General features: G+C 58.3%; 94 protein-coding genes and 2 pseudogenes. 42 read left to right on the top strand and 54 right to left on the bottom strand.

The window, feature by feature from the left end:
- Positions 1-98: 98 nt before the first annotated feature.
- The 8 genes from ccoP (HU773_RS19775) to ccoN (HU773_RS19740) form a co-directional block, all read right to left on the bottom strand.
- The gene (ccoP, locus tag HU773_RS19775; protein WP_186625609.1) at positions 99-1082 is read right to left on the bottom strand and encodes a cytochrome-c oxidase, cbb3-type subunit III; all 984 of its coding nucleotides are present in this window, start codon (positions 1080-1082) and stop codon (positions 99-101) included.
- Positions 1079-1264, bottom strand: a complete 186-nt coding sequence (locus HU773_RS19770) for a CcoQ/FixQ family Cbb3-type cytochrome c oxidase assembly chaperone (protein ID WP_003175465.1) — start codon at positions 1262-1264, stop codon at positions 1079-1081. Before HU773_RS19770 ends, ccoP (HU773_RS19775) begins: the two co-directional genes overlap by 4 nt.
- Positions 1265-1269: 5 nt before the next feature.
- On the bottom strand, positions 1270-1878 hold the full coding sequence (gene ccoO / locus HU773_RS19765) for a cytochrome-c oxidase, cbb3-type subunit II (RefSeq protein WP_029300047.1): 609 nt from the start codon (positions 1876-1878) through the stop codon (positions 1270-1272).
- Positions 1878-3320 (bottom strand): cytochrome-c oxidase, cbb3-type subunit I, encoded by a 1443-nt coding sequence (gene ccoN, locus HU773_RS19760; protein ID WP_057439486.1) that lies wholly within the window; start codon positions 3318-3320, stop codon positions 1878-1880. Before ccoN (HU773_RS19760) ends, ccoO (HU773_RS19765) begins: the two co-directional genes overlap by 1 nt.
- Before the next feature lie 526 nt (positions 3321-3846).
- Positions 3847-4770 (bottom strand): cytochrome-c oxidase, cbb3-type subunit III, encoded by a 924-nt coding sequence (gene ccoP, locus HU773_RS19755; protein ID WP_128592861.1) that lies wholly within the window; start codon positions 4768-4770, stop codon positions 3847-3849.
- Complete coding sequence (locus HU773_RS19750; RefSeq protein ID WP_057439484.1) at positions 4767-4985, bottom strand: cbb3-type cytochrome oxidase subunit 3; 219 nt, start codon at positions 4983-4985, stop codon at positions 4767-4769. Before HU773_RS19750 ends, ccoP (HU773_RS19755) begins: the two co-directional genes overlap by 4 nt.
- 3 nt (positions 4986-4988) lie before the next feature.
- Positions 4989-5597, bottom strand: coding sequence for a cytochrome-c oxidase, cbb3-type subunit II (gene ccoO, locus HU773_RS19745; protein ID WP_029300055.1), 609 nt, complete (start codon positions 5595-5597; stop codon positions 4989-4991).
- A 10-nt stretch (positions 5598-5607) separates the two neighbouring features.
- Positions 5608-7032, bottom strand: coding sequence for a cytochrome-c oxidase, cbb3-type subunit I (gene ccoN / locus HU773_RS19740; protein WP_029300057.1), 1425 nt, complete (start codon positions 7030-7032; stop codon positions 5608-5610).
- Between the two features lie 79 nt (positions 7033-7111).
- Between ccoN (HU773_RS19740) and HU773_RS19735 the strand changes: the two genes are divergently transcribed.
- Positions 7112-7804, top strand: a complete 693-nt coding sequence (locus HU773_RS19735; protein ID WP_186625607.1) for an alpha/beta family hydrolase — start codon at positions 7112-7114, stop codon at positions 7802-7804.
- 185 nt (positions 7805-7989) lie between these two features.
- On the opposite strand, the gene HU773_RS19730 is transcribed toward HU773_RS19735, so the two are convergent.
- The 13 genes from HU773_RS19730 to acnA all read right to left on the bottom strand — a co-directional run bounded on the left by HU773_RS19730 (position 7990) and on the right by acnA (position 34560).
- On the bottom strand, positions 7990-9945 hold the full coding sequence (locus HU773_RS19730) for an acyltransferase family protein (RefSeq protein ID WP_186625605.1): 1956 nt from the start codon (positions 9943-9945) through the stop codon (positions 7990-7992).
- 547 nt (positions 9946-10492) lie between these two features.
- Positions 10493-12472, bottom strand: a complete 1980-nt coding sequence (locus tag HU773_RS19725) for an acyltransferase family protein (protein ID WP_186625603.1) — start codon at positions 12470-12472, stop codon at positions 10493-10495.
- Between the two features lie 312 nt (positions 12473-12784).
- On the bottom strand, positions 12785-14350 hold the full coding sequence (locus HU773_RS19720; RefSeq protein ID WP_057960312.1) for a methyl-accepting chemotaxis protein: 1566 nt from the start codon (positions 14348-14350) through the stop codon (positions 12785-12787).
- Positions 14351-14463: 113 nt separating this feature from the next.
- Positions 14464-15771: a glycosyltransferase family 4 protein gene (locus HU773_RS19715; protein WP_120733816.1), complete on the bottom strand. Its 1308-nt coding sequence runs from the start codon at positions 15769-15771 to the stop codon at positions 14464-14466.
- Positions 15768-17012: a glycosyltransferase family 4 protein gene (locus HU773_RS19710; protein WP_120733814.1), complete on the bottom strand. Its 1245-nt coding sequence runs from the start codon at positions 17010-17012 to the stop codon at positions 15768-15770. The genes HU773_RS19715 and HU773_RS19710 overlap by 4 nt, the downstream gene beginning before the upstream one ends.
- Complete coding sequence (locus tag HU773_RS19705) at positions 17009-18766, bottom strand: hypothetical protein (RefSeq protein WP_186625601.1); 1758 nt, start codon at positions 18764-18766, stop codon at positions 17009-17011. Before HU773_RS19705 ends, HU773_RS19710 begins: the two co-directional genes overlap by 4 nt.
- Positions 18767-18799: 33 nt before the next feature.
- Entirely contained in the window at positions 18800-19201 is a 402-nt protein-coding gene (locus HU773_RS19700) for a ubiquitin family protein (RefSeq protein ID WP_186625599.1), read from the bottom strand.
- A 41-nt stretch (positions 19202-19242) separates the two neighbouring features.
- The gene (locus tag HU773_RS27495) at positions 19243-22158 is read right to left on the bottom strand and encodes a DUF6270 domain-containing protein (protein WP_225923812.1); all 2916 of its coding nucleotides are present in this window, start codon (positions 22156-22158) and stop codon (positions 19243-19245) included.
- Between the two features lie 40 nt (positions 22159-22198).
- Positions 22199-27685, bottom strand: a complete 5487-nt coding sequence (locus HU773_RS19690) for a methyltransferase domain-containing protein (protein WP_186625598.1) — start codon at positions 27683-27685, stop codon at positions 22199-22201.
- A gap of 14 nt (positions 27686-27699) precedes the next feature.
- Complete coding sequence (gene wecC / locus HU773_RS19685) at positions 27700-28962, bottom strand: UDP-N-acetyl-D-mannosamine dehydrogenase (protein WP_120733808.1); 1263 nt, start codon at positions 28960-28962, stop codon at positions 27700-27702.
- The gene (gene wecB, locus HU773_RS19680; protein WP_120733806.1) at positions 28959-30113 is read right to left on the bottom strand and encodes a non-hydrolyzing UDP-N-acetylglucosamine 2-epimerase; all 1155 of its coding nucleotides are present in this window, start codon (positions 30111-30113) and stop codon (positions 28959-28961) included. The genes wecC and wecB overlap by 4 nt, the downstream gene beginning before the upstream one ends.
- Before the next feature lie 765 nt (positions 30114-30878).
- Complete coding sequence (locus tag HU773_RS19675) at positions 30879-31670, bottom strand: CPBP family intramembrane glutamic endopeptidase (RefSeq protein WP_057960306.1); 792 nt, start codon at positions 31668-31670, stop codon at positions 30879-30881.
- Positions 31671-31818: 148 nt separating this feature from the next.
- Positions 31819-34560, bottom strand: coding sequence for an aconitate hydratase AcnA (gene acnA / locus HU773_RS19670; protein WP_169989648.1), 2742 nt, complete (start codon positions 34558-34560; stop codon positions 31819-31821).
- A 190-nt stretch (positions 34561-34750) separates the two neighbouring features.
- On the opposite strand from acnA, the gene rlmM reads away from it, so the two are divergent.
- Together rlmM and tusA are read left to right on the top strand one after the other, a co-directional pair.
- Complete coding sequence (rlmM, locus tag HU773_RS19665) at positions 34751-35824, top strand: 23S rRNA (cytidine(2498)-2'-O)-methyltransferase RlmM (protein WP_186625596.1); 1074 nt, start codon at positions 34751-34753, stop codon at positions 35822-35824.
- 23 nt (positions 35825-35847) lie between these two features.
- Positions 35848-36099 (top strand): sulfurtransferase TusA, encoded by a 252-nt coding sequence (gene tusA / locus HU773_RS19660; RefSeq protein ID WP_057438513.1) that lies wholly within the window; start codon positions 35848-35850, stop codon positions 36097-36099.
- Here the strand turns inward: tusA and HU773_RS19655 are convergent.
- Entirely contained in the window at positions 36096-37481 is a 1386-nt protein-coding gene (locus tag HU773_RS19655; protein ID WP_057438638.1) for an MATE family efflux transporter, read from the bottom strand. The genes tusA and HU773_RS19655 overlap by 4 nt on opposite strands.
- 142 nt (positions 37482-37623) lie before the next feature.
- On the opposite strand from HU773_RS19655, the gene pdxB reads away from it, so the two are divergent.
- Positions 37624-38766, top strand: a complete 1143-nt coding sequence (pdxB, locus tag HU773_RS19650) for a 4-phosphoerythronate dehydrogenase PdxB (protein WP_057960303.1) — start codon at positions 37624-37626, stop codon at positions 38764-38766.
- Between the two features lie 63 nt (positions 38767-38829).
- Here pdxB and HU773_RS19645 read toward each other — a convergent pair whose 3' ends face one another.
- A complete protein-coding gene (locus HU773_RS19645) occupies positions 38830-39003 on the bottom strand; it encodes a PA1571 family protein (RefSeq protein ID WP_032863322.1) in 174 nt (57 codons plus the stop codon).
- Positions 39004-39248: 245 nt separating this feature from the next.
- Here HU773_RS19645 and HU773_RS19640 point away from each other — a divergent pair, with 245 nt between their 5' ends.
- Positions 39249-41024 (top strand): ABC transporter transmembrane domain-containing protein, encoded by a 1776-nt coding sequence (locus tag HU773_RS19640; RefSeq protein WP_164844806.1) that lies wholly within the window; start codon positions 39249-39251, stop codon positions 41022-41024.
- Positions 41025-41087: 63 nt separating this feature from the next.
- Here HU773_RS19640 and HU773_RS19635 read toward each other — a convergent pair whose 3' ends face one another.
- A complete protein-coding gene (locus HU773_RS19635) occupies positions 41088-43016 on the bottom strand; it encodes a transglycosylase SLT domain-containing protein (protein WP_169989650.1) in 1929 nt (642 codons plus the stop codon).
- Between the two features lie 212 nt (positions 43017-43228).
- On the opposite strand from HU773_RS19635, the gene HU773_RS19630 reads away from it, so the two are divergent.
- Positions 43229-45145 (top strand): ATP-binding cassette domain-containing protein, encoded by a 1917-nt coding sequence (locus HU773_RS19630; RefSeq protein ID WP_057960300.1) that lies wholly within the window; start codon positions 43229-43231, stop codon positions 45143-45145.
- A 178-nt stretch (positions 45146-45323) separates the two neighbouring features.
- Here HU773_RS19630 and HU773_RS19625 read toward each other — a convergent pair whose 3' ends face one another.
- Positions 45324-45761 carry a universal stress protein gene (locus HU773_RS19625; RefSeq protein WP_057438517.1) on the bottom strand — a complete coding sequence of 146 codons (438 nt, stop codon included), beginning with the start codon at positions 45759-45761 and terminating at the stop codon, positions 45324-45326.
- A gap of 95 nt (positions 45762-45856) precedes the next feature.
- On the opposite strand from HU773_RS19625, the gene HU773_RS19620 reads away from it, so the two are divergent.
- On the top strand, positions 45857-46294 hold the full coding sequence (locus tag HU773_RS19620; protein WP_057438518.1) for a hypothetical protein: 438 nt from the start codon (positions 45857-45859) through the stop codon (positions 46292-46294).
- Between the two features lie 105 nt (positions 46295-46399).
- Here HU773_RS19620 and HU773_RS19615 read toward each other — a convergent pair whose 3' ends face one another.
- Positions 46400-46741: a hypothetical protein gene (locus HU773_RS19615; protein ID WP_157717225.1), complete on the bottom strand. Its 342-nt coding sequence runs from the start codon at positions 46739-46741 to the stop codon at positions 46400-46402.
- Positions 46742-46758: 17 nt separating this feature from the next.
- Here HU773_RS19615 and fadB point away from each other — a divergent pair, with 17 nt between their 5' ends.
- The 6 genes from fadB to HU773_RS19585 all read left to right on the top strand — a co-directional run bounded on the left by fadB (position 46759) and on the right by HU773_RS19585 (position 54186).
- Positions 46759-48906 carry a fatty acid oxidation complex subunit alpha FadB gene (fadB, locus tag HU773_RS19610; protein ID WP_057438519.1) on the top strand — a complete coding sequence of 716 codons (2148 nt, stop codon included), beginning with the start codon at positions 46759-46761 and terminating at the stop codon, positions 48904-48906.
- A gap of 29 nt (positions 48907-48935) precedes the next feature.
- Positions 48936-50111, top strand: a complete 1176-nt coding sequence (gene fadA / locus HU773_RS19605; protein ID WP_005786153.1) for an acetyl-CoA C-acyltransferase FadA — start codon at positions 48936-48938, stop codon at positions 50109-50111.
- A 95-nt stretch (positions 50112-50206) separates the two neighbouring features.
- Positions 50207-50443: a DUF1653 domain-containing protein gene (locus tag HU773_RS19600; protein WP_029300088.1), complete on the top strand. Its 237-nt coding sequence runs from the start codon at positions 50207-50209 to the stop codon at positions 50441-50443.
- 114 nt (positions 50444-50557) lie between these two features.
- The gene (gene topA, locus HU773_RS19595) at positions 50558-53179 is read left to right on the top strand and encodes a type I DNA topoisomerase (RefSeq protein WP_057438521.1); all 2622 of its coding nucleotides are present in this window, start codon (positions 50558-50560) and stop codon (positions 53177-53179) included.
- Between the two features lie 129 nt (positions 53180-53308).
- Positions 53309-53830, top strand: coding sequence for a DUF6586 family protein (locus HU773_RS19590; protein ID WP_057438522.1), 522 nt, complete (start codon positions 53309-53311; stop codon positions 53828-53830).
- A gap of 122 nt (positions 53831-53952) precedes the next feature.
- Positions 53953-54186 carry a hypothetical protein gene (locus HU773_RS19585; protein ID WP_026136850.1) on the top strand — a complete coding sequence of 78 codons (234 nt, stop codon included), beginning with the start codon at positions 53953-53955 and terminating at the stop codon, positions 54184-54186.
- A gap of 150 nt (positions 54187-54336) precedes the next feature.
- Here HU773_RS19585 and sulA read toward each other — a convergent pair whose 3' ends face one another.
- The gene (sulA, locus tag HU773_RS19580) at positions 54337-54816 is read right to left on the bottom strand and encodes an SOS-induced cell division inhibitor SulA (RefSeq protein ID WP_057438523.1); all 480 of its coding nucleotides are present in this window, start codon (positions 54814-54816) and stop codon (positions 54337-54339) included.
- 10 nt (positions 54817-54826) lie between these two features.
- Complete coding sequence (lexA, locus tag HU773_RS19575; protein WP_029300096.1) at positions 54827-55435, bottom strand: transcriptional repressor LexA; 609 nt, start codon at positions 55433-55435, stop codon at positions 54827-54829.
- Between the two features lie 263 nt (positions 55436-55698).
- Here lexA and HU773_RS19570 point away from each other — a divergent pair, with 263 nt between their 5' ends.
- Both HU773_RS19570 and nagZ read left to right on the top strand, forming a co-directional pair.
- A complete protein-coding gene (locus HU773_RS19570) occupies positions 55699-56406 on the top strand; it encodes a TetR/AcrR family transcriptional regulator (RefSeq protein ID WP_057438524.1) in 708 nt (235 codons plus the stop codon).
- A 140-nt stretch (positions 56407-56546) separates the two neighbouring features.
- A complete protein-coding gene (gene nagZ / locus HU773_RS19565; RefSeq protein ID WP_057438525.1) occupies positions 56547-57557 on the top strand; it encodes a beta-N-acetylhexosaminidase in 1011 nt (336 codons plus the stop codon).
- 664 nt (positions 57558-58221) lie between these two features.
- Here nagZ and HU773_RS19560 read toward each other — a convergent pair.
- The 3 genes from HU773_RS19560 to mfd are packed head-to-tail and all read right to left on the bottom strand — an operon-like array spanning position 58222 to position 64954.
- Positions 58222-60915, bottom strand: coding sequence for a DEAD/DEAH box helicase (locus HU773_RS19560; protein WP_057960298.1), 2694 nt, complete (start codon positions 60913-60915; stop codon positions 58222-58224).
- Between the two features lie 9 nt (positions 60916-60924).
- Complete coding sequence (locus HU773_RS19555; RefSeq protein WP_057438527.1) at positions 60925-61494, bottom strand: CsiV family protein; 570 nt, start codon at positions 61492-61494, stop codon at positions 60925-60927.
- A 10-nt stretch (positions 61495-61504) separates the two neighbouring features.
- A complete protein-coding gene (mfd, locus tag HU773_RS19550) occupies positions 61505-64954 on the bottom strand; it encodes a transcription-repair coupling factor (protein ID WP_057960297.1) in 3450 nt (1149 codons plus the stop codon).
- Positions 64955-65292: 338 nt separating this feature from the next.
- On the opposite strand from mfd, the gene HU773_RS19545 reads away from it, so the two are divergent.
- Entirely contained in the window at positions 65293-66756 is a 1464-nt protein-coding gene (locus HU773_RS19545; protein WP_057960296.1) for a glyceraldehyde-3-phosphate dehydrogenase, read from the top strand.
- A gap of 116 nt (positions 66757-66872) precedes the next feature.
- Here the strand turns inward: HU773_RS19545 and HU773_RS19540 are convergent, their stop codons facing one another.
- Positions 66873-68171 (bottom strand): MFS transporter, encoded by a 1299-nt coding sequence (locus HU773_RS19540; RefSeq protein ID WP_057960295.1) that lies wholly within the window; start codon positions 68169-68171, stop codon positions 66873-66875.
- Positions 68172-68434: 263 nt separating this feature from the next.
- On the opposite strand from HU773_RS19540, the gene HU773_RS19535 reads away from it, so the two are divergent.
- The gene (locus HU773_RS19535; protein WP_186625594.1) at positions 68435-69448 is read left to right on the top strand and encodes an FAD:protein FMN transferase; all 1014 of its coding nucleotides are present in this window, start codon (positions 68435-68437) and stop codon (positions 69446-69448) included.
- Positions 69449-69638: 190 nt separating this feature from the next.
- Positions 69639-71033: a Si-specific NAD(P)(+) transhydrogenase gene (gene sthA, locus HU773_RS19530; protein ID WP_057438530.1), complete on the top strand. Its 1395-nt coding sequence runs from the start codon at positions 69639-69641 to the stop codon at positions 71031-71033.
- Between the two features lie 42 nt (positions 71034-71075).
- On the opposite strand, the gene HU773_RS19525 is transcribed toward sthA, so the two are convergent.
- A complete protein-coding gene (locus HU773_RS19525; protein ID WP_057438531.1) occupies positions 71076-71798 on the bottom strand; it encodes a glycerophosphodiester phosphodiesterase in 723 nt (240 codons plus the stop codon).
- Between the two features lie 43 nt (positions 71799-71841).
- Complete coding sequence (locus HU773_RS19520) at positions 71842-72426, bottom strand: PilZ domain-containing protein (RefSeq protein WP_120733795.1); 585 nt, start codon at positions 72424-72426, stop codon at positions 71842-71844.
- 94 nt (positions 72427-72520) lie between these two features.
- Here HU773_RS19520 and HU773_RS19515 point away from each other — a divergent pair, with 94 nt between their 5' ends.
- From HU773_RS19515 to HU773_RS19505, 3 genes are read left to right on the top strand one after another with little or no spacing between them, the layout of a single operon-like run.
- Positions 72521-73771 (top strand): lipoprotein-releasing ABC transporter permease subunit, encoded by a 1251-nt coding sequence (locus tag HU773_RS19515; protein WP_057438533.1) that lies wholly within the window; start codon positions 72521-72523, stop codon positions 73769-73771.
- Positions 73772-73778: 7 nt separating this feature from the next.
- Positions 73779-74462, top strand: coding sequence for a lipoprotein-releasing ABC transporter ATP-binding protein LolD (gene lolD / locus HU773_RS19510; protein ID WP_019818240.1), 684 nt, complete (start codon positions 73779-73781; stop codon positions 74460-74462).
- Between the two features lie 58 nt (positions 74463-74520).
- Positions 74521-75765: a lipoprotein-releasing ABC transporter permease subunit gene (locus HU773_RS19505; protein WP_057438534.1), complete on the top strand. Its 1245-nt coding sequence runs from the start codon at positions 74521-74523 to the stop codon at positions 75763-75765.
- Between the two features lie 105 nt (positions 75766-75870).
- Here the strand turns inward: HU773_RS19505 and HU773_RS19500 are convergent, their stop codons facing one another.
- Entirely contained in the window at positions 75871-77235 is a 1365-nt protein-coding gene (locus HU773_RS19500; RefSeq protein ID WP_169989652.1) for a heavy metal sensor histidine kinase, read from the bottom strand.
- Entirely contained in the window at positions 77232-77912 is a 681-nt protein-coding gene (locus tag HU773_RS19495) for a heavy metal response regulator transcription factor (protein ID WP_057438535.1), read from the bottom strand. Before HU773_RS19495 ends, HU773_RS19500 begins: the two co-directional genes overlap by 4 nt.
- Positions 77913-78068: 156 nt before the next feature.
- On the opposite strand from HU773_RS19495, the gene copI reads away from it, so the two are divergent.
- Together copI and queF are read left to right on the top strand one after the other, a co-directional pair.
- Positions 78069-78593: a copper-resistant cuproprotein CopI gene (copI, locus tag HU773_RS19490; RefSeq protein ID WP_057438536.1), complete on the top strand. Its 525-nt coding sequence runs from the start codon at positions 78069-78071 to the stop codon at positions 78591-78593.
- 67 nt (positions 78594-78660) lie between these two features.
- Positions 78661-79491, top strand: coding sequence for an NADPH-dependent 7-cyano-7-deazaguanine reductase QueF (gene queF / locus HU773_RS19485; protein ID WP_057438537.1), 831 nt, complete (start codon positions 78661-78663; stop codon positions 79489-79491).
- Between the two features lie 136 nt (positions 79492-79627).
- Here the strand turns inward: queF and HU773_RS19480 are convergent, their stop codons facing one another.
- Together HU773_RS19480 and pcrP are read right to left on the bottom strand one after the other, a co-directional pair.
- Positions 79628-79894, bottom strand: a complete 267-nt coding sequence (locus HU773_RS19480; protein WP_057438538.1) for a DUF4404 family protein — start codon at positions 79892-79894, stop codon at positions 79628-79630.
- 110 nt (positions 79895-80004) lie between these two features.
- Entirely contained in the window at positions 80005-80616 is a 612-nt protein-coding gene (gene pcrP / locus HU773_RS19475) for an HAD superfamily inactivated hydrolase PcrP (RefSeq protein ID WP_186625592.1), read from the bottom strand.
- Positions 80617-80812: 196 nt separating this feature from the next.
- Here pcrP and HU773_RS19470 point away from each other — a divergent pair, with 196 nt between their 5' ends.
- Positions 80813-81499, top strand: coding sequence for an MlaA family lipoprotein (locus tag HU773_RS19470; protein ID WP_120733785.1), 687 nt, complete (start codon positions 80813-80815; stop codon positions 81497-81499).
- Between the two features lie 59 nt (positions 81500-81558).
- Here HU773_RS19470 and HU773_RS19465 read toward each other — a convergent pair whose 3' ends face one another.
- Complete coding sequence (locus HU773_RS19465) at positions 81559-81855, bottom strand: PilZ domain-containing protein (protein WP_032863288.1); 297 nt, start codon at positions 81853-81855, stop codon at positions 81559-81561.
- A gap of 277 nt (positions 81856-82132) precedes the next feature.
- Between HU773_RS19465 and rssB the strand changes: the two genes are divergently transcribed.
- A complete protein-coding gene (gene rssB / locus HU773_RS19460) occupies positions 82133-83314 on the top strand; it encodes a two-component system response regulator RssB (RefSeq protein WP_120733783.1) in 1182 nt (393 codons plus the stop codon).
- Positions 83314-83796, top strand: coding sequence for an anti-sigma factor antagonist RssC (gene rssC / locus HU773_RS19455; RefSeq protein ID WP_029293846.1), 483 nt, complete (start codon positions 83314-83316; stop codon positions 83794-83796). Before rssB ends, rssC begins: the two co-directional genes overlap by 1 nt.
- Positions 83797-83926: 130 nt before the next feature.
- Here the strand turns inward: rssC and tal are convergent, their stop codons facing one another.
- The 4 genes from tal to HU773_RS19435 form a co-directional block, all read right to left on the bottom strand.
- Positions 83927-84853: a transaldolase gene (tal, locus tag HU773_RS19450; RefSeq protein WP_057438541.1), complete on the bottom strand. Its 927-nt coding sequence runs from the start codon at positions 84851-84853 to the stop codon at positions 83927-83929.
- 229 nt (positions 84854-85082) lie between these two features.
- Entirely contained in the window at positions 85083-86078 is a 996-nt protein-coding gene (dusA, locus tag HU773_RS19445) for a tRNA dihydrouridine(20/20a) synthase DusA (RefSeq protein ID WP_169989654.1), read from the bottom strand.
- A 131-nt stretch (positions 86079-86209) separates the two neighbouring features.
- Positions 86210-86941, bottom strand: coding sequence for a hypothetical protein (locus HU773_RS19440; protein WP_057960287.1), 732 nt, complete (start codon positions 86939-86941; stop codon positions 86210-86212).
- Between the two features lie 230 nt (positions 86942-87171).
- Entirely contained in the window at positions 87172-88545 is a 1374-nt protein-coding gene (locus tag HU773_RS19435) for a transposase (protein WP_169990230.1), read from the bottom strand.
- Positions 88546-88929: 384 nt separating this feature from the next.
- On the opposite strand from HU773_RS19435, the gene HU773_RS19430 reads away from it, so the two are divergent.
- The 7 genes and pseudogenes from HU773_RS19430 to HU773_RS27670 all read left to right on the top strand — a co-directional run.
- Positions 88930-89631: a helix-turn-helix transcriptional regulator gene (locus tag HU773_RS19430; RefSeq protein WP_057960365.1), complete on the top strand. Its 702-nt coding sequence runs from the start codon at positions 88930-88932 to the stop codon at positions 89629-89631.
- Between the two features lie 5 nt (positions 89632-89636).
- A complete protein-coding gene (locus HU773_RS19425) occupies positions 89637-90422 on the top strand; it encodes a PhzF family phenazine biosynthesis protein (protein ID WP_057960286.1) in 786 nt (261 codons plus the stop codon).
- Between the two features lie 533 nt (positions 90423-90955).
- Positions 90956-91153 (top strand): annotated as a pseudogene (locus tag HU773_RS19420) (DsbA family oxidoreductase); the annotation flags it as partial.
- Between the two features lie 93 nt (positions 91154-91246).
- Positions 91247-91972, top strand: coding sequence for an IclR family transcriptional regulator (locus tag HU773_RS19415; RefSeq protein WP_128592901.1), 726 nt, complete (start codon positions 91247-91249; stop codon positions 91970-91972).
- Between the two features lie 20 nt (positions 91973-91992).
- Positions 91993-92931 carry a formimidoylglutamase gene (gene hutG, locus HU773_RS19410; RefSeq protein ID WP_186626197.1) on the top strand — a complete coding sequence of 313 codons (939 nt, stop codon included), beginning with the start codon at positions 91993-91995 and terminating at the stop codon, positions 92929-92931.
- Between the two features lie 58 nt (positions 92932-92989).
- Positions 92990-94198: a sodium/glutamate symporter gene (gene gltS / locus HU773_RS19405; RefSeq protein ID WP_057960284.1), complete on the top strand. Its 1209-nt coding sequence runs from the start codon at positions 92990-92992 to the stop codon at positions 94196-94198.
- A 59-nt stretch (positions 94199-94257) separates the two neighbouring features.
- Positions 94258-94469, top strand: a pseudogene (locus HU773_RS27670) (hypothetical protein); the annotation flags it as partial.
- Between the two features lie 229 nt (positions 94470-94698).
- Here the strand turns inward: HU773_RS27670 and HU773_RS19400 are convergent.
- Positions 94699-95247: a cytochrome b gene (locus tag HU773_RS19400; RefSeq protein ID WP_186626196.1), complete on the bottom strand. Its 549-nt coding sequence runs from the start codon at positions 95245-95247 to the stop codon at positions 94699-94701.
- A gap of 506 nt (positions 95248-95753) precedes the next feature.
- On the opposite strand from HU773_RS19400, the gene mqo reads away from it, so the two are divergent.
- Positions 95754-97400, top strand: coding sequence for a malate dehydrogenase (quinone) (gene mqo / locus HU773_RS19395; RefSeq protein WP_186626195.1), 1647 nt, complete (start codon positions 95754-95756; stop codon positions 97398-97400).
- Positions 97401-97499: 99 nt separating this feature from the next.
- Here mqo and HU773_RS19390 read toward each other — a convergent pair whose 3' ends face one another.
- Entirely contained in the window at positions 97500-98357 is an 858-nt protein-coding gene (locus tag HU773_RS19390) for a LysR family transcriptional regulator (RefSeq protein ID WP_057960281.1), read from the bottom strand.
- A 122-nt stretch (positions 98358-98479) separates the two neighbouring features.
- On the opposite strand from HU773_RS19390, the gene HU773_RS19385 reads away from it, so the two are divergent.
- Genes HU773_RS19385 through HU773_RS19375 form a run of 3 tightly spaced genes read left to right on the top strand, consistent with a single transcriptional unit; the run spans position 98480 to position 101387 of the window.
- Positions 98480-99475 carry a hypothetical protein gene (locus HU773_RS19385; protein ID WP_057960280.1) on the top strand — a complete coding sequence of 332 codons (996 nt, stop codon included), beginning with the start codon at positions 98480-98482 and terminating at the stop codon, positions 99473-99475.
- A gap of 12 nt (positions 99476-99487) precedes the next feature.
- Positions 99488-100477 carry a 2OG-Fe(II) oxygenase family protein gene (locus HU773_RS19380; RefSeq protein WP_186626194.1) on the top strand — a complete coding sequence of 330 codons (990 nt, stop codon included), beginning with the start codon at positions 99488-99490 and terminating at the stop codon, positions 100475-100477.
- Complete coding sequence (locus tag HU773_RS19375; RefSeq protein WP_057960364.1) at positions 100467-101387, top strand: DMT family transporter; 921 nt, start codon at positions 100467-100469, stop codon at positions 101385-101387. The genes HU773_RS19380 and HU773_RS19375 overlap by 11 nt, the downstream gene beginning before the upstream one ends.
- Before the next feature lie 32 nt (positions 101388-101419).
- On the opposite strand, the gene HU773_RS19370 is transcribed toward HU773_RS19375, so the two are convergent.
- The 4 genes from HU773_RS19370 to ppnN all read right to left on the bottom strand — a co-directional run bounded on the left by HU773_RS19370 (position 101420) and on the right by ppnN (position 104065).
- The gene (locus tag HU773_RS19370) at positions 101420-101794 is read right to left on the bottom strand and encodes a hypothetical protein (protein WP_057960278.1); all 375 of its coding nucleotides are present in this window, start codon (positions 101792-101794) and stop codon (positions 101420-101422) included.
- A 71-nt stretch (positions 101795-101865) separates the two neighbouring features.
- Positions 101866-102261, bottom strand: coding sequence for a type II toxin-antitoxin system VapC family toxin (locus HU773_RS19365; protein WP_057960277.1), 396 nt, complete (start codon positions 102259-102261; stop codon positions 101866-101868).
- Positions 102258-102515, bottom strand: coding sequence for an AbrB/MazE/SpoVT family DNA-binding domain-containing protein (locus HU773_RS19360; protein WP_057960276.1), 258 nt, complete (start codon positions 102513-102515; stop codon positions 102258-102260). Before HU773_RS19360 ends, HU773_RS19365 begins: the two co-directional genes overlap by 4 nt.
- Before the next feature lie 176 nt (positions 102516-102691).
- Entirely contained in the window at positions 102692-104065 is a 1374-nt protein-coding gene (gene ppnN / locus HU773_RS19355; RefSeq protein WP_057960275.1) for a nucleotide 5'-monophosphate nucleosidase PpnN, read from the bottom strand.
- Between the two features lie 328 nt (positions 104066-104393).
- Here ppnN and fabV point away from each other — a divergent pair, with 328 nt between their 5' ends.
- Both fabV and HU773_RS19345 read left to right on the top strand, forming a co-directional pair.
- Positions 104394-105587, top strand: a complete 1194-nt coding sequence (gene fabV / locus HU773_RS19350; protein WP_029293964.1) for an enoyl-ACP reductase FabV — start codon at positions 104394-104396, stop codon at positions 105585-105587.
- 186 nt (positions 105588-105773) lie between these two features.
- A complete protein-coding gene (locus HU773_RS19345) occupies positions 105774-106397 on the top strand; it encodes an HAD family hydrolase (RefSeq protein ID WP_186626193.1) in 624 nt (207 codons plus the stop codon).
- Here HU773_RS19345 and HU773_RS19340 read toward each other — a convergent pair.
- Positions 106394-107299 (bottom strand): LysR family transcriptional regulator, encoded by a 906-nt coding sequence (locus tag HU773_RS19340; RefSeq protein ID WP_186626192.1) that lies wholly within the window; start codon positions 107297-107299, stop codon positions 106394-106396. The genes HU773_RS19345 and HU773_RS19340 overlap by 4 nt on opposite strands.
- A gap of 98 nt (positions 107300-107397) precedes the next feature.
- On the opposite strand from HU773_RS19340, the gene HU773_RS19335 reads away from it, so the two are divergent.
- On the top strand, positions 107398-108564 hold the full coding sequence (locus tag HU773_RS19335) for an aspartate aminotransferase family protein (RefSeq protein WP_186626198.1): 1167 nt from the start codon (positions 107398-107400) through the stop codon (positions 108562-108564).
- On the opposite strand, the gene punR is transcribed toward HU773_RS19335, so the two are convergent.
- Positions 108556-109473: a DNA-binding transcriptional activator PunR gene (gene punR / locus HU773_RS19330; RefSeq protein ID WP_057438557.1), complete on the bottom strand. Its 918-nt coding sequence runs from the start codon at positions 109471-109473 to the stop codon at positions 108556-108558. The genes HU773_RS19335 and punR overlap by 9 nt on opposite strands.
- A gap of 122 nt (positions 109474-109595) precedes the next feature.
- Between punR and punC the strand changes: the two genes are divergently transcribed.
- A complete protein-coding gene (gene punC, locus HU773_RS19325) occupies positions 109596-110780 on the top strand; it encodes a purine nucleoside transporter PunC (RefSeq protein WP_115128661.1) in 1185 nt (394 codons plus the stop codon).
- Between the two features lies 1 nt (position 110781).
- On the opposite strand, the gene HU773_RS19320 is transcribed toward punC, so the two are convergent.
- Together HU773_RS19320 and HU773_RS19315 are read right to left on the bottom strand one after the other, a co-directional pair.
- Positions 110782-111615 carry a nucleoside-binding protein gene (locus HU773_RS19320; RefSeq protein ID WP_186626191.1) on the bottom strand — a complete coding sequence of 278 codons (834 nt, stop codon included), beginning with the start codon at positions 111613-111615 and terminating at the stop codon, positions 110782-110784.
- A 143-nt stretch (positions 111616-111758) separates the two neighbouring features.
- Positions 111759-112709, bottom strand: coding sequence for a LysR family transcriptional regulator (locus HU773_RS19315; RefSeq protein ID WP_186626190.1), 951 nt, complete (start codon positions 112707-112709; stop codon positions 111759-111761).
- A 172-nt stretch (positions 112710-112881) separates the two neighbouring features.
- Here HU773_RS19315 and HU773_RS19310 point away from each other — a divergent pair, with 172 nt between their 5' ends.
- The gene (locus HU773_RS19310; RefSeq protein ID WP_186626189.1) at positions 112882-114393 is read left to right on the top strand and encodes a nucleobase:cation symporter-2 family protein; all 1512 of its coding nucleotides are present in this window, start codon (positions 112882-112884) and stop codon (positions 114391-114393) included.
- Between the two features lie 134 nt (positions 114394-114527).
- On the opposite strand, the gene HU773_RS19305 is transcribed toward HU773_RS19310, so the two are convergent.
- Positions 114528-115280 carry an alpha/beta fold hydrolase gene (locus HU773_RS19305; RefSeq protein WP_186626188.1) on the bottom strand — a complete coding sequence of 251 codons (753 nt, stop codon included), beginning with the start codon at positions 115278-115280 and terminating at the stop codon, positions 114528-114530.
- Between the last annotated feature and the right edge of the window lie 63 nt (positions 115281-115343).

The following is a 115343-nucleotide window of genomic DNA, read 5'->3' as shown; positions in this document are numbered from 1 at the left end:
GGCGCAGTTGCAAGCTACAAGCAGTCGATGCGCTTCACTGGAAACAAAAAAGCCCCGTCAGCATGCGCTATACGGGGCTTTCTCTTGCGGCTTGCAGCTTACTTCTGTTCTTGCTGCTCTTGCTGCTCTTTGTGCGACAGGCTGTAAACATACGCCGCCAGCAAGTGCACCTTGTCGTTACCTTGCAGTTGCTCCTGCGCAGGCATCTGGCCCTGGCGGCCGTAACGGATGGTCTGCTGCAGTTGGGCGAAGCTGGAACCGTAGATGAACGCGCCCGGGTGGGTCAGGTCAGGTGCGCCCATCGCTGGCGTACCTTTACCGGCCGGGCCGTGGCAGGCCACGCAGTTGGCGGCGAAGAGTTTCTCGCCGTTGGCCACGTCGGCCTTGGCGCCTTCCGGCAGCTTGCGGCCATCGAGGTTGGTCAGCACAAAGCCGGCCACGTCGGCCACGCCTTGTTCGCCGATGACTTCAGACCAGCCCGGCATCACCGCATGGCGGCCGGCCATGATGCTGGCCTTGATGGTCTCCGGCTCGCCGCCCCAGCGCCAGTCGGCGTCGGTCAGGTTGGGGAAGCCGTAGGCACCCTTGGCGTCGGAGCCGTGGCAGACCGAGCAGTTGGAGGCGAACAGGCGGCCCCCCATCTTCAGGGCTTGCGGGTCCTTGGCTACTTCCTCAATGGGCATGGCCGCAAATTTGGCGAAGATCGGCCCAAACTTGGCGTCCGAGCGTGCCATTTCCTTTTCCCACTCGTGCACGCCGGTCCAGCCGGTCTGGCCGTTGGCGAATGGGGTTTGCTTGTCATTATCGAGGTAGGCATAGCCCGGCAGCAGGCCTTTCCAGTTGCCCAGGCCCGGGTACAGCACCAGGTAACCCAGGGCAAACACGATGGTGCCGACGAACAGCATGAACCACCACTTTGGCAGTGGGTTGTCGTATTCCTCGATGCCATCGAACGAGTGACCAACTGTCTCGTCCGTTTGCTCGGCGCGCTGGCCCTTGCGGGTCGACAGCAGCAGCCAGGTCAGGGCAAAAATGGTACCCAGACTGAGGACTGTGACGTACAGACTCCAGAACGTAGTCATTCTTTGTTACTCCTAGAAGCTTGCTCGACGTGCTTGATGGCTTCGGGATCATCCGCAAAAGGCAGCAAGGTCGCGTCTTCAAACTCTGACTTGCGCTTGGGGCTGAATACCCACAACGCCAGACCGATAAAGGCCACCATCACGACAACGGTGCCCAGGCCTCGAATCATCCCGATATCCATTCAGATCACCGTTTGCTTTTGATGATGGTGCCCAGGCCTTGCAGGTAGGCCACCAGCGCGTCCATTTCGGTCTTGCCCTTGACGGCTGCCTGGGCACCGGCGATGTCTTCGTCGGTGTAGGGCACGCCGAGGGTGCGCAAGACTTCCATTTTCTTGGCGGTGTCTTTGCCGTCGAGCTTGTTTTCCACGAGGAACGGGTACGCCGGCATTTTCGATTCGGGCACTACGTTGCGCGGGTTGTACAAGTGCGCACGCTGCCAGTCATCGGAGTAACGACCGCCAACACGGGCCAGGTCCGGACCAGTACGCTTGGAACCCCACAGGAACGGGTGGTCCCACACGCTTTCACCGGCGACCGAGTAGTGGCCGTAGCGTTCGGTTTCGGCACGGAACGGGCGGATCATCTGCGAGTGGCAGCCGACGCAGCCGTTGGCGATGTAGACATCGCGGCCTTCCAGTTCAAGGGCGGTACGCGGCTTCATGCCTTCGACCGGCTTGTTGGTCACGTCCTGGAAAAACAGCGGAACGATCTGGGTCAGGCCGCCGATACTCACGGCGATGACCATGAAGAAGGCCAGCAGGCCGATATTCTTCTCGACTACTTCGTGCTTCATCAGTGAGCTCCCACGACGGCGATCTTGGTGGCGGCTTCAGCCTCTACAGGGTTGGAAGCACGCACGGTGCGCCATACGTTGTAGGCCATGAACAGCATGCCGCTGGCAAAGAACGCACCACCGAGGGCGCGGACGATGAAACCAGGATGGCTGGCTTGCAGCGCTTCGACGAAGGAATAGGTGAGGGTGCCGTCGTCGTTGATCGCACGCCACATCAGGCCCTGGGTGATGCCGTTGACCCACATCGAGGCGATGTAGAGCACGGTGCCGATAGTGGCCAGCCAGAAGTGGGTGTTGATCAGGCTGGTGCTGTGCATCTGCGCCCGGCCATACAGCTTGGGAATCATGTGGTATAGCGCGCCGATGGAAATCATCGCTACCCAGCCGAGAGCGCCGGCGTGTACGTGGCCGATGGTCCAATCGGTGTAGTGAGACAGCGAGTTGACGGTCTTGATGGCCATCATCGGGCCTTCGAAGGTCGACATGCCGTAGAACGCCAGCGACACCACCAGAAAGCGCAGGATCGGGTCGGTGCGCAGCTTATGCCAGGCGCCCGACAGGGTCATCATGCCGTTGATCATGCCGCCCCAGCTCGGAGCCAGCAGGATGATCGACATGGCCATGCCCAGGGACTGTGCCCAATCCGGCAGTGCGGTGTAGTGCAGGTGGTGCGGGCCGGCCCAGATATACAGGGTGATCAGTGCCCAGAAGTGCACGATGGACAGGCGATAGGAGTAGATCGGACGCTCGGCCTGTTTCGGCACGAAGTAGTACATCATCCCCAGAAAGCCCGTGGTCAGGAAGAACCCTACGGCGTTGTGGCCGTACCACCACTGGATCATCGCATCGGTCGCACCGGCGTAGGCCGAGTAGGACTTGAAGAAACTCACCGGCAACGAGGCGTGGTTGACGATGTGCAGCATCGCCGTCACGACGATGAATGCGCCGTAGAACCAGTTGCCAACGTAGATGTGCTTGGTCTTGCGCTTGACGATGGTGCCAAAGAACACGATGCCGTAGGTCACCCAGACGATCGCCAGAAGGATGGCAAGGGGCCATTCCAATTCCGCGTATTCCTTGGTGGTGGTGAAGCCCATTGGCAGGGTGATGATGGCGCCCACGATAACCGCTTGCCAGCCCCAGAAGGTGAAGGCGGCGAGACCGTCGGAAATCAGTCGCGTCTGGCAGGTTCGCTGCACGACATAGTAGGAAGTGGCAAACAGTGCACATCCGCCGAAGGCGAAGATCACCAGGTTGGTGTGCAGCGGGCGTAGGCGTCCAAACGTCGTCCATGGCAGGTCGAAGTTCAACTCCGGCCAGACCAGTTGCGAGGCGATGAAGACACCGAGCCCCATGCCAAGGATCCCCCAGACCACCGTCATGATGGCGAACTGGCGGACTACCTTATAGTTATAAGCAGTCGGACTGATTGCTGTGCTCATTCTAAGGTTCCACGGTTTAGGTGTTTTATTAGGATAAAAATCGGTCGCAAGTATGGAGAAAGCGGGGTGCCATTGCAACGTAACGCTGACCTGCGTCAATGCTTTACAAACCAGATTCTGCGCCCTTTCCATGTTTGGCGTAAGGACAAAATCAAAAATGAAAAGCTGACGGGTTGGACAGGAATTTTGCAGGGGTGCAGGCACTTGCGCGCAGGTCTGGGCAAACAAGCTGGCGCAGTGACGAATGGTCAATGGCGTGACAGCCGGTAACTGTCAGCCTTTGCGCCTGTCACCTTGCTTGAATGTCAGACTCATCGCGTGCAAGTCGGTCTGCGACCGCTCAACACCGGTCTACTGTCGGAACAAGCGTAGACCCGAATGGCGGGAGGGGAAAGGTGTGCTTTAGAAGGGTGCGACAATGGGGCGCAGGGGAGCAGCGGTGAGTGGCAAGTCTGGAGCGGGAAAGGGGGGGAGGGCTGCAAGAGCCGAGTTGAGAACTCTTCTCTTGCAGCTTGTAGCGTGAAGCTTACTTCTGCTCTTTTTGCGACAGGCTGTAGACGTAGGCCGCCAGCAGGTGGACCTTGTCGTTGCCTTGCAGTGCTTCCTGCGCCGGCATCTGGCCTTGGCGACCGTGACGGATGGTCTGTTGCAACTGCGCCAGGCTGGTGCCGTAGATGAAGCCGGCAGGTTGCGTCAGGTTCGGCGCGCCCATGGCTTCTACACCGTGGCCCTCTGGGCCGTGGCAGGCCACGCAAGTGGTGCTGAACGCTTGCTGGCCGGCGACCAGGTCAACCTTGCTGTCAGCCGGCAGCGGCAACTTGGCCAGGTCGTGGCGTACATAGGCAGCGACGTTTTTCACACCGTCTTCGCCCAGCACTTCACCCCAGGCCGGCATTGCAGCGTGGCGACCGTTCATGATGGTCAGCTTGATTGCGTCCGCCGAACCACCCCAGCGCCAGTTGTCGTCCGCCAGGTTCGGGAAGCCATAGGCGCCCTTGGCATCGGAGCCGTGGCACACCGCGCAGTTGGAGGCAAACAGGCGACCGCCCATTTTCAGCGCTTGTGGGTCTTTGGCGACCTCTTCCACGGGCATGGCTGCGAATTTGGCGAAGATCGGCCCGAACTTGGCGTCGGCCCTGGCCATTTCCTTGTCCCATTCCTTGGTCTGGGTCCAGCCGTCTTCATAGCCCGGCAAGACACCTTTCCAGTTGCCCAGGCCCGGATAGAGGATCAGGTAGCCGACGGCAAATACCAGGGTGCCGGCGAACAACATGAACCACCATTGGGGCAGAGGGTTGTCGTACTCCTCAATCCCGTCGAAGGCGTGGCCCATGGTCTGGTCGACGCTGCCCTTGGTCTCGCCCTTGCGGGTGCCGAACAACAGCCAGGTCAGGCCGATCAGGCTGCCGAGGGTCAGTACACAGATCCATGTACTCCAAAAGGTAGTCATGGCCGAATGCTCCTTGTTACAGGCTCTTCTTGAGCGTCGGATGGGGTGCCGGTGGCGTCAGGCTTAGGCTCATCGGCAAATGGCAGCAGGCAGGCCTCGGCGAACTCCGGGTTGCGCTTGGAGTTGAACACCCACAGCGACAGGCCGATGAAGGCAATTGCCACCACCAGCGTGCCGAGGCCGCGGATCATTCCGGTATCCAGTTCAAAACCCATGGTTCACCTCTTGCTCTTGATTGCAGTGCCGAGCACTTGCAGGTAGGAGACCAGAGCGTCCATTTCGGTCTTGCCCTTGAGGCTGTCCACGGCGGCGGTGATGTCCGCGTCGGTGTACGGCACGCCGAGGGTGCGCATGACCTTGAGCTTGGTTTCGGTGTGGCTGCTGTCGACCTGGGCGGTGACCAGCCATGGATAGGCCGGCATCTTCGACTCAGGCACGACGTTGCGCGGGTTGTACAAGTGCGCGCGGTGCCAGTCGTCGGAGTAGCGTGCACCTACCCGGGCCAGGTCCGGACCGGTACGCTTGGAGCCCCACAGGAACGGGTGGTCCCACACGCTTTCGCCGGCGACCGAGTAGTGGCCGTAGCGTTCGGTTTCGGCGCGGAACGGCCGGATCATTTGCGAGTGGCACTGTACGCAGCCTTCGCGGATGTAGATGTCACGGCCTTCCAGTTGCAGCGCGGTGTAGGGCTTCATGCCTTCGACCGGCTTGTTGGTGACGTCCTGGAAGAACAGCGGGACGATCTGCGTCAGGCCACCGATACTCACGGCAAGCACCATCAGCAGCATCAGCAGGCCGACGTTCTTTTCAATCGTTTCGTGTTTCATCATCGACTCCTCAGGCCATCTGCGCCGCAGCGGCTACTTCGGCAGGTTGTGCCGAACGCACGGTGCGCCAAGTGTTGTAAGCCATCAGGAACATGCCGCTGAGGAAGATTGCACCACCCACCAAACGCACGATGAAGCCTGGGTGGCTGGCCACCAGGGTTTCGACGAAGGAGTAGGTCAAGGTGCCGTCTTCGTTGACTGCACGCCACATCAGGCCCTGGGCAATGCCGTTGACCCACATCGAAGCGATGTAGAGCACGGTGCCGATAGTGGCCAGCCAGAAGTGCGCGTTGATCAGGCCGAGGCTGTACATCTGCTCGCGACCGAAGACTTTCGGGATCATGTGGTACAGCGCGCCGATGGAAATCATCGCCACCCAACCCAGAGCGCCGGCGTGTACGTGGCCGATGGTCCAGTCGGTGTAGTGGGACAGGGCGTTGACCGTCTTGATCGCCATCATCGGACCTTCAAAGGTCGACATGCCGTAGAACGCCAGCGATACAACGAGGAAGCGCAGGATCGGGTCGCTGCGCAGCTTATGCCAGGCGCCCGAGAGGGTCATCATGCCGTTGATCATGCCGCCCCAGCTTGGCGCCAGCAGAACCAGCGACATCACCATGCCCAGGGACTGTGCCCAGTCCGGCAGCGCGGTGTAGTGCAAGTGGTGCGGACCGGCCCAGATGTACAGGGTGATCAGTGCCCAGAAGTGCACGATGGACAAGCGATAGGAGTAAACCGGACGCTCGGCCTGTTTCGGCACGAAGTAGTACATCATCCCCAGGAAGCCTGCAGTGAGGAAGAAACCTACGGCGTTATGGCCGTACCACCACTGCACCATGGCATCCGTCGCACCGCCGTACAGCGAGTAGGACTTGGTCAGGCTGACCGGGATTTCCAGGTTGTTGACGATATGCAGGATCGCTACGGTGATGATGAACGCACCGAAGAACCAGTTACCGACGTAGATATGCTTGGTGTTGCGCTTGGCCACGGTGCCGAAGAACACGATGGCATAGGCGACCCAGACAATGGTGATCAGGATGTCGATCGGCCATTCCAGCTCGGCGTATTCCTTGGAACTGGTATAGCCCAGTGGCAAGCTGATTGCCGCCAGCAGGATCACCAATTGCCAGCCCCAGAAGCAGAACGCGGCGACTTTCGGCGCGAACAGCTGGGTCTGGCAGGTGCGTTGCACCGCGTAGAAGGAGCTGGCAAACAGCGCGCAGCCACCAAACGCGAAAATCACCGCGTTGGTGTGCAGTGGGCGCAATCGACCGAAACTGGTCCAAGGCAGGTTGAAGTTGAGTTCGGGCCATACCAACTGGGCAGCGAGAAAAACCCCGAGCCCCATGCCGACGATGCCCCACACCACCGTCATAATGGCGAATTGGCGGACCACCTTGTAGTTATAGGCGGTACTTAAAGTAGTGTTCATGGTTCCCCATCCACGGTTCAACCCAAGCAGATGCAGCACTTGGGCTGGAGTTATAGGCAGACTAAAAAGCGAGGCAAGCATGGGCAAAGAGCACAAGGCCAGTATTGACGGGGATCAATGGGCGCAGTGTGTGGGTGAATACGGTTGGTTGTGGAATGCAGCCACGCGCGAGGGCGCTGGCCCATCACCCACGCTGATCCTGGCCCACGGTGCTGGCGCGCCGATGGACTCCGGCTTTATGGACGACATGGCTGCACGCCTTGCCGGGCATGGCGTGAACGTATTGCGCTTCGAGTTTCCCTACATGGCCCAGCGCCGTGTGGACGGGGGCAGGCGCCCACCGAATCCGGCTCCAAAGCTGCTGGAATGCTGGCGCGAGGTATATGCCCAGGTGCGACGTCATGTCGCTGGGCCTTTGGCTATTGGCGGCAAGTCCATGGGCGGGCGGATGGCCAGTTTATTGGCCGATGAATTGGCGGCTGATGCACTGGTGTGTCTGGGGTATCCGTTCTACGCGGTGGGCAAGCCAGAGAAGCCACGGGTCGAGCATCTGGCTGGGCTGAAGACCCCGACCTTGATTGTGCAGGGCGAACGCGATGCGCTGGGCAATCGGGCGGCGGTGGAGGGGTATGTGCTGTCGCCGAGCATCGAGGTGATGTGGCTGGTGGCGGGGGATCATGATTTGAAGCCGTTGAAGGCTTCGGGGTTTAGTCATGCGCAGCATTTGGAGGCTGCGGCGGGGAAGGTGGTTGGGTTTTTAGGTGCGTGTTAGTGCTTCATAGCGGTAAGGCAGTTCACTTTGATGGTTCGTAAACGACTGCTGTTCAAAATCACGTGTTTTATCCCCCCCGGTCAACTACTGGGCAAGTAATGTTGTCGCACGATTTTCGGTGCTCCGACTATGGCGCACGGGACGATGGTGTGAAGAGAGAGGCGATCATTGATCGCCTCTGGTCCTTATTTTACTGAGATGAAATCAGGAGTTTTACCTTCTGATAAATAGAGTTTTCCGATTTGCTCTGAGCCGGCCATGCTCAAATGCCCGAAGTCAAAATATATAGGGTTTCCATTGAGATATGCTGAACAGATTCCTTGTTTACAAATATAATCTCTAAGGCTGAATGTAGATACATTGCTGTATTTATTGGCAATGGTTATAATTTCATTATTTAACTCGGTTTCCCCAGTGTCAGCATACCTCCCTCGATCAATACAGTTCATGTAGGGAATTTTGATCGCTTTGGAATCACACGTTCTATCATAGTCCTTAAAAATAGGGACCTTAAGACTTATGACAATGGTTTTACCCGTTGCTGACATCTCTTTTATCAGATTTTCAATGTCGGAAATATAAGTTTTGCTTCGGTATTTATAGCCTTCCCAGTCTGCACCTATAATAATAGTTTCAAATGCTGGCAAGTATTCCCTTATTTGTTTGTTGAATTCTTCGCAAGAGTCGCGAGATCCCTCTGTCACATAGGGTCGACTCTTGTTTCCAGATAAAGGTATGCAAGAATTGTGGGATATGTTGCGCATGGTGATTTTCTTACTTTCGGCAACGGTTTTCCAATATCCAACAAAATGAGCAGCATTTGAATCACCGAAGATCAAAACACTTGGTTTCTGGTCGATTGGACCAATGATGCAATGCTTGGAATCTATCAGGTCTTTGTTGAATTCAGCAAACTGGCAGTTGTAGTTGTAACGATAAGCAGCTTTAGTTTGGTTGAAGTGAGACAAGATTTTGGAGTGGTACCCTGCTGGTGAAAACTCCTTAATAAGCCCCTTGCTACCTATTGCATGGTAGGATATCGCTACGGTTAAAGCCGCAGAAAGCGAAACGGCCATTGATTTAAAGTTTATAATTTTTTTTGCTGGTCGTCTAAAAGGTACTTCAATAAAATAATATGACATCAGTGTTGCCATAATTATTAAAAACCCACAGATCACGTAGCCTGTACCTCCAGGCTGTCCATAGGCATATCGATAAAATGCTAAGATAGGCCAGTGCCAAAGGTAAAGTGAAAATGATAAAAGACCAATAAATGTTAAAGGACGTAGAGAAAGTATGCAGCCAACAACTGTCTTGGTAACAGCGCCGCCAAGAATTATTGCGGCGACGCCTAAAGACGGAATTAGAGAGATAAGTCCTGGAAAGCCATGAGATTCGCTAATGAACACAATTGACCCTGCGACAGCGAGCAATCCTATCATTGCCAAGGCTTGAGCAGCAGTTCGACTTATACGGTGCTTCCAAGATTCGCTCGCGAAAAAAGCAAGAGCTCCAATCAAAAGTTCGCCAGCCCGTGAAGGGAGCATGTAATAAGCAAACGATGCATCAGATTCTAGTTTGCTTTCGCCATATAGAAACGAAACAGTCGCTATTAATAGTGCGGCACTTATTACGCCGTTTCGGCCCCCGATTCTGAAAATAAAGAAAATCAGGGCTGGCCAGACGAGATAAAATTGTTCTTCTACGCCAAGTGACCACATGTGAAGAAGTGGAACCATATCAGCAGATGCCGCGAAGTACCCGGTATCCAAGAATTTCCAGAAGTAAATATTCGCGACTGAAAGTGTGGAGGCTATTGAGGAGTATGCAAGCTCTTCAATATCCATTGGAACCATGAATGCAAGCCCAAAGATAGTCGTTATGAGAATAAGAAATAGTGCGGCTGGAAGAATTCTTCGGGCTCTCCGAATATAAAATTCAGTAAATGTAAACGCTTCTGTGGATATTTGTCTGAATATAATTCCTGTGATCAAATAACCTGAAATCACGAAGAAAATGTCGACGCCGATGAATCCGCCTGGTAACCATTCCTTATTAAAGTGAAAAATCACTACGGCCAGGACAGCCAAGGCCCGGAGCCCGTCGATGTCGGGACGGTAGGCAAGAATTTTATTGCTCATACGTTCTCTTTCTTCCACAGACCGAGGGTAAATTAATTCGTCGTGAATTCTACAAGTGAACCTCATGCCTGTCAGGGTTTGATTGCATTTTTTGAAATAAATTTTAACTGAGGTGCGTTTTGTTAGTGACCTCATTATGGTTTACAGGTGGGAGTGCGAAAGCTTCGGTCACTTTGTTTTTTTATAAAAATTATTATATGCGTAATTTTTCTTCGTTTGTACTTCTGCGTAGGAGGGATCTTCGCCCCCCTGTTCGGCCTAGTAGAGAATTTTTTGTTGAAACCTATTTTTCGTTTAGCTCGGAGCAACACCTACGAAAATACTATTTGCGGCATACAGGCGGTTCTACAACGCGCCTGCAGTTTAGCTGGTTGCTCATCGGTTCGCTAATAGGGAAAAGCCCTGTAGACGTGATGTTTTGACGAGGCCTCATCATGAGCCAGGATCCGAAGAGCACGTCTAGCCGTTAGCAATTATCATATTCGCACCTGACGAGATACCGCCTAGGCGGCATCTGTCTTATAGGTAAAATTTAAAGAGCGAAGTTTTAGTCGATGGTCGCTACGGGGGGACTTGCAATTGCCTCCAGAACTTCTGGTTGGATTTCTCCCTTTTTAATCGCCTCTTGCCCTAATATCTCTGAGCCTGGAATGCTAAGGTGCCCCTCGTCGTAGTAAAGTGGCATGCCATTTTTATAGGCTGAGCATATTCCGTTCGTGCATATTAAATTTCTTAGACTCAATGTAGTGGTGTCTTTGTACTCCGATACTATTTTTCTAATTCGATCGTTGGTTGCGATGTCTCCGCGATCAGAATAATTACTTCTTTTTTCACACGAGAGAAAGGGGATTTTAATTGATTTCTGAACGCATGCCTTATCGTACCCGATAAAACCTGGTGCCCTAAGTGCGATGACAACTTTCTTTTCATCTTTTAAGAAGTCCTCAATTGTCTTTCGTAAGTCCTTTTCGAAATCAGCACTTGTTTTTTCATATTTTGGCCAGGTTCCACCTATTATGACGGTGTCATATTTGTATAGAACTTCTCTGACCATTTTGTTGAATGCTGGGCAGCTCTCTTTATAGCCGCGATCAACATATTTAACGCTGAGGGTTCCTGGGAACGGGGGGCACGAAGCGTGTTCGATGTTTCGAATTGAAAATCCCGTATCCTCTGCAATTACTTTGAAAAAACCCATGTAGTGAGCAGCATTTGAATCACCGAAAAGTAGTGTTTTTGGCGGGTTTTTTTTCGGACCTACAACGCACTTTGGGTTGTCAAGAAATTCTTTCTTTGCACCTACCTGGCATACATATGGATACTCAAATGCGGGGCCGGTCTTGTCCTTAAGTAAAGTAAGTTTTTCTTGATATCCAGCGGGGGAGAGTAGGGGTAATACGCCGCCTAGTAAAATACCGAGCCCAGACGTAGCAACTAGTCCTATCAATGTGCCCGCTGCAATATATAATTTTATATGTTCCGTTTTTTTGCTGTTTCTAAATGTTTTTTCAACAAAAAAGTAGGATATCAAGGTGAGAGAGATCATTGTAAGTAGACAGATTACACCGCCTATTAGATCAAGGTGCCCGTATGCATACCTATAGAATGCGAGCACTGGCCAGTGCCAAAGGTACAAAGAAAACGATACAAGTCCGATGGCAACCAGTGGGCGGATTGACAGCGCACGTGCGACGGCTGTTTGGCCAAAACTGCCTGAAGTAATAATCAGCGCAGCACCGATAGATGGGACGAGTGAAATGAAACCTGGAAACCCCCCTGTTTCACGTATAAAAGCAAGAGACCAGACAACTAGGGCTGCGCCGGTACCACCTATTACTTCTGCTCCAATCCATCCGACTTTTCCTTTGATAGAGTCACAAACGAAAAACGCGATACCACCGAGCAGTAGTTCGCCGCCACGGGATGGGAGCATGTAGTAAGCGAACGTAGGGTCGCTTACCAAGAATTTTTCGCCGTACCAGAACGAAATCGCGGCCAGTAAAAGAGCGGTTGCTACTGTCAACGAGCGCCCACCGATTTTGTAGGTGATCAACAATAGCGCTGGCCAAATAAGGTAGAACTGCTCCTCAACGCCCAGCGACCACATGTGTAGAAGAGGGACCGTATCGGATGATGCAGCGAAATAGCCGGTGTCCAAAAATTTCCAGAAGTATATATTTGCAGCCGATAGCGTCGTAGCGATTGCCGAAATAGACAGAGATTTTGAGTCTTCGGGTAACATGAACGTTAATCCGAATACCAGCGTGCATAGGGTGACGAAAAACGCCGCGGGCAAGATTCTCTTGACTCGGCGCATGTAAAAATTGCTAAACGAGAAGGTGTCTGTAGCAACTTGCTTGGCGACAATCCCTGTGATCAGAAATCCAGAAATAACAAAAAAAATGTCCACGCCGACGAAGCCACCGGGTAACCACTCTTTGTTGAAATGAAAGAAAACGACGGCCAGAACAGCAACGGCTCTCAATCCATCGATATCCGGGCGATAGCTAAGACTCTTGTTGTGCATGAAATCCCTTTCTTCAGAATGAGGGCAAATTGATATCGTTGCGAATTCTACAAGCGAGAGCCTTAGCTGTCAGGAGTTGATTGTGTTGAGTCAGCAGAAAATCGGATATGAGGGGGGGGGCTAGGGCGAATGCCCGTACAAAATATGTCGGGGGCTCGAGGCGCGTCATGCAAAAACCATTAGAAGAGCTTTCACCGGAAAGACGAGCCAGAGGCTGGGGCTTCAAGCATATCTGCCCCTCTGTTCAGTGATTTGTCCCAGCCTGCTGGGTTTGGGACAAATCACCGAACTAGGGGGCTCGATTACCAAACCTTAACGGTTAAACCGCTCCACCAACGAATACTGCGTATTCGCCGTATGCGTCAGCTCTTCACTCAACTGCGCCGAGTTCAACGCCTGCTCCGAAGTCTGGTCCGCCAACAGCGCAATGGTGCTGATATTGCGGCTGATCTCTTCGGCCACCGAGCTTTGCTCCTCGGTCGCGGCGGCGATCTGGGTGGTCATGTCGGTAATATGGGCCACCGCCTCACTGATCCCCACCAGCGCCGCGTCAGCTTCCATCACCCGTGCCACGCCTTCTTCAGCCTGGCGATGCCCGGCATCCATGGTCTGCACGGCGGTGCTGGCGGTCTGTTGCAGCTTGGCGATCAGGGCATGGATCTGCCCGGTGGATTCGCTGGTGCGTTGCGCCAGCTGCCGCACTTCATCGGCCACCACCGCAAACCCACGGCCCATCTCACCGGCACGCGCCGCTTCGATGGCGGCGTTGAGGGCAAGCAGGTTGGTCTGGTCGGCAATGCCTTTGATCACATCTACAACACCGCCAATCTCATCGCTGTCCTTGGCCAGTTGGGTCACGGTTGTCCCGGTCTCTCCAACCACCACCGACAGGCGCTGGATGGCCTCGCGGGTTTCCCCGGCAATGTCCCGGCCGCGGCTGGTCAGGCGATTGGCTTCCTGGGTCGCATCGGCCGTGCGCTGTACATGGCTGGCGACTTCCTGGGTAGTAGCAGCCATCTGATTGACGGCGGTGGCCACCTGCTCGGTCTCGACGCGCTGGCGTTCCAGGCCGGTTGAGCTGTTGTGGGCCAGGGTGTTGGACTGGCGCGCCTGGTCGTTGAGGTGCTCGGCGGTGTCCTGCAAACGGGTCAGGCAGGTCTTCAGGCGGGCTTCCTGGCTGAGGATCGACATCTCCAGTCGCGCCTGCGCGCCACGGCTGTCGGTGTACATCTGCGCAATCAGCGGGTCGGAGGTGGTCTGTTCGGCCAGGCGCAGCAGGCGCTTGAGGCCGCGCTGCTGCCAGCTCAGGCCGAGCAGACCCAGGGGCACCGACAAGGCGGCGGCCAGGGCAAACCCCCAGTGGGAGTCGAACCAGACGCCGATCAGGAAGCTCAATTGGCTGACCAGGATAAACGGCAGCCAGTCCTGCAGTACCGGCAACCATTTATCGCTGCGCGGGATGGCCGACTTGCCCTGGTTGATTCGTTGGTACAGCGCTTCGGCACGGCGGATCTGCTCGGCGGTCGGCTTGACCCGCACCGATTCGTAGCCGATCACCTGTTCGCCGTCGAACACCGGGGTCACGTAGGCGTTGACCCAGTAGTGATCGCCGGTCTTGCAGCGGTTCTTAACGATGCCCATCCATGGCAAGCCTTGTTTGAGCGTCGTCCACATATGCGCGAACACGGCCGCCGGCACATCCGGGTGGCGAACCAGGTTGTGCGGGGCGCGCATCAGTTCATCCCGGGAAAACCCACTGATCTCGACAAACGCATCGTTGCAGTAAGTGATCACGCCTTTGGCATCGGTCGTGGAGATCAACCGTTGTTGAGCGGGGAAGGTACGTTCGCGCTGGGTAACGGGCTGGTTGTTACGCATATTGATTCAATCCGCAAGGCTTTGTCAGGTTGTCGGCAGGCTGAGGCAATGGTTGAAGGGAATCTTTACTGAAATGTAAATAATGGCGGGAACCGCTCTATACCCGGTAGCTCTCAGCCCAGAAAGGACGCTGTCAATACTTCGGCAACAACCGGGTAGCGCGAGCCCGCACCGATCCAGTCGATCTGGATGAAGATCCAGCGTTTGAGGCGCAGATACCTGGTTGAGGGGCCATTGCTCAATTCCGGTGTGCCCAATACGTCCAACGCCATGCGCTGCTGAATAGCGACGCGGGAGTAATCCTCGACAAAAACCGAACGGTTTATTGATGTCAGTTCCAGGCGATTCAGTGCTTCCATCGCACCGTTGAGGTCGCCGGGTTCGAACACCGTGGCATTGGCAATTTTCGACTTGGTGAACTGTCTTGCATACCCCCCCAAACCCGCCAGGATGGGTTTGCCAGTCGCTGCATATTCAAACAGCTTGGAAGGCAAAACCCGTCGAAAGGATTTGAAGGTGTTGAGGTGCAGGAAAAGTATGTCAGCTTCCCGGTAATGATCGATCAGGTTTGAGCGTTTGGTCGGCGCTATCAGTTTCACATTGGAGATGTTTTTACTGGCCAGCGCTTGCCGAAGCTTATCGGCAGCTCCACCGTCACCAATGATGTAGAACTGCGCGAGACCTTCAAGCTGTTCAGCCATCGCCGGAATGATTCTATCCAGCCCCTGGCCAGCGCCGATATTGCCCGCGTACACGATTTTCAGCTCGGTCGAGGGCGCGCGTAGTTTTTCCAGATTGGTCAACGGTTGCAGGAAAAGGTCATCCACACCATTGGTATGGGTGGAAAAACACCTGTGGGGGTAGCGTTCGTTGAAGTACCCCAGAAAACCCGGCGAAATCAGGTTGACCTGAGTTGCCTGGCGAATGGTCAGGCGTTCCACCCACGAAAAGAAATACGTCATGGTCCGGCCGACCATACCGGGATACAGCTCTGGTAGCGTCTCTACGAAGATGTCGCGTATATCGAGGTATAGCGGCGTTTTGCTCTGGAACGAAATCGACGCGCCCAAGGCAGCAGTCATCAATCTTGAAGAGGACGCCACCACCAAATCGTAGTCTTTACCACGAGCGGCTTTACGGGCCCCCAAGGCGTAGGAGAGGAATGCCTTGGCCTGGTCAACGACGCCATTTTTATGGGGCGGCAAGTCAATGCGCGTGATCGACAGTCGCGAGAAGCCTTGAGTGCTTTCAGCCGGCGCTTTGTAGGAGTGATAGCGATTCGGTTGCGTGGTGATCAGGTCAATGTGCAATTTGCAGTTATTTTGCTCAAGCAGCGCCCTTACCAAGGCTTCGACCCTGAACGAACCCGCCGCCAGATCAGGCGGGTAATAGAAGCTCAAGAGAAGAATGCGGACGGTCATTGGCGAGCGTCAGCGCAGTAAGTCTGGCCCTTGAGAACGCGGCCATACAGGTTGACCAACAGTTCTTCCTGTTGCTCCCAGTTCAATTGGGCCGCGGCATTTACGGCATTGGCCGCCAGGGTGCGGCGCAGTTGCGGATCGCTTACCAGGCGATTGAGTGCATCGATCAACTGCTGGTCGTCGCTTTCGCGCACCAGCAAACCGATGTCGAACGCTCTGATGATACGGCGAATCTCCGGCAGGTCAGTCGCGACGACGGGCAGGCCGGCAATCAGGTACTCGAATAATTTGTTGGAGTCGGTGGTGAAGTGGTTCAGGCAGGTGTTTTCAATGGGCTGCACGCCAATGTCTGCAGAGGCGGTGTAGCTGGGCAGATCGGCCAACGAGACGGTTGGAATGAAATGCACACGCTCCGTCAGTCCGAGTTCCTGGCTCAACGCGGTCAATGGCGCCGTCAGCCTGCCGCCACCAATGAACACGAAATAGGCGTCCTTGACTGAGGCCGAGATCCGTACCAAGCGCTCCAGGCCTCGGCCCTGCTGCAACCCACCCTGATAAATGATGATTGGCCATGGCTGCTGCAACTGCAGCTCCTGGCGAATCCGCTGACTGGCGGGGCTGACCGTCAAGCGCGGTCGGTTCTGCAACACCACCGGGCGTGGCACGCCATAGGCCCGAGCAAAAAACTTGGCCCGCGCATCTGTAGTGGTAATGCTGCCCTGCACTCGGGGCATCAACACGCCTTCGACCCGCGCGACCAGGCCGCGAAAGCTGTTATAGCCTTCGCGGCTGGTGCTGATTTCATGGGCGTCATACACCACGCGGGCGCCACTGAGTTTCGCCGCCAACCATGCCGTTGGCAGTGTATTGACGTCATGGGCGTGCACCACTGCGGCGCGATGCCAGGCGATCCGCGCCAGCAACCCTGCATGGGTCCACAACCGCGCGACAATCCGCAGCGCTTGCCTGGTCGGGCTCAAGCGACCGATAGGGCCGCTGGCTGAGGCCGGTGCAGAAGCTGCGCCGCCAGTTTTGGTTTTGCGCAGCTTCCACAATGGACTGCGTGCAACACGCACCACGTTGATACCGCCCGGCAGTGTCTCTTTCTCTTGGGTGACGCCCGGTGTGTGCAGGGCGAACACGGTTACGGCGTAGCCGGCAGCTTGAAGCGTCTGCGCCTCTTTTAATACACGGGCGTCGTTGCGGAATTCATTCCAGACGATCATTGCTATGCGGGTCAATGTGACGTCTCCGGCGTTTTAAGTGTAAGGTGGGTGTAGGCACTCATTATTTCCGGTAACAGCAACGCTGCCGAAATAAATTGTTGTTTGATCAGAAGTTTGTCTAGCGCAAATAGAAGTGCTGATAGTTTCAAGTCGTTAATAGAGAGCTCAGCCATATCTGGCCTGGAGTTCTGCAGGTCGTTAAATAGACCTTCAAGGCGAATCAGTTCCTTGTGTGAAGTGGGCCAGCCGGCCCCGACAGGCTCAAGGCTCCATAGTCCCCAGTGACTAACAAATTTTTGATCTGTGCTATTAAATAGCAAGTGATCCTTGCTTATATCGATATTGGTCACTTGCAAAGGGTAGGACTTTAAGTAGTGGACTATCGACTCACGAGCCTCTAGGAAAGAGCGTAAAATGTGGATGTGTTCCGTCGTGGCGATAGCCAGTTCAAATTTCGAAAGTTCAACAGAGCTCAATCTGTCCCAGATTAACGGGCGAGATCGTGAGAATAGTTTCACCAAGCTTGGTGGTGGTGTGGTGAACATCATTCTCTTTAATATTTCATAAGTAGGCTCTTTAAAATCCAAGGGCTCGAATTTTTCAAGATTGCTCCACTTAAATACATGGCAATGGAAATTAGCTACAGAGGTCGCGCCGATAAAAGGCAGTGTTGGCAGGTTGCAGGGAATAGCCTCTGCTAATAGCGTCGCCTCGTTGATGGCTAGAATACTTCGCTTTAAGTTAAAGATTTTCACAAAAAAGAATTCAGTGTGTTCGCTTTGTGCGTTTTTTGCTGATACTTCAAAGGCGACTACATCATGCACGCCCGTTTGATGCCAGCGAGCTTCAATCACGGCGAGCACGTCACCGGTAATTTCAGATATTACATTTCCAAGCAACTTAGGGCGCGTATCTTCTGCAAGGTGGCCCCAAAAATTTGCATCAGCGCTTGGCTGAGGTTGAGTCAGCTGATGTGTATGAAAAAAAAGGGCAGAAAGCTGAAAGTGCTGGGTAATTAAACTATTTGTATCGTGAGCAAAAATCGCGACACGATGCATGATTTGCCTCGAAAGTAGCACTCCAATAAGAGCTGCAAAAATCTCCGGCGGGCTCTCATCAAGGAGGTCATAAATCATAAACCCGAAAGCGACGAGAAATCCCAGTGAAGCGAGCGTGTTTGGTGCGTCGTTGATGACGGCAAGCAATTTTTCATGCTGAGGCTTGGACGTGGCCCGTATGAGAAAAAACAGTGCGATCAATACCAGCCAGAACGTAAATATTGCTATCATTAAATCGTTATAGAAAGTGCCCAGTAGCAAAATAGTGAGCGCGACGAAGAAAGCACTTGCCAGGCTTCGCGTGAACCTTAGATATGCGCGGTTCGCGATGTTTTCCTGATCTTCGAATAAAATCATTTTGCTACTGTGTGCGAGCAGATTCTTTGAACCTGTCTCGGTTAAATTACGAATTAACTTCTCTGCCAGTAAATGAAAAAAATAAGAAGCTATTGCTGCGATACTAAGTCCGATGAATAGATTTTCTCTGCCTAGTATTTTCCATGAGTTAGGAAAGTACTCTGGAATATTGGGCGAGCCGATCAAGATTATCGCTTTTAATGGTAAAAAAGATGCTGCTAATAGGCTTAGCTGTGATGCAAGAGTGATTATTATTAGTGCAAGGGTGTATCCTGGAACGATGCGAGCGATCTTTGCCGAGACTGAGTAATACCAGCGTATGGATTTTAGGGGGCTGATATGTTGGGTTTGCATTGAAACACTCGCATTGAAAAGAAGATTGTTTATTTAATTGTTAGGGTTTTTTTGTACTTCCCAAGACATTGCTAGTCTAGTTTTTCCCGGCCCAGCAGGCTTAAGAATCGCTACGATGGTTGAAGCGTCATTTTTTTTGAAATAGAGATGCACTACTTCATCTGTTTCGCTTTTGACCTGACGGGAATAACCCTGCTCTGCAAGGGCCCGTGTCAATTCTTCATCGGTGGAGCTCATCGATTTGTCGAAATCAAAAATATAGTGCTGTCGCTTAGAGGCGTTTTTTTCGGCAATGTAGTTTTTTATCTCTGTCGCGCCAGACGGTACCTTTACACCACCTTGTAATTCAACTAGAGGTGCTTTGGTCTCAGTTGAGGTGTTGTCGCAACCTGCCAAAGTCAAGAACAGAAGGGCGCAAAGCCAGATTTTTTTCATGTTGTCGTTTCCTTGAAATATACGATGGTGTCGTTTTAATGTTAAGTGGCTGTGATTATAAATTTTGTTTTGGTGTTTAAGTTAACTTCAAATGAAATGATGGTAGTGTCATTCTTTTCCATGAAGCCTAATCCGGATACTGCATTGTTGATCCTGCCTTCATCCCATCCAGTAATGATGGAGTGTTTTGCATCACTCAAAATGTTAATCATTTTTTTCGAACCAAGATGACTAAGCGTTACACCACTTTCAGTTGATGTTGCAATAACTCCTTCGCCACAGTGGAATAGCGTGTATGCCTCTGCAGAAACATCTCCGCTGAAAAAATCTGTAATGGAGAAATCCAACTTTTCCATGCTTCCGCTAATGTCTCTAGAAACGTGGTAGCCTTCATAGGCTGTGTGGTTCCCTTGAATGCTGAACGACGCATCCACGCACTCACCATAAATTTTTGAATGACCAGGGTCGATCGTATAGTTTGCATCTCTAATGGCAAGATTATTATGGGCCCAAGCACTTCTCAAGTAACTCTCGACGGGTTTTGCATACTCGTGGGAGTAAAAGCTAGGGTCAATGAGCCACTCGATTCCGCCCATGAAAAGAGTGATTGAAAGATTGTCTTCATGCTTATGTGTTTTGCATAACGAGGTTGAGAAGAGAGAGAGCATAAACCCATGTTCTTCATGGTTGCCTTTTATAATGGCATAACCAGCGTTTGGAAGCAGAGTGAACGTGCTGCGTTCATATGGCTTGATATTTGGTATTGATAAAGGATTACACCTGCGAAACGTATCCCCTTGCGCCGGCGCTCTATTGTCAGGATACCGTAGTAAATCGGAAAATTTTATAAGTTCGTCTGCAACTTTGGGGATTGTGCTCTCCTGGCCACTCAATAATACCAGCTCTCCTGCAAACGCGATTAGACGCTGTACACCTTGATGGTAGCCTATAGAGTTTTCAATAAACACAGCATAACCGCCATCACGGATGATCAGTTTTTCTAACTGGTCCTCCAGGCGCGTTAGTGCAATAGAACTCCACTTTTCAGCACACGGCATTTCTGGCATTGCTAATGCAGCAGCTAAAAGTGCCATATCCTGAAACCATGCGTGATTATGGTAGCGTGAGTTCTGATGTGAAGCGTAGAACATCTCAGACGATAAAAGTTGAGAGTGTTTAAAAATTGCCCCACGTAAACGACTCATAAAACGGCTGTCAAAACCGTATTTCAGACCTATATCCCACATTAGTATGAAGGACAAGAGTCTCTCAGCGGTGCCATGGTCGTACCAAGCGAATTTCTTGTCGATATCGTCTGAGAAATAGCTTTGTTCAAGCCAGTTATTAACAAATTCGCGGGCTGAAAATAGTGCTGTAATACTATCGTTATTTCGCGCGTAAATCATCAGCATCGCAGCAGGATGAAGGGCGTGCCAAGAAAACCTATAGGTACCGACATCTTGGAAAGTTTCTGGTAATTTATAGTCTGACTTCCAAGGCAGATTTTTATTCCCATAAAGTGGGCAAGTTCCGTTCTGAAGAAAGGAGTCCACTTGAAGATCAGAATTTCGAAAGCACTTTTCCAAGTAGCCATATATGCTCTCAACAAAAGCTTCAGGTAAGCGTCTAGAGACGTCTTCGGCAGTATTGCGCTTGTTGAGTTGAACAAGCCAAGAAGGAGAGCCTTCCCTTTGCTTCCAGCAAGAAATATATTCAATTTCCAAAGAGGAGCCTTCAGGTAAAGGTCGGCCTTTGAAGTAGAGTTTTACGTCAGAAACAGGTTCTGTCGACGGAACCTGCCAATTATTTTGTATGCCGAATGCTAAATCTGAATAGCCGATTGAAAAATCAATCCAGTTGTTATGTGCCGGATGCACTATCTTGACATGATGATAGTTTTCGCCGGACATGTAACCTATCGCCAAATATCTCAGTGATGCCCAGTCAGAAATCTTGAAACGTATGCTTAATCCGTTTGCGGAGAATTTTTCTGGGATTTCAAATCGTATTTGATGATTGTCACCATCTCCAGAAAACAAGAAACTTAGCCCGTTTTCGGTCACGGTGGATTTAGCGTTACCTTTGAAGAGGGATGCGTCCAGAGATTGATCGCTCTCATGCTTTATAAGCTGAGCGTAATGTAGGCTACTTTCCAGATCTCTATCAGCGTTGTTAGCTCTAACAGTTGGAGAAAGATAAAAGGTTTCAGTTTCAAGTTTTATGAGCTTGGAAGCTATTTTTTTTAGTTTTTCAAGCATGAATTTATAGTAATCATCAATATAATGAAATGGGCTGATTCCCCACTTATGATCATCTGCGCCACATAGAAGTTGAGGTGTAGGCTCAATGAACTGGTGCGCTGGAAGGTCTAAGGCAATACGGCTGTATAGACGCTGCAGAAAGTTATTTGCAGCAACTATTTGCTCTTTGTGGAACATTGAGCTGTAATCATTTCCCTGTAGAGTTTCCGGGCTCCAGAATGTTTTGTGTATAAAAACATCTTCTAGACGATCCATTGACTTTATGTGGTTTATGAATTTTACCCAGCCTTTTTCCCATAACTCATAAAAATCATCTGTTTGTGATTTGATGATTTTTATGTTTTCTGTTATGTCCTTGAAACCTGCGCTTATTAGCTCATTTGATAAGGTAAAAATCCCACCATTGTCTTCTAGGGCGATGCTGAATCTTTCGTCAATAAAATCAATTAAAAGAATGTCAAAGCGTATATCTTTCAATGAAGAGCTAAAGGTGTTTTGCAGATCTGCTTTTACAATGTTAGCTTGAAATTTTGACTGAAGAGTATGGCTGTACTCGTCGGCTGTCGCTACAGGTGCAAACAAGCTTGCAAATGAGCTGCGCGCATAATAGGCAGATATTTCAAAGGTACTATCTGCATCATAGTTAAAAATATCTCGGCTCACACAGCTGCCGACAATCAAAATCTTGGTACTCACGGTTTTTGCCTAGCACTTATAACTAAATAAATTTTGAAAGTCATTGAGCTTTAGCCTTACTCACCAGAGTGAGTTCTTGTTGAATAATCGTGCTCAATGAAGTTTGTTTCTCCACCCGCTCGCGAGCAGCCTTTGATATTTTTGTAAATAACGAAGGGGTTTCGATAATTCGAGCAATACCTTGTGCCATGAGCTCAGCATCGTCAGCCAATGCAAGAACTCCACACGCCTCATCTACAAACTCTGGAATGGCAGTGACCCCGTTAGTTACAGGAATCAACCCCGACGCCATAGCCTCATCCCGCGACACCCCCTGAGCGTCCATTCGGGTAGGGCAGAGGAAGAAGCCATACTCTTTGTGCAAGGCTGCAATCTCTGCGTGCTTCATGAACCGCCTTTCGATTTTCACGTTCGGGAACTTGCGCAGTGGTGCCAGAGTTTCTTCAAACAGGACTCCATCCCCAATCATGTGGAACTCCAGTTCGGAGAAGTAGGGCTTTTCGGAGAGCAACTCGATGGCTGTAACGCTGAGGTCGTTCGCGTATTTTGCTGACGCATACGGCCGAATCGACAAGATCTTCTTACGCTGTTCAACCGGCTTTTCCACATAAGAAAACAGCTCGGTGTTGATCGGGTTATGAATGATCTCGTACTGGTTTTCTGGCAGGCGGAAGCCGAGGTCTTCCATCACTTCTTCGGCGAAGTAGCGGGATACAAACACCAGTTTCAGGTTGGCCGGCATGGGTTGCAGCAGGTTGCGCCAGAAGCTCATGCGCTTGTCGCTGTCGAGTTTGCCCAGGGCCAGTTGTTCATCGGTGGTGAAGTTGTATTCGCGGCGCCACCACGGTTGGATCTCGGCGCCGTGGACCCATACGATGACCTTGGTGGTGTTCAGGTGTCGGCGCAGGACTTCCCACATGTCTGGGTCGAGGAAGTGAACCAGGATGGTCTTGTAGGCACCCGACTCCAGCATCTTCGCCAGGGTGGCCTGGGAGCCGGTCATGACGTCGACGTTTTCAAACTCGTGATAGCTGACCGCTTCGTTCTTGCGCAGGCGGAATACGTCCACGTTGACGCCACGTTCCTGATAGGCGGTGACGCGGGTGTGGACGAAACCGTTGCGGTACAGGTCGTCATAGGCCGGGTAATGGTTGGTCAACAGCAGGTATTCGGATTTGGCGAGCATTTCCGATGGCTGCAGATCGCGGTGCCCCAGGACCAGTGCCTTGATACCGGCGCTGCCATTGGCATAGGCACGGATGCCCAGGCGAATGAAGGCGGCCTCTGGCGGGATATCGCTGGTCTGGTTGCGGTTGGCGTGTTGCATGACATGACTGATGCGTTGTTTCTGGGCATCGAGGAACAGCACGACCAACTGGATGTTCAGGCCAGGGGTGGCGTCAAGGAACAGTTTGAGTTGTTCACCCGACGCCAATTCGGCGACAGGCAAATCCGTCTTGGCGTACTGGTACTCATGCTTGCCATCGGCGAGCGAAGAGCTGATCTGCCAGGTATCTACGTCAATGTGTTCTTCCAGATGCTTGCTACGAATCGGTCCGAACATTGCGGCCAGGTCACGCCCGCAGATCTCTGCGCTGGTGTGGCTGACCTTGAGCGGTTCAATGGCTTCGGCACGGCGTTGCAGCTCGTCAATGCCGATGCCGGTGTACAGATTGAGGTCGTCTACGACCTCCGTCACGTCTTGCCCGCGGGCACCCGCGGCGTTTCGGCAGTAGTTGAACGCATCGATCGCCAGTGATTGCTCGAACTCGTAGTTCAACTTCGGCAGGGTTTTGAGCCACTCGCTGGTTTGTTGCTCGGCAATCAGTGCGGTTTTGATCAGTGCGGCGCGCGCAGCAATGCTGGCCGGGCGACGATAAGCCTGACCTGGGTTCTGCAAATGGATGCCGTCATCCTTGCGCACATAGTGGGCAACTTTACCGATGACTTCAGCCTGGTTGTAGCGCGTCGCCAGGACCATATCGAGCAGGTAGTTCGGGCCGTAGTAGTCCTCGCTGGCCATGGCCGCGAACCACGGCGCATCACCGGCCAGTTCACCAAGGCTGGTTTTTTTCAGCTGTTTGCGCGAGATCAGTTTTATCCGTGGGTCTTTGACTGCAGTTTTGCCGACGGTGTCGTTGACGACGACATGCATGCTCACGTTGGTGTAGCGCTGACGAAGCAGGTGCTGGGTCAGGGCTTCGACTTCGGCGCTGTTGGCGGCATCGGCGATAATGCAAATGCGCGGCTGGCTTTCTTCCTGGGCCTTGCCGGTCACTTTGCTCATCACATAGTTGAGGCGGTGCCCATAGGTGTGTTCTTGCATCACTTTGCGCAGGGCAGCCAGGCGCAGCTTGTCACTGTCGCGTTCGTTACCTGCCAGTGTGTTCAGGCGGCGCAGCATTTCCGGGCCGCTGTCGGTGGTGATCACCAGGTCGCCAAACAACAGGCGCACACCGCGGGAGAAGTTGCTGACTGTCACGGTGTTGGAGCCAAGCAATTCAAACACTCGGCGGGCGAACATTGACTGCGACTGCTTGATCGAGTTGAGGTTGATCGCGTAACGGTAGCCTTTGTAGGCGCGGTCGATCTGCTCGAAGCTCAACGTACCAACGATGTACGGCTGGTATTGCTCGGGGAACTGGTAGTTGGGGTCGTTCTTGCCAAAGTTGCGGTCGAAAATTTCCAGCGGACGGAAGTTCGGCAGTTCGCTGACAAAATTACCCAGGTCGCGGGTACGGTCGGGGTAACGGGTGTAGTAGGCGCCAGCGAAGCAAAACGCATCTTTACGCTCGTACAGTTCAACCGGGTTGTGCACCGCCGGTTGGCAGGCGAACGGCAACAGATACACCCGATCATGTCCGAGCGCACCCTTGTAGCGATGAATGCAGTCGATGTCGGTAGTGAACACGAAGTCGAACTGTTTGGCGGTAGACAAGAAGGTCTCGAAGTGGACCGGATCCTCTTTGTTCCAGAAAACCGAGGGTACCTTGTGGTCTTTGCACCATTTAAGGATGTCTTGCAGTTCGTGGCTGTTATGGCCGACTTTGCTGCCCCACAAGTCATCTTTGCCGCGCCAGGCTGATTCGATAAACACCAGTTCGGGCTGGAATTGCTGCAGTTGCTCCTGCCAATCCGCAGGGGTCAGTTGCAGCAGGTTGCATTCATGGCGGTATGAGCCGTAGGTGAACTCGTCCATCACACAGGCGACTTTCAAGGATGCGGCATTGCCCTGCTCGTGGTTGAGCAAGCAGTTGCGCACATACTCGGTGTCGGCGAGTGCTGCGGGCAAGGCGACGTCTGTTTTGGCGATGTGTTGTGGCGCAGGCAGCAGCGCTGACGGGCCGTCAAAACCAATGGCTTTCTGGGCTGTGTCTTTGCGGGTTTTGCTGGCCTGGCGGTACAGGTTGAACAAGGTGCCTGGCAAGCGAATGATGCCGCCCAGCGAGCTGCCGCTGGCCTTTAGTTGATAACCCAGCTGGTAGGTAAGGCTTGAGCGGGTTTTGATCAGGCGCTGCTCTGCCAGATGGCGTTTGGCATTGGCACGATGCAGGTTGTCGTTGAGCTCTTCGATCTTTTGCTGCTGGGCGGCGGTTTGTCCAAGCAGTTTTTCAAGATTGCTTTTCAGATGAGGGATCTGCGTACCCGTGGCTTCGCGATACTTTTGATTGGCGGCCTCAAGCCAGCCTTTTGAAGACTGCAGCTCGCTTTCCATGCGCAGGCGAGCGTCATCCCATTGCTCCTGCGTGGTGGCAAGCAATTGCTCGGCAGCCTCGCGACTGGACAACTCCAGTTGCACCTGTTCTTGCAGGTCGGCATTTTGCTGGCGAAGCTCTTCCAGGGCGCAGGTCTGTTGCTGCAGGGCCGTCGTGAGCTTGTCTCGTTGCAGCAGAGCCTCCTGGGATTGATGCTCAAGTTGGTTGAGGCTCAACTCCAGGTTTTGTCGGGTTGCGCGTTCGGCTTCAAGCTGGTTGGTGATAGTTAGATGCTGGTCGGTCTTGACCTGCAGCTCTCTGTCCAACTGCGCCACATGGGCTTCGCAGGTGGCCAGTTCGTTCTCCAGCAGTGGGCGGATGGCGCGTTCTTGTTCAAGGTGGCCGGACAGCTCGGTAATGCGCGCGCGGCACTCCTTGAGCTGGCTGTTCAGCTCCTGCATTTCCTGTGCATGGAGATTTGTCAGGTCATCGACTTGCAGTAGCAGCGTGTCGATATCTTCTTCCAGCCGTGCCTGGATGGCTTCGTGGGCGTGCAGCTGTTGTTCGGCATCATGGTTGATGCTGATGAGTGCGGTCTCTGCCTGATGGCGCCCCGATTGTTCTTCGGTCACCAACTCCTGCAGCCGAGCGTTCTGGGAGGCAAGGGTCTGCAATTGCTGGGTGAGCGCATGCAGCTCTATCAGTTGCTGGTCTTGTTGTTCGACCGCTGACTGGTTTTCTGTTTGCAAGGCTGCTACTTGTGCCTTGAGCAACTCGTGCTGGGTTTGGGTGTGCTGCAATTGTTCCTGGGTGTTTTCAAGTCGGGCATGCAGGTCTGTGAGCTCTTTATCATTCTGCTCAAGACGGGCCTTTTTGGTGTTTTCCAGTTCAGTTAATTGTGACTTGAGCTGTTGCACCTGCTCGGTGGCCACGCGGTATTTTTTGTTCGCCTCGTCCAGGCGCAGCTTGATATCAGCCTGCTCGGCAAGCATTGCCTCCTGGGCAAGATTTTTTTTCGTGAGTTCTTCCACCTGTTGTGCCTTGGGCTTGAGCTGGGCAATTTGCTCGGTGGCCGCACGGTATTTCTTGTTGGCTTCGGTCAGGTTCTTGCTGGTGTTGGACAGGCTGTTCTGCAGGTTGCGTTCGATCGCTTCGAAGGCTTTTTCCAGGTTTTGTACCTGGGCCATATCCAACTGCACGGGGGAAGGGGCGGTGGCGTCGGTTTTTTTGACCGCCACCATGCCCAGCCACTTGCCCAGTACTTTGATCTGGGTGATGTGCAGGTATTCGTTCAGCAGGCGGAAGGGCTCAAGCAGGTAGAACGTGTGCTTGTGGTCGATGAAATCATTTACCCCGAATGGCACGGTGATGATCAGTCGCCCGTCGGGCTTGAGTAGCGAGGCAGCTTTCTCGACAAACATTTCCGGACGTACGAGGTGTTCGAGTACTTCGCTGATGACGATGGTGTCGGGTTCAGCATCCTCGACGTTCAGGGACAGGAAATCCGCGTTCACGTAGGAGACTTTGGCCTGTACATGGGACGGCTCGGCCGCCATGTACGATTTGGCTTCTTCAATAGCCTGGGGGCTGGTGTCGACACCGATCACGTCGCAGCCCTCGCGGGCCAGCAATAGCGGCACGATGCCCTGTGAGCAACCTACATCGAGTACCTTCTTGCCCGAAACCTGTGCACAGATCCAATGGATACGTGCCTGGGTTTCGCGCATGAAATGCTCGCCCAACTTCCCGTAGTAGGCCTCCATTACACGGTCGTGAATGTCTGCCAGGGCTGTAGGGGCTTCCGGCGGCGTGGGGAGTTGGACGCTAGTCATCTTTAATTCTCTTCTCAGGCAGCAAACACGCCAGCAGCATCGATTACAACGGCGCCATCTCGCATTTTTGCCATCTCTTTGAATTCACGGTGCTTGACCAGCAATACGTGAATGTGCGCGCTGTCCAGGGCATAGTCAGTGTCTACCAACTGATGCGCGGCCAACTTTTCAGGCAGCTCCTGAATGTTGGGTTCGATGAGCTGTAGCGTCACGCCCAGTTCATCGCTCAACTGTCGGGCGATGTTGAGGGCTGGGCTTTCACGCAAGTCATCGATGTCTGGCTTGAAAGCCAAGCCATAGCACGCGATCTGCACGGTGCTGGCGGACTGTTCCGGATGGCTCAGCAAATAGTCGGCCACGGCCAGTTTCACTTGTTGAACGACCCACTGCGGCTTCTGGTCATTGACTTCGCGGGCACTACGGATCAAGCGGGCCAGCTCTGGGGTTTTGCTGACGATGAACCAGGGGTCGACCGCGATACAGTGACCACCGACGCCGGGGCCGGGCTGCAGGATATTGACCCGAGGGTGGTGGTTGGCCAGGCGGATCAACTCCCACGGGTTGATTTCCAGTTCGGCGCAAATCATTGACAGTTCGTTGGCGAACGCGATGTTGACGTCACGAAAGCTGTTCTCGGTGAGCTTGCACATCTCGGCCGTGCGGGTGTCGGTGATAATGCACTCGCCCTCGACAAACGCGCGGTAAAGACTCACGGCGGCGTTGGAGCACTTGGGGGTCATACCGCCAATGATGCGATCGTTGGCAACCAGTTCCCGCAAGACATGGCCTGGCAACACACGCTCAGGACAGTGCGCGATACGGATGTCGGAATCTTCGCCATGGGTGGCCGGGAAGGTCAGGTCCGGGCGAGCTTGGGCAAGCCACTCGGCCATGCACTCCGTCGCTCCGACAGGGGAGGTTGACTCCAGGATAACCAAGTCATTCTTTTTCAAGACGCTGGCAATCGACTTGCTTGCCGCCTCGATGTAGCCCAGGTCCGGCTCGTGGTTTTCCTTGAAGGGTGTTGGAACCGCAATCAGGAACGCATCGGCCGGTTCAGGTACCGTCGTTGCCCGCAGGTAACCTTCGGTGACGGCGGCATGAACCAACATATCAAGATCGGGCTCGACGATATGAATCTCGCCACGATTGATGATGTCTACAGCGCGCTGATTGACATCAACGCCAATGACTTGCTTCTTGCGTGAGGCGAAAATGGCTGCTGTGGGCAGGCCGATGTAACCAAGTCCAATGACCGAAATGCGGGAGAAACTCATGCTGCTGCCTCGTTTCGTTGAGCGACCAAAACCATCAGCGCCTCACGGATGTGTGCACAAGCCTTACCGTCGCCATAAGGGTTATGGGCAAAACTCATTTTTTGATAAGCCACTTCGTCGCTCAGCAATTCGCTGAGGTGGTGGGTGATGGAGTCCACTTCTGTGCCAACCAGCTTCACTGTGCCGGCTTCGACGGCTTCGGGGCGTTCAGTCGTGTCACGCATCACCAGGACAGGTTTGCCCAAGGCAGGTGCTTCTTCCTGGATACCGCCGGAGTCGGTAAGGATCACGTAAGAGCGCGTCATCAGGTAAACGAACGGCAGATAATCCAGTGGTTCGATCAGATGCACGTTGTTGATACCAGCTAGCAGGCGTTTTACGGGTTCACGAACGTTCGGGTTCAGGTGCACCGGGTATACGAACTCAACATCGGGGAATTGCTGGGCAGTGTTGACCAGCGCTTGGCAAATACGCTCGAAACCGCCACCGAAGTTTTCGCGCCGATGGCCGGTGATCAACACCATGCGCTTGTCACGAGGCAAGAATGCAAACTGCTCCTCGAATTGCGCTTGGAGTGGCGAAGCTGGACTACTTAAACGATCGACCACGCTGAGCAGGGCATCAATCACGGTGTTGCCGGTAACGTGAATGGCCGAGGAGGCGACTCCTTCTTTCAGCAGGTTCTGCCGCGATGTTTCAGTGGGCGCAAAATGGAGGGCAGCAAGAGTACCTGTTAACCGCCGGTTGCCTTCTTCGGGCCATGGCGAATAGAGGTCGTTGGTACGCAGGCCTGCCTCGACATGGGCAATCGGGACTTGTTGGTAATAGGCGGCCAGGCTGGCGGCGAAGGTAGTGGCGGTGTCGCCATGAACAAGGATCACATCGGGCTTGAAGTCTTCAAGGATGGGTTTGAGCCCTTGAATAATCGCCGTCGTCACGTCTGTCAGTGTTTGCCCGGCTTTCATGATGTTCAAGTCGAAGTCGGGCGTCAGCTCGAATAGTTCAAGCACTTGGTCGAGCATCTCACGGTGCTGCGCGGTGACGCACACCCTCGACTCAAAACGAGGGTCGCTTGCCAGTTCCAGAACCAAAGGGGCCATTTTTATGGCTTCGGGCCGGGTCCCGAAAATGGACAGCGTCTTGAGGGGCATATATGAACACTTCTTCACAGATTTAGCGGTGAGCCAATGTCAGGATGCGACGCGCTTGTTGGCACGTCACTAGAATCCATTCCAATGGTAAAAAACGTCTGCAGCAGACCGCAGATGCGGTTCTGCGCAACTGAAAATGCATAGGTGGGAGGGCAAGAGGCGTAGCTTTTGGGCACTCCGTGCTCGTGACAACTCCATAACTGGCGCATGAAGATTTTTTTATATCTTTTCACTGGCAATTTTGCTGGAACCGCCTACGCAGCACGGAAGATATCATTTTGAATTTGTTGTGCCACTAACAAATTCACAAACTTTTCACTTTACAAGCTCTGCGTTGACTGCTAACAAATGTTGTCCTTTTGCTAGTGAAAAACGTGCACATTCGGGCAAAAGTCTCGATAGATGTGCGATTTTTCTGATGTTATTGAAGATTTTACGTAGCTGGCGTTTTCAATTTCTCTTGGTAAAGCTCAGACAAAAAAAATTACAAAAAAATGAATTGTCTGACCAATATCGAGTCTGGGAGTGCGGCAGGCGGGTATGGCTTTTCAATACTGAAAGGCTATGGCTCTGGCAGCGGGCGCTTTCAACCATCCTAGTGGAGGTCCTGCTTTCCTTCTGTATGAGGCGATAGCAGGGTTTTGGCGTGGTATTTCCCTTCACGGGACAACTGCTCATACAGCCACATCCCTTGGGCTGGACAACAGTGGGCGGAGTCTGTTGTCCAGCCCTCAGGTCAGGCGCGATTGTGGTTTTGATCGAAGATCAACCCGCCAGCATCGGGTAGCTAAACAACCCGAAATGCAGCAGATTCAAACCAAAGTGTGTGGCGATCGCCGCGCCCAGGCCGCCGAAGCGGTAGGCCAGGCCATACCCCGCGCCGGCGATACTGGCCAGCAGCACCCATTGCCAACCCGCGCCCACATGCACCAGGCCAAACAGCAGCGAGGCCAGCAGCAAGGCGAGGTTTTCGCCATAAGGCAGTTGCTTGAAGCGCCGGCTCAGGCCGCCCTGGATATAGCCGCGAAACAGTGCCTCCTCAACCAGGGTCACCAGTAACAGGTTGTTCAACACCCAGAGCCAGGCCTGGTCCGGCCATTTGGGCGCCCAACTGATAATGCCCAGAAGCACCGCCCCGCCGAGGGCGGCGATGGTGGTCAGGGTCAAGGCCAGGGCCGTGGCATAGATCGACAGGCGCAACGGGCGGCGAGCGACGATCCACGGGCAGACCAGCAGCAGCCAGAAACCGATCAGCGGTTTGTCCTGGTTCAGGTACATCGAGAAGGGCACGGCATCGGCGCTGAAGCGCTGCGGGTCGATGCCGCGACCGTTGTAGAAACCGGGCAGCCAGTGCATCGCCAGGCCGAGGGCCAATACAATGAACAGGCCATGGCCGAGGTAGCGGGCCCATGGGATGTGTTGTTGGCGCACGGCGTAACCTGCCACCAGCAAGAGGCCGATGGACACCAGGGCCAGTAAACCCAGTTGCCCGTAGGCCAGGGCCAGTGCATAGCCGATGGATAGAAGTGCCAGGTACAGCCAGGGTAAAGCGGGCATTGAAAATCCTTGTGACGTAAAAATGACGCAATTGCTTTTGCAGGAACCGGCAAGCCGGTTCCTGCAACGGGTGCGTATTATAGCGGCGGGACCTGGAGGCAAAAATGAAAACACCGCCCGTAGGCGGTGTTTTGTCTGGCTTTACGCGTTATGAAGCAATCAACTGACGCAGTACATAGTGCAGAATCCCGCCCGCCTTGAAGTACTCAACTTCATTGAGGGTGTCGATCCGGCACAGCACCTCGACTTTCTCGCTGCGGCCATCTTCGCGGGTAATCACCAGCGTCAGGTTCATGCGTGGCTCGATCTCGGCATGGGTCAGGCCGAGGATGTCGATCTTCTCCTTGCCGGTCAGCTGCAGGGCCTTGCGGTTCTGGTCCAGCTTGAACTGCAACGGCAGCACGCCCATGCCCACCAGGTTGGAGCGGTGGATGCGCTCGAAGCTCTCGGCGATCACCGCCTTGACCCCCAGCAAGTTGGTGCCCTTGGCGGCCCAGTCGCGGCTGGAGCCGGTGCCGTATTCCTGGCCGGCGATCACCACCAATGGCGTGCCGGATGCCTGGTATTTCATGGCCGCATCGTAGATCGGCATCTTCTCGCCGGTAGGAATGTAGAGGGTGTTGCCCCCTTCTTCGCCGCCGAGCATTTCGTTGCGGATGCGGATGTTGGCGAAGGTGCCGCGCATCATCACTTCATGGTTGCCGCGGCGCGAGCCGTAGGAGTTGAAGTCCCGCGGTTCCACACCCTGTTCGCGCAGGTAGCGTCCGGCAGGGCTGTCGGCCTTGATATTGCCGGCAGGGGAGATGTGGTCGGTGGTCACCGAGTCGCCAAGCAGCGCCAGGATATTGGCGCCCTGCACATCCTTGATCACCGGCAGCGGCCCGGCGATGTCATCGAAAAACGGCGGGTGCTGGATATAGGTGGAGTCTTCCTGCCACACATAGGTTGCGGCCTGCGGCACTTCAATGGCTTGCCACTGTGCGTCACCGGCAAACACCTCGGCGTATTCCTTGTGGAACATGCCGGTGCTGACCTGGGCCACCGCGTCGGCGATCTCCTGGCTGCTGGGCCAGATATCGCGCAGGTAGACCGGCTGGCCATCCTTGCCGGTACCGAGGGGCTCGCTGCTGATATCAATGCGCACGGTCCCGGCCAGGGCATAGGCCACCACCAGCGGTGGCGAGGCCAGCCAGTTGGTTTTCACCAGCGGGTGCACGCGGCCTTCGAAGTTTCGGTTGCCGGACAGCACCGACGCTACCGTCAGGTCGGCTTGCTGAATGGCTTTCTCGATAGGCTCAGGCAGCGGCCCGGAGTTGCCGATGCAGGTGGTGCAGCCATAGCCCACCAGGTCGAAGCCCAGTTGGTCCAGGTAGGGGGTCAGGCCGGCGGCGTTGTAGTAGTCGGTGACCACCTTGGAGCCTGGCGCCAGCGAGCTCTTTACCCAGGGCTTGCGGCTCAGGCCCTTTTCCACGGCTTTTTTCGCGACCAGGCCGGCGGCCATCATCACGCTCGGGTTGGAGGTGTTGGTGCACGAAGTAATCGCCGCAATCACCACCGCGCCGTTTTTCAGGCGATAGGTCTGGCCTTCGAAGTCGTAGTCGGCTTCACCCACCAGGTCGGCATTGCCCACCGCAACACCGCCACCGCCTTCACTTTCCAGGCGACCTTCTTCCTTGCTGGCAGGCTTGAACTGCAAGTCGAGGAAGTCGCTGAAGGCCTGGCTCACATCCGGCAGCGAGACCCGGTCCTGTGGGCGTTTCGGCCCGGCCAGGCTGGCCTCGACAGTGCCCATGTCGAGGGCCAGGCTGTCGGTGAACACTGGTTCTTCACCGGCGTTGCGCCACAGGCCCTGGGCCTTGGTATAGGCCTCGACCAGCTTGACGGTGGCGGCAGGCCGGCCCGACAGGCGCAGGTAGTCCAGGGTCACGTCATCCACTGGGAAAAAGCCGCAGGTGGCGCCGTATTCCGGGGCCATGTTGGCGATGGTGGCGCGGTCGGCCAGGGGAAGGTCGGCGAGGCCGTCGCCATAGAACTCGACGAACTTGCCCACTACGCCTTTTTTACGCAGCATCTGCGTGACCGTCAGTACCAGGTCGGTGGCGGTGATGCCTTCTTTCAATTTGCCGGTGAGCTTGAAGCCGATCACTTCCGGGATCAGCATCGACACCGGCTGGCCGAGCATCGCTGCTTCTGCCTCGATACCGCCCACGCCCCAGCCCAGCACACCGAGGCCGTTGATCATGGTGGTGTGGGAGTCGGTGCCCACCAGGGTGTCGGGGAAGGCGTAGGTGCGGCCATCTTCGTCCTTGGTCCACACGGTGCGGCCCAGGTACTCCAGGTTGACCTGGTGACAGATGCCGGTACCCGGCGGCACGACGCTGAAATTATCAAAGGCGCTCTGGCCCCAGCGCAGGAACGCATAACGTTCGCCGTTGCGCTGCATTTCGATATCGACGTTTTGCTCGAAGGCGTCGGCATTGCCGAACTTGTCGACCATCACCGAGTGGTCAATCACCAGGTCCACCGGCGACAGCGGGTTGATGCGCTGCGGATCGCCACCGGCCTTGGCCACGGCGGCGCGCATGGCGGCCAGGTCGACCACGGCGGGTACGCCGGTAAAGTCCTGCATCAATACCCGGGCCGGGCGGTACTGTATTTCGCGATCGGAGCGGCGCTCCTTGAGCCAGGCGGCAAGGGCCTTGAGGTCGGCGCCGGTGACGGTTTTGTCGTCCTCCCAGCGCAGCAGGTTTTCCAGCAGCACCTTGAGGGACATCGGCAACTTGTCCAGGTCTCCCAGGCTCTTGGCGGCTTCGGGCAGGCTGAAGTAGTGGTAGGTCTTGCTGTCGATCTGCAGGGTCTTAAGGGTTCTCAGGCTATCAACGGATGACATTACATGACTCCTTATGGTCCGCACGGCTACGGACCTGACGGGACGAACAGAGCTTATAAGCTAGCCCGGTTTTCAGTAGCAGGCTAATTACTGGACTCTATGGGCAAGTCCAAGGTTCCGAACTCAGCTATCATGCGCGCGTTTTCATGACAGGCATTGCGATAGAGCAAGCCAGTTGCCAGGAGATTCAATGAACACCCTTTTTATGCACTGCCGCCCGGGTTTTGAAGGCGAAGTCTGTTCCGAGATCGCGGAACACGCCGCGCGCCTGAACGTTTCCGGCTATGCCAAGGCCAAGACCGGCAGCGCCTGCGCCGAATTTGTCTGCACCGAAGAAGACGGCGCCCAGCGCCTGATGCGCGGCCAACGCTTTGCCGAGCTGATCTTCCCAAGGCAGTGGGCGCGCGGGGTGTTCATCGACTTGCCGGAAACCGACCGCATCAGCGTGATCCTCGCGCACCTGCGGGATTTCCCGGTGTGCGGCAGCCTGTGGCTGGAGATGGTCGATACCAACGACGGCAAGGAACTGTCGAACTTCTGCAAGAAATTCGAAGTGCATCTGCGCAAGGCCCTGCTGGCCGCCGACAAACTGGTCGAAGACCCGAGCAAGCCGCGCCTGCTGCTGACCTTCAAGAGCGGTCGCGAAGTGTTTATGGGCCTGGCCGAGTCAAACAACTCGGCGATGTGGCCGATGGGCATCCCGCGCCTGAAGTTCCCTCGTGACGCGCCCAGCCGCTCGACCTTGAAGCTGGAGGAGGCATGGCACCACTTTATCCCCCGCGACCAGTGGGACGAGCGCCTGCACGGCGACATGACCGGCATAGACCTCGGCGCAGCGCCAGGCGGCTGGACCTGGCAGTTGGTCAATCGCGGCATGCTGGTGACGGCGATTGATAACGGCCCCATGGCCGAAAGCCTGATGGACACCGGCCTGGTGCAACACTTGATGGCGGATGGTTTTACCTTCACCCCCAAGCAGCCGGTGGACTGGATGGTCTGCGATATCGTCGAGAAACCGGCGCGTAACGCGGCCCTGCTGGAAACCTGGATTGGCGAGGGGCATTGCCGCGAAGCGGTGGTCAACCTCAAGTTGCCGATGAAACAGCGCTACGCCGAAGTAAAACGCCTGCTGGAGCGCATCGAAGAAGGCTTCAAGGCGCGGGGCATCCGGGTAGAAATCGGTTGCAAGCAGCTGTACCACGACCGTGAGGAAGTGACCTGCCACCTGCGCCGCCTGGACGTAAAGAAACCCAAGGCCCGCTAAAGACGACCTTGTAGGAGTGAGTGATGAGCGACATTTTTGACCCTGCCGTCGACGGCACCCTCGACGCCACCGGCCTCAACTGCCCGGAGCCGGTAATGATGCTGCACCAGCACATCCGCGACCTGGCGCCCGGCGGCCTGCTCAAGGTGATCGCGACCGATCCCTCGACCCGCCGCGATATCCCCAAGTTCTGTGTGTTCCTGGACCATGAACTGGTGGAACAGCGCGAAGAGGCGGGGACTTACCTGTACTGGATCCGCAAGAAGCTCGCTTAAACCGCCGTGCGGATGCGCTTGCGCGCACTGCGTGCCAGGCGCACCACCAGCATCGCCGCCGCGCAACTGAGGCCGACGATCAGGCCCTGCCACAAGCCGCTCGGGCCGCTGGGCTGGCCCAGCCAGTCGGTCAGCCCCAGCAAGTAACCCACCGGCAGGCCCAAGCCCCAATAGGCGAACAGGGTCAGGACCATGGTCACCCGGGTGTCCTGGTAGCCACGCAACGCGCCGGCGGCCGTCACCTGGATCGCATCCGAGAACTGGAACAGCGCCGCAAACACAATCAGCATCGCCGCCACCTGGACCACCTGCGGGTCGGCGGTGTAGATCGTGGCGATCTGCTCGCGAAACAACAGCATCAGGCTGCACGATAGGCAGGCATAGGCCAGTGCGGTGCCCATCCCCACGCCAGCGGCGAAGCGCGCTTCACGGGGTTCGCCACGGCCCAGGGCCTGGCCGACCCGCACGGTCACGGCCATGCTCAGGGAGTAGGGGATCATGAACACCAGGGAACTGAAGTTCAGGGCGATCTGATGCCCGGCGACCACGGTTGCGCCCAGGCTGCCGATCAGCAGGGCGATCACCGCAAAGATGCTCGACTCGGCAAATACGGCGATGCCAATCGGCAGGCCGATGCTCAGGATACGCTTGATCACCGACCATTTCGGCCAGTCGAAGCGTTTGAACAGCTCGCTGGCGTGATAGGCCGGGGCCCAGCGGGTCCACCCGACGAAGCCCAGCATCATTGCCCACATCACAATCCCGGTGGCCCAGCCGCAGCCCACGCCGCCCATGGCCGGCACACCGAAATGGCCATAGATGAACACGTAGTTCAACGGAATATTCAACGCCAGCCCGCCCAGGCCGAGGAGCATGCTTGGGCGCGTGCGGCCCAGGCCGTCACTGAAGCAGCGCAGCACGTAGTACAGCGCCACCGCCGGCATGCCCGCCGCGATGCCGTGCAGGTAGCCCATGCAGGGGGCGATCAGCTCGGGATCGACGTTCATCGCATGCAGGATCGGTTCGGCACTGATCAGCAGCAATGACGCGGTGCCTCCCACCACCAGCGCCAACCACAACGCCTGGCGCACCAGCGGGCCGATCTCGGCGTGGCTGCCGGCGCCAAAGCGCTGCGCGACTTTGGGGGTGGTGGCCAGCAAGGTGCCGGTCATCAACAGATACACCGGAATCCAGATGGAGTTGCCCAGGGCCACTGCCGCCAGGTCTCGCGCACTGACGCGCCCGGCCATCACCGCATCGACAAAACCCATGGCGGTGGTTGCCAGTTGCCCGATCATGATCGGCAGGGCCAGCGCCAGCAGGCTGTGGACTTCCCGGCGAACGCGGGCAGGGCGGGAGAGGGTTGTGGTGGCAGTGTTCACGTACAGATGTCCGATAAGGGAGAACTCAGGACGGCGCATTCTACGCCTTGACGGATGGGTCAGGAAAATACCTGTGTAGCGGATTTGTAAACGCGCCACAGGCTGGTGCCTGTACACTGCGGGTCCGCCAAAGGAGCCTGCCATGCTGATTGTTGCCGACGAAAATATCCCGCTGCTCGATGCGTTCTTCGAAGGGTTTGGCGAGATCCGCCGCGTGCCCGGTCGGGCCATTGACCGCGCCGCCATTGAACAGGCCGATGTGCTGCTGGTGCGCTCGGTGACCAACGTCAACCGCGCGCTGCTGGAAGGCACGCCGGTACGGTTCGTCGGCACCTGCACCATCGGCACCGATCACCTGGACCTCGATTACTTTCAGCGGGCCGGTATCCAATGGTCCAGCGCGCCGGGTTGCAACGCCCGGGGGGTGGTGGATTATGTGCTGGGGAGCCTGTTGACCCTGGCTGAAATCGAGGGCGCAGACCTGAACCAGCGGACGTATGGCATCGTCGGTGCCGGTGAAGTGGGCGGGCGCCTGGTCAAGGTGCTCAAGGGCCTGGGTTGGAAAGTGCTGGTCTGCGATCCGCCACGCCAGGTCGCCGAAGACGGTGATTACGTCAGCCTGGAACAGATCATCGAGCAATGTGATGTGATCAGCCTGCATACCCCGCTGAAAAAATCCGGCAGTGGCTCGACCTGGCACCTGCTGGATCGCCAGCGCCTGGAGCAGTTGCAGCCGGGTACCTGGCTGATCAACGCCAGCCGCGGCCCGGTGGTGGATAATGCGGCGCTGCGCGAGGTGTTGCTGGACCGCGAAGACCTGCAGGCGGTGCTGGATGTGTGGGAAGGCGAGCCCGAAGTGGATGTCGAGTTGGCCGAGTTGTGCGTGCTGGCGACCCCGCATATCGCCGGCTACAGCCTGGACGGCAAGCAGCGCGGCACGGCGCAGATCTACCAGGCGCTGTGCGCGCACCTTGGGCAGCCGGCGAGCATTCAGTTGAGTGACTTGCTGCCTGAGCCTTGGCTGGCGGAGGTTAACCTCAATGCCAGCACCGACCCGGCCTGGGCCCTGGCGACGCTGTGCCGCAGCGTCTACGACCCGCGGCGCGATGATGCAGATTTCCGCCGCAGCCTCGTGGGCACTGTGGAGGAGCAGCGCAAGGCGTTCGACCTGCTGCGCAAGCACTATCCGGACCGCCGCGAGATTGACGGCTTGAAGGTGCGGATCAGCGGTGAGTCGGCAGCCTTGCAGGCCCTCGTCACCAGCTTGGGCGCAAGCCTTTGCTGATCGACATAGCGCAGGCATAAAAAACCCGGCCACCTGGGCCGGGTCTGAAAGAGCTGGGGCGTATCAGCCTTGCTGGGCAGGCTTGACCAGTTTCTGCTCCAGTTCGGCGCAGGCGCCCTGGATCATCTCTTCGGTAATCTGCACTTCACGGCCCTGTGCATCGATGTACGAGCAAGGCAACTGCTGTGGCTGGCGGATTACTTCAACTTTGTCAGTGCTGCTGGTTTGCAAGGACATGGCCTGTCTCCTCATCAGGTTGTGTACCTACTCTAATTCCCCCGCGTGACCGAGCTGTTACAACTCCATGGCCCGTCGACGGATCGAATGCCCACTCCAGCAGAAATCACGCTGGATTTCCAGCCGGAGTTTAGACCGATAGCCTCTAGGGCTTAGTCTTGCCGGGCATAATTAACCTGACTCATTGTGATTTGCCCAAGTTCAATCCGATTGCAGTGTAGGCTTGGGGGTGTCTTCCTCAGGTGATGCTCTCCATGCTTTCAGCCCGTCAACGCCGCGCCATTCGCCTGGCCACCCGCTTTATTGCCCCCTATCGCTGGCAGGCTGTCGGCGCCTTGCTCGCGCTGATCGTCACCGCAGGCATTACCTTGTCCATGGGCCAGGGTATTCGGCTGTTGGTGGACCAGGGCTTTATGACCCAATCGCCGCACCTGCTTAACCAGTCCATCGGCCTGTTCATGATCCTCGTACTGGGTCTGGCGGTGGGCACGTTTGCGCGCTTTTACCTGGTGTCGTGGATCGGCGAGCGGGTGGTCGCGGACATTCGTCGGCTGGTGTTCAACCACCTGATCTACCTGCATCCGGGGTTCTACGAGCACAACCGCAGCTCGGAAATCCAGTCGCGCTTGACCGCCGACACTACATTGCTGCAATCGGTGATCGGCTCATCCTTGTCGCTGTTCCTGCGCAACGCGTTGATGGTGATCGGCGGGATTGTGTTGCTGTTTATCACCAACCCCAAGCTCACCAGCATTGTGGTGGTGGCGCTGCCGCTGGTGCTGGCGCCGATTCTGATCTTCGGTCGCCGCGTGCGCAGCTTGTCGCGCCAGAGCCAGGACCGGATTGCCGACGTCGGCAGCTACGTGTCCGAGACCCTGGGCCAGATCAAGACCGTGCAGGCCTACAACCATCAGGTGCAGGATGAGCAGCGCTTCGCGCGGACGGTGGAGGAGGCGTTCACCACGGCGCGCAAACGCATCGTCCAGCGTGCCTGGCTGATCACCCTGGTGATTGTGCTGGTGCTGGGTGCCGTCGGCGTGATGCTGTGGGTGGGCGGCATGGATGTGATTGCCGGGCGCATCTCCGGCGGTGAGCTGGCGGCCTTTGTGTTCTACAGCCTGATCGTCGGCAGCGCCTTTGGCACCTTGAGCGAAGTGATCGGCGAGTTGCAACGGGCTGCCGGGGCGGCAGAGCGAATCGCCGAGCTGTTGCAGTCGAGCAATGACATCCAGGCGCCGGCGACTGGTGCGATCAAGTTGCCGCAACGGGTCAGTGGCCGTCTGGAGCTGCAAGACCTGTATTTCTCCTACCCCTCGCGTCCTGACCGCTATGCCATCGAAGGCCTGAACCTGAGCGTCAAGGCTGGCGAAACCCTGGCCCTGGTCGGCCCGTCCGGGGCGGGCAAGTCCACCCTGTTCGACTTGCTGTTGCGTTTCTATGACCCGCAGCAGGGGCAGGTGCTGCTCGAAGGCCAGCCGCTGACCGATCTCGACCCGCTGGACCTGCGCCGCTGCTTTGCCTTGGTGTCCCAGAGCCCGGCGCTGTTTTTTGGCAGCGTCGAAGACAACATCCGCTACGGCAACCCGCAGGCCAGTTTTGCCCAGGTCGAAGAAGCGGCGCGCATTGCCCATGCCCACGATTTCATCCTGCAAATGCCTGACGGTTACCAGACCCATCTGGGGGATGGCGGCCTGGGCCTTTCCGGCGGTCAGCGCCAGCGTCTGGCCATTGCCCGGGCCTTGCTGGTGGATGCGCCCATTCTGTTGCTGGACGAGGCCACCAGTGCCTTGGACGCGCAGAGCGAGCATTTGATCCAGCAGGCGTTGCCGCAACTGATGCAGGGGCGCACCACTCTGGTGATCGCCCACCGCCTGGCCACGGTAAAAAACGCCGACCGGATCGCGGTGATGGATCAAGGGAAATTGGTCGCAGTGGGCACCCATCAGCAGCTGATTGCCAGCAACCCGCTGTATGCGCGGCTGGCGGCCCTGCAATTCAGCGATGGCCACGACGAACCCTAAAAAAATGCCCGCGTCTCACAACGCGGGCACTTGCAGCTTCAAGCGGGCATCATCTACCGGCTGTTACTGGTCATCAAAATAACGTTCGTGCCAGTCCACCAGCGGCTGTGGCGAGTTGAGCTTCTGCCCGTAGATCACCGAATAAGACAGCACGTTCTGCACATACTGGCGGGTTTCGTCGAACGGGATGCTCTCCACCCACACGTCGAAACTCAGGTGGTCGGCGCCGCGCAGCCATTGGCGTACGCGGCCAGGGCCGGCGTTGTAGGCCGCGGAGGCGAGCACGCGGTTGCCGTTGAACTGGCTGTGCACCTGGCTCAGGTAGGCGGCGCCGAGTTGGATATTCTTGTCCGGGTCCAGCACCTGCTGCGGTGACGCCAGCGGGATGCTGAACTTGCGCGCGGTTTCCTTGGCGGTGGCGGGCATCAGTTGCATCAGGCCGCTGGCGCCGACGCCGGAGCGGGCGTCATCCATAAACGCGCTTTCCTGACGGGTGATGGCGAACACCCAGCTCGAATGCAGGCCACGGACCTTGGCTTCACGCACCAGAGTGTCGCGGTGGGCCATGGGGAAGCGGATATCCAGGTCGTCCCAGTACTTGGCCTGGCTGATGGTGCGGATCGCTGGGAAGTACCACTTCATGTCGTAGGCGAGCTTGGCCTGGGCAACCATTTCGTCACGGTTGAAGTGGCGGCTGACGTGATACCACTCGCGGCGGCCGTCGACGATCTGGCCACGGGCATAAAATTCCAGGGCGCGGCGTACACCCGGGGTATTGCGCACCTTGTTGATCAGCGCCTGGCTCATGACCAGCGGCTGATTATTGAGTTGATACGGGGCCTGGGAGCGATCCGCGGCAAGGAAGCCATAAAAATCCCGCTCCTTTGCCAGGCCCTTGTACAGCACCAGTGCATGGGGGTTCTTCGGCTCGGCCAGTTCCAGGGCGCGGGCCTGCCAGTAGCGCCAGCGGTTGGTGGTGGCCAGGTCCTGGGGCAGCTTGCGGGTCAACTGGTAGGCATCTTCCCAGCGGGCCAGGCGCAGCAGCAGGCGCAGGCGCCATTCGGAGACGGTGTTGTCACGCAGTTCCGGGTCGTATTTGGTCATCACATCCAGGGCGCGCGGGTCGTAGCGGCGCGCCAGGGTCAGGCCGATTTCCCGGGCGATGGAGACTTTTTCGTCACGGGAGAAGTGCATGCTGCTGGCATACCCATCCAGCAGGGCCATGGCTTGTTCCGGATTCTGGCGCGCCAGGCGGCGCAAGCCCAGGCCGACGGCGTCGGACATGGCCGCGGTGGCCGGCAGGAAGCGTGATGGGTCGCTGAGCATGGCGGGCTTTTGCGCCACATCCACCATCAAGCGGCCCTGGGCGCCCAGGGTGGGCAAGGTTTTCACCAGGCTGTTGGCCAGCGCATAGTTACGGGCTTCGGCGGCCAGCTTGGTGCGGTCCCAGATTTTCTGTTCGGTCAATTGCCCGGCGGCGGCCCATTGGCCAAAGGTGGCATCGCAGGCGGCGGGTTGGGATTTACCGGTCATCCACAGGGCTTCGGCGGTCTTGTAGCCTTCGGCCTTGAGGTTGTGGCTCAACTGGTATTGGCCGTGGAGGCAGTCCAGTTCGGTGAAATTGAGCTTGGCGTCGTAGTACTTTTCAAAGGTCTGCCAATCGCCACGCTCGGCCAGCCAGCGCAACCAGCGCAGTTTCATCCAGTTGGCCTGGGGCAGGTCGCCATGTTTGGCCAGGAACTGTTCGATTTCCTGGTTGCTCGCGGACTTCAGGCGGGCGGTCAGTTCGTCATAGGCCAGGTAAGGCGTCAGTGGATAGTCGGCCAGGGCCTGGCTGTATTGCATGTACGGCCCGGTGTCACCTTTGGCCAGGGCGCGCTTGGCTTGGTCGTAATATTGGCGTTGGGTGGTCAGGTCCACGGCCTGGGCGGTCTGGACGGCGGTGGAGGAAAGAAGCAGGCAAGATAAAAAGCTGAAAAGGCGACTGCGCATGAGACGTCCGTGCAAAGAAATCAGGACTAGTGCCGGCGCCGCCGACACTGATTACCCCTAGCTTAGCCTTTTGCCTACAGCCGGTGAAAGCTTTGCTGGCTGCTTCGCTGAAGTTCTCAAGAAATGTCCTACAGAACGTGTCGGGCACGAAAATGCCGGCCGCTTCACCCCCCAACTCAGGTAGAATGCGCGCCCAGTTTTTGGAGAAGCGTATGACCCTGCTCAAATTCAGCGATGTGTCCCTTGCTTTCGGCGCTATGCCGTTGTTGGACAAGGTGTCCTGGCAGATCGCCCGTGGTGAGCGGGTGTGCATCATCGGCCGCAACGGCACCGGCAAGTCCAGCATGATGAAGCTGGTAAAAGGCGACCAGAAGCCCGATGACGGCTCCGTGTGGCGCGCCCCGGGCCTGAAGATCGGCGAATTGCCGCAAGAATTGCCGGTGGCCGACGAACGGACCGTGTTCGACGTGGTTGCCGAAGGCCTCGACGGTGTGGGCGCATTGCTTGCCGAATACCATCACCTGGCGCAGAACTGCGTCACCGATGCCGACCTGGACAAACTGATGCACGTCCAGCAAGACCTCGAAGCCCGTGATGGCTGGCGCTTGCAGCAATTGGTCGACAGCACCCTGAGCCGCCTGCAACTGCCGGCCGACAAGACCCTCGCCGAGTTGTCCGGCGGCTGGCGTCGCCGTGTGCTGCTGGCCCAGGCTCTGGTTTCCGAGCCGGATCTGCTGCTGCTCGACGAACCAACCAACCACCTGGATATCGGCGCGATTGCCTGGCTTGAAGAGGCCCTCAAAGACTTCCAGGGCGCCGTGCTGTTCATCACGCACGACCGTTCTTTCCTGCAGAACCTCGCCACGCGCATCCTCGAGCTGGATCGCGGCGGCCTGATCGACTGGAACGGCGACTACGCCAGCTTCCTGGTGCACAAGGAAGCCACCCTGGCCGCTGAAGAAACCGCCAACGCGCTGTTCGACAAGAAACTGGCCCAGGAAGAAGTGTGGATCCGCCAGGGCATCAAGGCCCGCCGCACCCGTAACGAAGGCCGTGTACGGGCCCTGAAAGCCTTGCGTGTGGAGCGCAGCGAACGTCGCGAGCGCACTGGCAAGGCCAATATCCAGCTCGATACCGCCGACAAGTCGGGCAAGCAGGTGATGGTCCTGGAGAACGTCAGCTTCCATCACCCGGATGGCCCGTTCCTGATCAAAGACTTCTCCATGGTCCTGCAGCGCGGCGACCGCATCGGCCTGCTGGGTGCCAACGGTACCGGCAAGACCACCCTGCTCAAGCTGATGCTCAGCGGTCTGCAACCGACCAGCGGCACTGTGGAAGAGGGGACGCGCATCGACGTGGCCTACTTCGACCAGTTGCGCCACCAGTTGGACCTGGAAAAGACCGTGATCGACAACGTCGCCGAAGGCCGCGACTTTATCGACATCGACGGCCAGAGCCGCCACGTGTTGAGCTACCTGGGCGACTTCCTGTTCAGCCCGCAACGTGCGCGCACGCCGGTCAAGGCGTTGTCTGGCGGCGAGCGTGCGCGTCTGCTGCTGGCCAAGTTGTTCAGCAAACCGGCCAACCTGCTGGTGCTCGACGAACCGACCAACGACCTCGACGTGGAAACGCTGGAGTTGCTGGAAGAGGTCCTGCTGACCTTCAACGGCACCGTACTGATGGTCAGCCACGACCGGGCATTCCTCGACAACGTGGTCACCAGCACCCTGGTCTTCGAAGGTGAAGGCAAGGTGCGCGAATACGTCGGTGGTTACCAGGACTGGCTGCGCCAGGGCGGCTCGCCGCGCCTGCTGGGCGTGACCGAGAGCAAGTCTGGCAAGGCCGACTTGAACTCTGCTGTGGTTGCACCGGCTGCTGTTGCGCCGGTTCAGGAAGCCGCGCCGGCTGCCAAGAAGAAGCTCAGCTACAAGCTGCAGCGTGAGCTCGAAGCCCTGCCGGGTGAGATCGAAGCCAAGGAAAAGCAGATTGCTGCAGTGGAGGCCGACATGGCTGACGCGGGCTTCTACCTGCGTCCGGCGGCAGAAACGGCCAAGGTCATCGAGTCCCTGGAGAAGCTGAACCAGGAGCTGGAAGTCTTGGTTGAGCGTTGGGCCGAGCTGGATGCCTGATTGATTCAGCGGCAATAAAAAACCGGTGCTCTTACGAGTACCGGTTTTTTTATATGAAATGCACTTCAACAGGTAGGAGCTGGCTTGCCGGCGATAGCGGTCTGCCAGCCACCCGATGTATCAGCTGACAGGCTGCTATCGCAGGTAAGCCAGCTCCTACATCTGATGTGCAGTGCTCTTACGAGCTTTTTACCAGCTTCACTGCCAGTACGTCGCACGGTGCGCCGTGCAATACGTCGTTGGCGGTCGAGCCCAGCAGCAACGCCAAGCCGTGGCGACCATGGCTGCCGACCACGATCAGGTCGCAGTTCTGTTCCTTGGCCAGATGATGGATTTCCTGGCGTGGCTGGCCGTAAGTCAGGTGGCTTTGGTCTTTTTTCAGTGCGGGATATTTGGCAATCAGTCGGTCCAGGCGCTCCTTGGCCTGGTCGAACTGCTGCTGTTGCAGTTGCGAAAGGTCCATCGGTACGTCGCCGCCAAAGGCCATGGCCATGGGTTCGACGATATGCACCAGCGACAGCTTCACGGTATCGCCGGCAATGGCCACGGCGCGCTTGATCACCGGATCGCACTCTTCGGTCAGATCCACGGCGACCAGAATATGTTGGTAAGTCATGAGGCGTTCCTCCAGGGGACTGCAATAAGTTCAGTATGGCTGCTTTCAAGCGGATGGGGTCAAATCCGCTCATCTAGAAATTCGGGAGTACACATATGACGGTCTGGATAGTGGTGTCAATCCTTCTAGTGGTCTTGAGCCCTCTGGCATGGCTGCGGCCCTCGCGCCACCAGAGCGGGCGCATGGCCCTGCGCATGGAGGCGCGACGCATCGGCCTGGCGATGCAACTGTCGCCCCAGGAATGGCCGCACTGGCTCAAGCAGGAGCCGCCCAGCCCCTGTGCGCAGTACTGTCGGCCACGGCGCGGCAGCAAACCCGCGCTGTGGGTTTACTGGCAGCAGGAGCCAGGTGTGTGGGTCAACCAATGGCAGGAAATCTGCGTGGACGAGAAGTTGTTGCCGCATTTTGCAACGCTGCCGGCCAATGTCTTCAAAGTGGAGGCGGACAAGCAGATGATCGCCCTGTACTGGGGCGAGAAGGGCGAGTCCAGTGACTTGCAGGCCATCAGTGCGTTACTCAAGGCCCTGGCCTGAGGCAATAAAAAGCCCGACATCATCATCGGGCTGGAGTTGGCCAGGCAGGCCGGTCATTCTGCGTTTCATCGCGCCGCGCATTCGCGCCGGCGTTCCCACATGCGGCTAGCCTAGCCGGATATCCGCCGCTGTACAGGCCTTTGCTGGCTCTTTTGGATTATTGATCAGGTGAATACCTGCGCATTGATTCGCCTTGGCGGTTATGAAATGACTGAAAAGTCGCGTTTTTACAGCGCTTTCGGGCGATTGACAATTGTCGGAATTTGGCTGAAGGTGGCGTACCCAAATCAAACGGGCGTATGAATTGAGTGTTTGTCTGTCAGGCATCTCATACATAATCCCGACTATCGCATTGGCGGGTGTGCCTGGCGCGTTGGCGTGAGCATTGACGAAATGATCAATGCCCGACCAGGGGCCAGCGTCCGATGTGTACTGTTCAGCTTCCATATCGTGGAGATCAGTTGATGATTTACGAAGGTAAAGCCATCACGGTTAAGGCTCTTGAAAGTGGCATCGTCGAATTGAAATTCGACCTCAAGGGTGAGTCCGTCAACAAGTTCAACCGTCTAACCCTGAACGAACTGCGTCAGGCCGTAGACACCATCAAGGCTGATGCATCGATCAAAGGTGTGATCGTCTCCAGCGGCAAGGACGTGTTTATCGTCGGCGCTGACATCACCGAATTCGTCGACAACTTCAAGCTGCCCGATGCCGAGCTTGTGGCTGGCAACCTCGAAGCCAACAAGATTTTCAGCGATTTCGAAGACCTCAACGTGCCGACCGTTGCCGCGATCAATGGCATCGCTCTGGGCGGCGGTCTGGAAATGTGCCTGGCTGCGGACTTCCGCGTCATGGCTTCCAGCGCGAAAATCGGCCTGCCGGAAGTCAAGCTGGGTATCTACCCGGGTTTCGGCGGTACCGTGCGCCTGCCGCGTATCATTGGTGCCGACAACGCCATCGAGTGGATCGCCGCCGGCAAGGAAAACCGTGCTGAAGACGCGCTGAAAGTCGGCGCCGTCGATGCTGTGGTTGCTCCGGAAAAACTCGCAGAAGCGGCACTGAACCTGATCAAGGGCGCCATCAGCGGCGAATTTGACTACAAGGCCAAGCGTCAGCCTAAGCTGGAAAAACTCAAGCTCAACGCCATCGAACAAATGATGTCGTTCGAAACCGCCAAGGGTTTCGTGGCCGGTCAAGCGGGCCCTAACTACCCGGCGCCGGTCGAAGCGATCAAGACCATCCAGAAAGCCGCGAACTTCGGTCGCGACAAGGCCCTGGAAATCGAAGCTGCCGGCTTCGTCAAGCTGGCCAAGACTTCTGCTGCGCAGAGCTTGATCGGCCTGTTCCTGAACGATCAGGAACTGAAGAAAAAAGCCAAGGCCTACGACGAAATCGCCAAAGACGTGAAACAGGCTGCCGTACTCGGCGCCGGGATCATGGGCGGTGGTATTGCCTATCAGTCGGCGTCCAAAGGCACGCCGATCCTGATGAAAGACATCAACGAGCACGGTATCGAGCAAGGCCTGGCGGAAGCTGCCAAGCTGCTGGTCGGCCGCGTTGATAAAGGTCGCATGACCGCTGCGAAAATGGCTGAAGTGCTTAACGGCATTCGTCCTACGCTGTCCTACGGTGATTTCGGCCACGTCGACCTGGTGGTCGAAGCGGTTGTCGAGAACCCGAAGGTCAAGCAGGCGGTACTGGCTGAAGTCGAAGCCCAGGTCAAAGAAGACACGATCCTGGCGTCCAACACCTCGACCATTTCCATCACCTTGCTGGCCAAGGCCCTCAAGCGTCCGGAAAACTTCGTCGGCATGCACTTCTTCAACCCGGTGCACATGATGCCGCTGGTAGAAGTGATCCGTGGCGAGAAGTCCAGCGAGCTGGCTGTTGCCACCACCGTTGCCTACGCCAAGAAAATGGGCAAGAACCCGATCGTGGTCAACGACTGCCCGGGCTTCTTGGTCAACCGCGTGCTGTTCCCGTACTTCGGCGGTTTCGCCAAGCTGGTCAGCGCTGGCGTGGACTTTGTGCGTATCGACAAGGTCATGGAAAAATTCGGCTGGCCCATGGGCCCGGCGTACCTGATGGACGTGGTCGGCATCGACACCGGCCACCACGGTCGCGACGTCATGGCTGAAGGCTTCCCGGACCGCATGAAGGACGACCGTCGTTCGGCTGTCGATGCACTCTACGAAGCCAAGCGCCTGGGCCAGAAGAATGGCAAGGGCTTCTACGCCTACGAGACCGACAAGAAGGGCAAGCAGAAGAAAGTTGCCGACCCATCGGTCCACGAAGTGCTGGCACCCATCGTCTACGAGCAGCGTGAGGTGTCTGACGAAGACATCATCAACTGGATGATGATCGCCCTGTGCCTGGAAACCGTACGTTGCCTGGAAGACGGCATCGTCGAAACCGCCGCCGAAGCCGATATGGGCCTGGTGTACGGTATTGGTTTCCCTCCATTCCGTGGCGGTGCGCTGCGTTACATCGACTCGATCGGTGTGGCCGAGTTCGTTGCCCTGGCTGATCAGTACGCTGATCTGGGCCCGCTGTACCACCCGACTGCGAAGCTGCGCGAGATGGCCAAGAATGGCCAGAGCTTCTTCGGTTAAGTGCCCAGACGACTAGAGCGAGAATATTTATGAGCTTGAATCCAAGAGACGTCGTGATTGTCGACTTCGGTCGTACTCCGATGGGCCGCTCCAAGGGCGGCATGCACCGCAACACCCGTGCCGAAGATATGTCGGCGCACCTGATCAGCAAGTTGCTGGAGCGTAACGTCAAGGTCGACCCGAACGAGGTCGAGGACGTGATCTGGGGCTGCGTCAACCAGACCCTGGAGCAGGGCTGGAACATCGCGCGCATGGCCTCCTTGATGACGCAGATCCCGCACACCGCGGCCGGCCAGACCGTCAGCCGCCTGTGTGGCTCGTCGATGAGCGCGCTGCACACGGCTGCCCAGGCGATCATGACCGGCAACGGTGATGTGTTCGTGGTCGGTGGCGTGGAGCACATGGGTCACGTCAGCATGATGCACGGTGTCGATCCTAACCCGCACATGTCGCTGTACGCGGCGAAAGCCTCGGGCATGATGGGCCTGACTGCGGAAATGCTCGGCAAGATGCATGGCATCACCCGTGAAGCCCAGGACGCCTTTGGCTTGCGCTCCCACCAGTTGGCCCACAAGGCGACTGTGGAAGGCAAGTTCAAGGATGAAATCATCCCGATGAACGGCTACGACGAGAACGGTTTCCTGAAACTGTTCGACTACGACGAAACCATTCGTCCGGACACCACCCTGGAAAGCCTGGCGGCCTTGAAGCCGGCGTTCAATCCAAAGGGCGGCACCGTGACAGCCGGTACGTCGTCGCAGATCACTGATGGTGCTTCGTGCATGATCGTGATGTCGGCTCAGCGTGCCCAGGACCTGGGGATCCAGCCTCTGGCGGTGATCCGTTCCATGGCCGTAGCGGGTGTGGACCCGGCGATCATGGGCTATGGTCCAGTACCGGCCACACAAAAAGCCTTGAAGCGCGCAGGTCTGAGCATCTCCGACATCGACTTCTTCGAGCTCAACGAAGCTTTCGCCGCACAGGCCTTGCCAGTGCTGAAAGATTTGAAAGTACTCGACAAGATGAACGAGAAGGTTAACCTGCACGGCGGTGCGATTGCCCTGGGCCACCCATTCGGTTGCTCCGGTGCACGTATCTCCGGCACCTTGCTTAACGTGATGAAGCAAAATGGCGGCAACCTGGGGGTTGCAACCATGTGCATTGGTCTCGGCCAAGGCATTTCCACCGTCTTCGAACGCGTCTAAGCGTTGGGTTGACGGAAGCCGGGGCCCAGTGCCCCGGTTTTTGTTTTTTGGAATTTTTAATTTTTTTTTAATAAATTTTGTAAGAGGGTCAGAGCATGAAAGTCGAACCAGGGCTCTACCAGCATTATAAAGGTCCCAAGTACCGCGTTTTTAATGTGGCACGGCACTCCGAGACCGAGGAAGAAGTGGTGTTCTACCAAGCACTGTATGGCGATTACGGCTTTTGGGTGCGTCCCTTGAGCATGTTCCTGGAGACCGTCGAGGTTGACGGCAAGCAGGTCCCGCGCTTTGCTTTGGTGCAGGTCGAACCCAGTCTTTTTTCAGGGCAATAACGGCGGGTTGCGCGCAATGCTGCGCTTGACCTCACTGTGTTGCCACTATATATAGCGTTGCCGCGTCAGGCGCCAACCGCCTTTCTCTTCTCGAATTCAGGAATTTTCCGATCCATGGGCAAATCGCTGGTCATTGTGGAATCCCCGGCTAAGGCCAAGACCATCAACAAGTACTTGGGTAACGAGTACGTGGTGAAGTCGAGTATCGGCCATATCCGAGACCTGCCCACCAGCGGTTCGGCTAGCGCCAGCAAGGAGCCTGCTGCCAAGCGCGGCAAGGCGGCTGCGGGCGAAGGTCCGGTGCTCTCGCCTAAAGAGAAGGCGCGCAAGCAGCTGGTCTCGCGCATGGGTGTGGACCCGGATCATGGCTGGAAGGCCAAGTACGAAATCCTTCCGGGCAAGGAAAAGGTGATCGAGGAGCTGCGCCGGCTCGCCAAGGATGCTGACACCATCTATCTCGCGACGGACTTGGACCGCGAAGGGGAAGCCATTGCCTGGCACCTGCGCGAAGCCATCGGTGGGGATGACAGCCGCTATAAACGCGTGGTGTTCAACGAAATTACCAAGAAGGCGATCCAGGAAGCCTTCTCCAAGCCGGGCGAGTTGGACATTGACCGCGTCAATGCCCAACAGGCGCGGCGCTTCCTCGACCGCGTCGTCGGCTACATGGTCTCGCCACTGCTGTGGGCGAAGATCGCCCGCGGCCTGTCCGCTGGCCGTGTGCAATCGGTAGCGGTCAAGCTGGTGGTGGAGCGTGAGCGCGAGATTCGTGCGTTCAACCCTGAAGAGTACTGGGAAGTCCACGCGGACCTCGGTACCGCCAAGGGCAATAACGTGCGCTTTGAAGTGGCCCGCGAGAAAGGCGAGGCCTTCAAGCCGCTCAACGAAGCCCAGGCCATGGCCGCGCTGGACAAGCTCAAGGCTTCCAGCTACAGCATCGTCAAGCGTGAAGACAAGCCCACCAGCAGCAAGCCGTCGGCGCCGTTCATCACCTCCACCCTGCAACAGGCCGCGAGCAACCGCCTGGGCTTTGGCGTGAAGAAGACGATGATGATGGCCCAGCGTCTGTACGAAGCGGGCTACATCACTTATATGCGTACTGACTCCACCAACCTGTCGGTGGACGCGGTGGCGATGGCGCGTACTTATATTGAAAGCGAGTTCGGCAAGAAGTACCTGCCGGAGAAGCCAAACGTCTACAGCAGCAAGGAAGGCGCACAAGAGGCTCACGAAGCGATTCGTCCGTCCGACGCCAATACCGAGCCAAGCAAGCTGACCGGCATGGAACGCGACGCTGAGCGCCTCTACGAGCTGATCTGGCGCCAGTTCCTGGCGTGCCAGATGCTGCCGGCGCAATACCTGTCCACCACCGTCACAGTGGGTGCCGGGGACTTCGAGCTGCGTGCCAAGGGCCGGATCCTCAAGTTCGACGGCTATACCCGCGTGATGCCGCAAATCGCCAAGCCGGGTGATGACGATGTGCTGCCAGACATGGCTCAGGGCGATGCGCTGAAGCTGATCAAACTCGATCCGAGCCAGCACTTCACCAAGCCACCACCCCGTTATTCGGAAGCCAGCCTGGTCAAGGAAATGGAAAAACGCGGTATCGGTCGTCCTTCGACCTATGCGGCGATCATTTCCACGATCCAGGACCGTGGCTACGTTGCCTTGCACAACCGCCGTTTCTATTCGGAAAAGATGGGCGATATCGTCACCGAGCGTCTGTCCGAGAGCTTCTCCAACCTGATGGACTACGGCTTTACTGCCGGTATGGAAGAGAATCTCGATGACGTGGCCCAGGGCGAGCGCGACTGGAAAAACGTACTCGACGAGTTCTACGGCGACTTCAAGAAAAAACTCGAAGTAGCCGAGAGCCCGGAAAACGGCATGCGTGCCAATCAGCCGGTGATGACGGATATTCCGTGCACCACTTGCGGTCGTCCAATGCAGATCCGTACCGCGTCGACCGGTGTGTTCCTGGGTTGCTCGGGCTACAGCCTGCCGCCCAAAGAGCGCTGCAAGGCCACCGTCAACCTGGTGCCAGGTGATGAAATCGCTGCCGATGACGAGGGTGAATCCGAGTCGCTGGTGCTGCGTGGCAAGCACCGTTGCCCGATCTGCAGCACGGCCATGGATGCCTACCTGCTGGACGAGAAGCACAAGCTGCACATCTGTGGTAACAACCCCGATTGCAACGGCTACGAGATCGAAGAAGGCACCTATCGCATCAAGGGCTATGAAGGCCCGAGCCTGGAATGCGACAAGTGCGGCAGCGAGATGCAGCTCAAGACCGGTCGTTTCGGCAAGTTCTTCGGTTGCACCAACCCGACCTGCAAGAACACCCGCAAACTGCTGAAAAGCGGTGACGCGGCGCCGCCGAAGATGGACCCGGTGAAGATGCCCGAGCTCAAATGCGAGAAGGTCAACGACACCTATATCCTGCGTGACGGCGCTTCGGGCTTGTTCCTGGCCGCCAGCCAGTTCCCGAAAAACCGCGAGACCCGTGCGCCGCTGGTGCTGGAGATCGTGCCGCACAAGGATGAAATCGATCCGAAGTACCACTTCCTGTGCGAAGCGCCGAAGAAGGATCCCGACGGTCGCCCGGCCGTGATCCGCTACAGCCGCAAGACCAAGGAGCAGTACGTGCAGACCGAAGTGGACGGCAAGCCTACGGGCTGGAAAGCCTTCTACGACGGTGGCAAGTGGAAGGTCGAGGATAAGCGCCAGGGCGCTTGATCCAGCACCTGCGTTGAAGTAAAGGCCGCCTTCACAGGCGGCCTTTTGGTTTGCGCTTGCAGTGGACTTGTCTCATCCTTGACACTGTTCAGCCAGCATCACATCTATGTCGTTGTGGAGACTGCCGTCATGGCCAACGAACTCTATACCCGTACCAACCAGAAAATTTACTTCGCGGGTTTGTCCCTGGAAGCCCTTGGCCGCGCCGAGGAAGGAAAGGAGATGAACGCTATCGCGCTGGTCCAGGCGGGGCGAGAGTCGGCGTTGTTTCACCTGTACGGGGCCTTGCTGGGCCTGTGTCATGAAATTGCCGGCTTCTATCGTTTGCCCCAGGCGAATGCGCCACGGGCCGAGGATATCCTGACCCGTGAGGTGCAGGAGTCGCTGGCTATTCCTGAGTTGGCTGAATTGGTGGAAATGGCCCGCAGCCCCGACAGTTGGCTGGCACGCTTGTTGGCTGCGCATTCGGCGATGTTCCAGCCGCCGCGTGTGCCGCACAAGCCCAAGGGCGATGTGACCCAGCCGCTGATCGTTGCGGTCAGCCTGGAAGAGGAAGGGCCGGAGCCACTGAGCCGGGCCGAACTGGAGAGTTGGCGCCAGGAGCTGAAGAAGCTGGCGATCCGCTTTCGGGATGGATTGAACGAGTGCTGAGTCGGGTGTACTCGGCAGGCCTTTGACCATTCATCAAGCCGCACGGCAAGCTGCCTCAGATACCGAGCGATGCAGCCCTCATGCCTGATATAATGCCGGGCTATCCTGGAGAACAGATTTTTATGCCAACGTCCTTTCTGGAAATTGTTGAATTGCCCGACGGCCGAATTGAGCTGCGCAGGGCTGAGGACGAGGGTTCTCTGGTGACTTTGGATTTTTCCGAGGACGCCAAGGCGTTCCTGCAAGGCCAGCATGTGGAAGTGGCAAAAGCCATGTTGAGCGTGGGTGTGCAGATGGCGGGGCGCCTGGCTGAAGGCGAACCTGAAAAAGACGACGGTCCACGGGTTCTTCACTGAGTCCGTTTGGCGTTTTTTAAGATTCAAATGTTCAATCGGCTTCTCAATTCTGTAGAAGCCTTGCGTCCATCGCAGGCACTGACTTGACGTCAGGCTGCAATCGGACGACCTGTGCCACTCCCGAGAACGCGTTGCGCGCCAGTCTCGGGTTTATCCCAATCGAATATTCAAACTTTGTGCATCGCCTGTGCGCGCTGCGCTGATCAACTGCTGCTTGGCCGAAGCGCCCAGCGGGTTCAGCCAGCTGACGACGGTGTGGCTACGCCCCAGGCGCAATGCCTCGCAGGTCAGTTGCTGGGCGCTCTGGGCGCCGCGTGGTTGCAGCAGCAGGATGCGCTCGCGGTTCAGGCCCGCGTCCCGCAGCCAAGCCTGGGTCAGGCTGGAGGGCGGGGCGATCAGGGTCAGCCAGCGGGCGTCCTGTTCCTCGCTCAGTTCACGCAGGATCGGCGCCAGCAAACTCAGGCAGTTCCCGGCAGCGCCGCGCAACGACAATTCACTGAAGACCTCCGGTTCGGCGGGGGCGGTCCATGGGGACTCCACCGCCTCGCTGAGGATAGGTGCAAGTGGCTGGGCCAGAAAGGCCTCAAACAGCGGCAGTTGTGTATGTTGTTGCGCGTGTGGGAACTGCATGATGCCTCCGTTAGCGGCGAATTACGCCGACACTCAAGCCTTCGATCACCAGGTCCTGATCCTTCAGGTTGACTTCAATCGGCGAAAACTCAGGGTTTTCTGCCAGCAGCCAGACTTTGCTGCCTTCGCGCTTGAAGCGCTTGACCGTTACTTCATCGCCAATGCGGGCCACGACGATCTGGCCGTTACGCGCTTCGCGGGTGGTGTGCACGGCCAGCAGGTCGCCGTCGAAGATGCCCACGTCCTTCATGCTCATGCCATGGACCCGCAACAGATAATCGGCGCGAGGATGGAAGAAGGTCGGGTTGATGTTGCAGGACTCTTCGACGTGCTGTTGTGCCAGAATCGGCGCACCGGCAGCGACCCGGCCGATGATCGGCAGTGTCGATTCGTCAGCCTTGGCTTCGAAGCCAGGGATGCGAATACCGCGGGACGCACCCGGGGTCATTTCGATCGCACCCTTGCGGGCAAGGGCCTTCAGGTGTTCTTCGGCAGCATTGGGGGATTTGAATCCCAGCTCCAGGGCGATTTCTGCCCGGGTCGGCGGATAGCCGTTGTCGTCGAGGCAGCGCTTGATAAAAGCGAGAATCTCAGCTTGGCGTGGCGTCAGTTTTAGCATGTTGATCGCTCTGTCTTTTTATACAGTGACTGGGATTATATACAGTGAACTGCGCTTGGCAATCATCGTTTTTGCCGACTCCGCCGGACGGTCATCCGTCGGGCCCTGCAAAGCCTGGAGACAGCGCTGCCTACAGGCGATGGAAGATGTGATTAAATAGGTGCGAATCGGGTGACTGACCGGCCGGAAAACGGACCTGCAGGCTTGACATTGCACAAGGTGAAACGTATGTTTCAAACAAGTGTTTGTCAGGCGGAGTAGCCATGGCCCAGTCGGAAACCGTTGAACGCATTCTCGATGCTGCCGAGCAGTTGTTCGCGGAAAAAGGATTTGCTGAAACTTCATTGCGGCTTATCACCAGCAAGGCCGGGGTCAACCTGGCAGCAGTGAACTATCATTTCGGCTCGAAAAAAGCCCTGATTCAGGCGGTGTTCTCGCGCTTCCTGGGGCCATTCTGCATCAGCCTCGACCGTGAGTTGGAGCGTCGCCAGGCCAAGCCTGAGAATAAGCCGAGCCTGGAAGACCTGCTGGAAATCCTCGTCGAGCAAGCCTTGGTGGTACAGCCGCGCAGCGGCAACGATCTGTCGATCTTCATGCGCCTGCTGGGCCTGGCGTTCAGTCAGAGCCAGGGCCACTTGCGACGTTACCTCGAAGACATGTACGGCAAAGTATTCCGTCGCTACATGTTGCTGGTGAACGAGGCGGCCCCGCGTATTCCCCCTATCGAATTGTTCTGGCGCGTGCACTTCATGCTCGGTGCTGCTGCGTTCAGCATGTCCGGGATCAAAGCCTTGCGCGCCATCGCCGAGACCGATTTCGGCGTCAACACCTCCATCGAGCAGGTGATGCGCCTGATGGTGCCGTTCCTGGCCGCCGGCATGCGCGCGGAAAGCGGCGTCACCGACCCGGCCATGGCCGCCGCTCAACTGCGCCCGCGCAGCAAGTCTGTCCCGGTGGCGGCCAAGGTTTAGCCACTGGCGTCTGGGCGCAACCGCTTGCATCCGCTAAGCTAGCCGCCCATGCCGATTTCAACTATTTATCCGCACTTCACCGCCTTGCCTGGCTTGACCTGGCGAGGCGGTGAAGTGCGCGCGTCATTCAAGGAAAATTTATGACTGCTGCCCTGCAAGGCTCTTTGATGGTGGACGTCGCCGGCACCTGGCTGACGGCTGAAGATCGCCACTTGTTGCGCCAGCCTGAAGTGGGCGGCCTGATCATTTTTGCGCGCAACATCGAGCATCCGCGCCAGGTGCGGGAATTGAGCGCCGCCATTCGCGCAGTGCGCCCGGACCTGTTGCTGGCTGTGGATCAGGAAGGCGGTCGGGTCCAGCGCCTGCGCCAGGGGTTTGTACGCCTGCCGGCCATGCGGGCGTTGGCGGACAATGCCAATGCCGAATACCTGGCCGAGCAGTGCGGTTGGGTCATGGCCACGGAAGTACTGGCCGTCGGCCTGGACCTGAGCTTCGCCCCCGTGCTGGACCTCGACTACCAGCGCAGCGCCGTCGTAGGCACGCGCTCGTTCGAAGGTGATCCCGAGCGTGCCGCGTTGCTGGCCGGCGCCTTTATCCGGGGCATGAACAGCGCTGGCATGGCCGCCACCGGCAAGCACTTCCCGGGTCATGGCTGGGCCGAGGCAGATTCCCACGTCGCCATTCCTGTTGATGAGCGCAGCCTGGAACAACTGCGCACCCATGACCTGGTGCCGTTCGCGCGCCTGAGCAAGCAATTGGCCGCGGTCATGCCGGCCCACGTTATTTACCCTCAGGTGGATAACCAGCCGGCCGGCTTCTCGCGTCGCTGGTTGCAGGACATCCTGCGCGGCGAATTGCAGTTCGACGGGGTCATTTTCAGTGATGACCTGTCCATGGCCGGTGCCCACGTGGTGGGGGATGCGGCGAGCCGGATCGAGGCTGCTTTAAGTGCTGGCTGCGACATGGGCCTGGTGTGCAATGACCGCGCGGCGGCCGAGCTGGCCCTGAGTGCCGCCCAGCGCATGAAGGTCACGCCATCGGCACGTATTGCCCGTATGCGTGGGCAGGCGATTGCGTCGACTGACTATAAGCAGGATCCGCGTTGGTTGGCGGCACTTGGCGCGCTTCGGGATGCACAGTTGATCGAATGAGATTGAGGTGCGCCCATCGCAGGCAAGCCAGCTCCCACATCTGATTTGTGGCGGTACCAAAAATCTCTGCCCCAGTGGGCCCCCTGTGGGAGCGGGCTTGCCCGCGATCGCGGCAGCCCAGTCACTCTTTCTGGCGGCTGACCCACCGCCATCGCAGGCAAGCCAGCTCCCACATCTGATTTGTGGCGGTACCAAAAATCTTTGCCCCAGTGAGCCCCCCTGTGGGAGCGGGCTTGCCCGCGATGGCGGCAGCCCAGTCACTCTTTCTGGCGGCTGACCCACCGCTATCGCAGGCAAGCCAGCTCCCACATTTGATTTGTGGCGGTACCAAAAATCTCTGCCCCAGTGAGCCCCCCTGTGGGAGCGGGCTTGCCCGCGATGGCGGCAGCCCAGTCACTCTTTCTGGCGGCTGACCCACCGCGATCGCAGGCAAGCCAGCTCCCACATTTGATTTGTGGCGGTACCAAAAATCTCTGCCCCAGTGAGATCCCCTGTGGGAGTGGGCTTGCCCGCGATCGCGGTAACCCAGTCACTCTTTCTGGCGGCTGACCCACCGCTATCGCAGGCAAGCCAGCTCCCACATTTGATTTGTGGTGGTACCAAAAATCTCTGCCCCAGTGAGCCCCCTGTGGGAGCGGGCGTGCCCGCGATAGCTATCTAGCTATCAACGCTTCTCTAGCTTTTGGGGCAACGGCGCAAACAGCGCCTCGATATCCTCGTTGCCCAGCTTCCAGTCGCCCGTGGTGCGGCCATCCAGCACCCCCGCTGCCAGGTCTGACTTTTCTTGCTGCAGCGCCTGGATCTTCTCTTCCACGGTGCCCCGGGCAATCATCTTGTACACAAACACTGGCTTTTCCTGGCCGATGCGATACGCACGGTCAGTCGCCTGGTTTTCCGTGGCCGGGTTCCACCAGGGGTCGTAGTGGATCACGGTATCGGCTTCGGTCAGGTTAAGCCCCACGCCGCCCGCCTTGAGGCTGATCAGGAAGATCTGCAGCTTGCCACTCTGGAAGTCCTTGACCGGCGTGCGTCGGTCGCGGGTCTGGCCGGTCAGCAAGGCGTAGGCGACCCCGCGTTTTTTCAGCTCGAGCTCAATCAGGCTGAGCATCGAGGTGAACTGCGAGAACAGCAGGATCCTGCGCCCTTCGGCAAACAGCTCGTCGAGCATCTCCATCAGGCTGTCGAGCTTGCCGGAACTGCTGCCGCGTGCGGGCAGGGTGGCGTCGTTTACCAGGCGCAGATCGCAACAGACCTGGCGCAGCTTGAGCAGCGCTTCCAGAATGATGATCTGGCTGCGGGCCACGCCCTTGCGGGTGATCTCGTCGCGCACCTTCTTGTCCATGGCCAGGCGCATGGTTTCGTACACATCGCGCTGGGCTTCATTGAGATCGACCCAGTGGATGATCTCGGTCTTGGGCGGCAATTCAGTAGCCACCTGTTCCTTGGTACGGCGCAGCAGGAACGGCTTGATCCGACCGTTGAGGTGTTGCAATCGCACGTCGCTGCCGCGTTTTTCGATGGGCACGCGGTAGTCACGGTTGAAGCTTTTTACATCGCCCAACCAACCCGGCAGCAGGAAGTGGAACAGCGACCACAGCTCGCCCAGGTGGTTTTCCAGGGGCGTGCCGCTCAGGCACAGGCGCTGGCGTGCATTCAGCTCGCGGGCGGCCTGGGCGGCCTTGCTGGTGGGGTTCTTGATGTACTGGGCTTCGTCGAGGATCAGCACATGCAGTGGCTGCACGGCCAGTTGTTCGATGTCTTTGGGCAGCAGGGCGTAGGTGGTCAGCAGCAGGTCGTAATCCTGCAACTGGGCGAAGTGTTTCTTGCGCCCGGCACCGTACAGTGCCAGCACCTTGAGCTGCGGGGTGAAGTGCGCCGCTTCGTCGAGCCAGTTGGGGATCAGGCTGGTAGGCATCACCACCATGCACGGCCGGTCCAGGCGCCCGGCGATTTTTTCGCTGAGAATATGCGCCAGGGTCTGCAGGGTTTTGCCCAGGCCCATGTCATCCGCGAGAATCCCGCCCACTTCCAGTTGGCGCAGGGACTGCATCCAGCTCAGGCCTTCGAGCTGGTAGGGGCGCAACGTGGCGTTGAGGCCCTCGGGGGCGGCGCAGGTGAAGTCCTTGATGTCGCGCAGGCGCTGGGCAAAGTTGCGGATCTGCTCGCCACCTTCCCATTGCAGCGGCAGGTCTTCCAGCGGGTTGAGGCGAATCGCGTCGGCCTTGGCCAGGCGCAAGGCGGTGGTGCCAGGCTCCTGCAGGTAGAACTCACCGAGGGTCGCCAGCACCGGTTTGAGCCGGCCGTAGGGCAGGGCGACTTGCAGCGGGCCGTGGCCACCGTTGGGCAGGCCGGGGATGTTCACCAGGATCAGTTCGTCGTCGCGGCGGCGCGCGAGCTTTTCCGGGTTGAGGATTTCGGTGTGGGAGCGCATCAGGTTCAGCAGGATCGGCAGCAGGCTCAGCCGTTCGCCATTGACGATAATCCCCAACTCCAGGTCGAACCAGTCGCGCTCCGGCACTTCATCGACGCTGGCGTACCAGTCCTCGACCGGGCTCAGGTCGAAGCCGAAATCCTCGTCGATCTGCAGTTCCCAGCCGGCAGCCCGCAGGCTTGGGGAGGCGTTGAGGGTGAAGTTCAGCCAGGCGCTGTCATTGACCATCTCAAACAGCTCGCCGGCGCTTTCCGGCAGGGCCTTGCTCTGGCGGGTGGCGATCTTGAAGCCCAGCAGGCGCAGGTGCTCGCGAAAGCCTTGCTCCACCTCGGGATGGCGCTTGATCCGCAGGCTCTGGGTTTCCTGGCGGACAATGATGTCGGCGTTTTTCTGGCCGCTGACATAGTTGCCCTGGTAATTGAATGACAGCGCCGCCCGGTGCTGGATATAGCGCTGCATCTTGCCGTTGCGTGGCTCAAAGGCGCTGAACTCGATGCTGGCCAGCCACAGCCGGGGAATCGGCTGCACATCCTCGAGCACCACTTGCGGCAGGACCACGCGGTTATCCAGCACGGCCTGCAGTTTCTCCAGCAGCTCGGCATCCTTGGCCGCCGCCGGGTAGGCCAGGGTTTCCTGGACCTGCAGCAGCACGGCCGCGATGTGTTTGCAATTGGTGTGCACGGGGCAGGTGCAACGGCTGTCCACCAGGATCAGGGTGCCTTTGGCCGATTCGCGCAGGGAGATGGTCTGGCGATACACATTGCCGCCCGAGCCTTCGCAACTGGCGATGATGGTGCTGTCGCCGGACTCGACAATCCTTACGCGGTTTTCCAGGGCGTAGCGCCGGCCGCGCTCCAGGCTTTGTTCCTTGAAGCGGTTGGCCCAGGACGGAGCCAGGGGTTTGGTCAGCGACGACGTCAGGGGCATGGCGCTGGATCAGTCCGCCAGGCCGGGCGGCGGCGCGCTCGGTGGCTTGGCGGTAAGGGAGGTGATCTTGATCAGCAGGGCCAGGTGGCCGGCGTCCAGGTAATTGAGCTGGTTGTTCTTGGTGCGCACGTCCGGCTGGCTCAAGTGTTCGCTGGCAATCACGCTGCCGTTGTTGTCGAACTGGTTGAGCCAGAAGCTGGCGTCAATACGGGTAAAACGCCCCAATTGCAGGTCCAGTGTGCCCTGGATGGGGTATTGGCCAAACTGTTCCTGGCCGTCGGTGATTTTCACCTTCACCGGCTGCTCGCCCAGGTTCTGCTCCCAGGCTTTGTGCAGCAGCACGGTGTAGTCGCCATTGGCCTGGAGTTTCTCGACGATATTGTTCAGGCGCGGCGGGCTGATTTTCTCGATCCCTTGGCGTGGCGCCCCGGCGGCCCAGTCTTCCGGGGCTGGCCGACTATTGATCAGCGGCTCTGCATTCTGGCGGATCAGGATCATTTCCACCTGGTAGAGGCTGTCGGCAAACGCCGAAGGTGCGACTACCACCAACAACAGGCTCAGGATACGAAGCAGGCGCATGGGGCGTCCTTCAAGCAGGTTTCGGGATGAGGCGCTCAAACAGCGCCTCCAATGTATTAAAGCGCTCTTCTGCACGTTCCATCGGCACCATGAACTTGAACAGCGTAGCGCCTTCGAATTTGTAGCGGTTGGGCTGGCCCTGGATCAACTTGATCAGTACCAGCGGGTCTACCGGCGTCTGCGCTTCGAACTCGATACGCCCGCCCTGCGGCCCGGCGTCGACCTTCTTGATCCCCAGTTGCTCGGCCTGCAATTTGAGCAGGGTCAGGCGCACCAGGTTCTTGGTCGGCTCCGGCAACAGGCCGAAGCGGTCGATCATCTCCACTTGCAGGTCCTTGAGACCTTCTTCGTCAGTGGCCGAGGCGATGCGCTTGTACAGGATCAGGCGTGCATGCACATCCGGCAGGTAGTCCTCGGGAATCAATGCCGGCAGACGCAGGTTGATTTCCGGCCCGCCGCCCAGGGGCTGGTCGAGGTTCGGTTGTTCGCCCTTGCGGATGGCCTTCACCGCGCGCTCCAGCATTTCCATATAGAGGGTAAAGCCCACGGCCTGGATCTGCCCGCTCTGGCCGTCGCCCAGCAGTTCGCCGGCGCCACGGATTTCCAGGTCGTTGGTGGCCAGCACAAAGCCCGCACCCAGGTCCTGGGTGTTGGCGATGGCTTCCAGGCGCTTTTCCGCATCGCCGGTAATTTGCTGGCGCGGTGGTGTCAGCAGGTAGGCGTAGGCCTGGTGGTGACTGCGGCCGACCCGGCCACGCAACTGATGCAACTGCGCCAGGCCGAACTTGTCGGCGCGCTCGATGATAATGGTGTTGGCGCTCGGCACGTCGATGCCGGTCTCGATAATGGTCGAGGCGATCAGCACGTTGAAGCGCTTGTGGTAGAAGTCGCTCATCACCTGTTCGAGTTCACGTTCGCGCATCTGCCCGTGGCCGATGCCGATCCGCGCTTCCGGCACCAGTTCGGCGAGGTCGGCGGCGCATTTCTCGATGGTTTTCACATCGTTGTGCAGGTAGTAGACCTGGCCGCCGCGCAGCAACTCGCGCAGCAGGGCTTCCTTGATCGTGCTGTTGTTCTGCTCCATGACGAAGGTGCGCACCGACAGGCGTCGTGCCGGCGGCGTGGCGATGATCGACAGGTCGCGCATGCCCGACACCGCCATGTTCAGCGTGCGCGGGATCGGTGTGGCGGTCAGGGTCAGGATATCGACCTCGCTGCGCAGGGCCTTGAGCTGCTCCTTCTGGCGTACGCCAAAGCGGTGCTCTTCGTCGATGATCACCAGGCCCAGGTTCTTGATCTTCACATCGTCCGACAGCAGCTTGTGGGTACCGATCACGATGTCGATCTTGCCTTCGGCCAGGTCGGCCACGGCTGCGTTGACTTCCTTGGCGGACTTGAAGCGGCTCATCACCTCTACGGTCACCGGCCAATCGGCAAAGCGGTCGCGAAAACTGTTGTAGTGCTGCTGGGCGAGCAGGGTGGTCGGCACCAGGATTGCCACCTGGCGGCCGCCATGCACCGCGATAAACGCGGCGCGCATCGCCACTTCGGTCTTGCCAAAGCCCACGTCACCGCAGACCAGGCGGTCCATGGGCTTGGGCGCGAGCATATCGGCGCGCACGGCGTCGATGGTGGTTTGCTGGTCCGGGGTTTCTTCGAAGGCGAAGCCGGCGCTGAACGTGGCGTAGTCGGCCTTCGGGTCGGCGAACGCATAGCCTTCGCGGGCCGCGCGGCGAGCATAGATGTCCAGCAGTTCGGCGGCTACGTCGCGCACCTGCTCGGCGGCCTTGCGCTTGGCCTTCTGCCAGGTCTCGGAACCCAGGCGGTGCAACGGCGCCAGGGCGTCGTCGCTGCCGGTGTAGCGCGCGATCAGGTGCAGGTTGGCCACTGGCACATAGAGCTTGGCGCCCTCGGCGTATTCCATGGTGAGGAATTCGGCTGCCTGGTTGTCGATCTCCAGGGTCTGCAGGCCCAGGTAGCGTCCCACGCCGTGGTCGATATGCACCACCGGCGCGCCTTCGCGCAGTTCGGTGAGGTTCTTGATCACCGCGTCGTTGTTGGCGTCGGCACGTTTTTCCCGGCGCCGGCGCTGCATCACGCGTTGGCCGAACAGCGGGCTCTCGGCAATCAGTGCCAGGGCCGGATCATCCAGTTGCAGGCCTTCGTTCAGCGGCGCAATGGTGATCGCCAGGCGGTCCTTGCCGGCGACAAAGTCCGGCCAGCTGTCGACGGTTTTTGGTCGCAGCTTCAGACGTTCCAGCAACTCCAGTAGCACTTCGCGGCGCCCGGCGGATTCGGCGGTAAACAGCACGCGGCCGGGGAAGTCGCCGAGGAAGTCGGACAACGCTTGCAGCGGCTGGCTGGCCTTGGCCTCGATGGCCAGGTTGGGCAGGGTTTGGGCCGGGAAGCGTTCGCGGCCGACGCCAGCTTCCACATCCTGTTGGCTGGCGACCACCCGTGGCCAGTTCTTCAGGCGGGCGAAGCAGTCCTCTACCGGCAGGAACAGCTCGGCAGGCGGCAATAAAGGCCGGGATGGATCGACGCGGCGTTCTTCATAACGGTTGCGTACGTCGTTCCAGAAGTTTTCCGCCGCCTGTTCGATGCCCGGCAGCGAGAACACCTGAGTGTCCTGGGGCAGGTAATCGAACAGGGTCGAGGTTTCGTCGAAGAACAGCGGCAGGTAGTACTCGATACCGGCGGGGGTAATCCCGCTGCTCAAGTCCTGGAAGATCGGGCAACGACGGAAGTCCACGTCAAAGCGTTCGCGAAAGCGCGCCTTGAAGCGTGTGACGGCGTCTTTTTGCAGGGGGAATTCCCTGGCCGGCAGCAGCTTGATCGACTGTACTTTGTCGATGGAGCGCTGGTTTTCCGGGTCGAAGGTGCGCAGGGTCTCGATTTCGTCGTCGAACAGGTCGATGCGGTAGGGCAGTTTGCTGCCCATCGGGAACAGGTCGATCAACGCGCCACGCACGGCGAACTCGCCATGCTCGTACACCGTATCGACGCAGCGGTAGCCGCTGGCTTCCAGGCGCGTGCGCATCTGCTCCACGTCGAGTTTCTGGCCGATATCCAGCACCAGGCTGCTGCCCAGCAGGAACTTGGTCGGCGCCAGGCGGTGCAGGGCCGTGGTGATCGGCACCACCAGCACACCGTGGGCCAGTTCCGGCAAGCGGTACAGGCTGGCGATGCGCTGGGAGATGATGTCCTGGTGCGGCGAGAACAAGTCGTAGGGCAGGGTTTCCCAGTCCGGGAAATGCAGCACCGGCAAATCGGGGGCAAAGAAACTCAGCTCCTGCTCCAACCGTTCGGCGCTTTGGCTGTCGGCGGTCAATAGCAGGGTAAAGCGCTTGGCTGCACTGGCAGCCTCGGCAATGGCCAGGCTCAGGGCGGCACCGGGCAGATTGCCCCAATGCTGTTTACCTGCCTCGGCAGGGAGTAGCGGTAGACGCAGGACGGGCACGGACGTTTGAGCTCCAGCGTTGCGACAAAGTCGGTAATTGTAACGGCCCGGAGTGCCGCCTGTCAGTTGCTGACTGTGCCTATTACGGTTTGTAGGAAATGTAGTGGCTAAGACAAACAATGCGCGGTTTTGACTCAAAATGTAGTGCCAAAATGTACGTATGTTTCGGAGGGTTACGGACAAGTGGCCCGACGCTTTCACCAGGGGGTGCGCTGGAAGCCGCGTATTTACTGGCCTGTAGCGCGGCGAAAATTATGTGCAAGGGCTTTTGTTGCGTGGCGCGCATTGCTCCGGGGGCGGTCGGGCGGCATAATGTAGCCCCTTTTTTCAGCCCCTACATGTGGAAGGTTCCCGTGACTCAGAAGCCCGACCAGTGTCTTGGTGAATGGATCGACCGTGAAGCACTCGCAGAAGCGATGATCCCGCTTATCGGTCAGCTGTACCGCAATAACAATGTGGTGAGCTCGATCTATGGCCGCAGCCTGATCAACCAATCAGTCATCGCGATTCTCAAGGCTCATCGCTTTGCTCGCCATCGTTCTTCGGACGATAGCGAACTCTCCGTCCACGAAACATTCCCTCTGCTTAAAGCCATGAGCGAGCTCAAGCTCGGCGCGGCTTCGGTGGACCTGGGCAAGTTGGCGTTCAAATTCCGCGCTCAAGGCAATGGCCGCAGCGCCGAGCAGTTCGTGCGTGAAGAACTGGCCGACGTGGTTGGCCAGCAAAACGCCGCATCCCGTAAAGGCACCGACGTGGTGCTGTACGGCTTCGGTCGTATCGGCCGTCTGCTGGCACGCATCCTGATCGAAAAAACCGGCGGTGGCGACGGCCTGCGCCTGCGGGCCATTGTCGTGCGCAAAGGCGCCGAAAATGACCTGACCAAGCGCGCCAGCCTCTTGCGCCGCGACTCGGTACACGGTTCGTTCAATGGCACCATCACCGTTGACGAAGAAAACAACACCATCACCGCCAACGGTAACCTGATCCAGGTGATCTACGCGAAGAACCCGACCGAGGTGGATTACACCCAGTACGGCATCCAGAACGCCTTGCTGGTGGACAACACCGGCGTATGGCGTGATGCCGACGGCCTGGGCCAGCACCTGGCCTGCCCGGGTATCGACCGCGTTGTGCTGACGGCGCCTGGCAAGGGCAAGCTGAAGAACATCGTTCACGGCATCAACCACAACGAAATCACCGCTGACGACAAGATCGTGTCCGCCGCTTCCTGCACCACCAACGCCATCGTGCCGGTGCTCAAGGCTGTGAATGACAAGTTCGGCATCATCAACGGTCACGTCGAAACCGTTCACTCGTACACCAACGACCAGAACCTGATCGACAACTTCCACAAGGGCGATCGCCGTGGCCGTAGTGCCGCGCTGAACATGGTGATCACCGAGACCGGTGCTGCCACCGCTGCTGCCAAGGCCCTGCCTGAGCTGGCCGGCAAGCTGACCGGTAACGCGATCCGTGTACCCACGCCGAACGTGTCGATGGCCATTCTCAACCTCAACCTTGAGAAAGCCGCCACCCGTGAAGAGATGAACGAGTACCTGCGCTACATGGCGCTGCACTCCGATCTGCATAAGCAAATCGACTTCGTCAATTCCCAGGAAGTGGTGTCCACCGACTTCGTTGGCTCGCGCCACGCCGGTGTGGTCGATGCTGAAGCGACCATCACCCAGGATAACCGCGTTGTACTGTACGTCTGGTACGACAACGAGTTCGGTTACAGCTGCCAGGTGGTGCGCGTGATGGAAGACATGGCTGGGGTCAACCCGCCAGCGTTTCCGCGCTAAGCATTAGCGGTAAATGAAAAAGCCCCGACTGGTTCGGGGCTTTTTTGTGGCTGGGGGGGGTGTGGGGTTTGAAGGCCTCATCGCGGGCAAGCCCGCATCGCCGCGATAGCGATCTATCAGGCCCCACCGACTACCGAAGCCTGCGCAGTGCGCAGTTCGTGCCGATTTCCCTTGAACAGCACCAGGGTCGCCACCAGCCCCAGCACCGCCGCGCCACTGAGCCAGATCCCCGGCGCAGCCTTGTTATCCAGCACATGGATCAGGTAGGTACAGGCGGCCGGGGTAAAGCCGCCAAAGGTTGCGGTCGCCAGGCTGTAGGCCAATGAAAAGCCTGTGGTGCGTACTTCCACTGGCATGATTTCGGTCAGCGCAACGACCATGGCGCCGTTGTACGAGCCGTACAGGAATGACAGCCATAACTCGACGAGCAGCAGGTGGCTGAAGCTCGGATTGGCCACCAGCCATGACAGGGCCGGGTACGCCGTGAGGATTGCCAGAATAGTCGCCCCCAGCAGCAAGGGCTTGCGACCCACCTTGTCAGACACCGCGCCCATCACGGGTAGCCAAAAGAAGTTCGACAGACCGATGCACACGGTCACCAGCAACGCATCCAGGTCCGACAGGTGCAGCTCGGCCTTGCCGAAGGTCGGTGTGTAGGCGGTGATCAGGTAGAACGACACGGTCGTCATCACCACCAGCGCCATGCCTGCCAGGACGATGCCGAAATTCTGGCCGATGGAGCGGATGATTTCCTGCAGGGTAGGGCGATGTTTACGTGCCTGGAATTCCGGGGTTTCCTCCAGGGAGCGGCGAATCACGAAGATCACCGGCACGATCAGGCAGCCGATCAGGAACGGCACGCGCCAGCCCCATTCACCCATCTCCTCGGGGCTCAGCCAGTGGTTCAGGCCCACGCCCAGCAGGCCGGCGAAGACCACGGCGGCTTGTTGGCTGGCGGACTGCCAACTGACGAAGAAACCTTTACGCCCCGGCGTGGCGATCTCCGCCAGGTACACCGAGACCCCGCCCAGTTCGACACCTGCGGAGAAGCCTTGCAGCAATCGGCCAAACAGCACGATCAGCGGCGCGGCCACCCCGAGGGTGGCGTAGCCGGGCACGCAGGCGATCAGCACGGTGCCGGCGGCCATCATGGCCAGGGTGATCACCAGGCCTTTTTTACGGCCATGGCGGTCGATGTAGGCACCGAGGAAAATTGCCCCCAACGGACGCATCAGGAACCCGGCACCGAAGGTCGCCAAGGACAACATCAGGGACGCGAAGGCGCTGTCGGCAGGGAAGAAGGTCTTGGCAATGGCCGTGGCGTAGAAGCCGTAGACCATGAAGTCGAACATTTCGAGAAAGTTACCGCTGACAACGCGAAAGATCGCCTTGCCTTTGCCCGTGGTGTTGGACATGTCATTTACTCAACTGGCTATCTTGTTGGAAATCCCTGGTCGTCGTTCTTCCTTGCTGCAAGGTCTGGGCGCTGGCTGGCGCCCAAGAGTTTTGTAACCATATGTGTATCCGTGTGGGCGAGCAACAAAAACCGTTAGCAAGCTGGCTATTTGTCATGAAGCAACCCGCGTCAGGCGACGACATGCCGCATAATGGCCAGCCCCGGAAATGTGCTTGAGTGCGGCTTCATTGGGTTTTCAGCAGCGATAAGGTTGTGTGGCTTATGGGCGGTTTGCGATGCGCGATGGTGGGCGCTGTGTTGGCGATCTTGACGGGCTGCGGCGGCGATGAGCCCCTGGAGGCGTTTGGCGGCCCGACCATGGGCAGCACTTATTCAATCAAATATGTCCGTACCCCCGGGACGCCGGCGGCCAATGATGTGCAGCCGCAGGTCGAGCGCATCCTTGCCGAGGTCGACCGACAGCTGTCGACCTATCGCAGCGATTCCGATATCGAGCGCTTCAATGACTTGCCGGCCAACCGCTGCCAGCCGATGCCCGAGTCGATCCTGCAGTTGGTACGCACGGGCGAGCAGCTGTCCCAGGCCAGTGGCGGCGCTTTTGACCTGACCGTCGAGCCACTGCTCAACCTGTGGGGCTTCGGACCCCAGGCGCGGCAGGTAAAAGTCCCGGATCCCATGACGCTGGCCTTGGCGCGCCAGCGCGTCGGTCATCAGCACTTGCGCATCGACGGTCACCAGCTGTGCAAGGACGCGGCGGTGCAAGTGGACTTCAACAGCATCGCCGCCGGCTACACGGTGGACCGGATCGCCGAGCGGCTAGGGCAGTTGGGCATTCAGCGGTATCTGGTCGAAGTGACTGGCGAGCTCAAGGCTGCCGGGCGCAAACCCGATGGCACGCCCTGGCGTGTGGCCCTGGAGGAGCCCCGCGATGACCAGCAGGTGGCTGAGCGCGTGATCGTGGTGGACGGCTTCGGCGTGTCTACTTCAGGTGACTATCGCAATTATTTCCAGCAGGATGGTCGCCGCTATTCCCACACCCTCGATGCCCGTAGCGGGGCGCCGATCACCCATCACCTGGCGTCGGTCACGGTACTGGAGCCTTCGGCGCTTATGGCGGACGGCTTGTCGACCTTGCTCCTGGTACTGGGGCCCGACGAGGGCTGGGACTATGCAGAAAAACAGCGGATCGCGGCATTTTTTGTGATGCGTGAGGGGGATGCTTTCGTCACACGCAGCAACAAAGCGTTCGAACAACTGACGGCGGTCAAGCCGTAATCAATACTGTGTAGTAAAGGCAAAACTGGCCTACGACGCGACCAAGGGTTAATGTGCGCGGCGTTGAGCCTTATATAGACTGTGCCCCGGCTCACACACCTGAGCCTATTTGATCCTTCATGACCGCTGGCCGCGGCATGATTTAGCCAGGCGCCCAACCGTGCGTCCTGGCCTGTTCTGAGGAGTACGCATGGCTGTCTACAACTACGACGTGGTGGTACTGGGTTCCGGCCCAGCTGGAGAAGGTGCGGCGATGAACGCCGCCAAAGCAGGACGCAAGGTGGCGATGGTCGATAGCCGTCGTCAGGTCGGCGGTAACTGCACCCACCTGGGCACCATCCCGTCCAAGGCCTTGCGTCACTCGGTGCGCCAGATCATGCAGTTCAACACCAACCCGATGTTCCGGGCCATTGGTGAGCCGCGCTGGTTCTCGTTCCCGGATGTACTGAAAAGCGCCGAGAAAGTCATTTCCAAACAAGTCGCCTCGCGTACCGGCTACTACGCCCGTAACCGCGTCGACCTGTTCTTCGGCACCGGCAGCTTCGCCGACGAGCAAACCGTCGAAGTGGTCTGCGCCAATGGCGTGGTCGAGAAGCTGGTGGCCAAGCACATCATCATCGCCACCGGTTCGCGTCCGTATCGCCCGGCCGATATCGACTTCCACCACCCGCGTATCTACGATAGCGACACGATCCTCAGCCTGGGCCACACCCCGCGCAAACTGATCATATACGGCGCCGGCGTGATCGGCTGTGAATACGCCTCGATCTTCAGCGGCCTGGGTGTGCTGGTGGAGCTGGTGGACAACCGTGACCAGTTGCTGAGCTTCCTCGACTCGGAAATTTCCCAGGCGTTGAGCTATCACTTCAGCAACAACAACATCACCGTGCGCCACAACGAGGAATACGACCGCGTTGAAGGCCTGGACAACGGTGTGATCCTGCACCTCAAGTCCGGCAAGAAGATCAAGGCCGATGCCTTGCTCTGGTGCAACGGCCGTACGGGCAACACCGACAAGCTGGGCATGGAAAACATCGGGGTCAAGGTCAACAGCCGTGGCCAGATCGAGGTGGATGAGAACTACCGCACCTGCGTCACCAATATCTATGGTGCCGGCGATGTGATCGGCTGGCCGAGCCTGGCCAGTGCCGCCCACGACCAAGGGCGTTCGGCGGCTGGCAGCATTGTCGACAATGGCAGCTGGCGCTACGTCAACGATGTGCCGACCGGGATCTACACCATTCCCGAGATCAGCTCCATCGGCAAGAACGAGCACGAGCTGACCAAGGCCAAGGTGCCTTACGAAGTGGGCAAGGCGTTCTTCAAGAGCATGGCGCGTGCGCAGATCGCCGGCGAGCCGCAAGGCATGCTGAAGATCCTGTTCCACCGCGAGACCCTGGAAGTGCTCGGCGTGCATTGCTTCGGCTACCAGGCCTCGGAGATCGTGCACATCGGCCAGGCGATCATGAGCCAGCCGGGTGATCTCAATACCCTTAAGTATTTTGTGAACACCACGTTCAACTACCCGACCATGGCTGAAGCCTATCGGGTAGCGGCCTACGACGGCCTCAACCGGCTTTTTTGAGCGGCTCCGGCCGGTGGCCTGAGCCGGCCGGGGAGACCGATTTCAGTAATTCCCGAGAGTGGCAGTGGCCAAACCGGGAAAGTCTGTAATCAGGCTATCTACGCCGAAGTCGGCGAGCCTGCGCATCAGCGCGGGTTCGTTGACTGTCCACACGGACACGTGCAAGCCCTGGCGCTGGGCTTTCTCCAGTCGCTCGGGAGTGCACAACGTCCAGTTCAACGCCAAATACTCACAGCCATAGTTCTGCGCGACCTTCAGCGGGTCGAGCCAGGCGTATTCGGCCACCAGTCCACGGGACAGGTCCGGCGTCAGCTCCAGGGCGGCTTTCAACACTTCCCGCGAGCTTGAAGTCACGGTGACCTTGTCCAGCAGGCCAAAGCGCTGGGCCATTTCCCGGATCGCCAGTACGGTGGTCGCGGCGCGGGTGCGCGAGGCGCTTTTGACTTCCAGTTGCCAGTGGTCGAAGTCGCACTGCTCAAACAGCTCTTCCAGGCGCGGGATCGGGCAAGGGGTGACCCAGCCTGGGCCGCCTTTGCGTGCGTCCATCTTCACCAGGTCGGCGGCGACGTACTCCACCACCTTGCCGCGTCGGTCTGCGGTGCGCTTCAAGGTCGGGTCGTGGATCACCATCAACTCGCCGTCCATGGACAGGTGCAAGTCCAGTTCGCAACGGCGCACGCCGTGCTTGAGGCATTGCTGGAAGCTGGTCAGTGTGTTTTCCGGTGCTTCGCCTTTAGCGCCGCGGTGGCCATAAATCAGGGTCACAGTTGCTCCTTTTCGCCAGGTATATGGCTGGATAAATACGAAATCAGGTGTCTTGGCCGTCGCTTTGTTCCCGGGCCAGGCGCCGTTCCTGGGCCTGTTTTTGCAAAATATAGCGAGCCAGCAACTGGCGCTGGGCGTCAGTCATGGATTCGAATTCGGTACCGATGTCAAAACTGTCGCCCTTGGGATCGCAATGGGTGACCTTGGCCCGCAACAGCAGGCCCAGCGCCTGGGGCATCAGCACCAGCTTGACCGCCAGGTGGCTGCCGGGCGCGAGTGCCGTGGGGTGTTGGAAGTCGATGCCACCTTCGGAAATGATCACCGGCTGCGGCGCGCCGATCTCGCCCAGCAGGCTTTGCGCCATGACCTGGCTGAGCAAATCCATGCGTTTGTTCTGCACTTTGAGGAAGGCGGCGAGGGTGCGGTCGCGCTCGCCGAGCTGGCGCAGCAGGTGTTGGGACTCGAATTCGCTCAGGTGCAGTTCACTGAGCAGGTTGAACAGCGGGGAATCATCCAGCAACACTTCCTTGCTCGCCGCTTGCGGGGCCGACAGGCTTTTGATTTGGAGTGCGATCATGTCGTCGATACGGTAGTATTCGCGGCGATCTTCTTCATCTAATGTCGTCATGGCGAACCCCAGGTAACGGTAATGGTCTGAGTGTAAAGCTGCTTACCAGACCCCGCCACCGGGACGTCTTCTTTTCCTCCGAACAAGCCCCGACATGTTCAGACCTCTCTTCGTATTTATCGGCACGCGTTATACCCGTGCAAAGCGTCGCAATCATTTTGTGTCGTTCATTTCCCTGACCTCCATGATCGGACTCGCCCTGGGCGTCGTCGTAATGATCGTGGTGCTATCGGTGATGAATGGCTTCGATCATGAGATGCGCACCCGCGTGCTGGGCATGGTGCCCCACGCGACCATCGAGTCCGGCGAGCCCCTGGGCGACTGGCAAGGCCTGGCCGACAAGGTCAAGCAGAACCCCAAGGTGCTGGCCGTCGCGCCATTTACCCAGATGCAGGGGCTGTTGACCAACAATGGCAAGGTGCAGAAAGTCCTGCTCAATGCCATCGACCCGGCACAGGAGCGCAAGGTCTCGATCATTGATCAGTTCATGCAGCAGGGCCAGCTCGATGCCCTGTCGCCTGGCAGCTTCGGCATCGTGATCGGCGACCGTGCGGCGGCCAAGCTCGGCGTGGCCATTGGCGACAAGCTGACCTTCGTCGCCCCGGAAGTCACCGTGACCCCGGCGGGCATGTTCCCGCGCATGAAGCGCTTTACCGTAGTCGGCATCTTTCATGTCGGCGCCGGCGAAATCGACGGCTTCCTCGGCCTGACCAACCTTACCGACCTGGCCCGCCTGCATCGCTGGAAGCCGGACCAGGTGCAGGGCCTGCGCCTGAAGTTCAACGACCTGTTCGAGGCGCCACGCGGGGCCTGGGAAATCGCCCAGCATCTGGGTGAAAGCCAGTACTACGCCCGTGACTGGACCCGTACCCACGGCAACCTGTACCAGGCGATCCGCATGGAAAAGGCCATGATTGGCCTGTTGCTGTTGCTGATTGTCGCCGTGGCCGCCTTCAACATCATCTCCACCCTGGTGATGGTGGTGAACGACAAGAAGGGCGACATCGCCATCCTGCGCACCCTGGGCGCCACGCCGGGGCAGATCATGGCGATCTTTATGGTCCAGGGCACGGTGATCGGTGTGGTCGGTACCTTGATCGGTACGGCCGTGGGGATCTTCGCCGCGCTGAACGTCAGTGCTGCCATCGCCGGCGTCGAAACCCTGATCGGCCACAAGTTTCTCAACGCCGACGTCTACTTCATCGACTATTTGCCATCCCAGGTGCAGAGCCAGGATGTGTTGATGGTCGGCGGCGCCGCGTTGGTCCTGAGTTTCCTTGCCACCCTATATCCAGCCTGGCGCGCGGCACGTACCCAGCCGGCGCAGGCTTTACGCTATGAGTGAATCGGGCATGAGTGAAAAAGCAATCCTGAGCTGCCGCAACCTGGGCAAATCCTACGAGGAAGGCCCGGAATCGGTAGTGGTGCTGTCCAACCTGCAACTGGAACTGCATCCGGGCGAGCGCGTGGCGATCGTCGGCAGTTCCGGCTCCGGCAAAAGTACCTTGCTCAACCTGTTGGGCGGCCTTGATACGCCGTCCCAGGGCAGCGTGTGGCTGGCCGGTGAAGAACTCTCGGCGTTGAACGAGAAGGCCCGTGGCCAGTTGCGCAACCGCTCCCTGGGCTTTGTGTACCAGTTCCACCACTTGCTGCCAGAGTTCACGGCCCTGGAAAACGTGTGCATGCCCCTGTTGATCGGCAAGACCGCGATCCCGGAGGCGCGTCAGCGTGCTACGGCGCTGCTGGAGCGCGTCGGCCTGGGGCATCGCCTGGAGCACAAGCCGGCAGAGCTGTCTGGTGGCGAGCGCCAGCGTGTGGCGATTGCCCGTGCCCTGGTCAACAACCCAGGCCTGGTGATGCTCGATGAGCCGACCGGCAACCTCGATTCCCACACTGCCCAGGGCATCAAGGACTTGATGCTGGAGCTGAGCACCCAGATGCGCACCGCGTTCCTGGTGGTGACCCATGACATGAGCATGGCCCGGCAGATGGACCGCGTGTTGCACCTGCAGGAAGGTCATCTGGTCGCCATCTGACCTGTTTCAGCCCGGGCATTCGTGCCTGGGTTTTCTATTTTTTCAACGGTGCCCGCGAATGTTCAGACCGTTATCGATTTTTATCGGCACGCGCTATACCCGCGCCAAGCGCCGCAACCGTTTTGTCTCGTTTATCTCGATGACCTCGATGATCGGCCTCGCCCTGGGCGTGCTGGCGATGATCGTGGTGTTGTCGGTGATGAATGGCTTCCAGCGGGAAATGAGCTCGCGCATTCTGGGCATGGTGCCGCATGCCACCATCGTCGGCGTCAACCCGATCAGCGACTGGCAGCCCGTGGCCGCCGCCGCTCTGAAAAACCCCGAAGTGACCGCCGCTGTGCCGTTTACCGAGATGGAAGGCATGCTGTCCTATAAGGGCTCGATGCAGCCGATCCAGATCAGCGGGATCGACCCGGCCCAGGAAGGCAAGGTGTCGATCGTCACCCAGCATATCGTCCAGGGCAATCTGGAAAACCTGCAGCCGGGTGAGTTCGGCGTGGTGATCGGTGAAATCACCGCGCGCCGTTTCCGCTTGAATGTGGGGGACAAGCTGACCTTGATCGTCCCGGAAATCAGCACTGCGCCCGGCGGCATCACCCCGCGTATGCAGCGTTTGAACGTGGTGGGGGTGTTCAAGGTGGGTGCCGAGCTGGATGGCTCGATGGCGCTGATCCACGTCGCCGATGCCGCGCAAATGCTGCATTGGCAGCCGAACCAGGTGCAAAGCGTGCGCCTGGCGGTCAAGGATCTGTACGCGGCACCGAAAGTGTCGGCGGACATTGCCGGCAGCCTGGGCGCCGCCTACAAGGCCGATGACTGGACCCACACCCAGGGCAGCCTGTTCAGTGCAATGAAGATGGAAAAGACCATGATCGGCCTGCTGTTGCTGATGATCGTCGCCGTCGCCGCGTTCAATATCATTGCCACGCTGATCATGGTGGTGAACGACAAGGGCGCGGACATCGCGATCCTGCGCACCATCGGCGCCACGCCACGGCAGATCATGGCGATCTTCATGGTCCAGGGCACGGTGATCGGTATCGTCGGCACCCTGATTGGCGGCGTGCTGGGAGTGATTGCCGCGCTCAACGTCAGTGAGCTGGTGGGCTGGATGGAGCGCGTGACCGGGCAGCATATCTTCAGTTCGGACGTGTACTTTGTCAGCAACCTGCCTTCGGAGCTGCAAGGTGGCGATGTGTTGCTGATTTGCAGCGCGGGGTTTGTGTTGAGCTTTCTGGCGACGATTTACCCGGCGTATCGGGCGGCGAAGATTGAGCCGGCGCATGCCCTGAGATATTCGTAGGTCTTGAGATCGCTATCGCAGGCAAGCCAGCTCCCACACTTTGATTTGTGAAACCGGTCAAATGTGGGAGCGGGCTTGCCCGCGATGAGGCCCGCCCAACTTGCCTCAAACCCCCTGCGGCAGCTCAATCACAAACCGCGTCCACCCCGGTTGTGACTCACAGAAAATCCTCCCCCCGTGTGCCTGCACAATCGACTGGGTAATCGCCAACCCTAGCCCCGCATGCTCACTGCTGCCTTCATGGCGTGCCGGATCCACGCGGTAGAACCGGTCAAACAGCTTGGGCAGTAACCCCTGGGGAATCCCGGTGCCGGTGTTTTCCACGCTCAGCGTCACGCCCTGGGCGTTTTCGCTGATCCTCACCCGTACTTCGCCGCCCGGCGGGGTAAAGCGCACAGCGTTGTCCAATAGATTGGAACAAGCACGGCGCAGCATGCTGCGGTCACCGACGGTACTGGCGCTGCCGTCGCGCAGCAGGTTGACCTGGGCGTCCTCGGCCAACGGCGCGAAGAACTCCAGCAAGGCATCCACCTCGTCGGCCAGGGCCAGGGGCTCGCGCCTGGGGTTCAGCAAGCCGTGATCGGCCTTGGCCAGGTACAGCATGTCATTGACCAGTTGGGCCATCCATTGCAGCTCTTCCAGATTGCTGTGCAGCGCTTCGCGGTAGTCCTCCAGCGGCCGGGGCTGGGTGAGGATCACCTGGGTCTGGGTCAGCAGGTTGGATAGCGGCGTGCGCAGCTCGTGGGCGATATCGGCAGAGAACGCCGACAGCCGCTGGAACGCGTCGTCGAGGCGGCTGAACATGGCGTTGAAGGCCTGGGCCAGTTCCGCCAGTTCGGCGGGCATCTGTTCTTCGGGCAGGCGCTGGGTCAGGGAGTGGGCGCGTACGCGGCTGGCCACTTCAGTCATTCGCCGCAACGGACGCAACCCGCTGCGTGCGGCCCAGGCGCCGAGAAGCGCGGTGGCCAGGGCGGACAGGCCGACCGTTAGCCAGATCAGGTGCTGCATGCGCTGCAGAAAGTGTTGGTGATGGGTGATGTCCAGCATCAGGACCAACTGCGCGGAGCCGGGCTGCTCGGGATTCAACGGCGCGTTGTACACCCGGTAGCTGGTGCCGGCGCTTTGCAGGCTGTGCAGGCCGGGCGCGGTAGGCAGGTCATTGGGGATGCGCAGCGCGCTGTCAAACCAGCGCTGGCCGTCGGCGGCATTGATGCGCACCGACAGGTCGGGTTGATGGCTCAGCTCGTCTTTCAGTGCGGCGATGCGTGAAGCGAACAGCGCCGGGGTGTCGGCGCCTTGCAGGGCGCTGCGCAGGGTCATCAGCTTGCTGTCGAGCAATTGCTGGTCCAGCTCGATGAAGTGTTTCTCGCTGGCCTGGTTGAACAACACGCCCGCCAGCAGCGAGACCACGGCGGTGCAGCCGGCAAACAACAGGGCCAGGCGGCTGGCCAGGGACAGGCGCTTGATCAACTGAACCGCTCCTCCAGCACATAACCCATGCCACGCACGGTGTGTATCAGCTTGTTGGGAAAGCTGTCATCTATCTTCAGGCGCAGGCGGCGGATAGCCACTTCGATGATATTGGTGTCGCTGTCGAAGTTCATGTCCCAGACCTGGGAGGCAATCAGCGACTTGGGCAGCACTTCGCCCTGGCGACGCAGGAGCAGCTCCAGCAGGGCGAACTCCTTGGCGGTCAGGTCGATGCGCTGGCCGCTGCGATCCACGCGGCGGCGGATCAGGTCCAGGCGCAGGTCGGCCAGGTGCAGGCTGGTTTCCTGGGGGGTGCTGCTGCCTCGGCGCAACAGGCTGCGCACCCGGGCCAACAGCTCGGAGAACGCGAATGGCTTGACCAGATAGTCGTCGGCCCCCAGCTCGAGGCCGTGGACCCGATCTTCGACCGCATCCCGCGCAGTCAGGAATAACACCGGAATCTCCAGGCCGGCGCTGCGCACCGCCTGCAGGATCTGCCAGCCGGTGCGGCCAGGGAGCATCACGTCGAGGATCAGCAAATCGTAGTCGCCCGTCAGCGCCAGGTGCTGGCCGGTGGTGCCGTCGGCCACCAGTTCGGTATTGAACCCGGCTTCGGCCAGGCCCTGGCGCAGGTAGTGGCCGGTTTTGGGTTGGTCTTCGACGATCAGCAGTTTCATAGGCAACTCATGGCAACGGGTAGCAGCAGGCTTTATACCGTGTGCGCCGTGGTGCTGGCGCAACCTGACAAAGTTGTAATCTAACAGTCAGCTGGCTGGCAGCGACGCATTATTAGAGTGTCCCACAAGCGGATCCCGTACCTTTGGAGAATGAACATGTTATCGCGCAAAGCCTGGTGGTTGGTGGGTTGTCTGATGATGCTGAGCGCTGCGGCGCTGGCCGATGGTGCGCACACTTTCGCCTTTGGCGAGGCTGCCCCGGCGACCAAGGCCACGCGGACTGTAGAAGTGCTGCTGCAGGATATTTCCTTTGCTCCTACATCCCTGGATGTAAAAGCCGGCGAGACGGTGCGCTTTGTGCTGGTCAACAAGGGCCAGTTGCTGCATGAGTTCAACCTGGGGGACGCGGCCATGCATGCCGATCACCAGAAGGAAATGCTCAAAATGCAGGCCAGCGGCATGTTGACCACCACCGGCATGGGCCAGATGGATCACGCGGCAATGGGTCATGGTGACATGGGCAGCATGAAGCACGACGATCCCAACAGCGTGCTGGTGGAGCCGGGCAAGACCGCCGAATTGACCTGGACCTTCAGCAAGGCTGGGGCCCTGGAGTTTGCCTGCAACCTCCCCGGGCATTACCAGGCGGGGATGGTCGGCAAGCTGAACGTCAGCCAGTAAACCTCGGGCTCAAAGGCGGGTGCAAAGGCTGGTAGACTGGCGGGGTTTATTTAGCCAGGTTTCCGCCATGCATCCCGCAGCCGAACATTCGCCGCTGGGCAAGTCCAGTGAATACATCTCCACTTACACCCCTTCATTGCTGTTTCCCATTCCTCGCGCCGCCAAATGGGCCGAGCTGGGCCTCACCGCCGAGACGCTGCCCTACAAGGGCGTGGACTTCTGGAACTGCTTTGAATTGTCTTGGCTGCTGCCGTCTGGCAAGCCGGTGGTGGCCATCGGTGAGTTCAGCATCCCGGCCGACTCGCCGAACATCATCGAATCGAAATCCTTCAAGCTCTACCTCAACTCGCTGAACCAGACGCCGTTTGCCGATGGGCCAAGCCTTGAGGCGACCCTGCGTGCCGATCTGAGCGCGGCGGCCGGTAAGCCGGTGGGCGTGCGCATCCGTAGCCTGGCCGAAGTGGAAGATGAAGGCGTGGTGCGCCTGCCGGGCGTGTGCATTGATGACTTGGATATCAGTGTCAGCAACTACGAGCATCCGCGCCCGGAACTGCTGCGCTGTGATGATTCCCGTGTGGTGGAGGAGAGCGTGCACAGCCATCTGCTCAAATCCAACTGCCCGGTGACCAGTCAGCCGGACTGGGGCAGCGTTGCGGTGGAATATCGCGGCGCGGCGCTGGACCATGCGAGCCTGTTGGCCTACCTGGTGAGCTTCCGCCAGCACTCGGACTTTCATGAGCAGTGCGTGGAGCGGATCTTTCTCGACCTGCAACGGTTGCTCAAGCCTGAGAAGTTGACGGTTTATGCGCGGTATGTGCGACGGGGTGGGTTGGATATCAACCCGTATCGCAGCACTGAGGATGTACAGTTCCAGAACCTGCGCCTAGCCCGACAGTAAGCTTCACACCCAGCAAATGTGGGAGCGGGCTTGCTCGCGATCGCGGTGTTTCAGTCAATATCTTCGGTGACTGATACTCCGTTATCGCGAGCAAGCCCGCTCCCACATTGGGTTTTGTACCTGGCTCGGGTTGGGATTAAATCCCCATATTGCCCAAGGCCACCACAATATTGCGCAATGTCCCGGCAATGCCCGGGTGGTCCAATTCGAAACGTTCGACTGCCAGGTTCACATCATCGGAGATGCTCGGCGGCTGGGTCGCAGGTTCCAGTTCCAGTTGCACTTCAAATTTGGCAATCAATGCTTCCAGCGCTTCGCGTTTTTCCAGCGGCAGAGGCGGCTCCTGGTTCAATTGCTCGCGCAGGATGTTGACCTGTTCTTGCAGTTTTTCGCGGGCAGGCATGGCGTTCTTCCTTTTATCAATAGGCACTGGCATAGACCACGGCACGCCGAGAAAGGTCTACGGTATGACCTGTAGATTAATCCACTGGCGGCGACTGTGCATGATCTTGATCAGGGCTTCTCGCCTTTGAGCCGGCGCAGGCTGATGTCCGCCAGGCAGGTGCCCAGCTCACCCAGATGATCAATCACCGAGTGCACGCCGAGGCCGTACAGCGCGACGGTAGCTTTGGCGCGTTTGTGTTCGCGCGCCTGTTCGCTCAGGGCTTGCCATTGGCTGGGGGGCAGCCCGCACAGTGAGCCGCAGGACGCCAGGCCAATGGTCCAGAGCCCGGCGTTGAGCCCTGCTTGCAGCAGCCGGGGCTCGCCGCTGACCAGTACGCAGCCATCCAGGCGCTGGATGTTCAGGTCCATCAAGGCTTGCCAGCAGGCATGGGGCGCCGGCCAGGGTGCGGTCGCAGGGCGGGTGCCTTGGATCCAGTCCGGCAGGACGGCGGCCAACGGCGTGGTGACGGTGGGGGGCAGCTCATCCAGCCAGGCGCAGGGGGTGCCTTGACTGTTGAGCCATTGCAGTATGTTCAGGGCGCCAGGGGTGGCCAGGGCTTCGTCGGTGGGGATGGTGTCGGCGTGGGCCATGGAACCGAAGTCCACCAGGCAACCACTGAGGCCAAAGAGTACGGCGGTCAAGGACGGGGCGTTGTCTGCAGCGATCTGGGGGTGGGGCATTGGGACGTCCCTGAAAATAGCTGTGACGCTATCGGAAGCCCATGACAAGCAGATGACACCTGATCTTGGATGTAGGAGTTTTGTATATTTGCTGAATGACAATTCCGTCAAGCTGCCTAATCTTACACTTCCGTCATATACTGCCGTCTTATTCAGGGCATAGCGCCCATGACAGATCATTCAAGGAGTTCAAGCTATGCGCTGGAGCCAGTGTCTTGCTCAACTATCGGTATGTGCCAGTGTGTTGCTGGTGCCTTTCGCCGCCCAGGCTGCGGAAGACGATCCATGGGAAAGCATCAACCGCCCGATTTTCACCTTCAACGACACCGTTGATACCTACGCACTCAAGCCATTGGCCCAAGGCTATCAGTTCATCACCCCGCAATTTGTCGAAGACGGTATCCACAACTTCTTCCGCAACATTGGTGACGTGGGCAACCTGGCCAACAACGTCCTGCAACTCAAGCCATACCAGGCGGGTGTCGATACTGCACGTTTGCTGGTCAACACCACGTTTGGCGTGCTCGGCGTCATCGACGTAGGCACCAAAATGGGGCTGCAACGCAGCGACGAAGACTTCGGCCAGACCCTCGGCTACTGGGGCGTGGGCAGCGGTCCGTACGTGATGCTGCCGCTGTTGGGCCCAAGCACCTTGCGTGATGCGCCGTCCAAGTACGTCGACAGCTACACCGAACCGTACCGCTACATGAGCGACATTCCTACACGCAACAGCGCCCTGGGCCTGGATATCGTCGATACCCGTGCGAGTCTGCTGTCGGCTGAAAAGCTGATCAATGGCGACAAATACACCTTTATCCGCAATGCCTACCTGCAGAACCGTGAGTTCAAGGTCAAAGATGGCAATGTAGTGGATGACTTTTAAGGTTAACCCTTGAATGAAAAAGGCGGCCTTCGAGGCCGCCTTTTTTGTGTGCATTAATTTCAGTACATCTTGAGGATTTTCAGGCCCAGGTGTTGGTCGTCACCTTCTTTCCTGGCCCAGACCACCTCGGTGTCCGCCTCCAGGCCTTTAAGCGCAGCGTGCTCTGAGTCAATACGCACCTTCAGTTGGTCGCCCACGTTGAACGGGTGCTGGGCCTGGACCTGCATGCCAGAGCTGGAGAGGTCCAGGCAGACGCCGGCAATCTCTTGCCCGGCATGGATCAACGACACGCCGGCATCCACACGCATGCGGATGAAATCGCGCTTTTCTGCATAGTCACGTTCATTTGCGCTCATAGCTTTCATCCTTCCATTGCGTTGTGGTTTTGCCTGTTCTTATAACTCCCGGTGATTTGCGATGTAAAGACGTCCAGCGACCATCGGCATGAGCTTGAAACCCCTGGCGGATGGGAGTACCGTCTGCGCCTTAGAAGGGCACCTCTGCTTTACCTTTGTGCGTGAGCCAAAAGCTCATGTTTTGTAGGACAGAGAGGCTAGAAAGCGAATCCAGTAGTGCGAGCCGGGCCATTGCCTGACTGCCTACGCCAACCTAATTCTGGCGCCGTTTGCCCACATGCAAAAAACCAGTGCCACGCTGCTGATAATCGATGACGACGAAGTAGTGCGCGCGAGCCTCGCGGCCTATTTGGAAGACAGTGGCTTCAGCGTCCTGCAGGCCGGCAATGGTCTTCAGGGTCTCCAGGTGTTCGAGCGCGACCAGCCCGACCTGGTGATCTGCGACCTGCGTATGCCCCAGATGGGCGGCCTTGAGCTGATCCGCCAGGTAACCGAGCTTGCTCCGCAGACGCCGGTGATTGTCGTGTCCGGTGCCGGGGTGATGAACGACGCCGTGGAAGCCTTGCGCCTGGGCGCTGCCGATTACCTGATCAAGCCCCTGGAAGATCTGGCCGTACTGGAGCACTCGGTGCGCCGGGCGCTGGATCGTGCCCGCCTGCTGCTGGAAAACCAGCGCTACCGCGAGAAGCTCGAAACCGCCAACCGTGAACTCGAAGCCAGCCTCAACCTGCTCCAGGAAGACCAGAACGCCGGTCGCCAGGTGCAGATGAACATGCTGCCGGTGAGCCCCTGGAGCATCGACGAGTTCCAGTTCGCCCACCAGATCATCCCGTCGCTGTACCTGTCGGGGGATTTTGTCGACTACTTCCGCGTGGATGAGCGCCGGGTCGCGTTCTACCTGGCCGATGTCTCCGGGCACGGCGCATCCTCTGCATTCGTGACCGTGTTGTTGAAGTTCATGACCACACGGCTGTTGTTCGAATCCAAGCGCAACGGCACTTTGCCGGAGTTCACTCCCTCGCAAGTGCTGGGCCACATCAACCGGGGCCTGATCAGCTGCAAGCTGGGCAAGCACGTGACGATGGTGGGCGGCGTGATTGATGAAGAAACCGGTCTGTTGACCTACAGCATTGGCGGTCACCTGCCATTGCCGGTTTTATACACTCCAGACAGTGTGCGTTATCTGGAAGGGCGCGGTCTGCCGGTTGGCTTGTTCAATGAAGCCACCTATGAAGACCACGTCCTGGAGCTGCCACCGGCCTTCAGCCTGACGCTGATGTCCGATGGCATCCTGGACCTTCTTCCAGAGCCTACACTCAAAGAGAAAGAAGCCGCCTTGCCCCAACGGGTCAGGTCGGCGGGCGGCAGCCTGGATGGCCTGCGGCAGGTTTTTGGATTGGCCACGCTAGGGGAGATGCCGGATGATATCGCCCTATTGGTGTTGAGCAGGAATCTTTGATGAGTACCGGAAGAATCCAATTCGCCGAGCAAGATGGGACCTTCGTCCTGAAGTTTGTCGGTGAAGTGCGCCTGACCCTGTGTTCGGCGCTGGATGCAACGATTGAGCGGATTTTCACAGCCTTGAATTTCTCGGCGATCGTGATCGATCTGACCGAAACCCGCAGCATCGATAGCACCACCCTTGGGCTGTTGGCCAAGTTGTCCATTCTGTCGCGGCAGAAGGTCGGACTGCTGCCGACCGTGGTCACCACCCACGAAGACATCACCCGGCTCTTGCAGTCGATGGGTTTCGACCAGGTGTTCAACATCGTTGACCGCCCGATCCCCTGCCCGGAATGCCTGACCGACTTGCCTTCCCAGGACCAGTCCGAAGAAGTGGTGCGGCTCAAGGTGCTGGAGGCGCACAAGATCCTGATGGGCCTGAACGAGTCCAACCGCGAAGCGTTTCACGACTTGGTCAACGCCCTGGAGCGTCACTGACCTCGCTGTGAGCACGGTCAACATGTGGGAGCTGGCTAGCCTGCGATAGCGCCAGCCCAACCAACACATATTCAGCTACAAAAAAGGGCGGCATCCCAACGGATGCCGCCCTTTTTGCCGCCCTCGCTTTTTACAGCTTGGCGCTCAACAACGCTTCCAGCTTCTCCTGGTCCCGAGCAAACTGACGAATGCCCTCTGCCAGCTTCTCAGTGGCCATCGCGTCCTCGTTGGACTCCCAGCGGAACTGCGCCTCTGTCATATGCACACGGGGTTCACCGGCATGGCCTGGCGCCAATTTGCGCTCCAGCTTGCCATTGTCGGCCGCCAGCTTCTCCAGCAAGTCCGGGCTGATGGTCAGGCGGTCGCAACCGGCCAACTCTTCGATCTGGCTCAGGTTGCGGAAGCTCGCGCCCATCACCACCGTTTTGTAGTCATTGGCCTTGTAGTAGTTGTAGATGCGGGTTACCGACTGCACACCAGGATCATCGGCACCGGTGTAGTCGTTGCCATTGGCCTTTTTGTACCAGTCGTAGATACGACCGACAAACGGCGAAATCAGGAACACCCCGGCTTCAGCGCAGGCTACGGCCTGGGCGAAGGAGAACAACAGGGTCAGGTTGGTCTGGATGCCTTCTTTCTCCAGTTGCTCGGCGGCACGAATACCTTCCCAGGTGGATGCGATCTTGATCAGCACGCGGTCGCGGCCGATACCTGCCTTTTCGTACAGGTCGATCAGGCGATGCGCACGCTTGAGTACCGCGTCCGTGTCGAACGACAGCCGCGCATCCACCTCGGTGGAGATGCGCCCTGGCACCACCTTGAGGATCTCCTGGCCCACAGCCACCGCAAAGCGGTCACTGGCCAGGCCGACATCGCCGTTGCAATCCTGCACGCAGGCGTCCAGCAGCTTGGCGTAAGCCGGAATGGATGCGGCTTTGAGCAAAAGGGAAGGGTTGGTGGTGGCATCCTGCGGCTTGACGCGAGCGATAGCTTCAAAATCGCCAGTGTCGGCAACTACAGTGGTGAATTGCTTGAGTTGTTCCAGTTTGGAAGTCATGGGCGTGCTCTGTCCTATGGGTCTGATGACATTACCCGAGGGCCGATAGCCGCTCAAGGGCGCAAACGCGTTCGATCGTTTGCGAGGGCAATAACCTGAAAACAGTCGTTTGAATGACCGACCGTGCTGCTAGATAGGAGGGCAAAATCGCTATCAGGTTCAACCAGCAACGCGATCAGAATGTGGGAGCGAGCTTGCCCACGATAGCGATGGACCCGTCGCCGCTCCGTCAACGGCCTTCCAGCAACGCTCCGGCCTGATCCAACAACGCCAACGGATCCGCGGCCTTGTGAATATCCACCGACAACAACTGCCGAAACCTGCGCGCCCCCGGAAACCCGGTGCCCAACCCCAACACGTGCCGCGTAATGTGATGCATCGCGCCACCGGTGGCCAGGTGCTCGGCGATATACGGCCGCAACTGCGCCAACGCCTCGGCCCGACTGATCACCGGCGCCGTACTGCCAAACAACTGCTGATCCACCTCTGCCAGCAAATACGGATTGTGATAAGCCTCACGCCCGAGCATCACCCCATCAAACACCTGCAGATGCTCTGCGCATTGCTCCAGCGTCTTGATCCCGCCATTGAGAATAATCTCCAGCTCGGCAAAATCGCGCTTCAATTGCGCCGCCACGTCATAACGCAGCGGCGGAATGTCCCGATTCTCCTTGGGCGACAACCCCTCCAGAATCGCAATCCGCGCATGCACGGTAAAACTGGTGCAACCGGCATCCTTCACCTGCCCGACGAAATCACACAACTGGGCATAACTGTCCCGGCCATTGATCCCGATGCGATGCTTCACCGTCACCGGAATCGACACCGCATCCCGCATCGCCTTGACACAATCCGCCACCAGGGCAGGGTGCCCCATCAGGCACGCGCCGATCATATTATTCTGCACCCGGTCGCTGGGGCAGCCGACGTTCAGGTTCACCTCGTCGTAACCGGCGGCCTCAGCCATGCGTGCGCACGCGGCCAGGTCGGCTGGAACACTGCCGCCCAGTTGGAGGGCGAGAGGATGCTCGGCTTCATTGTGACGCAGGAAGCGTTCATGGTCGCCGTGGAGAATGGCGCCGGTGGTGACCATTTCGGTGTAGAGCAGGGCGTGCTTGGAGAGCAGGCGTAGGAAGTATCTGCAATGACGGTCAGTCCAGTCCATCATCGGGGCGACGGAGAAGCGACGGGAGAAAGCTTGTGGTGGAGCTGTGTGCTGGGGCATGAGGATCTGAGGTGAGCTTTGCGAAGGGGAGGCAGTTTAACAGGAATGGGTTGGTGGGGATGGGGGAGCTTCTTTGGGAGGGATTGTTGTGTTAAATAAATCTGTCCCCTTTCCAGAAGTCGTCGATACAACTACCACCGCCTCCACCACGCCTTCTGAGCAACCACCTCAGGCTCCAGCGAGGCGATCTTAGAGCCTGCAATCTTTATCGGTGCGACGTCCATACCATCGAATCTACCTAGACCCAGAGGGGGGCTTTCTGCTTGTAGAAAACGAGTGGTTTCTGCTGAAGCCACCGCATGCAGTAACGACGAAGGCGATATATTCCGACTCAAGACGTGAATGCCGCTCTCTGGATCATGCAGACTACTTGCGTCGGTGCCTTCTACGCCATCTATCAGAAGCGGCTGGATCATGACCGTCCCAAGCTCATAGGTGATATCCAGATCACCGCAAACGCAACGCAGCCTTTGCAGTTCACCATTCGACGATACGCATACAAAATCCAGCCCGTCGTCATCCGTGCAAAAGCTGCAAACGTGTAATTGAAGGTTTTTGCTTAGCGCTAAATTCACATTCAGGAAAGCTCTCTTGAAGTAGTCGGCTAGCTGAGCATCCTTAAGCACTTTGTATATCCGCGATAGCGCTGCCAATTCTTGAGGGAGCTCAAGCGGTACATCCTTGATGGGTGGCATAGACGTAAAGGGCCATTTCCGTTCTTCGCCAGCCTTGAACGTGTCTAAGTAGAACGACGTGGCGTTTTCATCCTGGTGTAATGACCAACCAATGCTCATCGGCAAAGTAGAAAGTGGTTCTAACTCCGGCTTCACATTCATCGCGTGAGCAACGACAAGGGACCCCATTTTTTAGATCCTTCAGGTACAGGGCTGAATCGCTCCAAGCATAGTCGATACTTGAGAGTGTGCTATCGGCCGATTCTGTTGAAAAAGTCGGATTTTCAGATCGCCTGAACTCAGGCACGACCACCACCGGAGAACCTACTCACCACATTGAGTGGTTTTTCGGCCCTTCGGTGACCTTTGCTGCTCTGTTATTGGGTTAATTTGAGGTTTTTTGCTTGGTGCAGGCGCACCTATCCCGTGACTGGTGGCCCTTGAGATGAAAATTTGGCCAGCCGTCGCAGGTTCTGCACCGCAGCGGCCAGCGTGAATTCATCCGTCGCACCACTCATGCCACGTAGTCTCAGGCGATCCAATTTCAGGATGCGCTTGAGGTGGGCAAACAACATTTCGACTTTTTTACGTTCGTGGCGAGAGCGCTGATATGCCGGCGTTGCTGCAATGCGCCGAGCCACATCGCGAGCGGCTTCATGGACGCTGCGAGCGATCTTGCGGAACGCGGTGTTCGGGCAGCACTTGGCTTTCATCGGACACGTAGCGCAGTCGGTCTGCCGGGATCGGAAGATAATGGTGTTGGCTTTGGTGACGTGTGAACGCTCATTCTTGAAGGCTCGCCATTCGCTGCGCAATGGGTTGCCGGCCGGGCAGCGGTATTCCTCAGCCTCTTCATTCCAGTGGAAATCGTTGCTCGAAAAACTGTCGTTCTTGCGCTCGGTTTTGTCCCACACCGGCACATGCGGCTCGATGTCTTTTTCCTCCACCATCCAGGCCAGCATCGGCGCTGTACCGTAAGCAGTATCGCCAATGAGGCGCTCCGGCTTGATGTCGAACTGCGCTTCGACCCGTTCGATCATCGTCTTGGTGCTCTCGACTTCTGCGGTTCGATGAGCCGGTGTGGGTTCCACATCCATGATCACGCCGTGCTCTGTATCGATCAGATAATTCGTGGAGTAAGCGTAGAAAGCTGGGCCTCCTGGAGCAGCGGTCCAGCGGGCTTGAGGATCCGTCAGCGACAGGCGCTTCGGCAGCGTTTCGGCCAAAGCCTCTTCATCAAGTGCCTCAAGGTACTCACGCACGGCGCGGGTCCTCAGAACCGGATCGCTCCAGTTGACCGGTTCACCACCCGGTGCGCCGCGCTGCCGACTCGCATCCGCTTTGATAATGCTGGCGTCCACGGCAAAACCTTCGCCCTTGACCAGACCAGCGTCCATGCAGCGACGCAGCACTTCATTGAACAACCAGCGAAACAGATCACTGTCCCGAAAACGGCCGTGTCGATTTTTGGAAAAGGTCGAGTGGTTGGGGACTTCATCTTCAAGGCTCAATCGGCAGAACCAGCGATACGCCAGGTTCAAATGGGCCTCTTCGCACAACCGCCGTTCGGAGCGGATGCCATAGCAGTAGCCGACGATCAGCATGCGGATCATCAGTTCAGGATCAATCGACGGACGCCCAATCGGGCTATAGAAATCGGCGAGGTAATGGCGCAGGTCGCTCAGATCAAGACACCGATCAATGTTGCGTAGAAGGTGAGTGGCTGGGATGTGATCTTCAAGGTTGAACGAGTAAAACAGTCGCTCCTGCCCACTCGATAACTGTCCCATCATGTTGCGTGCTTCCCTGCTGGCCAATGCGGAGATTTTGCCGGAGGCCAGCCAGGGGAGCTACTTTTTCAACAGAATCGGCCGATTGCCGCCAGTCATGAGGGGCTGGGCGTCAATGATTGGAAGTAGTGCTGGTACCCAAGTGGTACGCAGCTTTCAGATCGGCACTGTAGGGCAAGGAATACGTAGCCTACAGAATTAGCAGTTCCAATCCATCACCGAAAAGGCTGATGTTTTGCGCTCGTGACCGGCAGCACTCTGGGCCCAAAGCTGCCTATCAGGAAAGCCACTGAACCGATTCCGAAATGCCAATAATTCAACAAAAAGTTGATAGATCAACGAGTGGTTGATATTTTCGTCGCCTTCGATAATCACTTGAAGGCACCCATGAAGGTCTCTGAAGCCTCACCAGCCGAGCGACAGCTGATTCTTGACGTGCTTCATAGCACCCTCAAAATGCTCAGTAATGCGCTAGGACTTCATACGGAAATTGTGTTGCATGACCTGACCAACCCCGAGCGATCCATTCTTGCTATCGCCAATGGTCATGTTACTGGAAGAAGGGAGGGCGGTTCATTGTTGGGAGGCCCGCGCCAGGACGCGGGGTTTATCGCCGTCAGGCGTGCGATGGAGGATCACTCAGGCACCGATCCTGTATTGGTAGAGAATTACCCTACAGTTGCGCCTGACGGTCGCCCGCTGCGCAGTTCCACTGTGGTGTATCGCGACAGCAGCGGGCAACCTTTTGCCAGTCTTTGCATCAATGCCGACTTGAGCGGTATTGCTGCTGCCCACGCCTTGCTCGGAGGGCTTCTGGGCCTGGAAGGCGCTCCAGAGTCACGTGGCGATGAGCCGAGAGATATGGAGCAGATGATGGCGGAAATCATACAGGTTGCTTGTCCCGGCGGTGCCGTACGGATGAAAAAACTTCAAAAACTTGAAGCGGTGCGGCAGATGCAAGATCGCGGGATATTCATTGTCAAAGGCGGGATTGAGAAAGCCGCTGCCGCGCTCGGCGTTACCCGATACACCATCTACAACTACCTGGAGCAGATCCGGGCTACAGAAAATGTTGGCAGGCAGGAATGACCAGAATGCAATTCGATATTTTCCAGGTGGACGCTTTTTCCTCTGAGACTTTCGGCGGCAACCCGGCGGCGGTCTGTCCGCTGGAGGTCTGGCTGCCTGATGCGACGCTGCAACAGATCGCGGCAGAGAACAACTTGTCCGAAACCGCGTATTTGGTGCGCAACGGTGAGGTGTTCGAGCTGCGCTGGTTCACCCCCACGGTGGAAGTCGACCTTTGCGGCCACGCCACCCTGGCGGCGGCCTGGGTACTATTTGAACAGCTTGGGGAAAGCAGGGATATGCTGCGCTTTTCCACCCGCAGCGGTGAATTGCGAGTGCGCCGCGAAGGCGGGCGCCTGGCCATGGACTTCCCGGCCAAACAGCCGGAAGCCGTAGCTGTCCCGCCAGGCCTGCTGCAAGCCTTGGGCCTGAAACAGGTCGATGCGCTTTATCGAACAGACGATTACCTAGTGGTGGTCGAGGATGAAGCCATCGTTGCAGGCCTCAATCCCGATTTCGTAGCTCTGTCTGCGTTCGACGTGCGGGGTGTCGCTGTAACCGCGCCGAGTCGTAACTTCGACTTTGTCTCTCGCTGGTTCGGGCCTCGGGTTGGGGTGAACGAAGACCCGGTCACCGGCTCGGCCCACACCTCACTAGCGCCATACTGGGCCAAGCGCTTAGGTAAGCGCAGTCTGAGAGCCGAGCAAGGTGGGGCACGCAAGGGCCAGTTGCACTGCGAAGTCCTGGACAGCGACCGAGTCATTATCAGCGGCCACGGGGCGCTCTACCTGCGGGGCACGATCTATATTTAACGCCAGCTCATTCGGGCGAACTTGCTCAACAGAGGAGTGAGCGCCCCTGCGGCGCTCATACTTCTGCGACCACACTTCGAAAGTGTCTTCTGTAAATTTAACAGAGCAGCAAAGGTCAACGAACGGCCGAAAAACCACTCGCTGTGGTGAGTAGGTTCTCCGGTGGCGATCGTGCGTGAGTTCAGGCGAAGGGAAACTCCGACTTTTTCAACACAATCGACCCATAACAGCCCTTCGCAAAGCGCAGCTTTCGCCATTACTTTTCGTGCAGAGCCTAGGGCTCTATACGGGCAAGGACCGTGCAGGGCTACTCGCAAAGGCCCGAGAGATTGGTCTGTTGAGGTACGCGCGGCCCTGAAGGAGGGACGGTGCGCCCGAAGCTCAGGCAGGCAGGAGAAATCACTGAGAATCCATATAGCTGCATTGAAAAGCACTATAGGCAGATTAATTTATTAATCGGTAATCGCGACACTAACACAGGATTTTCTCGCCTGATTATCAGATAGAAATGTTTGAAACGCCTATACATCTAGCGCGCCGCCGAGATTCTCGCCTCTGATGAATATGCCGCTGAAGTTCGTGAGCAGGAGCAACTGTGGATATCTCGTGGCGTGAGTTCGGTGCCGACCATCGTGTTCAACGATCAGTATGCAGTCAGTAGTGGGCAGCCGATGGAGGCGCCTGTTCACGCGATTCGGCAGATCATCCGTGAGACTCAGGCTGACCGCTGATCGTTATCTGCGGGTTTTTTCCCACTCAGTGGGAATCTGGTTTCAGTTAATGGAAAACTCGGTGCACCATGCCCGCAAGAGCATGAGGCCGATATGAACTACAACACGCCCACTGATCGCTTGCTGCAAATCCTCGTCACTCTGGGGCAATCCAGCGAGGCGATCTCCGCCAAAGAACTGTCCGAGCAACTGGCACAGCCGCTCAGCAGCACTTATCGCCATCTCAAGACCTTACTGCGCTGGGGGCTTGCCGAAGAGAACGGTCAGGGTCGCTATTTGCCAGGGCCAACCTGTTTGCAACTGGCCAAGAAATTCGACCGCGAAGCCGTGCTGGTGACCCTCGCCAAGCCGGAACTCAAGCGCCTGGCCGAGCAAAGCCAGGAAAGCGTGGCGTTAATGGTGCCCAGCAATGGCCAGGCGATTTGCATCGAGCTGGTCGATAGCCCACAACCGCTGCGTTGCTGCTACCAAAAAGGGCTGGCCCAGCCGCTGTTGGTCGGTGCATCGGCGAGAGTGCTGTTGGCCTATATGGATGAGGCGCAAAGCCTGTCGGCTCTGTTGGCGCAAGGCGTCGAAAGCGAGGAAGTCGCCACGTACCAGCGCAGTTTTGCCGATATCCGCGCTGCCGGTTATGCCGTGAGTGTGAGTGAAATCGACGACGGCATTTGGGGTATCAGCGCGCCGTTGCTTGACAGCCGCAATCGCCTGCAAGGCGCCATCAGCCTCATGGCTCCTGCCTCCCGGGCGCACACCCGCAGTGAACGCCTGATCCGCTGGACCCAGGACGCGGCCCTGCGCCTGAGTGCTCGGCTCGACTGAATTTGACTGGAGTTTCAAGCATGACTGCTGTTTCTGACATACCCCTGTGGACAGGTCGTATCGACGCTGGCGAAGGGCAGGCTGCGCTGCGCTGGCATCAATGGGTCAAGCCCTTCTGCGAGGGTCAGTCTGCGGGTGCCGCACTGATTGGGCTGGCCTGTGATGAAGGAGTCAGACGGAATCAAGGACGCACCGGCGCCCGTCTTGGCCCGTCAGCACTGCGCAAGGCGCTGGCCAACCAGGCGTGGCACGGCCGGGCGCCGCTGTATGACGCGGGCGATGTGAGTTGCACCGACAGCAACCTCGAAGGCGCGCAGCAGATTTACGCTCACCACGTCAGCTATCTGCTCAACCAGGGGCATTTGCCGTTGGGGTTGGGTGGCGGCCATGAAATCGCCTTTGCCAGCTTTAGCGGCCTGGCCGATCACCTGCGCCAGGCCACCCCGCATGCGCGGATCGGCGTTCTCAACTTTGATGCCCACTTCGATCTGCGCCATGGGGAACAAAGCAGTTCGGGTACCCCTTTCCGCCAGATAGCCGAGTACTGCCAGCGTGCACGGATGCCGTTCACCTATTGCTGCCTGGGTGTCAGCCAGTTGAACAACACCCAGGCGCTGTTTGAGCAGGCGCAGCGACTGAATGTGCGTTACCGCCTCGACCGGCAAATGAACAGCTGGGACATACCCGCCTGCGAAGCGATGATCGATGAGTTCTTGCAAGACGTCGATCACCTCTACCTGACCATCTGCCTTGATGTCCTGCCCGCCAGCCAGGCGCCCGGTGTCAGTGCGCCGTCTGCCCATGGCGTGGACATGCAGATCGTCGAGCATCTGATACGCCATGCCAAGGCCAGCGGCAAATTGCGCATGGCCGATATCGCCGAACTCAACCCCGGCCTGGATATCGACAATCGAACCGCCCGCATTGGTGCGCGTCTGCTTGCCAGCCTGATCGATTAAGTTTTTGCGTAAATCCCTGAAACCGCTTGTTGAATCATAAGAAAAAGAGAAATTCGCCATGCTGACATTCGAACTGGATGCGCTGAGCACCCTTGCTCTCGCGCTGCTCCTGCTGGGCCTGGGTGCCCAACTGAAAAAACGTAGCTACTGGCTGCGTCACCTGTGTGTACCTGCACCGGTGATTGGTGGTTTTGGTTTTGCCTTGGTGATCTGGCTGTTACGTGATCAACAACTGCTCAACCTGACCCTCGACACCAGCCTGCAAACCCCGCTGATGGTGGCGTTTTTCACCACTGTCGGTTTGGGGGGTAGCCTGGGTTTGCTGCGCAAGGGGGGCAAATTGCTGTTTATCTACCTGGGTGCGTGCTGGGGCCTGGCGCTGGTGCAAAACGTGGTGGGTGCCAGTGTTGCCAAGCTGCTGGGCATCGATCCGTTGCTGGGCATCATGGCCGGCGCGGTGTCACTGGAAGGCGGTTTTGGTGCGGCGGCAGCTTTCGGGCCGATTGCTGAAAACCTCGGTGCGGTCGGTGCGACCACTGCAGCGCTGGCAGCTGCAACTTTTGGCATGGTGGCAGGCGGCTTGCTGGGTAGCCCGCTGGCGCGCTGGTTGATCGAGCGCAACAAACTCGTGGTCAAGGCCGAAGCCGTTGGTAGCCTCAAGGCGTTCGAAGAAGTGGTCCATACCCCGCCGCCCGCGCTGGATGCTGCCACCTTGTTGCGCTTGTTGACCTGCATTGTGGTGATCATGGTGCTGGGATTCTGGCTGGGCTCCAGCTTGCAACAGCATCTGGGTATCGTGCTGCCGAGCTATGTGGGCGCCATGTTCGTCGCGATCATCCTGCGCAACCTCAATGACCGTGCTCAGGTTATCGAGATGCCCGACCAGGCCGTCAGCACCATCGGCGATGTGTGCCTGGGCATGTTCCTGACCATGGCAATGATGAGTCTGAAGTTTTGGGAGCTGGAGAAGCTCGGCTTGCCGCTGCTGGTGATTCTGGTGGTGCAGGTGGTGATCATGATTTTGCTGTGCGTGTTCGTCCTGTTCCGCCTGTTTGGCCGCAACTACGACGCGGCAGTCTTGTGCGCGGGCTTCATGGGGCATGGGCTGGGCGCGACGCCCAATGCAGTGGCCAACATGGGCGCCATTTGTGACCATTACAAAGTGTTCTCGTACAAAGCCTTCATCATCGTGCCGCTGTGCGGTGCCGTGCTGATCGACATTGTGGCTATCCCGATGATCACCTGGTTTATCAACGCATACAGTTGAGAATCACCTGGTTGCTTCATTGCTAAAGCGCGCCGAAGCCATCGCCGGCAAGGCGGCTTCTGTGTTGTGGGAGCCGACTTGCCGGTCAGGCGCCGATTGCCCGGCGTTTGGCCAGCGGCCGGGCCACGCGCATAGACATGCAGGACCCGAGCCCCGGGCCCCGGGCCCGAAGCTGCGCCGGTGGTCCACCGAAAAAACCTGGAAGCGCTTCACCCAACGCCTGGCGCAACGGCCCCTGCCAACCAATGGGCGCCCGGAAATTTTCCTGCTGACGCCCGTACAAGGCTCTGAATATGGCCAAGCCGACGCGCTGATCGAAGGCTTACAAGGTTATGACTCAGATGCCTTCGTGGAGTTGATACAGCGCAATGGGGCTGAAGCCGTCATCCCCTCAAGAGGGAATCGTCTGACGCCCCGAAAGCTGGATCGACCTACCTACAAGGCACGTAATCTGGTGGAGCTTTTTTCTGAGGAGAGTACGGTTCCGGTGTCTTCCCACATCACTCGACGCGCCCCGGCATCATCCCCGCCAGTACCTTGTCCTTATCAATAAAATGATGCTTCAGCGCCACCATCACATGCCCACCTACCAGAGCGCCGCATAACCACGCGCTGTAGGTGTGAATCGCTTTTGCCAGGTCATAGATGCTTTTATCCGGCTCCACCAGCGGTGGCAGCAGGAATAGGCCCGCAACCAGAATGGGTTTGTCAGCCACCGAGCTCCAGTACCACCCGGATATCGGCAATCCGAGCAGTGCCACGATGTACAGCAACAGGTGGCCAATAAACGCTGCACGCTTGAGCCGTGGTGTCATCGTATCGGGCATCGCCGGTGCTGCATGGGTCAGGCGCCAGGCGATGCGCAGGACGATAAGCAATAGCAGGGTGCTAGCCATCGCCTTGTGTAAAAACGTGAGTTGATGCTGCGGGTTGAATTCATCGCGCCAGTGAACGGCGACAATTCCCACCAGCCAGGCGGCAATCCAGATGAGTGCCATGCCCCAGTGCAGCCATTTTGCCGTGGCCGTATAGCTTTTTGTCTGTGTCATCTGGATGCGCGCCTGTGTTTTGGGTAGGCGCGATTATCGACAATTGGGCAGGGCGGAAAACCGTAAAAACTCGATGATTCCCATCGGCTTTTCTGATTTTCAGCATTTCTCTCCATCCTGCCGGGACTACAAGCGCCGGGTCACAGGATGCCCTATTCCTCAGGTGGCGCTGAACCTGTCGCGAAGACGACCACCAAGTCCAGAACAGACGCCCGATCCCGCCGGAGCATGATATTCTGCGCGCCATCTTGGTCTATCCTTTCTCTGGTACGCACTCCCGAATGCGTACCGGCAGAGAGCTGTCGCCGAGGTAGCTGAAGCCAATAATGATAAAAAGTCAGCGCAGAAGGGACATAAAAGTGAGGTCGATACGTCGGCCTTGTGTGCCCACCCTGCAGTTCTTGCGAGTACGGGACCCGGCCAGACATTGCCTGATGTTTGGCGTACTACGGTTGCCGGAAGGTCAAGGACGGTAGGGCGGAAGGCGTTTTATCATAGGTGCTACGATGTTTAAAAAAGTGAACACTGCCCTGCTGGGGCTGGCTTTGTCGATAGGGATTACTTCCGTCCAGGCGGAAGAGGCAAAGAAAGTTGATGTGCTATTGATCGGCGGCGGCATCATGAGCGCGACCCTGGGTGTGTGGCTCAATGAGCTGCAGCCGGATTGGTCGATGGAGATGGTTGAGCGCCTGGACGGTGTCGCCGAAGAAAGCTCCAACGGTTGGAACAATGCCGGTACCGGTCACTCGGCCCTGGCTGAGCTGAACTACACCCCGGAAAACAAGGACGGCACCGTTGAGATCCCGAAAGCGGTCGAGATCAACGAAGCGTTCCAGATCTCCCGCCAGTTCTGGTCGTGGCAGGTTCAGCAAGGCGTTCTGAAGAACCCGCGCTCGTTCATCAACTCCACTCCGCACATGAGCTTTGTGTGGGGCGATGACAACATCAAGTTCCTGAAAAAGCGTTACGAAGCGCTGCAGGCGAGCCCGCTGTTTGCTGGCATGGAATACTCCGAAGATCCGGTACAGATCAAGAAGTGGGTTCCGCTGATGATGGAAGGGCGTGACCCGAACCAGAAAATCGCTGCGACCTGGTCTCCGATCGGCACTGACGTGAACTTCGGCGAAATTACCCGCCAGTTCGTCGCTCACTTGCAGACCACGCCCAAGTTCGACCTGAAACTGTCGAGCGAAGTGCAGGACATCACCAAGAACGCCGACGGTTCGTGGCGCGTCAGCTACAAAAACCTGAAAGACGGTACCAAGACCGAGACCGACGCCAAGTTCGTGTTTATCGGCGCGGGCGGCGGTGCCCTGCACCTGCTGCAAAAGTCGGGCATTCCTGAAGCCAAGGAATACGCCGGCTTCCCGGTGGGTGGTTCGTTCCTGGTGACCGAGAACCCAACGATTGCCGAGCAGCACCTGGCCAAGGCCTACGGCAAGGCATCGGTCGGCGCGCCACCGATGTCGGTTCCGCACCTGGACACTCGCGTGCTGGATGGCAAGCGCGTGATCCTGTTTGGCCCATTCGCGACCTTCTCCACCAAGTTCCTCAAAGAAGGCTCGTACCTGGACCTGCTGACCAGCACCACCACCCACAACATCTGGCCAATGACCAAAGTCGGTATTCGTGAATACCCACTGGTCGAGTACCTCGCCGGCCAGCTGATGCAGTCGGATGACGACCGCTTCAAGGCGCTGCAAGAGTACTTCCCGAACGCCAAGAAAGAAGACTGGCGCCTGTGGCAAGCCGGTCAGCGTGTGCAGATCATCAAGCGTGATGAAGAGTTGGGCGGCGTCCTGAAACTCGGTACCGAAGTGGTCAGCTCCGCCGACAACACCATCGCCGGCCTGTTGGGTGCGTCGCCAGGTGCGTCCACCGCAGCGCCGATCATGCTGACGGTGCTGGAAAAAGTGTTCAAGGACAAGGTTGCTACCCCGGCCTGGCAGGAGAAGCTGAAGCAGATCGTGCCGAGCTATGGCACCAAGCTGAACGGCAGCCCTGAGCGCGTTGCGCAAGAATGGGCCTACACCGCCAACGTGTTGCAACTGACGCCTCCGCCAGCCATGCCGCAAATGGCTGCTCCACAGGCGACCGAGGCTGCCAAGCCTGCGGCCGAGCCGAGCAAGCCGGCGGCTGACATTGCGCTGTAAGCGGTTGACGCAGTCCTGAGACAGGATTGAATCGACAGTTAAAAACCCGCTGAACCGGTAACGGTCAGCGGGTTTTTTGATTGTGGCTATTCGGTCTGCTCAAAAGGGCCGAATACTGAACCCTTTTTTGATCTGCTCATGTAGGTGCAATGCCAGATGATTAGCGCTATCAGAAAGTAAATAAAGCTGATGCGGCGGCAGCCCAGGTAACTGTATTCCGGGGATGAGTTTGGTCAGCCCGGTGGTCATGCGCTCCTCCTCAATCATCCCGACCGCCAGCCCACACATGATGGCCGCCTCCACAGCCGTCGAGCTGGCACTCTCCAGCAGGACTCGGTAATAAACCCCATGCTCTTTCAGGGCCTGTAAGGCCGATGCCCGGTATGGGCACCCGGTCAGCTGCACTGCAATGGGCAGCGGTGCCTGCTCGGATCTCTGGAAATTCTCGGCAACTACCCAGACGGGTTGGATCGTGCCGAGACGTTCACCCTGTTCCAGCGGTTGTGAGCTGACAATCAGTGCCAAGTCAATTTGTTCGCGACTGAACATTGTGAACAGCTCACCACTGGACCTGGCTTCCACCTCCAGTTCAAGCAGCGGATTGTCTGCAATCAGCAACGGTAGGAAGTCACGCATAAATGCCGGAGCGTATGAGTCAGGCAAGCCCAGGCGGATTTTGCCCTGCATGCGTTGTGGCGTGAGTGATGCGAGCAGGCGGTCATGGCTTTTCAGAAAGTCAGTGGTTTCACTCAGCAACTTCTTGCCATACATCGTGAGTTCGACGCCCTGGTTGTTGCGGCTGAACAACCGTTGACCCACCAGTTGCTCCAGCTTGTGGATTTGAGTGGTGACAGTCGATGCACTGCGATGGACATGGTTGGCTGCTTCATTGAAACGCCGAAAGCGGGCAACCGCATGAAAGGTGCGTAGAAGGTCGATGTTCAGTTGTTTGTTCATGATTCCTCTTTTGAGGATTAGTGGTGCGGATTATTCAAATATACAAAATCATGACCCCACTTTAGTCTTTTGGTCAAACAAGAGCGCACCTGCATACCTAATAAGAAAGAGTTGGAGCGTATATGGATATCAACACGCTGGTTGTAGCGTCCTTGCAGAACAATCATGACCTGGAAGGAAGAATCTGGACTATTGAAAACGCTGAGAAATATTCGACCTTGTCTGAGCATCGGACGGAGCTTTCGCAGCAAGTCAGCGCAGAAATACTAGCGCTGATGACCGCCTTGAATAGCCAGGGGATAAGCGACGAAGGCGTATGCGCCGCGCCTTGCGGAACGGGCTCCCTGGGTGACCTGCTGCAATCAGTCGCTGGAGATCTGGTCGATCTCCTGGGGCAGGGCAGCGTTCATTACGTCGAACTGGGTCCAGAACCAGTGAAAACATCCGCCCTGATGGGGTATTTGCTTGAGTGTGGCATTGAGCTTGAGTATTACACCGCGGTCGATATCAACTGTGCTTCGCAGGGCATCATGCGTCGTGCGATTGAGCCGATGCTGGCCACTCCTCAGGGGTTTTCCTATCTGGCCACTGATTTCCGGGACTTGTCCAGGCACCAGCTTGAACGCGGTCAGGATGTGACGCTAATTACAATGCTGGGCTTTCAAGAGGGCAATGAGTTGCCCGATACCGTAGGCGAGATCATCCGCCGGGTGGGCGGCATGCGAACGTACGTCTTGTCAGAAATGCAGTTGTCCACGGTTGAGGATGACGCTCATATCCATCGTTTTTATAACCACGATTGCATGATTCGGTTTTCTGATCTGATCGGGTTGAAACTGGGTTTGGAGAAAACGGATAGCCATCGGGTCATCATCTCCGAAATCGAGCACCACGATGAGCGCTACCGTGTAGCTGCAACGTTGTTGCCCGTCCATGACGGTCACGATGATGGCTATCTCTTGACGAATGTCTGCCTGAAATACACCCGCGAGCAATTCATCCGTGTGCGCCAGGAGTACGGCAGTTGCCGAGTAATTGGTGAGTATTGCAGCGGAGATGGCAGTGTTATGTATCAACTGTCCGAGTATTGCCTGGACCACGATTGCACTGACAGATAGAGGTGGATAGCCATGAGACGAGACGGTGACCTTCCGGTATTTGTACAGGGAGCAGGACGGCTGAAACTGGCGTTGCAGGCGTCGCTTTCTCCAGCATCGTTACGATGCAAGCATCCAGGGGCATTGCTCGATACCTTTAAGCATTGGAGTGACAGCTACTTACGCAACAGTGTTCCAGCATTCGGGCATCGCCAAAGTCTTGCCGAGCTTGGTTATGTGAACTCGCCGTTGGGCGTCGCTTCGGCTGAGCAACTAACAGCCGTGGCACAGGTTGCGGGACTATTCACCGAAGAGGGCGTCACGCAACTACGTCGAGCTTGTTATCAGTTGGAGGCGGGCTCTACCACCAGCGACTGGATTATTTCCAATCGCACCCGCGCCGCCACTGAGTCCTCGACCCTTATTCGGGAGATGATGGGTAGTCGCGCTTTTTTGTTGGCGGTGTCGCAGATTGCAGGTGTCCCTTTGGTGCCCCACCCATTTTTACGGGCGCGTTCACAGGTCAACTATTTCTACCCGCGCCAGGCCCCTGAGGATAAAGCCCAGATTGGCATGTGGCATACCGACGGCACCAGTTTCGTGTTGAATATCCTGCTATCGGACCCTGGTGAGTATGAAGGTGGAGAGTTCGTTTTTTTTGACCAGCGGAACGAGCTTTTTGATGTGAGTAACCTGGATGGACACGTATGTACCAGCGTAGTCAGGGCCAGTGGCGATGCGGTCTACCTTTACGGTAGCCGTGTGTTTCATGGTGTTCGCCCGGTCACGGCCGGCAGGCGTATGTCGTTGGTCCTTTCATTTCATTGTCCTTACAGCTCAGTCGATGTGAACAAGTTCTGGCACCTGGCATCCGACGACGGTGTACTGAGGACTATCCGGCCATGGTTCCAGCTTAGGCGCGACTTGGCATTGCCCGCTGACGAGCAATACCGTCGACTGGGCATTGAGCCTATTACCTTTACCGAACTGGCGATATCCAGGGGTAATAATGATGTCGCCTAAGAGCACGACTTTGGGAACGCTGAAGTTACTGTTATTGCAGATAGTGTTTGTCTTGTCCTGGAGCTCCGGTTTTATTGGAGCGAAGATGGGGGCCGAGGATGCGGGAGCGTTCAACTTGCTGTTCTGGCGTTTTTTGCTGGTCTCAGTCTGTCTGGCGCTGTTTTTGAATATCGCGCTGCTGAAGGTTTCCTGGGAGCAAATTCGCCACCATGCGGTGATCGGTTTTTTGTCGCAGTTTCTCTATTTGAGTTGTGTCTATGTGGCGATCCAAAATGGTTTGCCGCCAGGTATTGCGGCGATCATCGCTGCGCTTCAGCCGCTGATGACCGCTGCACTTTCATCGGGCAGTACGACAGAGCGCAGCGGAGCGTGGCAATGGCTGGGTTTGCTGGTTGGTTTTTGCGGGGTGTCGATTGTGATCGCGGGGCAGTACCGCAATAGTGCTGCCGAGCTCGGACTGGGTATGTATTTACTGCCGCTTGTCTCTGCACTGGGGCTGACGATGGCGACGTTATATGAACGGCGCTCAACGCTTAGACAAACTCATCGCAGCCCCTTGAGCCTGTCACTGTTTATCCAGTCGCTGATTACCTTGATGGGCTTCACTGCGGCCGTGCTCTACACCGATACGTTCAGCATTCCCCGGGACAGCGCCGTACTGGTCTCGATCGTTTGGCTGACGGTGTTTTCTACGTTTGTCGCGTATCTGAGCCTCTGGATGTTGTTACGGGTCATGACCGCTACCCACGTCGCAGCGCTGGTGTATCTGGAACCCCCCGTGACGTTGGTCTGGGCGGCAGTCATGTTTGGCGATGTGATTTATACGTCGACGTATGTGGGAATTGCGGTGGTGGTGGTTGGGCTGATTCTGGTCCGTTTGAAGAGGCAGGCGATGGTGCGTGCGTCGTAAACATCATGCCCCGGTCGCTTGGATAGGGTTCTTCAGGTCGGCTTTTTGGTTCCCAGTAGCCGCACTTCCTTGAGCAACGCCGCGCCCAATTGCTCCGTTCCCAGTTCCTTGTACCCAACCGCCTTGATCTCACCGTTCTCTTCCGCCTGGATGATGATCACCGGCGTTTCCTTGCCTGTGCCCGCTTCGACGTGCATGGCGTATTGGGGGATTTCCAGCTTGATGGGCGTGCCTGCCGCCTTGCCTTTCACATTGATCAGAAACGCCGCACAGCCATTGTCGACATCGTCGTTGGTGGCAGAACGGCCGCTGACGAAACAGGTCTCTGGAAGGTCCGGCCAGGCGATGGTTTCTGCCAGGGCGAGGGTGGGTGTCAGGAGCAGGGCTGCGAGCAGAAGCGTGCGCACGTTGGGCGGTCTCTCAAGGGCAGTGGAATACAGGTTTTACCAAAGCAGGTCCGTTGCAGCAACGCCAGGATTCAGCCCAGGCGACGCATGCCGACGGCTTTCGCGGCATCGATATCAAAGGTGGCGGTGTATTCGCACCCGGCAGCGTGGGCACAGCGTTCGATCAAACAGTCGGCGAAGTCAGCCTTGGTCGTGGTAAATCGGCGCACGGCCTGCCAGATGAGTTCGGCATCTTCGATGATCAGTTCACGGGTGCGCAGCAGGGTTTCCAGAACCGCCACCAGTTGCGTCTTGGTGCATTGGTAGCAGCTCTGTAATACCCATACCAGCTCCACGACCGAGACCAGGCTGACGAAGCCCGGTGAAACAACGGTCAGGGATTCGATCAGGTTCGAGGCCTTGGCCGATTGAACCGGATCGTCCTGAGTGACATAGCGCACCAGCACATTGGTATCCAGGCCAATCATCCCGCTTTCGCTCCCTGCGCGGCGATGGCCTGGTTCATTTGTTCAATGCTGGCGGCCTTGGCGGGCTTGCGGATCAGGCCCTTGAGGTCCTGGATGCTGTGGTTGGCAGCGATAATGGCAAACTTGCCATCTTCCATTTCGACAAACTCCACCCGGTCTCCGGTGTCCAGGCCCAACGCGCTGCGGACTTGAACGGGGATGGTGATTTGCCCTTTTGAGGTGAGTGTGGCGGTGGCCATAATGAAGATCTCCATCGGGATATTCCTTACCTTAGGGTAAGGAATAATGGAGGACAAGATCCGTTGGTCCATAGGTCGCTCTGCTGGTAGGTGTCGGTGGTCGGAATAGATAAAACCCTAGTCCGCTTTCGCTCCCTCGACACCCCTCAGATGGCTCTAAAGCAATACAACCTATGACCTGGCAATCTGCCTTATTGCACCACGCGATAGCACGGCACATACGCCGCGCCGCCAGGCAGTTTCATCCGGTGTTGCTCCACAAACGCCTTCAACAGCTCATCCAGCGGCTTCATGATGGTCGGGTCGCCGTGGATCTCGTACGGGCCGTTCTGTTCGATCATGCGGATGCCCTTGTCCTTGACGTTACCCGCCACGATCCCCGAGAACGCCCGGCGCAGGTTGGCCGCCAGTTCATGGGGCGGCAGGGCATGGTTCAACTGCAGGCTGGCCATGTTGGCATGGGTCGGGTCGAACGGACGCTGGAAGCCTTCGTCGATCTTCAGCAGCCAGTTGAAGTGGAAGGCGTCGTTGCGCTCGCGGCGGAACTGTTTGACGTCCTTCAGGCCCGCGGTCATCTGCCGGGCGACTTCGGCGGGGTCATCAATAATGATCTGGTAGTGGGCCTGGGCCGCTTCCCCCAGGGTCGCGCCGACAAACGCATGCAGCTGTTGCAGGTACGGCGCTGCCTGTTTGGGCCCGGTGAGGATGACCGGGAAGGGCACGTCCCGGTTGTCCGGGTGCATCAGGATGCCCAGCAGGTACAGGAACTCTTCAGCCGTACCGGCGCCGCCGGGGAAGATGATGATGCCGTGCCCGACACGCACGAAGGCTTCCAGGCGTTTTTCGATATCCGGCAGGATCACCAGTTCGTTGACGATCGGGTTTGGCGCTTCGGCGGCGATGATGCCCGGCTCGGTGAGGCCCAGGTAGCGCCCGCCGGTGATGCGTTGCTTGGCGTGGGAAATGGTCGCGCCCTTCATCGGGCCTTTCATCACGCCCGGGCCGCAACCGGTGCACACGTCGAGGCTGCGCAGGCCCAGTTCGTGCCCGACTTTCTTGGTGTATTTGTATTCTTCGGTATTGATCGAGTGCCCGCCCCAGCACACCACGATCTTCGGCTCGACACCCGGGCGCAAGGTACGCGCGTTGCGCAACAGGTGGAACACGTAGTCGGTGATGCCCTGGGAGGTGCTCAGGTCGATGCGTTGGCTATCGAGTTCGTTTTCGGTGTAGACAATGTCGCGCAGGGCGCTGAACAGCATTTCCCGGGTGCTGGCGATCATTTCGCCATCTACGAACGCGTCGGCTGGCGCGTTCAACAGCTCCAGGCGCACGCCGCGATCCTGTTGATGGATGCGGACTTCGAAGTCCTTGTAGGCGTCGAGGATGGTCTTGGCGTTGTCGATATGGGCGCCGGTATTGAGGATGGCCAGGGCGCACTGGCGGAAAAGCGTATAGATGCTGCCGGAGCCGGCTTCGCTCAGTTGCTGGACTTCACGTTGTGACAGCGTTTCGAGACTGCCCTTGGGGCTGACGGAGGCATTGATGACTTGGCGTTGAGGCATTCTTATTCCCTGAAAGCGCAGCCACCGGGCGATGGACAGCCAGTGGCTTGAGGATGACGAGCGCCGAATACGGTCGCACAGGACGGGCATTTTCCCTGCCCTGAAGGCAGGACGCAAACTCTGTCCTGCCTCATCATGCCGCAGAACTTGCTGAATTCGCGCCCTTGTCGGAAAAATATAGTGCCTTTGGCCGGTGTGGATTGGATTTTGCGAACAGAAGAATTGCGACTATCGTGACGCTTCGGTTTTTCGGACGTCATAGACCAGTACGATTGACGCCGTAATGGTCACCATTGGCCATCGGCACCTTGGAAGAGGCAGAAATTTTATGATCATCAAACCGCGGGTTCGTGGCTTTATCTGTGTGACCGCCCACCCTGTTGGCTGCGAAGCGAACGTCAAAGAGCAGATCGACTATGTGACCGAACACGGTGCCATCGAAGGCGGCCCGAAGAAAGTCCTGGTGCTCGGTGCGTCCACCGGTTACGGCCTGGCTGCGCGTATCAGTGCCGCGTTTGGTTGTGGCGCCGACACCCTTGGGGTGTTTTTTGAAAAAGAAGGCGAAGAAGGCAAGCTCAGCTCTGCCGGCTGGTACAACAGCGCCGCTTTCCACAAGTTTGCCGCCGAAAAAGGCCTGTACGCCAAGAGCATCAATGGCGATGCGTTCTCTGACGAGATCAAGCGCCTGACCATCGAAACCATCAAGAAAGACCTTGGCAAGATCGACCTGGTGGTCTACAGCCTGGCCGCGCCGCGCCGTACTGATCCGCAGGGCGTGGTGCACAACTCCACCCTCAAGCCGATCGGCAAGGCTGTGACCCTGCGCGGGATCAACACCGACAAGGGCGTTGTGGTCGACACCACGCTGGAGCCGGCGACCCAGGAAGAAATCGACGGCACCGTCAAAGTGATGGGCGGCGAAGACTGGCAGCTGTGGATCGACGCCCTGCGTGACGCCGACGTGCTGGCCGAAGGCGCCAAGACCACCGCGTTCACCTACCTGGGCGAAAAACTGACCCAGGATATCTACTGGAACGGCTCCATCGGCGAGGCCAAGAAAGACCTCGACAAGAAAGTCCTGACCCTGCGCGACAACCTCGCCGCACTCAAGGGCGATGCCCGCGTCTCGGTGCTCAAGGCCGTGGTTACCCAGGCCAGCTCGGCGATCCCGATCATGCCGTTGTATCTGTCGCTGCTGTTCAAGGTGATGAAAGAGCAGGGCACCCACGAAGGCTGCATCGAGCAGGTCTATGGTCTGTTCAAGGACAGCCTGTACGGCAGCGAGCCGAAGCTTGACGCCGATGGCCGCCTGCGTGCCGACCTGGCGGAGCTGGAGCCGAAAGTCCAGGACGCCGTGGCGGCGCTGTGGAACCAGGTGACCGATGACAACGTCAACGAAATCAGCGATTTTGCCGGCTACAAGGCAGAGTTCCTGCGCCTGTTCGGTTTCGAGATTGATGGCGTGGATTACGACGCGGACGTCAATCCGACCGTGAAGATTGAAGGTCTGGTTCAGGCTTAAGCTCTAACAAACTAAGCGAAACCCTTGTGGGAGCTGTCGAGCCCCGGCGAGGCTGCGATAGCGGTGGTTCAGGCAACATAATGTTGCAGTGCCGCCGCTATCGCAGCCTCGCCGGGACTCGACAGCTCCCACATTTGCTTCATGCTGGGTGTTCCAGTGACCACACTCGGCTAACGGAGGATCTTCATGACGATTCGTGCAGTAGTTTTTGATTTCGGCGGTGTCCTGTTTGATTGGAGCCCGCAGCATCTGTACCGCAAACTGATTACCGGTGACGAGGAGCGCCAATGGTTCCTCGAGAACATCTGTACCCAGGCCTGGAACACCGAACAGGACGCTGGGCGCACCTTGGCTGAAGCCACCCACAGCCTGATCGCCGAACACCCGCAACATGAGGCCCTGATCCGGGCCTACTACGACCGCTGGCATGAAATGCTGCGCGGCCCGCTCGCCGACGGCGTAGCGATTCTTGAAGACCTGCATGAGGCCAAAGTGCCGCTGTTCGGCTTGACCAACTGGTCCGCTGAAACCTTCCCCTATGCTCGCGCCAACTACCCCTTCCTGAAGTACTTTCGCAATATCGTGGTGTCCGGCGAGGTAAAGCTGATCAAGCCCGACCCTGCGATCTACCGCGCCAGCCTTGAGCAGGTGCGCGCCCATTTGCCGGAAATCCGCCCCGAAGAACTGGTGTTTATCGACGATGTGGCTGAAAACGCCCACGCTGCCAGTGCTGTGGGCTGGCGGGGTATTCATCATGTATCACCCGAGCAGACTCGCGGTGAGCTGAAGGCCCTGGGGGTGAATTTCTAACGCGCCCATTGTTCGATCACGAAGTCGACGAAGGCCCGCAGCTTGGGCAGGCGGTAGCGGTCCTGTGCATAAAGAAGGTGCATGGAGCGCGAAGGTGACTGATAGCTTGGCAGTAGCGCCACCAGTCGGCCCGCCAGCAGGTCGGCGGCCACCAGGGCGTCGGGTAGCATCACGATGCCCATGCCTTCGACGGCCGCGCGCTGCAGGGCCTGGGAGCTGTTGATGGTCATGGGCCCGGACACGGCGACTTCGACTTCACCCTCGGCCCCCCGTAGGCGCCAGAGCTTGTCGGCGTTGCGCCAGTCATCGGTCGATGGGTAGGCGAACGCCAGGCAGTCGTGGTTCTGCAAGTCCATGGGTTGCTGGGGTGTACCCCGGCGCGCCAGATAATCCGGCGATGCGCACAGGGTCATGGTGTAGTCCTGCAAGGGCCGGGCGATCAGGCTTGAAGGTTGCAGCTCACCCAGGCGGATCGCGACGTCGAAGCCACTGTCGATCAGGTCCATCGTTTGATTGCTCAACACCACGTACAGCTGGATCAGCGGGTAGCGGCGGGAAAACTCACTGAGCGCCGGTGCCAGGCGCTCGGCCCCGAACGCGGGCGGTGCGGTGATGCGCAGCAACCCTTGGGGCGCCTCGCGGTGGACCTGTTCCGCCAATTGCTCGGAGTTGGCCACCAGCCCCAGGACTTCCAGGCAGCGCTGGTAATACAGGCCACCGAACTCGGTCAGGCTTTGCTTGCGGGTCGTGCGCTTGAGCAGGCTGACGCCGAGGCGTTGTTCCAGGGCGCGCAAGTGGTTGCCGACCATGGTCGTAGACAGGCCGCAGACCTGGGCCGCTGCGGTCATGCTGCCGGTTTCTACCACTTTGACGTAGACGCTCATTGCCTGGAACAAGTCCATTATCAAGTCCTGATTTAAAGTCATTGCAGGTATGCGCAGTTTATCCAGCTTGAGTGGCTAACGATACTAAGGCCATGACCTTGATGGAGCCCGATGCCATGACCGCCGCTTGCCTGATGACCACCTATCAACCCCTGGCCCTGAGCTTTGCCCGTGGCTTGGGCACCCGCCTGTGGGACCAGCAAGGCCGTGAATACCTTGACGCGGTGGCCGGGGTTGCCGTGACCAATGTCGGTCACTCCCACCCGCGGCTGGTGACGGCAATCAGCGAGCAAGCCGGGTTGCTGTTGCATACCTCCAACTTGTACGGCATCGACTGGCAGCAAAGGCTGGCCCAACGTTTGGCCCGGCTATCCGGCCTGGATCAGGCGTTTTTCAACAATTCTGGCGCCGAGGCCAATGAAACCGCGTTGAAACTGGCGCGCCTGCACGGTTGGAAAAAAGGCATCGAGCAGCCGCTGGTGGTGGTCATGGAGAACGCCTTCCACGGCCGCACCCTGGGCACCATGGCCGCCAGTGACGGGCCATCGGTGCGCCTGGGGTTCCAGCGTTTGCCGGGGGATTTCATCAAGGTCGGCTTTGGCGACCTGACGGCATTGGACACGGTGACCCGTGAGTTTGGCGCCCGGATAGTCGCGGTATTGCTGGAGCCGATCCAGGGTGAAAGTGGCGTGCAACCGGCCCCGCCGGGCTATCTGAAAGCCTTGCGCGCCCACTGCAGCCAGCGCGGTTGGTTATTGATGCTCGATGAGATCCAGACCGGCATTGGCCGTACCGGCACCTGGTTTGCCTTCCAGCAGGAGGGGATTGTCCCGGACGTCATGACCCTCGCCAAAGGCTTGGGCAACGGCATTCCGATTGGCGCCTGCCTGGCCCGAACCTCGGTGGCCAAGCTCTTCACCCCAGGCAGCCATGGCAGCACCTTTGGCGGTAACCCGCTGGCGTGCCGGGTGGGCTGCACGGTGCTGGATATCATCGAGGAACAAGGTTTGCTGGAGAACGCCGCACGCCAGGGCGAGCGGCTGCTGGCGCGGCTGCGAGTGGAATTGAGTGAGCATCCGCAGGTGCTGGCGATCCGTGGTCGTGGCCTGATGATCGGCATTGAACTGGCCACGCCGCAGCGCGACCTGGCCGCACGGGCCGCCCGCGAGCAGGGGGTGTTGCTCAACGTTACGCGGGGCAAGGTCATTCGCCTGCTGCCGCCCCTGACCCTGGACAGCAAGGAAGTGGAGATGATTGTGCGGGCCATCGCTCGGTTACTGTGAAGCGGGTCCGTTCAGCCACTCCTGGTTCAGCGTCTGGCTATCCCCCAGGTAGTCCAGGAGCCAGGCCATGGCGGGTGACAGTTTGTTCTGCGCCCAGGCCACGCAGGATGGGCTGGCCGGGAAGGGCCGGGACAGTTGCAGGGCCGCCAGTTCACCGCTGTCGATCAATGGCTGCACCAGGTGCGCCGGCACCATGCCGACGCACAACCCGTCCTGCAGGCAATCCATGGCCGATGCCCAGTTGGGGACCACCAGGCGCCGCTGGTTATCCAGGGTCCAGGTGTCGCGCTTGGGCAGGTTGCGCGAAGTGTCGGTCATGCACAGCGACGCAAAGGGTCGCAGTTGATCGTCACTGAGCAAACCGTCGAGCTGGGCCAGCGGATGCCGGGCGCTGACCACGCACAGCCAGTTCAATAGCCCCATATCGCGAAACGTGAAGTGGCTGGCCACCGGCACCGCGCTGGTGGCGCCGATCACGATATCGGTGCGCTCGTCCGCCAGGGCGTCCCACACCCCGTTGTACACCTCGTACTCCAGCAGCAGCTCCACTTCCGGGAACTGGCGATAGAAGTCCAGCACCAGTTGCCGGCAACGCTGCTGTTTGACGATGGAGTCCACCGCCACCTTCAGCTGGCCGCTCCAGCCATTGGCCACCTGCTGGCACAGCCGGCGGGTACCGAGCATGGTTTTCATCACGCCACGGGCTTCGTCGATAAACAGGCGACCGGCGGGAGTCAGTTCTACATCGCGGTGGCGGCGGATAAACAGCGGCACTGCCAGCCATTCCTCGATTTGCCGCACGGTGTAGCTGATGGCCGAGGGTACGCGGTGCAGTTCCTGGGCGGCAGCGCTGAAGCTACCGTGACGGGCCACGGCATCCACCACATCCAGGGAGTATTCGGACCACATGGGGGTTGCCTTCAAAAATATTGATAAGAGCGTCCAATTATTATCGCTTCACAGGGCAACTGCCAGCTTCATAATAGGTGCCAGTCAGCAAATTGTTTGATGGCAGTACTTACAAGGCTTCAATGAAAAACTCTTTTGGTTTTACCTGGTACCTGGCGGGGCTGAGCATGCTCGGCTATCTGGCCATGGATATGTACTTGCCCGCGTTCGGCGCCATGGGCGAACACCTGCAAATTTCCCCCGGTGCGGTGGGGGCCAGCTTGAGTATCTTCCTCGCCGGTTTTGCCGTGGGGCAACTGCTCTGGGGGCCGCTGTCGGACCGCCTGGGGCGCAAGCCGATCCTGCTGGCCGGCCTGAGCCTGTTTGTGCTCGGCTGCCTGGGGATGTTTTGGGTCGAGACCGCGCCGCAACTGCTGGCGTTGCGTTTTGTACAGTCGATTGGGGTGTGCAGCGCCGCAGTCAGTTGGCAGGCGCTGGTGATTGACCGGTACCCGGCCGACAAGGCGCACCGAGTGTTTGCCAGTATCATGCCGCTAATGTCCCTGTCACCGGCTCTGGCACCGTTGTTGGGGGCGGTGGTGTTGAATCACTGGGGCTGGCAGGCGATCTTTGCCGTGTTGCTGGTCGTCTCGCTGTTACTGCTGTTGCCGACTCTGTTCCTCAAACCGATGCCCAAGCGCCTGGCCACTGATGGCGAACAGTCGCGGCTGGGTTACGGGCAATTGTTCAAGTCGCGGGTGTTTACCGGCAATGTGATGATCTTCGCCGCGTGCTCCGCCAGCTTCTTCGCCTGGCTCACCGCCTCGCCGTTTATTCTCGGTGGCATGGGCTACAGCCCCAATGACATCGGCCTGAGTTATGTGCTGCCGACCCTGGCGTTTCTGGTCGGCGGCTACAGCTGCCGCAGTGCCCTGCAACGGTTCCAGGGCAAACTCCTGTTGCCGTGGTTGCTGGTGGCCTATTGCGTGAGCATGGTGGCGTTGTATCTGGTCGCGACCTTGACGGTGCCGACGTTGACCACCTTGCTGATTCCGTTCTGCCTGATGGCCCTGGTCAACGGCGCCAGCTATCCGATTGTGGTGGCGAATGCGCTGATGCCGTTTTCGGAAAACTCCGGCAAGGCCGCCGCCCTGCAAAACACCCTGCAACTGGGCTTGTGCTTTGTCGCCAGCCTGCTGGTGTCATCCTTGCTGGAGCAGCCGTTGCTGGTCACGGTGATCGTGATGCTGGCGACCGCGCCGCTGGCGGTGCTGGGTTACTGGCTGGCGCGGACCAAGGCGGATGAGTCGCAGATGGCGCCGGCCTAGCCTAGAAGGTCACTTCCATATTCAATGTCGGTGTCGAGGTGCGGCTGCCACGGCCGCCATCGACCCCGAACTTGTTATGCCAGTATTCGTAGCCTACCCCCAGGTACAGGTTGGGCTTGACGCTTTTGCCCGGCCGTACCGCGACCATCAGCGCGGTGCGCATCAGGGTTTCTGCGGCGGTGTCGCGACTGTTGTAGTCATGGCCTTTGTCACCGACATGGTTGATAAAGCCCTGGAACTTCGCGCCATGGTTGCCGAGTTCGAATGGGCGCATCCAGGTCAGGTTGAGCATGTAGGTGTCGTCGAAGGTGTGGTTCGGATCCTTCGCACCGGGGATGCCGGAATGGTTGTTTTCCTTGTAGTACATCAGGCTCAGGTCCAGCACCCCGACCGTATTGAACTTCACGGTCGGCCCGAGCACCAGGGCGCGTTTTTTCGCGGATGCCAGGTTGTTGTTGCGGTTGGCATCGAACCCCAGGGTCAGCGCGTAATCCTTGATCAGCCCGGTGCCCAGCGGCCTGTCGAAGGCCCGTGACGCATACAGCTGATGGCGGTAGACCGCATACACCTCGCTGCCGCCGTGATCGGTGCCCTTGCGCGGGTCACGGCTGTCGGACAGGAAGACGTCGAGGTTGAGGAAGTTGCTGCCGTACTGGTAACCACTGGCATGGGTGAAGCTGTAGATGCGCTTGCTGAATTCGTCGGGGTTGTTCGGATTGGTGAACTGTTGTCCGTAGCGAAATCCTACGCTGTTGTTCATCCATTCCACCGCGACAGCCTCCCCGCCGCCGAGGAGTGTGAGTAATACGGTTGCGCCGTGCAGTGCCTTTTTCATTGTTTTAGTTCCTTTGGCGTTTGGCTCGTGGCAGCCGTGCAGGGGCCGCCGGGCGCAGTATCGACACAACCGCCGTGATGCTCAAAGAACAGAATATCGACTGGGCTGCTGCCGAATCGGCAGCACTGAAGCTGGCCTGCAGGTCAGGAAATACGCGGTGTACAGGGCAATTCTTCGCGTTCACGCAAAGCAATTTCCTCGCTGATCAGGTGGGCCATCGACTCGACCGCCGTGGGCAAATCCCGACCTTTGCGCGCATACAGCCCCAGGTCGCTGAACATCCCGCCCTGGTCGCTCAAGGGAATGTGCAGCAACTCACCCCTGGCCAAATCGGCCTCGATCCCGATGCGCGTCTGGAACGCCACCCCCAACTGCTGGCGCGCCAACTGCCGCGCCAGTTCCATGGAATTGCTTTGCAGCAAGGGCTTGTGCGCGGCCGACGAGCGCTTGTGCAGCGGGGCGATCAGGTGATGGATCGACAGCTCGCTGTTGGCCTGGATCACCCCGTGCTCGGCGCACAGGCTGTAGCTGACGCTGGCATGGGAAGCCAGTGGATGCCCCGGCGCTACCAATGCCCCGAGGCGGAAATGGCCGACACACAGTTGCGTGGTTTCCGCGCTGCGCGGCAGGGCGAAGGCCAGCCCCAGGTCTGCCTGGCCATTGATCACCGCCGCCGGAATGGATTGTGAGCCCTGCACGGTCACACCGATGGTCACCGCCGGGTAGCGCTGGCGCATGCGTTTGAGCACGGCGGGCAGCAACTCCACTGTCGCGCCTTCCACCGTGGCGATCTCTACATGCCCGGTCTGTACCTGGTTCAGGCCTTCCAGTTCGCCGCGCACCCGTTCCACATCCTGCAACACCAGGGTCACATGGCGGGTCAGGATTTCCCCGGCCGCAGTCAGGCGCAGCCCACCGGGCAGGCGCTCGAACAGGGCCGCGCCGACTTCGTCTTCGAGTTTGAGAATCTGCCGGTTCACTGCCGACGAGGCCACGTTCAGCCGGCGCGCGGCTTCGCGGATCGAATGGCAGCGGCGGACCATATCGAAGTAGCAAATGGCCGCAGAGTGGATACGCAGCGTGCGGTTGAGCATTTTTTTCAGGTCCTTGTGGGCACGGCTTGAGGCCTTTGGGCAGGGCGGCTGAATGGATTTTTGTAACGTCGATAGCAGGTATCTTGTGGAAATGATTGTATACAACTCTATGGACATCCAATCTTTCTATTGCATACAGTGAGCGCACAACAAAAACAGAGATCCCCTCACCATGACTATCCCGAAGGCGTCACCGCAACGGCCAGAAGATGAGAATCTTGGCGTCGCTGCCAACATGGCTTACGGCCTGCAGCATGTACTGACCATGTATGGCGGCATCGTGGCCGTGCCGTTGATCGTCGGCCAGGCAGCCGGGTTATCCCCCGCCGACATTGGCCTGTTGATCGCCGCGTCGCTGTTTGCCGGTGGCCTGGCTACGCTGTTGCAAACCCTGGGCCTGCCGTTTTTTGGCTGTCAGTTGCCCTTGGTGCAAGGGGTGTCGTTTGCCGGTGTGGCGACCATGGTGGCGATTGTCGGCAGCGACGGCGCGGGCGGTGTGCCGGCGATCCTGGGCGCGGTGATGGCCGCGTCGCTGATCGGGTTGCTGATCACCCCGATATTCTCGCGAATTATCAAGTTCTTCCCGCCGTTGGTGACCGGAATCGTGATTACCACCATCGGCCTGACGCTGATGCCGGTCGCCGCCCGTTGGGCCATGGGCGGTAACAGCCGCGCCGCTGACTTTGGCAGCATGCCGAACATCGGGCTGGCGGCCATCACCCTGGTGCTGGTGCTGGTGTTGAGCAAGGTGGGCAGCGCCACCATCTCGCGCCTGTCGATCCTGCTGGCGATGGTGTTTGGCACATTGATCGCGGTATTCCTCGGCATGGCGGACTTCTCCACCGTGACCCAGGGCCCGATGATCGGCTTCCCCACGCCGTTCCACTTCGGCATGCCGACCTTCCATGTAGCCGCGATCCTGTCCATGTGCATCGTGGTCATGGTGACCCTGGTGGAAACCTCGGCGGATATTCTGGCGGTGGGCGAGATCATCGACACCAAGGTTGACTCCAAACGCCTGGGCAACGGCCTGCGTGCCGACATGCTGTCGAGCATGTTTGCGCCGATCTTCGGTTCGTTCACCCAAAGCGCCTTCGCGCAGAACGTCGGCCTGGTGGCGGTGACCGGGGTCAAGAGCCGCTATGTGGTGGCCACGGGTGGTCTGTTCCTGGTGATCCTTGGCCTGCTGCCCTTTATGGGCCGAGTGATTGCGGCAGTGCCCACTTCGGTGCTGGGCGGCGCCGGGATCGTATTGTTCGGCACCGTGGCGGCCAGTGGGATCCGCACGCTGTCCAAGGTCGATTACCGTAACAACATGAACCTGATCATTGTTGCCACCTCCATCGGTTTCGGCATGATCCCCATCGCTGCGCCGAGCTTCTACGATCAGTTCCCCAGCTGGTTTGCGACCATCTTCCACTCGGGGATCAGCTCCTCGGCGATCATGGCGATCCTGTTGAACCTGGCGTTCAACCACTTCACAGCCGGCAACTCGGACCAGCAATCGGTGTTCGTCGCCGGCACCGAGCGCAGCCTGTGCTTCCAGGATGTGGCGGCACTGCGGGACGGGGATTATTTCAGCAAGGGCAAATTATTTGATGCCGAGGGCAAGGAGATCCCGGTGGTGGATGCATCACCGCAGAAAGCGACGGTGGCGGGGCGGGCTGAAACCAGCGAGGTGTAACGCCACAAAAAACTGAATGTGGCGAGCTTGTGTGGGAGCGGGCTTGCCCGCGATAGCGGTGGGTCAGTTGATCACTATTTGACTGACACTCCGCCATCGCGGGCAAGCCCGCTCCCACATTGGATTTGTGGTGTTTAGAAGACCGTTGGCGAGCACACCTCATCCAAAAACTTCACCACTGTGCCCATGCACGGCTGACGCTCCTCCACATGGGGCATATGGCTGGAGTCTTCAAACAGCGCTCCGCGCACATCGCCGATTTCATCGAGGAACGCTTTGAATTCCAGGGAAGCGGCCTGGTCGTGGCGCCCGGAAATCACCAGGGTCGGCACCTTGATCTGCGACAACCGGCCAATGTCGAGGGGGCCATGCAAGGCGTTGTACACCGTAGGGTCGGCCGCCATCTGCGCGAAGGTGCGTGCCACTTCTTCGGGCCACGGGTTGATCCGGCACAGGGGCTGGTCATCGAAGCCGGCCGCCAGGTTGGCAGCGATAAAGGCGCACAGGCCCCGGGGTTGGCGAATCGCGTGTTCACTGCCGAGTCTGCCGCCCCAGGCGTGCCCGAGAATCGCGTAATGGTTGTGGATGTGCAGATGGTCGAGCAGGTTGTCCAGCTCTTCGAGAAACAGCTCAAGCGTCCAGAAATCTGCGGGCTGGTGGGGCAGGTGGGTGGAGTGGCCATTGCCCAGTTGGTCATAGTGAATCACCGCATGCCCACTGGCTGCCACGTCCTTGAAGGCGTCCAGATAGTCATGGGTACCGCCGGGGCCGCCGTGGAGGATGATCAGTGGGGCCTTGCCGCTGTTGAGGTTGCCGGTCACGCGATACCACGTCTGGTAACCGCGAAAGGCTGCATAGCCTTGGCGGGTCTGTTCGATGAATTCCATTTCCGGCCCTGCCATCAAAAATTGGTCGGGTACACGATAGTTTGAACAAAACGTTTAAGTAAC

Origin of the sequence: Pseudomonas shahriarae, from assembly GCF_014268455.2 — a bacterium.
Classification (GTDB): domain Bacteria; phylum Pseudomonadota; class Gammaproteobacteria; order Pseudomonadales; family Pseudomonadaceae; genus Aquipseudomonas; species Aquipseudomonas shahriarae.
Note: the sequence above shows the minus strand (reverse complement) of the source record. Positions and strands in the feature narration are given on the sequence as shown.

Bases quoted from the DNA above. Each gene is read 5' to 3' on its own strand.
- HU773_RS19385 (WP_057960280.1), top strand. From the start codon at position 98,480: ATGGATATCAACACGCTGGTTGTAGCGTCCTTGCAGAACAATCATGAC.
- ccoO (WP_029300047.1), bottom strand. From the start codon at position 1,878: ATGAAGCACGAAGTAGTCGAGAAGAATATCGGCCTGCTGGCCTTCTTC.
- hutG (WP_186626197.1), top strand. From the start codon at position 91,993: ATGACTGCTGTTTCTGACATACCCCTGTGGACAGGTCGTATCGACGCT.
- ccoN (WP_057439486.1), bottom strand. From the start codon at position 3,320: ATGAGCACAGCAATCAGTCCGACTGCTTATAACTATAAGGTAGTCCGC.
- HU773_RS19310 (WP_186626189.1), top strand. From the start codon at position 112,882: ATGACTATCCCGAAGGCGTCACCGCAACGGCCAGAAGATGAGAATCTT.
- HU773_RS19360 (WP_057960276.1), bottom strand. From the start codon at position 102,515: ATGGAGATCTTCATTATGGCCACCGCCACACTCACCTCAAAAGGGCAA.
- HU773_RS19635 (WP_169989650.1), bottom strand. From the start codon at position 43,016: ATGCGCAGTCGCCTTTTCAGCTTTTTATCTTGCCTGCTTCTTTCCTCC.
- HU773_RS19400 (WP_186626196.1), bottom strand. From the start codon at position 95,247: ATGACACAGACAAAAAGCTATACGGCCACGGCAAAATGGCTGCACTGG.
- wecB (WP_120733806.1), bottom strand. From the start codon at position 30,113: ATGCCCCTCAAGACGCTGTCCATTTTCGGGACCCGGCCCGAAGCCATA.
- topA (WP_057438521.1), top strand. From the start codon at position 50,558: ATGGGCAAATCGCTGGTCATTGTGGAATCCCCGGCTAAGGCCAAGACC.
- tal (WP_057438541.1), bottom strand. From the start codon at position 84,853: ATGACTTCCAAACTGGAACAACTCAAGCAATTCACCACTGTAGTTGCC.
- ppnN (WP_057960275.1), bottom strand. From the start codon at position 104,065: ATGCCTCAACGCCAAGTCATCAATGCCTCCGTCAGCCCCAAGGGCAGT.
- sulA (WP_057438523.1), bottom strand. From the start codon at position 54,816: ATGCAGTTCCCACACGCGCAACAACATACACAACTGCCGCTGTTTGAG.
- fadA (WP_005786153.1), top strand. From the start codon at position 48,936: ATGAGCTTGAATCCAAGAGACGTCGTGATTGTCGACTTCGGTCGTACT.
- gltS (WP_057960284.1), top strand. From the start codon at position 92,990: ATGCTGACATTCGAACTGGATGCGCTGAGCACCCTTGCTCTCGCGCTG.
- HU773_RS19555 (WP_057438527.1), bottom strand. From the start codon at position 61,494: ATGCGCCTGCTTCGTATCCTGAGCCTGTTGTTGGTGGTAGTCGCACCT.
- dusA (WP_169989654.1), bottom strand. From the start codon at position 86,078: ATGCCCCAGCACACAGCTCCACCACAAGCTTTCTCCCGTCGCTTCTCC.
- HU773_RS19540 (WP_057960295.1), bottom strand. From the start codon at position 68,171: ATGTCCAACACCACGGGCAAAGGCAAGGCGATCTTTCGCGTTGTCAGC.
- copI (WP_057438536.1), top strand. From the start codon at position 78,069: ATGTTATCGCGCAAAGCCTGGTGGTTGGTGGGTTGTCTGATGATGCTG.
- HU773_RS19570 (WP_057438524.1), top strand. From the start codon at position 55,699: ATGGCCCAGTCGGAAACCGTTGAACGCATTCTCGATGCTGCCGAGCAG.
- HU773_RS19440 (WP_057960287.1), bottom strand. From the start codon at position 86,941: ATGGGGTCCCTTGTCGTTGCTCACGCGATGAATGTGAAGCCGGAGTTA.
- HU773_RS19600 (WP_029300088.1), top strand. From the start codon at position 50,207: ATGAAAGTCGAACCAGGGCTCTACCAGCATTATAAAGGTCCCAAGTAC.
- HU773_RS19645 (WP_032863322.1), bottom strand. From the start codon at position 39,003: ATGTCCTTGCAAACCAGCAGCACTGACAAAGTTGAAGTAATCCGCCAG.
- HU773_RS19375 (WP_057960364.1), top strand. From the start codon at position 100,467: ATGTCGCCTAAGAGCACGACTTTGGGAACGCTGAAGTTACTGTTATTG.
- HU773_RS19705 (WP_186625601.1), bottom strand. From the start codon at position 18,766: ATGCAAACCCAACATATCAGCCCCCTAAAATCCATACGCTGGTATTAC.
- HU773_RS19345 (WP_186626193.1), top strand. From the start codon at position 105,774: ATGACGATTCGTGCAGTAGTTTTTGATTTCGGCGGTGTCCTGTTTGAT.
- HU773_RS19690 (WP_186625598.1), bottom strand. From the start codon at position 27,685: ATGACTAGCGTCCAACTCCCCACGCCGCCGGAAGCCCCTACAGCCCTG.
- HU773_RS19515 (WP_057438533.1), top strand. From the start codon at position 72,521: ATGTTCAGACCTCTCTTCGTATTTATCGGCACGCGTTATACCCGTGCA.
- HU773_RS19315 (WP_186626190.1), bottom strand. From the start codon at position 112,709: ATGCTCAACCGCACGCTGCGTATCCACTCTGCGGCCATTTGCTACTTC.
- HU773_RS19425 (WP_057960286.1), top strand. From the start codon at position 89,637: ATGCAATTCGATATTTTCCAGGTGGACGCTTTTTCCTCTGAGACTTTC.
- HU773_RS19390 (WP_057960281.1), bottom strand. From the start codon at position 98,357: ATGAACAAACAACTGAACATCGACCTTCTACGCACCTTTCATGCGGTT.
- HU773_RS19305 (WP_186626188.1), bottom strand. From the start codon at position 115,280: ATGGAATTCATCGAACAGACCCGCCAAGGCTATGCAGCCTTTCGCGGT.
- HU773_RS19535 (WP_186625594.1), top strand. From the start codon at position 68,435: ATGGGCGGTTTGCGATGCGCGATGGTGGGCGCTGTGTTGGCGATCTTG.
- tusA (WP_057438513.1), top strand. From the start codon at position 35,848: ATGAGCGACATTTTTGACCCTGCCGTCGACGGCACCCTCGACGCCACC.
- HU773_RS19470 (WP_120733785.1), top strand. From the start codon at position 80,813: ATGCGCTGGAGCCAGTGTCTTGCTCAACTATCGGTATGTGCCAGTGTG.
- HU773_RS19435 (WP_169990230.1), bottom strand. From the start codon at position 88,545: ATGATGGGACAGTTATCGAGTGGGCAGGAGCGACTGTTTTACTCGTTC.
- rssB (WP_120733783.1), top strand. From the start codon at position 82,133: ATGCAAAAAACCAGTGCCACGCTGCTGATAATCGATGACGACGAAGTA.
- HU773_RS19495 (WP_057438535.1), bottom strand. From the start codon at position 77,912: ATGAAACTGCTGATCGTCGAAGACCAACCCAAAACCGGCCACTACCTG.
- HU773_RS19725 (WP_186625603.1), bottom strand. From the start codon at position 12,472: ATGCACAACAAGAGTCTTAGCTATCGCCCGGATATCGATGGATTGAGA.
- HU773_RS19730 (WP_186625605.1), bottom strand. From the start codon at position 9,945: ATGAGCAATAAAATTCTTGCCTACCGTCCCGACATCGACGGGCTCCGG.
- rssC (WP_029293846.1), top strand. From the start codon at position 83,314: ATGAGTACCGGAAGAATCCAATTCGCCGAGCAAGATGGGACCTTCGTC.
- HU773_RS19640 (WP_164844806.1), top strand. From the start codon at position 39,249: ATGCTCTCCATGCTTTCAGCCCGTCAACGCCGCGCCATTCGCCTGGCC.
- HU773_RS19625 (WP_057438517.1), bottom strand. From the start codon at position 45,761: ATGACTTACCAACATATTCTGGTCGCCGTGGATCTGACCGAAGAGTGC.
- punR (WP_057438557.1), bottom strand. From the start codon at position 109,473: ATGTGGTCCGAATACTCCCTGGATGTGGTGGATGCCGTGGCCCGTCAC.
- ccoN (WP_029300057.1), bottom strand. From the start codon at position 7,032: ATGAACACTACTTTAAGTACCGCCTATAACTACAAGGTGGTCCGCCAA.
- HU773_RS19545 (WP_057960296.1), top strand. From the start codon at position 65,293: ATGTGGAAGGTTCCCGTGACTCAGAAGCCCGACCAGTGTCTTGGTGAA.
- HU773_RS19675 (WP_057960306.1), bottom strand. From the start codon at position 31,670: ATGCCCGCTTTACCCTGGCTGTACCTGGCACTTCTATCCATCGGCTAT.
- HU773_RS19735 (WP_186625607.1), top strand. From the start codon at position 7,112: ATGGGCAAAGAGCACAAGGCCAGTATTGACGGGGATCAATGGGCGCAG.
- lolD (WP_019818240.1), top strand. From the start codon at position 73,779: ATGAGTGAAAAAGCAATCCTGAGCTGCCGCAACCTGGGCAAATCCTAC.
- ccoO (WP_029300055.1), bottom strand. From the start codon at position 5,597: ATGAAACACGAAACGATTGAAAAGAACGTCGGCCTGCTGATGCTGCTG.
- fabV (WP_029293964.1), top strand. From the start codon at position 104,394: ATGATCATCAAACCGCGGGTTCGTGGCTTTATCTGTGTGACCGCCCAC.
- HU773_RS19320 (WP_186626191.1), bottom strand. From the start codon at position 111,615: ATGAAAAAGGCACTGCACGGCGCAACCGTATTACTCACACTCCTCGGC.
- HU773_RS19700 (WP_186625599.1), bottom strand. From the start codon at position 19,201: ATGAAAAAAATCTGGCTTTGCGCCCTTCTGTTCTTGACTTTGGCAGGT.
- HU773_RS19465 (WP_032863288.1), bottom strand. From the start codon at position 81,855: ATGAGCGCAAATGAACGTGACTATGCAGAAAAGCGCGATTTCATCCGC.
- HU773_RS19615 (WP_157717225.1), bottom strand. From the start codon at position 46,741: ATGGAAGCTGAACAGTACACATCGGACGCTGGCCCCTGGTCGGGCATT.
- HU773_RS19430 (WP_057960365.1), top strand. From the start codon at position 88,930: ATGAAGGTCTCTGAAGCCTCACCAGCCGAGCGACAGCTGATTCTTGAC.
- ccoP (WP_128592861.1), bottom strand. From the start codon at position 4,770: ATGACTACCTTTTGGAGTACATGGATCTGTGTACTGACCCTCGGCAGC.
- HU773_RS19505 (WP_057438534.1), top strand. From the start codon at position 74,521: ATGTTCAGACCGTTATCGATTTTTATCGGCACGCGCTATACCCGCGCC.
- HU773_RS19715 (WP_120733816.1), bottom strand. From the start codon at position 15,771: ATGACCGTCCGCATTCTTCTCTTGAGCTTCTATTACCCGCCTGATCTG.
- HU773_RS19585 (WP_026136850.1), top strand. From the start codon at position 53,953: ATGCCAACGTCCTTTCTGGAAATTGTTGAATTGCCCGACGGCCGAATT.
- wecC (WP_120733808.1), bottom strand. From the start codon at position 28,962: ATGAGTTTCTCCCGCATTTCGGTCATTGGACTTGGTTACATCGGCCTG.
- HU773_RS19560 (WP_057960298.1), bottom strand. From the start codon at position 60,915: ATGCCCCTGACGTCGTCGCTGACCAAACCCCTGGCTCCGTCCTGGGCC.
- mqo (WP_186626195.1), top strand. From the start codon at position 95,754: ATGTTTAAAAAAGTGAACACTGCCCTGCTGGGGCTGGCTTTGTCGATA.
- HU773_RS19380 (WP_186626194.1), top strand. From the start codon at position 99,488: ATGAGACGAGACGGTGACCTTCCGGTATTTGTACAGGGAGCAGGACGG.
- HU773_RS19335 (WP_186626198.1), top strand. From the start codon at position 107,398: ATGACCGCCGCTTGCCTGATGACCACCTATCAACCCCTGGCCCTGAGC.
- HU773_RS19720 (WP_057960312.1), bottom strand. From the start codon at position 14,350: ATGCGTAACAACCAGCCCGTTACCCAGCGCGAACGTACCTTCCCCGCT.
- ccoP (WP_186625609.1), bottom strand. From the start codon at position 1,082: ATGACTACGTTCTGGAGTCTGTACGTCACAGTCCTCAGTCTGGGTACC.
- HU773_RS19365 (WP_057960277.1), bottom strand. From the start codon at position 102,261: ATGATTGGCCTGGATACCAATGTGCTGGTGCGCTATGTCACTCAGGAC.
- HU773_RS19340 (WP_186626192.1), bottom strand. From the start codon at position 107,299: ATGGACTTGTTCCAGGCAATGAGCGTCTACGTCAAAGTGGTAGAAACC.
- acnA (WP_169989648.1), bottom strand. From the start codon at position 34,560: ATGTCATCCGTTGATAGCCTGAGAACCCTTAAGACCCTGCAGATCGAC.
- lexA (WP_029300096.1), bottom strand. From the start codon at position 55,435: ATGCTAAAACTGACGCCACGCCAAGCTGAGATTCTCGCTTTTATCAAG.
- HU773_RS19415 (WP_128592901.1), top strand. From the start codon at position 91,247: ATGAACTACAACACGCCCACTGATCGCTTGCTGCAAATCCTCGTCACT.
- HU773_RS19620 (WP_057438518.1), top strand. From the start codon at position 45,857: ATGACGGTCTGGATAGTGGTGTCAATCCTTCTAGTGGTCTTGAGCCCT.
- HU773_RS19480 (WP_057438538.1), bottom strand. From the start codon at position 79,894: ATGCCTGCCCGCGAAAAACTGCAAGAACAGGTCAACATCCTGCGCGAG.
- HU773_RS19520 (WP_120733795.1), bottom strand. From the start codon at position 72,426: ATGACGACATTAGATGAAGAAGATCGCCGCGAATACTACCGTATCGAC.
- pcrP (WP_186625592.1), bottom strand. From the start codon at position 80,616: ATGCCCCACCCCCAGATCGCTGCAGACAACGCCCCGTCCTTGACCGCC.
- HU773_RS19630 (WP_057960300.1), top strand. From the start codon at position 43,229: ATGACCCTGCTCAAATTCAGCGATGTGTCCCTTGCTTTCGGCGCTATG.
- pdxB (WP_057960303.1), top strand. From the start codon at position 37,624: ATGCTGATTGTTGCCGACGAAAATATCCCGCTGCTCGATGCGTTCTTC.
- HU773_RS19750 (WP_057439484.1), bottom strand. From the start codon at position 4,985: ATGGGTTTTGAACTGGATACCGGAATGATCCGCGGCCTCGGCACGCTG.
- queF (WP_057438537.1), top strand. From the start codon at position 78,661: ATGCATCCCGCAGCCGAACATTCGCCGCTGGGCAAGTCCAGTGAATAC.
- HU773_RS19770 (WP_003175465.1), bottom strand. From the start codon at position 1,264: ATGGATATCGGGATGATTCGAGGCCTGGGCACCGTTGTCGTGATGGTG.
- sthA (WP_057438530.1), top strand. From the start codon at position 69,639: ATGGCTGTCTACAACTACGACGTGGTGGTACTGGGTTCCGGCCCAGCT.
- rlmM (WP_186625596.1), top strand. From the start codon at position 34,751: ATGAACACCCTTTTTATGCACTGCCGCCCGGGTTTTGAAGGCGAAGTC.
- fadB (WP_057438519.1), top strand. From the start codon at position 46,759: ATGATTTACGAAGGTAAAGCCATCACGGTTAAGGCTCTTGAAAGTGGC.
- nagZ (WP_057438525.1), top strand. From the start codon at position 56,547: ATGACTGCTGCCCTGCAAGGCTCTTTGATGGTGGACGTCGCCGGCACC.
- punC (WP_115128661.1), top strand. From the start codon at position 109,596: ATGAAAAACTCTTTTGGTTTTACCTGGTACCTGGCGGGGCTGAGCATG.
- HU773_RS19590 (WP_057438522.1), top strand. From the start codon at position 53,309: ATGGCCAACGAACTCTATACCCGTACCAACCAGAAAATTTACTTCGCG.